The organism is Thiocapsa roseopersicina, from assembly GCF_900106925.1.
GTDB lineage: Bacteria > Pseudomonadota > Gammaproteobacteria > Chromatiales > Chromatiaceae > Thiocapsa > Thiocapsa roseopersicina.
Map to the genome: position 1 here is coordinate 1 of NZ_FNNZ01000019.1, position 102541 is coordinate 102541.

Sequence of the window (102541 nt, forward strand, 5' to 3'; positions counted from 1 at the left end):
ATTTGGCTCGGCCTGCAACGCGTCACGGACTTCGCCGCGGGGCTCAGATATGCTCGACAGGCTCATGATTCATGAGATGTGTGTAATGGGATGGGTTAGACGAGATTGCTCCAATTTGTAGAGCATCACCAGGCAATTTGGACTGGCACATAGTGCGGCCGATCGCGGGAGTAACAGAGACCTATACAGTGATCATCCGGTTCGATACGACGGATCACCTCAAGAGCTGGATGGCGTCGAGCGAGCGCGCGCGACTCATATCAAAGGTTGAGCCCCTGTTTGCCGGAACCGACGACTTCTACATTAGCAGCGGTTTGGATTTCTGGTTCACCCCCGCCGGTGCCAAAGCAAAAATACCAAAGCGTTGGAAGCAGTACCTGATTACTTGGTCGGCTATCTATCCACTGGCCCTTGGAGTGCCTTATTTTGTCACCCCCGTGCTTCGCCTGTTTGGGGTTTCTGAAAGCCTGTTGCTAACAACACTTGCGGTCACTGCCGTAATAGTTTTTCTTATGGTCTATGTAGTCATGCCGCGCTACACCCGCTTGATGCAGCGGTGGCTTTTCAATTGACAGTGCAGCCTAACAAAGCAATACAAAGAACAAGCCGCTGAACGCAGTGCTATCCCTGACGTGCGAGGTCCGAAACGGGCCGTATTCCGCTATTGGGAGCGAGATCGCGTGCGTCCGCTACGCGCGTTGAAGAGTCACTCGGATTGACTTGACGTGCGACGACTTGTGGCCGATTGTGTGCTTAAGGGAAGCATGTCGGCTATTCGTTCAATTCTGGTCCTGGCGCGGATTAGGGCCGATCCGGGCCTGGACTATATCAATAGTTCGCGGGTATGACCCTGAACGGGTAGTCGGGCTCACGATAGCCCTCAGCCTTCTGACGCTTGGGCAGCGTCACCTTTTCACGCTGCAGCTCCTCGTACGGAACCCGGCCCAAGAGGTGGCTGATGATGTTCAGCCGCGCCCGTTTCTTGTCGTCCGAGGGGGGACGTACCAAGGCGCCCAAGCGGTGTCGGTCGCCGCAAACATGGCGTCGCGCGCCCGTGAATAATCGTACCAGCGGCTGTAGGACTTGAGATCCATCGGCGTGAGCTTCCAGACCTTGCGACCGTCCTCGATGCGGCCCTCCAATCGGCGCGTCTGCTCCTCGGGACTGACCTCGAGCCAGTATTTGAAGAGGATGATCCCGGAATCCACCATCGCCCGCTCGACCAGCGGGGTCATCTGCAGAAAGTGGTTTGTTTGCTCCGAATTCGATCTCAAAGATAGCGCTCCGCCGCTGCGACGAAATCCTCGCGCGGTGGAATCTCGGCGGGTGTGATCATCAGTGGCAGCATCACGAGCCGCCACCCGCGCGCGTTGTGCAACTCCTTCAGGACGATGTGCCGAGCGGACGGCTCTCCTGCATCGCGCCGAATATTCATCGCATCGAGCGAGAGGTCGAGCTCTTCCGCCCAGAACTGGCGCTCGGCCTCGGCGAGCGAGTCGGCGACGATGCCGAGATGCGCCCGCAAGACACCATCATCCGCGCCCAAGACCGCGAGCTGAGCCGTGATGGCATCCAGATCGGCCGTGAGGGCAGCGGGGTCGGGAGGCGCGCCCTGTGCTTCCTCGAAGGTCCAGCCTCCGCGTTCCAGCGTCGCGCGCTTGCGGCGCAGCAGGTCGCGCTGGCGGATCAGATCCTCACGCTCCACCCGGACCTCGGCGATCCGGTTCAATGCCAAGGCGAGCAGATGATCGAAGGCTCGCCGTTCCAAGGCACGGCGCATCTCGACCTCGCCGGCCCGAGGATCCAACAGTCGATGACCGGTGAAGCTGACCGCGACCTGCGGCACATCGCGCCGCACCTGATCGCCGACCAGATCCATGCCTAGGATGTTTCGCTCCACACGCTCGGCGAGGAGCAGGCCGCTTACCCGCTCGGCGGCAGCACCCTCCGGCGTCGCCAGAAAGGCCGTCAGGGCGGGATCCCGTCCGAAGATCCCGAGCATGTCCGCGGCGGACGAGAAGACCGCAGCCAGACGAGGATCCTCGCCGTGCTCGCGACGCCCGGCCATCAGCGGTGCCGGGATGGCGTCCACCAGGGCGACGACTTGATCGATCGCATGGATGACCGGCGCCCGAAGACGCTTGCGGTAACCCGGCAGCAACCGCAGCCGCGCGTCCGTGCCCTCCACGGCGCGCTCGATAGCCGCCTCGATCAGCGATTCGGGATAGCGTCCGCGTGACTCGCCGCCGCGGAAGATGGACTGAAACAGGTTCATGCCGCTGATCTCCCCGTCTGAACCGACGTATCGAGGCTTGCCTTTCAAGAGTTCCGATCTCGCAGGCGCAAGCGTATTCTCTTGCTCTCGGCCCGTCACGCGCCGATCTGCTCGGAGGCAAGCATCCGGTCTCCGGAGACCGCTTCGATCGGCGCGAAAACGCAATCAACCTAATCTCCCGGGAGAGCACCATGACCGACACCTCTCACCAAGACGGTGTGATCGTTGCCATTCTCGATCGCTTCGAGAAGTTTCGACTGCCGCGCGCGCTCGACATCAAGGCGAAGGTCGACCGCGGCGAGAGACTCGACGACACCGACCTCGCCCATCTTCATGCGGTCTTCGAGGATGCGGAGGACATGAAGCGCTACGTGGATCAGCGCCCGGACGTGCAGGGTTTCTACACGCGTGCGATCGCGCTGTACCAGGAGATTACCAAGAAGGCATTGGAGAACGAGCAATCGGCGTAGAGATGCGCGCTCGCCGGACCCAAGCAAGGGGCTCCCGGGTGTTATCGGGCAAACAGCCGGCGATGCGCCCGTCGGCGCCTCCCGCGAGCCCACCACGAACATATTCGATCAGATCGATGGCGTTACCTCGACTCCCTTCGGGCACACGGGCCTGGTTTCGCACCGCCTGCTCTCGCGTCTCCCGGCCGTCGTGATCGGCACCACAACGAACGAAGAGGGCCAGCCCGACATGTACCCCATCCGCCTCGAAAGCCCCTCCGGCTTGACCGTGGAGGTGAATGCCAACGGCTCCATCCGCCGCTGGGATTACGAGGACCTCATGCTCAACCTCTTCCTCGGCAACGAGCTGGAAGGCGGTCCGGCAAACCTCTATCTCCGCCGGCTCGGGGAGGCCGTCGAGTCCATTCCCTTGCTCGGTCCGCGCAGTCCGGCCGAGGTGCGGTGCGACAGCCGCGGTTTAGCGCTGGCCGGCACTTGGCGGGACATTCGCTTCACCGTCTCGCTCGTCCTGGCGAAGACGGCGCCCGCCTGGTTCTGGCATCTGGCCCTGGAGAACACCGGCGACGCCGTGGCCACGCTGGATCTGGTCTATGCGCAAGACCTGGCGCTGGCCCATTACGGGGCGGTGCGCCTCAACGAGTACTACGTCAGCCAGTATCTCGACCACACTCCGTTGGCCCATCCCGAGCGGGGCCTGGTGCTGGCCTCGCGACAAAATCAATCCATGGGCGGCCGCAACCCCTGGTGTCTGATCGGCTCCCTGGGCGAAGGCGTCGGCTACGCGACCGATGCCTTGCAGGTTTACGGGCTCGCGACGCGGGCGGGTCAGAGCCCGGCGGCCTTGACCGCCGGTCTACCGAGCATTCGCCGACAGCATGAGCACGCGATGGCCGCCATCCAGGACGCGCCGGTGCAGCTCCAGCCGGGTGAACGGGTCGCGCGGGGATTCTTCGGCTGGCTCGAGGCCGATCATCCCGAGGCGACCGCGGCGACCGACCTGACCCGAGTCGAGCAGGCGCTCGCCCTGCCGGAGGCCGTGCCGGCGCCGGCCCCTGATTCGGGCGAATGGAGGAGCCCCGGCGCGAGCCTGTTCAGCACGGCGCCGCTGTTGGATGCGCAGGATCTGACGGATGCAGGGATCGCCGCCCTCTTCGGAACCCGCCTGCGGGAGGTGGAACGGGAGGACGGCCGCCCCCTGTCCTTCTTCGTGGACGAGCACTCGCACGTCGCGCTGCGGGCCAAGGAGCTGAAGGTGCTGCGCCCTCACGGACAGATCCTGCGCACCGGCGGCGGACTGACCCCGGACGAAGCGGCCCTGACCTCGACCTGTTGGATGGCGGGCGTCTTCCATTCGATGGTGACCCAGGGTCACGTCAGCATCAATCGGTTGCTCTCCACCACCCACGGCTACTTGGGCCTCTTCCGTTCGCACGGCCAAAGGCTGTTCATCGAGATCGACGGCGCTTGGCGGCTCCTCGATTGCCCCTCCGCCTTCGAGATGAACCCCCAGGGCTGCCGCTGGTACTACCGACACGCAGGCGGACTGATTCGGGTCGAGAGCCTCGCCTTCACCGACCGCCATGAGCTCCTCTTATCGGTCGAGGTCCTGGAAGGAGCCCCCCTGCGCTTCCTGCTCTCCAACCATGCGGCAATCAACGGAGACGACGGCTCGGACCCGGTGCCGGTGATCTATGAGCAGGACGACCAAGGGTTCTTTATCCGCCCCATCCCGGAGTGCGACGTCGGCCGCCGTTTTCCCGACGGCGGCTTCCGCCTCGACCTCCTGCCGGGAACCCGACTCGAACGCATCGGCGGGGACGAGTTGCTGTTTGCCGACGGGCGGTCTCGGGGCCAGCCGTTTCTCTGCCTCGTGAGCGAGCCTGCCCGCTCCATCGGTTTTCGCATCACCGGCCGCCTGGTGTCCGAGCCCGAGGCGGAGCTGCTGCCGGAGGATCGCTATTGGAGCCGAATCACGGGCGGGCTGCGCCTTCACCCGCCCCTCGGCAGCCCGCTGGCCGAGGAGACAGCGCGCCTGGCCGAGATCATCCCCTGGCTGGCGAACAACGCGCTGATCCATTATCTCAGCCCGCGGGGTCTGGAGCAGTATTCCGGCGGCGGCTGGGGCACCCGGGACGTCACCCAGGGGCCGGTGGAGATGCTGCTGGCGCTCGGCCGTCCGGAGCCTGTCCGCGATCTTCTCCTGCGTGTCTTCAAACAGCAGAATCCAGACGGGGACTGGCCCCAATGGTTCATGTTCTTCGAGCGAGAGCGCGGCATCCGGCCCGACGACTCCCACGGCGATATCGTCTTCTGGCCCCTGCTGGCGCTGGCCCAGTACCTGCTGACCTCGGGCGATGAGGCGCTTCTGGACGAGAACCTCCCCTTCTTCCATCCCGACGGCGATGAACGGGCGGAGGTCGCACCGATCCGAGCGCATCTCGAACGTGCGCTCGGGGTCATCCGCAACCGCCGCATCCCGGACACCGAGCTGGCAGCCTACGGTCACGGCGACTGGAACGACTCCCTGCAGCCGGTCGACCCCGCCATGCGGGAGCGCTTGTGCAGCGCCTGGACCGTCACGCTGCATTTCCAAATCCTCGCGACCCTGGCTGCGGCCTTCGGGTATCTGAGGTGCGACGCGGAGTCGGTGCAGTACAGGACGATGGCCGAGCAGGTCCGGGCGGACTTCCAGCGCCTGCTGATCGTCGACGACACCCTGACGGGATTCGCCGACTTCAAGGATCCGGCCGACATTCGTTACCTACTTCATCCGCGGGATCCGGACACCGGTATCGCCTACAGCCTGCTGGCGATGGTGCATGCCATCATCGACGGACTCTTCACCCCGGAGCAGGCGCGCCGCCATCTCGACCTGATCGAGACCCATCTGCTCGGCCCCGATGGAACCCGGCTGTTCGACCGGCCCATGGCCTATCGCGGGGGATTGCAGGAGCGGTTCCAGCGGGCGGAGAGCAGCTCCTTCTTCGGCCGCGAGATCGGGCTCATGTATACCCACGCGCATCTGCGCTACACGGAGGCACTGTGGCGTTACGGCGACGCCGAGCGGTTCTTTCGCGCCCTCTGCCGGACCAATCCCATCGGGATCCGCCAGCGCGTCCCCGCCGCCACGCCGCGTCAGGCCAATTGCTACTATTCGAGCTCGGACGCGGCCTTCATGGACCGCTACGAGGCCTACGCGGACTACGATCGGGCGCTGCGCGGCGAGATCCCGCTGGATGGCGGCTGGCGGGTCTATTCGAGCGGGGCCGGGATCGGCATGGGCTTGATCCTGCGCTGCCTGCTCGGGCTGCGCTTGGAGCGGGGGCGGCTGGTGATCGATCCGGTTATTCCCGCAAGCCTGGATGGACTTCAGGCTGCGCTTATGCTCGACGGCCATGCGTTCGAGGTCACCTACCGCATCCGGAGCGCCGGCTGCGGCCCGATCGCCGTGACCCTCAACGGGGTTGCCCTCAACTTTGCGCGGGGGGTCTCGCCCTACCGCACGGGAGCGGCCGAGATCCTCCTGGAGACCTTCCAGGCAGGGCTCCTTGCCGACGGCAATCGGATCGAAATCGAGATCGCCTAGTAGAATGCGCTCCCCGGGCGGCGGTATCTGCCCGAGCGGCCCGGCACCGGCTCGGGAGCCGCGCATCCAGGACGATTTTCAGTCAAACGCACCGGGGGCTTCCCAATGAACGGCGACATCTTGGACGACTTCGAGGACCTGTCCGGCTGGACCGCCATCGCCTCCGGGCAGGCCCGGTTGGCGCTCTCCCCGGAGCGAGGACGCCGTGGCGGCGCCATGCGAATGGACTTCGACTTCCAGGGCGGCGGGGGCTTCGTGGTCGCGCGCAAGCTGTTCGCTCCGAGCCTGCCCGAGAGCTACGCCTTCAGCTTCGGCATCCGCGGCAGCGGACCCGGGAACATCTTTGAATTTAAGCTGGTCGACGCATCCAACCAGAACGTCTGGCGCTGGCGGGTGGAGTCGTTCGATCTCCCTGCGGACTGGCAGACACTGCACATCAAGAGCAGCGAGATCCAATTCGCTTGGGGGCCGCTCGGCGGCGGTCCGGCGCGTGACATTGCCGCCATCGAGCTGGTGGTCGCGGCCGGACCTGGCGGGCAGGGCGATGTCTGGATCGAAGACCTGCGCTTCGCGGATACCAGCTACTACCTGACCCCGGCGCTGGAGGCCACCAGCGCGCTGCCGGGATGCGAAGCCTGCCATGTCTGGGATCCCTCCCCCTCCAACGGCTGGCGCAGCGCGGCTACGGCCGAGCCGCAACGGCTGGTCATCGATTTCCGATGCGAGCGCGAATTTGGCGGGCTGGTGATCCGGTGGGATCGGGACCGGCGGCCCCACGCCTGCACGGTCCGACTCTCCGGCGACGGGAACGCCTGGCAAACCTGCTTTGCGGCTGCGGACGGGGTGAGCGAGGAGACCTATGTCTACCTCCCCGGGGGCAGCGCGCGGTTCATCGCGCTGGAGTTGGAGGGAACCCGGCAAGGCGAGGGGTTCGGCATCGTCCATGTCGAGGTCCAGCCGTACGATTTCTCTCGATCCATCAACGATTTTTTCAGCGCCATCGCGCAGCGCACCCGGGCCGGGCTTTACCCGAAATACCTGCTGGGGCGGCAGACCTACTGGACTCCGGTCGGGACCGGAGAGGACGTCACCCAGGCCCTCTTCAACGAGGAGGGCCTGGTCGAGGTCGACAAGGGGGCCTTTTCCATCGAGCCCTTCCTCTACGTCGATGGTCGGCTCATCACCTGGGCCGACGTGTCGCCGACGCAGACCCTGGAGCAGGGCTACCTGCCGATCCCCTCCTCGCACTGGCAGGCCGGCGAACTGGCACTGAACACCACCGCCTTCGCGACCGGACCCTGCGGAGCATCCACCCTCTTCATTCGTTACCGGCTCGCGAACGACTCGGACGCGGCGCGCCGGGTTCGCTTGTTTGCCGCCATCCGACCCTTCCAGGTGACCCCGACCTGGCAACACTGGCAGCGCTTCGGCGGTGTCAGCCGGATCGGCGAGCTGGCCTTTAAGTCGGGAACCCTGTGGGTCGATGACCGCAAGCCGGTGATCCCCATCACGGCACCGAGCCAGTTCGGCGCCGCAACCTTTGACCAAGGGGCGATCACGGAGCATCTGGAAGCGGGTGACCTGCCGACCCGGGAGCTTGTGAAGGATGCCTTCGGTTACGCCTCCGGCGCGTTGCGCTTCGACCTGGAGCTGCCGCCGCATGCCGTCCGGGAGGTCTATCTCGCCATTCCCTTCGGCACCCGGGACCCGGACCAGCCGGCCAGCCCGCTCGGCGAGCTATCCGGGGCGGAGCAGTTCAGCATCGCGGTGAATCAGTGGGAAGAGCGGTTGGGGGGATTCGACATCCGCCTGCCGCCCGCGGCATCGGGCGTGGTGGACACGCTCAAGACGGCGGCCGCACATATCCTGATCAATCGCGACGGTCCGGCATTGCAACCGGGACCACGCCGGTACTCGCGCGCCTGGATTCGCGACGGCGCCCTGATGGCGGCTGCGTTGGCGCGGGTCGGACGTGCCGCAGAGGGCCGCGACTTCATTCGCTGGTACGCCGGTTATCAGACGCCGGACGGGAACCTTCCCGACTGTGCCGATCGCGACGGCTGCGAATGGCTGCCGGAGTACGATAGCTGGGGCGAGTTGATCTTCGCGGTCATGGACCATTACCGATTCACCGGCGACGGCGCCTTCCTTGCCGAGATGTGGCCGGCGGTCCTGAAATCGGTGAACTATCTGGAATCGCTGCGCAGCCGGCGACTCACCCCCGAGTACCGGAGACCGGAGAAGCGCGCCTATTACGGTCTGCTGCCGGAGTCCATGAGCCACGAGGGCTACATGGCCCACCCGGTCCACGCGTACTGGGACGATTTCTGGGCAGTCAAGGGGTTCAAGGACGCCGTCGCCATGGCCGAGATCCTCGGCGACGGCCGTCAAGCCAAGCGCATCGCGGCCCTGCGGGATGATTTCCAGGACACTTTGTACGCCTCGCTGAACCTCGTCATCCGGGAACGCGCACTGGATTTCATACCCGGCTCGGTGGAATTCGCGGACTTCGACCCGACGGCGACAGCCATCGCCATCTCGGTGGCCGATGAGCTGCACCGCCTGCCGCGCCCGGCCATCGACCAGACCTTCGCGACCTATCTGGAGGGCTTTCGCGCACGGGTTCGCGGCGATACCCCTTGGGCCAACTACAGTGCCTACGAGATCCGGATCATCGGCGCGCTGGTGCGCGTCGGAAGACGCCAAGAGGCGCATGAGCTGTTGCGGTTCTTTTTCGCCGACCGCCGCATCGGGCCCTGGAACCAATGGCCCGAGATCTCTTGGCGCGATCCGCTCGGCCCCAGTTTCATCGGCGACATGCCGCACAGCTGGATCGGCGCCGAGTACATCCTCGCCGTCCGCAGTCTGTTCGCCTACGAGCGCGAGGTCGACCACAGTCTCGTCATCGCTGCGGGAATCGCAGCGGAATGGTTGGTCGAAGGCGGGCAGATCGAGGTGCGAGACCTTCCGACCCACTACGGCCGACTCAGCTACCGCCTGCGTCGGGAGGCACCCGACACCTGGCGGATAACCCTGGAGGGAGATTTGGTCATGCCGCCCGGCGGCATCATCGTCATGCCACCGCTGCCGCACCCGCTGGCTCAGGTCCGGATCAACGGCCTGAACAGCACGGCGTTCGCGCCGGAATGGGCCAGGTGCGGGGAATGTCCCGCCGATATGGTGTTGCGGTCCTGAATGCCATTATTAAGCAACCGCTTAACTGCGATCGCTGCGGTGGTACATAAGCAACCGGCTTCAATCTCAAATCATCGACCACACGGCCACGGTCGGATCGGCCTCCGGCGCCTGTTCCTCGCTCGACGGGGCCGACAGATCAGGCGCCGCCACCATCCAGCGCGCAGGACTCGCCCGTGCCGATCCAGAAATCCAGGCTTTTGTGCAGGAAGTCGTCCCACGGCATGTAGTGCGAGCCATCGCACGAGAAGTTCAGCCCGACGATGCCGTTGTAGATGTTGAGCGACCCGGAGCGCAGATAGATGTTCTCGTCCATGAAGCGCAGCGCCCGGAAGGTGCGAAAGACCTCGGCGACCCGGTCCAACGGAATAGCCGCATCGAGCGGATAGGGGCGCTGGGGATACGCGAGACAGGTGCCCGGATCGGCGAGATCCTCGTAGTCGAGGATCCGGAACCGAAAGGGGTCGTCGACAAGCCAGAGGGTAGCCCGTGAGCTGGAGAAATGCAGCTTGCCGTGAAAGACGCCGTGCGCGGCGATCAGCTCGACGATGAGCGCGAGGATCTCGTCGATGTGTCCGTCCATCAGGCTCTCCACGCGCTGTTGATCGAACAGCCCTCCGCGGATCGCCGGATCGCCTTTGAGCTGGAGCCATTGCTCCGGCTGCTCGTAGAGCTCGCGGGTGAGCGGAAGCTCGCGCAGATCGAAGTCGGCACCGAGATAGCCCAGCAGTGCGCCCTCCTCGTCCTCGATCCGTTGGATGGCGGTGAGCGAAGGGCGTCGGGCGTTGCGGCTGATATACACGGGCGACAGCGAAAAACGCTCTCCGGCCAGTGCCTCGGCCATGTAGGGACGCTCGCGCCGATCCCGCCCCCAATGCTCCGGCAGCAGGCCCTGCGGGGAGACGTTCGCCGTCAGTTGGCGCGCATCGCGGTCGAGGACATAGAGATACTTGCCGGAGGCCAGCGTCGGCAGTGCCGTGACCAGGATCCGCTCCAACGCAGCGCGATCGGGCCAAGCCGCGCGACAGGGCTCGACAAGCCGTATCAGCGAGGTCGCAAGACGGCCCTGCAAGAGCATGCGTTGGCGTGCGACGACCGTTTTGAGCGCTGTGCTCATCGCAAGGATCTCCCGGTTCGAGTGAAGGCCGGATTCTATCCGGAATCGGACCGGATGGGCCGATGGTGCTTGAGGTCCCGATCTGGAACGTCGAGAAATCCGAACGAAATCCCGACCGAATCGGAAGGATTAGGCGTTTGGTTTCGATTCGAAATCAACGACATTACCCTCTACGAACAAAAACCCCGGAGGAGACTCAAGATGCGCATGCCAACAGCAACCGATGTGTCGAATGTCATGGATGCAGCAATTCAAGTTCGCGATCGACTCGCGTCGATGGATGCGGGAAAGGTCGCCACGCGCGCGGTCGGCGGCGCCGTCGTTCTGACCGCGTCCTTTTTGGTCGTCGCCAACCCTCACGCCACACCGACCCCCGATCCGAGCGCGGTCGTCTCGGCGCGGATCGCCCCCGTGGGCACCGTACAGATCGGCGGGCCGATCATCGCCTCGGCGATCGAGTAAGGGCACAGTTCGACGACTGAACGTCCCGGCCGACAATCCGAAACAAGTCACTCCAAAGGCGCGAAGGTCATCCACCCCTTCGCGCCTTCTTCATTGGGTCATTGCCCGAGCGCTATAGGATCTCCCCCTGCAACACCCGCTCGAAGCTGAGCTGGCCGTTCTCCAGACCCACCTCGATCAAGTCGCCGGGAGCGAACTTCCCGGACAGGATCTCTTGGGCGAGCGGGTTTTCAAGCTGCGCCCGGATCGCGCGCTTGAGCGGACGCGCGCCGTAGACCGGATCGAATCCGGCCTCGCCGAGATGATCCAAGGCGGCATCGCTGACCTCCAGCCCCATATCCCGATCGGCCAGACGTTTGCGCAGATAGTCGATCTGGATACGCGCGATCGCCCGGATCTGCGCCGGCTGCAGCGGATGGAAGACCACGATCTCGTCGAGCCGGTTGATGAACTCGGGCCGGAAGGCAACGCGCACGATCTCCATCACGGCGTCCTTCATCTCGGCATAGTTGGCCTCGCCCGCGACCTGCTGGATCACATCCGAGCCCAGGTTCGAGGTCATGACGATCACCGAGTTTCGGAAGTCGACCGTGCGCCCCTGCCCGTCCGTCAGACGCCCGTCGTCGAGCACCTGAAGCAGCACGTTGAAGACATCCGGGTGCGCCTTCTCGACCTCGTCGAGCAGGATCAGGCTGTAGGGACGGCGCCGAATCGCCTCGGTCAGATAGCCGCCCTCCTCGTAGCCGACATAACCGGGCGGCGCGCCGATGAGACGCGCGACCGAGTGTTTCTCCATGAACTCGGACATGTCGATGCGGACCATCGCCTCCTCGGTGTCGAAGAGGAAGGCCGCGAGCGCCTTGCACAACTCGGTCTTGCCCACGCCGGTCGGCCCGAGAAAGAGAAATGAGCCGATCGGCCGACCCGGATCCGAAAGCCCCGCACGCGAGCGTCGGATGGCGTCGCTCACCGCACGCACCGCCTCGGCTTGTCCGACCACGCGCTTCTCGATCTCCTGCTCCATGCGCAGCAGCTTATCGCGCTCGCCCTCGAGCATGCGCGAGACCGGGATGCCGGTCCATTTGGAGACGATCTCGGCGATCTCCTCCTCCGTGACCTTGTTGCGTAGGAGCTGGTTCTCGCCCTGTTCTGCATCGGCCGCTGCGGTGAGCTGCTTTTCCAGCTCCGGGATGCGCCCGTACTGCAGCTCGGACATGCGACCCAGATCGCCGGCGCGCCGCGCCGTTTCCATCTCGATTCGCGCGCGGTCGAGCGCCTCCTTGATGTGCGCCGTCCCCTGCACCGCCGCCTTTTCGGATTTCCAAATCTCGTCGAGATCGGAGAACTCGCGCTCGGCCCGCTCGATCTGACTTTCCAGATCGGTCAGGCGTTTCTTGGACGCCTCGTCAGACTCCTTTTTGAGTGCGACCTGCTCGATCTTGAGCTGGATCAGACGCCGATTGAGCCGGTCCATCTCCTCGGGCATGGAGTCGATCTCCATGCGGATCTGCGAGGCCGCCTCGTCGATCAGGTCGATCGCCTTGTCGGGAAGCTGCCGATCGGAGATGTAGCGATGCGAGAGCACGGCCGCGGCGACGATGGCGGGGTCGGTGATCTCAACCGCATGGTGGACCTCGTAGCGCTCCTTGAGTCCGCGCAGGATGGCGATGGTGTCCTCGACGTTGGGCTCGTCAACCAGGACCTTTTGAAAACGCCGCTCCAGCGCCGCGTCCTTCTCGACGTATTTGCGGTATTCATCCAGTGTGGTGGCACCCACGCAATGCAGCTCGCCGCGCGCCAGCGCCGGTTTGAGCATGTTGCCCGCATCCATCGAGCCCTCGGCCTTGCCGGCGCCGACCATGGTATGCAGCTCGTCGATGAAGAGGATGATGTTGCCTTCCTGCCGGCCGATATCGTTCAGGACCGCCTTGAGACGCTCCTCGAACTCGCCGCGGAACTTGGCCCCGGCGATCAAGGCGGCCATGTCGAGCGAGAGCAGGCGCCGACCTTTGAGTCCCTCGGGGACTTCGCCGTTGACGATGCGCTGCGCGAGACCCTCGACGATGGCGGTCTTGCCCACGCCCGGCTCGCCGATCAACACCGGGTTGTTCTTGGTCCGGCGTTGCAGAACCTGGATGGTGCGCCTGATCTCGTCGTCGCGCCCGATGACCGGATCGAGCTTGCCCTGCTCGGCGCGCTCGGTCATGTCGATGGTGAACTTTTCGAGCGCCTGGCGTTGCTCTTCGGCGTTGGGATCGTTCACGCTCTGGCCGCCGCGCACCCCCTCGATCGCCTTCTCGATCGCGCCCTTGCTCGCGCCCGCCTCGCGCATGGCGGAGCCCAAAGCCCCGCGATCCTCCAGCGCGGCCAACACGAAAAGCTCGGAGGAGATATACTGATCGTTGCGCTGCTGGGCGAGCTTGTCGGTCTGATTCAGGAGCCGATTCAGATCGTTGCCGACATGGACATCGCCGCCCGCGCCCTCCACGGTCGGCAGTCGGTCGAGCTGATCACCCAGCGCCGAGCGCAACCGATTCACGTTGACGTCGGCGCGCGTCAACAAATGACGCACCGAGCCGCCCTCCTGATCCAGCAAGGCGATCATCAGATGAAGCGGCTCAATGAACTGGTGATCCCGTCCCACGGCCAGGCTCTGCGCATCCGCCAATGCCATCTGAAACTTCGCGGTCAGCTTGTCCATTCTCACGGTGAATGACTCCTGAGTTTTTATAAGGTCATTGCGGAGGTGGGGAATCGGCCGGGGGCAATCAAGCGGGGGCTGCCTCCAGCCTCCAGCCTCCAGCCTCCAGCCTCCAGCCTCCAGCTTGAGGATGCCGGCATTCCCTAAGTCTGATCAAGCAGGAAACCGCGACCGAACCGAACTGACAACGGAAAGCCGGAAGCCGAGGCATGAAAGCCAAGGGCTGACGGCTGACAGCTGGAGGCAGGCGGCTGGAGGCAGGCGGCTGGAGGCTGGAGGCCAACGCCCCGCCGCTGTATCATCGCTGCGTGAACCTCCGAGACCTCAAATACATCCTCGCCGTCGCCGAGACACGCCACTTCGGGCGTGCGGCGGAGCGCTGCTTCGTGAGTCAGCCGACCTTGAGCGGGCAAATCAAGAAGCTCGAGGACGAGCTCGACGTGGTCATCTTCGAGCGGACCAACCGCTCGGTCGAGATCACGCCGGTCGGCGAGGCCATCCTGGGGCACGCGCGGCTCGCCTTGGAGCAGGCTCAGGCGATCGAGCAGGTCGCGCGCGCTCACCAAGACCCGCTTGCCGGCCCGCTGCGTATCGGGGCCATCCCGACCCTCAGCCCGTACCTGATTCCGCAGGTCTTGGTGCCGCTGAAACGCGCCTACCCGAACCTGAAGTTGATCTTGTCGGAGGAGATCACGGATCTGCTCCTCGGGCGCCTCGTGCGGCACGAGATCGACGCCGCGCTGCTCGCCACGCCGGTCGACGATACCGATCTAGACACGATGCCGCTGTTCGACGAGCCCTTCTGGCTCGCGCATCCGCGCAACGATCCTCTATACGAGAAGGACGAGATCACGGCAAAGGACCTGGAAGAGGTCGACCTTCTGCTGCTGGCCGACGGGCACTGCCTGACTCATCAGGTCATGGAGGTCTGCCGTCTTGCGGAACGGCCGACCAAGGGCGAGATGGCGGATCTGCGCGCCGCGAGCCTGGAGACACTGCTGCAGCTCGTCGGAGCCGGCTTCGGCTGCACCCTGGTCCCGGCGCTGGCGATCCGCGGGGCCTGGATGACCGACGCCGGCATCATCGCTCGTCCGCTGGGCAATCTCCCGGACGCGTTCCGCCGCATCTCGCTGGTCTACCGGCGCAGCTTTCCCAGACGTGCGGCGCTGCAGGCCTTCGCCGACGTCATCCGCCAGAACCTCCCGAACACGGTAAGGCGGCTGGGCTGATCCCGATCAGGGCATCAACCGCTTTCTTGCCGCCCGACTCGGCGTGCTTTCGCCGAGATTCCAGACGAATTCGTTGCCGTTCGATGCCCGAGTGTATTGCAAACCCCGACGTTGCACGCACCTTTGGCGCACAGCGGTGTCCCTAGATGCGTTGCGGAAAAGATCCATGATTGTTGCGATGCCGACAAAACCGCCCACATGCGCTACACTTCATGTGGGATCAACGACAAATCGTATGATTTGGTTTGTTGCAGGACGGCAACAGATTCTGTGTAGGCAGGGGCTTCGGCGGGGTGGCACGGTGTATGCGTTTGTCCACGCAAGTGGACATCGTCCGCCTTCCGACCCATCGTCAGGGGACACGCATCATGAGCACACAACGATCACTGGCCTTTTGGGAGCTCTGTCGTCAAGGACTTCCGCTGCTCGCGGATGCTGCAAACGACTGCTGGGAGCACGGCAACCGGTTCGAGCTACGCAGCGACATCGCGGTCACGAGATCGCTGAAGGTTCTCATCGACCGTTGCAACTGGGAAATCGAGCGCACGGCCCGCGCGGCCTGAGTCGAAATCCAACCCGCGGGCGCCACCGATCCTGTCGGCACAGGGACGCGCCGCGTGATCGAACGATGCCGATCGAAAAGGATGTCATGCTATTTCTGCGGCGTGCCTTTGCCCGATCGCCGGATCCGGCGCGCAGATCATACCCGAGCCACGCATGCGCGGCCGAAGCATCCACTCTCGGGGTCAAGGTTCAAGGGGCCCGCAATGGGTGAGCTCGAGGGTTATCTGATCGTCGAGACACGTGCCGACCGACCAGGTCTCGTGCGCGTGCTCGGTGCACCGCAAGCACCCTCCCCCGCGGAGATCGAGACAACCGACCCGTCCCGACCTCGTGTTTGTTATGCGGCCTTCTTCTCTGCACTCCACGTCGCCCGAATGCACGCTCAAACAGCGCTTCGGCACAGTATGGTCGATGCGGAGGCCGGCCTCTATCGAGCCGATCCCGTGACCGCGGCGGCCGCCGTCGATGCAATCGATCTCGGCCATCGACGCCTCTACCTCGCGCCCGAGATCGAATCCGATCCACGCTTCTTCGCTCAAATCGAGAAACGATGCAAACGCCGTCGCTTGGCGAACCGCATCTGGACGGCTGTCGGGATCCTGGCGATCATCCTCCTCGTCCTGTTCGCCCAGATCCCGGTCTTCTGAGTGCCGACCCATGCGCATCGTCGAAGTCGTTGCAGATCGCAAGCACGCCAAAACGCTCGCCGGCATGGCGAAGTTCTACGGCGCCGAGGATTTCTGGTGGGGCGGCGACGCAGAGGACGGGCGCTGCAGCATCCGCATGTTGGTCTCCGACGATCACCGGCAAGCACTGATCGACTCGCTGCAGGATCTGTTCACGGCCAACGACAACGCGCGCATCGTCATTCAGTCCATCGACGCCGTCTTGACCCACGAGGGACAGGACGACAAGGACCTCGAGAAGGATAAGGCCAAGTCCGTTGCAGCCACCCGCGAGGAGCTCTACAGTCAGATCGCCAAGGGCGCCCAGCTCGACAGCAATTTTGTGGTATTGACGGCACTCTCGACCCTGGTGGCCGCGATCGGTCTGATCGAGAACAACGTCGCGGTCATCATCGGCGCGATGGTTATTGCGCCCTTGCTCGGACCCAACATCGCGCTGGCGTTCGCGACATCGCTCGGCGACAAGGAGCTGACTTGGCGCGCCTTCAAGACCAACGGGGCAGGGATCGGTCTGTCGATGCTGATCTCGGTCGCGATCGCCTTGGTCCTGCCGATCGGGTTCGACAGCTCCGAGATCCTGTCCCGCACGGATGTCGATCTCGGCGGCGTCGTCTTGGGACTGGCCTCGGGTGCCGCAGCGGTCCTCTCGCTCACGACCGGCTTGTCCTCCACCCTGGTCGGCGTCATGGTCGCCGTCGCCCTGCTCCCGCCGACCGCCACCATGGGGATGATGTTGGGCGCGGGACGGTGGGAAGAGGCGCTCGGCGCCTTTCTGCTGCTGATCGTCAACATCGTCTGCGTTCTGCTCTCGGCGAAGGTCGTCTTCCTGCTCAAAGGGGTACGACCGCGCTCCTGGACGGATCGCAACCGGGCGAAACAATCCAACGCCATCTATCTCTCGCTCTGGGCGATCCTGCTTGCACTGCTGATCGGCGTCATCCTGATCCGCGCCACCGGTTGGCACATCCCCTGGTAATGCTCAATCGTCGCTGAGAGGTGCGAACAAGAGATCCAGATCGGCCGGGCTCAAGACGCCGGATGCCGCGCCGCCTCCGGCCAACATGGCGTCCGCAAGCGCCTGTTTGCGCGCTTGCAGGTCCGCGACCCGCTGCTCGACGGTCCCCTCGGTCAAGAGCTTGTAGACGAACACCGGCTTGTCCTGACCGATGCGGTGTGCGCGGTCGGTCGCCTGACGCTCGGCCGCGGGGTTCCACCAAGGGTCGTAGTGGATCACGGTGTCCGCGGCGGTGAGATTCAGCCCGGTCCCGCCCGCCTTGAGGCTGATCAGGAACAGGGGGACCTCCTCGGCCTGGAAGCGATCGACCGGACGGTCGCGATTGCGGGTGCGTCCGGTCAGCTTCACGAAGTCCTGATCCTCGCGCAGTCCGCGTTTCATCAGCTCCTCCTCGATCAGCGCCAACATGCTCGTGAACTGCGAGAAGAGCAGCACGCGCCGCCCCTCTTCGAGCAGCTCGGGCAGCAGGGTCATCAGCAGATCCAACTTGGCGGAACCTTTGACCCGGCGCGCACTCTCGAGCGACACCAGACGCGGATCGCAGCACACCTGGCGTAGCTTCAGCAGTGCGTCCAGGATGATGATCCCGCTGCGCGCAAGACCCTTGCGGGCCACTTCCTCGCGGACCTTCTCATGCAAGGCCAAGCGCAAGGTCTCGTAGAGATCGCGCTGATCATCCGCGAGCGGAACCTCGCGGATGATCTCGCTCTTGGGCGGCAGCTCGGCGGCGACCGTTTCCTTGGTGCGACGCAACAGGAAGGGGGCGACCCGCCGACGCAGCTCGTCCTGGCGCACATCGTCGCCATGGCGCTCGATCGGAACTCGAAACAGCCGCCGAAAACGGCGCTCGTCGCCGAGCAGCTCGGGCATCAGGAAGTCGAGCAGCGACCACAGCTCGCCGAGGTGGTTCTCCATCGGCGTGCCGGTCAGGCAGAGCCGATGGCGCGCGTTCAAACCGCGGGCTGCCTGAGCGGCCTTGCTGCGCGGATTCTTGATGTTCTGGGCTTCGTCGAGGATCAACAGGTGGAAATCCTGCTCCGCGAGTGCGTCCAGATCACGCGGCAGCAGCGGGTAGCTCGTCAACACCAGGTCATGATCCGGGATCGACGCAAACCGCGTGTGGCGTGTCGAGCCATGCAGCGACAGAACACGCAGCGCCGGGGCGAAACGCTCGGCCTCGCGACGCCAGTTGAAGAGGAGACTCGTCGGCGCGATCACCAAGCTGGGGCGATCGGCTCGCCCGCTCTCCTTCTCGACCAAGAGATGCGCCAGGGTCTGCACCGTCTTGCCGAGACCCATGTCGTCGGCAAGGACACCGCCGAGCCCGTATTCGCGTAAAAACTGCAGCCAATCGAGCCCTTGGCGCTGATAGGGTCGAAGCTCGACGGTCAATCCTTCCGGCGGCGCGATCGTCTCCAGCCCTTGGAAGTCACGCAGCCGCCGACCCCATTCGCGCACCGCATCCCCGCCCCGCCAGCGCAGCGCCGGAGCCGCCGCCTCCAGCTCAGCGAGCTGCGCGGCATGGACACGCGACAGACGCAAGCGGCCCTTGCTCCCATGGGATCCCAGCGGACCCTCGGGGTCGTACAGCTCGATCAAGGTCGAGAGGATGGGCCGCAGACGCTCCACCGGCATCAGGATCAGCCGCCCGTCGGGCAGACGCAGCTGCAGGCGCGTCTGCGCGTCCATCGCGGCGAGCGTCCGTGTGGAGAGGTCCACCTGATAGCGCCCGATGAGCTCCACCAGCAGCGGGAGCAGATCGACGCGCTGTCCGTCGACCTCCACGCCCAATCCCAAGTCGAGCCAGTTGCCGCCCTCGCCCTCGGCGATGTCCATCTCCCAATCGCCGATCTCGGCGATCCGAAAGTGGAAACCCTCGCCGATCTCGATCCGCCAGCCCTGCGCGACCAGATCCGCCAACGCATCCTGCATGAAATCCAGCCAGGTCTCGGGATCGACGCGCTCGAGCCAGAGGCCATCCGCATCCGAAGCCTCCGTGGCGCGTCGGAAACCCAACCTCTCGAGCAGGCCGAGCGCCGCCCGCTCGGCCTCCGGGTCACGCTCGATCTCGACGAGCACGCCCTGCTCGACGCGGCGCAGCGCGGGGGCCCGGTCGCGGGGATCGACCGAGGTGCCGCCGTAGTCGAAATCGAGCACGGCATGATGTGCCCACTCGGGCGGACGTTGGATGCCCCAGTAGCGGCCCACGCTGCTCGCCGCCAGGTCGACACTGCGCAGGCGCAAACGGGGAACGGGCCTCTCCGCGCCGCGGCGCCGCCGCTCGGGCCGCGGGGGCAAGTGAACCGAGCGACCTTTGAAGCGGTCCCGTGCGACCTCGGCCAACGCATCCGCCGTCTCCGGCGCAACCGCCGGCGCTGCGGCCAAGGCACCGGCCTCGCGGTCGGCGAGCCCGGTTCGCAGCGGCCCGCAATCGCCGCTCTGCGGATCCAGATACCAGGGCGGAGTCATCGGCAACAGCAACAGACCCTGCCGATCGGACTCCAGGACCACGCGAAATTGCGCGTCCTCTCCGAGACGCCAAACCAGCCGTCCGTCCAGCGGCCCGGCGTCTCTGAGCGCCGGGCCGTCGGTGGTCCGAAAATAGCCTCGCCCGGTCCGGGCAATGGCCTGCATGACGTCCGCGCCAGTCAGGTCGTCGAGCCGTGCCGAGGTTCCGGTGCCGCCGCCCCGCCCGACCGCAACCAACGCCATGATGCGTTGATCCTCCGGAGCGACGAATCCGGCACGGGATTGACCGAGGATGTTGAAATCCTGCGGCTTGCCGTAGTCGCCGGTGAGCAGGAGGCGCACCTTCGCGGCACGCACCGTCGTACGCGTTGTCCCGTAAACCTCTTCGAGATCGAGGATATAGACAAGCCGGTGAGCCTCCTCGCTCGGGCTGGCGGTGGCGCGCTCGACCTGATCGAGCCAGGTGCTCAATGGATGCGGCAAGACAGGCGCTCCGCCCGATGCCGCGCCCGGCGCCGCGCCGCCGGCCGGCCGAGCGCCGAGCGACAACAAGACCGCGGCAACATGCTTGCAGTTGTACCCCACCGGACAGGAGCACTGTCCGACCACCATCACGGAGCCGTCGGCGTGCTCGCCGAGCTGCACGATGCACTGATAGATCTGCCCTGCGGAGCCCCGCACCCGCCCCGTCACACGTCCGCGCGCGGTATCCTGATCCACGCTCAGCACGCGCCGCTCTCGGAGATAGCGTCTGCCCCGCTCCAGGTAGGTCGGCGGAATCGCATGTTTCAGGGTGTCGGGATCGAGGAGCAGTGGCGCAGAAGGCATCACGTATCTTGAGGGTTACGGCGAGAAAGCGGCGAGACTACAACCTCGCAGAGGGGAGTGGAAGGCGCACCGCGCAGACGCGGACGCTCGACCTCCCCTCGCACGTGCACCGGCTAAGCCGCGCGCGCCTGTCGGACCTCGCCGCGATTCAACGCCGACAGGACGGCGCCCAGCGAGGCGGCCACCGTGTCCCGATGGATGGCAGCACCGGCAATCCGCTGCGATCCGAGCTCAAGCTGGACGTAGGCGATCGCCTCGGCGTCCGTCCCCTCGCCGATCGCATGCTCCTGATAATCCAGGATGCGCACCGGCTGGCCGCTCCAGCGCGACCAGGCATCGACGAAGGCCGCCATCGCGCCCTCCCCTTCACCGCGCAGCCGCTGCTCGCCATCCGGTCCCGCGATGCGGGCCTCGATGACATCGTGCCCGTTGCGATCGAGCCGATAACCGAGCAGCCGGACCGGGCTTTGATCGACGACGAAATGGTCCATAAAGATGCGGTGGATACTCTCGGCATCCATCTCTCCGCCGCGACGCTCGCTCTGCGCCTGGACCAAACGGGCCAGCTCGACCTGCATCCAGCGGGGCAGCGTGAGCCCGAAGTCGCGCTCCATGACGAAGGCGACGCCGCCCTTCCCGGACTGGCTGTTGACCCGGATCACCGCCTGATAGCTGCGGCCCAGGTCACGCGGGTCGATCGGCAAATAGGCGACCTGCCAGGGCTCTTCTGGATCCTGGCGCATCAGACTCTTGCGGATGGCATCCTGATGACTTCCCGAGAAGGCGGTATAGACCAACTCGCCTACCCATGGGTGGCGCGGATGCAGCGCCGTGCCGGTGCATTCCTCCACCACCCGAACGATCTCGTCCGGGTCGCTCAAATCCAAACCCGGATCGATGCCCTGGCTGTACAGGTTCATCGCCAGGGTCACGATGTCCAGGTTGCCGGTGCGCTCGCCGTTGCCGAGCAGGGTCCCCTCGACCCGATCCGCGCCGGCCAAGAGGGCCAGCTCCGCCGCCGCAGCCGCGCCACCGCGATCGTTGTGGGTATGCACCGACAGGACGATCGCGTCGCGCCGCGAGATATGCGTCGCGAAATATTCGACCTGGTCGGCGAAGACATTCGGGCTCGCGACCTCGACCGTCGCGGGCAGATTGACGATGCACGGCCGTTGCGGGGTCGGCTGCCAGACGTCCAGCACCGCCTCGCAGACCTCGACCGCATAGTCCGGCTCGGTGGCCGTGAAGCTCTCGGGCGAGTACTGGAAGGTCCAGCGTGTCGCGGGCCGTCGCTGCGCCTCGCGCAGGACCCACTCGGCACCCTGACGGGCGATCGCCTTCACGCCCGCACGATCCTGGCCGAACACCCAGTCACGCTGAACCGGGGAGGTCGAGTTGTAGAGATGCACGATCGCTCGCGGGGCAGCGTCCAGGGCATCGAAGGTGCGACGGATCAGATCCTCGCGCGCCTGGACCAAGACCTGAACGGTCACGTCCTCGGGGATCTTGTCCTCCTCGATCAACCAGCGCACGAAGTCAAAGTCCGGCTGGCTCGCAGCAGGGAAGCCGATCTCGATCTCCTTGAAGCCGAGCTTCACCAGCAGTGCCCAAAGACGACGCTTCTGGGCGACCCCCATCGGCTCCAACAGCGCCTGGTTGCCGTCGCGCAGATCCACACTCGCCCAGATCGGAGCCTGCTCGACGACACGGCTCGGCCAGCGGCGGTTCGGCAGATCCACCACCGGACCGCGACGATACTTTCGGGGGTCAAAACGGGTCATGTTGTTCTCCGGAGTTTTTAGTGGGCTGCCGCCAGCCGCCAGCCGCCAGCCGCCAGCCGCCAGAAGAATCAAGGCGTTCGATGAAACGCCGTCAAATCAAAGATCATCGCCGATAGCCGATAGCCGATAGCGATCCCCGACAGATGATCGTTCACGCCCGCGCCGAGCGAACGGCGGGGCGGAACCGGTTTGCCGTGCCCCGGTAGGGGACTTGGCTGCTCACGTCCCGGTAAGGACCTGGAGCCTGGTGGGCAGGTGCCTCGTGAGCCCTTGCCCGAGTCGCGGCTGGTTGGCCGACGGGGAAAGAATAGGCTCGACAGGCACGCAGATGATTGCAAAAATGCCTCTAAATCTGAGTATCTACGCAAGGATCTGCGATTTTTTATGGATTTTAAGGCAGATTAGAAATCGCCACCCCGGAAGACACACCGAACGGAGCAACCGCAATGAAGCTGGACCGTTACGACCGCCGGATCCTCGAGGAGCTGCAACACGACGGACGCATCAGCAATCAGGAGCTGGCCGACCGCATCGGCCTCTCGCCCTCGCCCTGTCTGCGACGCGTCCGAGCACTCGAAGAGTCCGGCATCATCCGCGGCTATGCGGCCCTGCTCGACGCCAAGACGCTCGGGCTCAACCTCATGGCGCTCCTGAGCATCTCGATGGACAAGCACACCCCGGAGCGTTTCGAGCGCTTCGACGCCGCCGTTGCGGCAATCCCCGAGGTGCAGGAATGTCTCTTGATCACCGGACGCGATGCCGACTACCAGCTCAAGGTCGTCGTGCGCGACATGGATGCCTACCAGGACCTGCTGCTCAACAAGATCACCCGCATCGAGGGGGTGACCGGCGTGCACTCAAGCTTTGTTCTGCGGCGTGTGGTGGAGCGTGCCAGTCTCCCGCTGAATTGAGGGCGAGGTGATGTACGTCCGGGCTTTACGTCAAACGTAACGCGTACTATCCTCGGTCGGGTGATCAAAAGCTTTGCTGACAAGGCTACGGCCGCCCTCTTTTGCGGTCGTCGCGTGCGCCGGTTCCCGCCCGATATCCATCGCCGCGCCTATGCCAAGCTCCAAGCTTTGGATGCGGCGGACACACTCGACTTCCTGCGGATTCCGCCCTCGAACCGCCTGGAGCCGTCGTTACGTGGCGACCGAGAAGGTCAGTGGAGCATCCGCATCAACGACCAATGGCGTCTTTGCTTCCGCTGGCAAGACCACGATGCCTATGATGTCGAGGTGACTGACTATCACTGAGCACGCCGGCAACATTCCCGCGCAATCAGCCTGTTCAAGACCGACATGAGCATACGAAGAGAACACCTGGACGAGATCGACTTCTCCGACATCGCCGACGGCGCCGACCTCATGCCTCCGATCACGCCGGGCGAAATCCTGCGCGAGGACTTCATGGAACCACTGGGTCTATCGGCGAATGCCCTGGCCAAAGCGTTGCGTGTCCCGCCCAATCGGATCACCGCGATCCTGAACGGCACTCGTTCGATCACCGCCGACACGGCACTCCGGCTTGCCCGTTACTTCAGCACGACCCCTCAGTCCTGGCTGAACCTCCAGCAGAATTACGAGTTGGAGATCGCGAAACGGACAGTTGGAGCAACCGTTTCAGCCGAGGTCACTCCTCGAGCGGCTTGATGGCGAGGCAAACGTCTGCCTTGCGCGGACGCAACCCAAGCGGCCACGCACGTGGCGGTTGTCGAAGCGGCGGTCACGCCGCCTCGGGACAAGCCGTCAGAGACATCAACAAGGAGCGGGTATGTCACCAGACGAATTCATCTCACGGTGGAAAGGGGTCACCTTGACCGAGAGAGCGTCCTCTCAATCGCACTTCAATGACTTGTGCCAGATGCTCGGAGAGAAGGCGCCGGTCGAAGCGGATCCGAGCGGTATCTGGTACGCGTTCGAGAAGGGCGCAAAGAAGGCCGGCGGAGGAGACGGCTGGGCCGACGTCTGGAAGCGCAAGCACTTCGGTTGGGAGTACAAGGGGCCTGGCCGAGATCTCGACGAAGCCTTCAAACAGCTCCAGATCTACACCCCGTCGCTGGAGTATCCCCCGCTGCTGATTGTCTCGGACATCCAGACAATCCGCATCCATACCGCCTTCACCGGCCTGGTTCCGGTGATTCACGAGCTGACGCTCGAAGACCTGCGCGATCATGCCAAGCGGCGGCTCCTCAAATGGGCCTTCACGGATCCCGACCAGCTGCGCCCGCGCCAGACGCGTGCCGAGCTCACCGAGGCAGCGGCCGGCAAGCTCGGCGATCTCGCGCAGGTGTGGCGCTCGCGCGGCCATGATCCGCTGCGGGTCGCGCACTTCAGCCACCAGGTGCTCTTCTGTCTGTTCGCCGAGGATATCGGGCTTCTGCCGGACAAGTTCTTCTCGCAACTGCTTGAAGCCGGGATCGACGAGCCTGACAGCGCGCAAGGGATGCTCGAAGAGCTGTTCGGGGCAATGGCCAGCGGCGGGCGAGTCAACTACAAACGGATCGATTGGTTCAACGGCGGTCTGTTCACCGCGCGCGATGCCCTACCCCTGGAGAAGACCGATCTTCAACAGCTCCTGGCGCTGGCCGGGCTCGATTGGTCGGCGATTCAGCCGTCCATCTTCGGCACCCTGTTCGAGCGCGGGCTCGACCCGGACAAGCGCGCCCAGCTCGGCGCCCACTACACCGACGAGCCCTCGATCATGCGGATCGTCGATCCGGTTGTCCTGGATCCCTTGCGGGACGAGTGGACGGGGCTGCGCGATCCCATCGCAGCCATCATGGACAAGGCCAAGGCTGCCAAGTCCACGGCGGCCAGCACGCGGGCCAAGGGTCAGGCTCAGACCCTCCTGCAAACCTTCCTGGAGCGCCTACGGCGGTTTCGCGTGCTCGATCCGGCGTGCGGGTCCGGCAACTTCCTCCTGCTCTCGCTGCTTGGGCTGAAGGATCTGGAGCATCTGGTGTTGCTCGAAGCCGAGGGCCTTGGCTTGCCCCGCGGCTTTCCGATGGTCGGACCCGAGAACGTGCTCGGGATCGAGCTGAATCCCTACGCGGCGGAGCTGGCACGGGTCACCATCTGGATCGGCGAGATTCAGTGGATGCTCGGTCATGGATTCTCGCTTTCGAAGAATCCCATCCTGAAGCCGCTCGACACCATCCAGCAGCGCGACGCCATCGTGAATGCAGACGGGACCGAGCCGGAGTGGCCCGATGCGGATGCCATCGTAGGGAATCCGCCGTTCCTGGGTGGCAGCAAGAAGCGGTCGATTCTAGGGGATGCCTACTTCGAGACTTTGAACAAACTCTTCGGCGGGCGCGTGCCGGGCGGCGCGGATCTCGTCACCTACTGGTTCGAGAAGGCGCGGGCGCAGATCGAGGCGGGCCAGGCGAAGTGCGCGGGCTTGGTCGCGACCAACAGCATCCGTCAGCCGAGTAATCGGGGAGTTCTAGATCGAATTATTCAAACAGGAACCATCTTCAACGCTTGGTCGGATGAGCCTTGGGTCAACGAGGGAGCTGCAGTCCGCGTATCACTTGTGGCATTTGGTGTTCGTGAGTTGACTCGGCAGCCGAAACTGGATGGTCAAGTCGTCGGCGAGATCAATCGGCACCTCCAGGGGATCACCCAATTCAATGGCATCAATTCCGCCAACCTTTCACTGGCTTCAAGGCTTATCGATAATCGAATCGCTTTTCAGGGAACCAAGAAGTACGGTGATTTCGACATTGGCGGGAGCATCGCGAGGGCATGGCTTCTGCTTCCGAATCCTCACGGCCGACCCAACAGCGACGTGATCAAGCCCTGGTTGAACGGCAAAGATGTCACTGGCCGCGCTACGGATACCTGGATAATCGACTTCGGGGTGAACATGCCGGAGGCCGAAGCCGCCCTTTACGAGGCGCCTTTCGCTTATCTCATGGCCCAAGTTAAGCCTTACAGAGACACTGTCAGAAGAGAGCGAACCCGAAGACGTTGGTGGATTCACGAGGAAGCGCGGCCCGGATTGAGATCGGCAACGCGCGAATACAGTCGCGTAATCGCAACACCAATGACCGCTAAACATCGGATGTTCGTGTGGTTCGATACCAGAGTGCTTCCAGATCAGCAACTGATCGTCATCGCCCGATCGGACAACACCACCTTCGGCATCCTCCAATCGCGATTCCATGAACTCTGGTCGCTGCGACTAGGGACCAGTCTTGAGGATCGACCGCGCTACACCCCGACCACAACCTTCGAGACCTTTCCCTTCCCCGAGGGCCTGACGCCCGCCGACACGGCCGGCCCGACCGAGACCCTGGACACCGGGGTCATCCTCCCGAGCGTCTCCCACGAGCTGCGCGCGGTCGCGCTGACGATCGCCGAAGTGGCCCTCCGCCTGAACCAGCTCCGCGAGAATTGGCTGAATCCTCCCGAGTGGGTCGATCGCGTGCCTGAAGTCGTGCAGGGTTACCCGGACCGGATCATCCCCAAGCCCGAGCATGCTGCGGAGCTGAAGAAGCGCACCCTGACCAACCTCTACAACGCGCGTCCTGCTTGGCTCGACAATGCGCACAAGACGCTCGATGCCGCGGTTGCCACTGCCTATGGGTGGTCGGACTACGCACCGGACATGCCCGACGATGAGATCCTCGCGCGGTTGCTGGCGCTGAATCTGAAGCGGTCGGCGGATCCGGATATCCACCGCGATCGAACACCGCCCGAACCAGCCGTCGCCGAATGAATCCCGCACGCCCGGCACGCCGAATGCTTGAATCTCCAGCGAAAGCCTCATCGATCAGAGGCGAGGAGAAACCCATGAACGATCTACACATTCAAGCCCAGACGACGACAGGGACGACACAGGATCAGGAACGCGCACGCCGGCTCCACGGGGCTCTGACGGAAGCGTCACTTCGAAACGAAAACGTCCTTTACGCGCGGACCAGAGGCGTCAGCCAGAACAACGGATCGTTCGGATTTCGCCCCGGTTACCTCGACGGTGCGAGCGGCGAGGCGGTGCTGTCGCGCTTTGCAGACGGAACCCCGGCGCCGGTGCATCTGCTCGACGGCCTGCCCGTGTCCTGGATCCTCGACCGGGATCATGAAGGTCATGTGACCGCCATCCGTCAGGGAATCGTCTCCGGATTCATCCGCGACGGTCGGTTCTACACGCGTGAAGAGGCCATCACAGCGACCGCGCACTGAGCCCTGATATAGACCCGCAGCCCGCTCTCCGCCGGTGCAGGGACGCACCACCTCCCTGGTCGCCGCGAGTCGGCCTCGTTCGTCGGGTTCTTTCCCTCGGACTCGCGGGTTGGACATGCCCCGGATTGAAGCTCCGGCGTCGATTCATCGCCCCGCCATCGCCTCCTCCGCCAGCCGGTGCCCCAGCTCGATCAGCTCGCGTGCCCGATGAAACTCGTGCGCGGCGCAGGCGTCGCGCGGGACCTCGATCACCACATCCGGACGATAGGCGGCGAGCTTGACCGCCGCGATCGCGTTCTGCATGGTCTCGAACGAGCGGAGCGTGAGATCGAACACCCCGAGCTGCTTGTCGTCGCGTCCTCCCAAGGTCTCGCCGATCGCATCGAAAAACTGCCGGATCCGCTCCTGATAACCGAGGTCCGTCGGCGATTCCTCGCTTGCCGGCTCCGACGGCGCTGCGGGATCTCGGATCCGCTCGACACCGGTCGGCGCCGAGATCTCGGCATTGAGATTGACCGCCACGGTCAGATCGGTGAAGTCGCGGAAGGTCGGAGCAATCGGCACCGGGTTGAGCAGTCCGCCGTCGACGAGCGTCAGGCCGCGATAGGTGTAAGGCGTGAAGATGCCGGGCACGGCGATCGAGGCACGGACGGCGTCGAAGAGCGGACCCTGCGAGATCCAAACCTCGCGTTGTCGGTCGATGTCGGTTGCGACGGCGGTGAAGCTGATCGGCAGGTCTTCGATCGCATGATCGCCGACCATCGAGCGCAAGGTCTCGATGATGCGATCGCCTTTGAGCAGACCGGCCCCGCTGAAGGCGAAATCGACGAACCTCAGAACATCGCCCAGGCTCAGCGCACAGACCCACCGCTTGTACGCATCCAGCTCGCCGGCGGCATAGATGCCGCCGACCAAGGCACCCATGGATGCGCCGCTGATGGAGGTGATTCGATAGCCGCGGGCGGTCAAACACTCGATGATGCCGATATGGGCAAGACCACGCGCGCCGCCGCTGCCGAGAGCCAAGGAAAGCGTTTCGCGTGGTCGCTGTTGCGTGGTCAACCGCTGCGTCCTCCATCGATGTCGGATGCGTCTCGGAATGGAGCCCGACGCGGGTTGCGCAATCGGTTGCGCAAAGGCGCCACGAGGGCGTCAAGGTCCACGACTCGGGGCCTCGCGCGACTCGACCCCCAGGTCGACATCGGGATCGATACCGGGATCGACCACCGGCTTCGGCCCGCTCTTCTCTGCGGTGTTGCCCAGGTCGTCCAGGACCGCGTCGACATCGGGCAGGAAATCGGCGAGCTCGACCCCGTAGACCTCCCAGATCGAGATGAAGAGCGAGGCGATCAGCGGCCCGATAAAGAGCCCGTTGAAGCCGAACATGAAGATGCCGCCGAGCGTGCTCAGAAAGATCATCAGCTCGTGCATCTTGGTATCGCGTCCCACCAGGATGGGCCGCAGCACGTTGTCGAGACTGCCGACGACCAGGGCGCAGAAGACAGCCAGCCCGATCGCGCTTCCCACCTGCCCCTGCACGGCCAGCACGATGCACGCAGGCACCCAGACGAGCGCCGAGCCGACGGCCGGAATAATCGATAAAACCACCATGACGGTGCCCCAAAACACCGCGTTCTCGATCCCCGCGATGGCGAAGGCAATCCCGGCGAGTCCGCCCTGCAAGAGCCCGATCAGGAGCGTTCCCTTGAGCGTGGCACGGGTGACCGAGGTGAACTTCTGCAGCAAGACCCGCTCGTCCGCACTCTTCAGCGGCAGGTAATAGAGGATCTTGTTGATCAGCTTCTGTCCGTCGATCTGCAGGAAATACATGCTGTAGAGCATCACGAACGCCATGAAGAAGAGGTTCAGGGTGCCCATCGTGAGCGACGAGAGACCTCCGACGATGAACTTGCTGGCGATGGTGGCGGCCTCCCCGGCACGTTCGATCAGGATCGAGCGCAGGGGCAGCAGATCCTCGTAGAACGGGAGACGGCGCATGCCTTCGAGGAAGGCATCCGGATCGGCGAGCCGCTCCTTGAGCCAGGGCACGAAGGTCTGGGTGACATCGAGCGCTTGGGCCACCACGACCGCGATCAGCAACGACAGCGGGATCAAAACGACCACGGCCACCACGAGAAGCGTCGTGAGCGACGCCAGACTCGGGCTGCCGCGCAGACGCGACTGTAGCCATAGGAACAAGGGCCGCGCCATCGCACTGAAGAGCCCGGCGAGAAAGAGCGCCATCAGAAACTGCTGGATCATCGCGAGAAAGAGCGCGGAGATCCCGAGCGCCAGCAGGATGACGACCCATTTATTGACAAGATCTTGATTCATAAAAACTCACTCATCCATTGGAAAGCGGAGGTGCAATGCCTGATTCGTCCTCAGGGGCTTCCGATGCTGCGCAGAGGTCCGAAGGTGGCCTCGAGCTGCGCGGCGGGTCGCCGAATCCACGTGGACAGCCGAGCCTGACCGGTCTGCTCCAATCGACGGCAACCTTCTCCGGGCAACAGCAGCGGGATCGCCCAAGGGGCGCGGAACACCAGGGCATTCATCGGGGTTGCCCAGTCGTCGATAATCGCCATCCAAGGCCATTGCAGCGCGTAGGGCTCCTCGGGGCCGAACGGCAGGCAGGTCGTCTCGGCACTGGCCGTGGCGTTCATCAGACCGCGGGTGGCCGTCCACCAGGCGGCGGACTTGGCGGTCGCGATCAGTGTAACGGTCAGCGCGCCGACGAGCACGAGCCGGCCGAGCAAACGGATTCCGCGAGCATCCGCAACGGCCGAGGGACGCCCGGCGATCGCGACCGCGAGCCCCATCAAGAGCAGCGCGATCGGAAAGGTGAGCGCGGCCTTCAACTTGATCCCTTCGCCGGCAAGGATGTCGGCGGCGACCAGGATGCCCACGATCGGCAACAGGAGAAAGCCCGGCCACAGCAGTCGCTCGACGCCACCTCGGCGGCCCTCGCCGACGACGAGCCGCAGGGCCACCAACAGGGCCAATACCACGACCCAGGTCAACAAGACGCCTTGCGACAGCGTGTCGGGGAGCAGGTAGCGGGCAACCGAGTCGGGCTCGGTCACCGAACGCTCGTAGTCGTTGGCGCCGATCAGGGTCCAGACCAGGCGCAGCAGGGCGGAAACCCCGAAGGCCAGGGCAAGCCGGACCCAGATGCGCCTGCTCGGCCCACCGGTCCCTTCCCTCGACACCGCGACGAGACTTAAGAGCCCGGCCAGCGCGAAGTTCAGCGGATGAAGCACCAACAGCAGCGGAGCCAAGGCTGCGCCGTACATCCAGGTCGGACGTCGGTGCGGCGCGAGCGCCGCCAGGAGCACGAACGGCCAGGCGAGATACAGGCTGACCAACAGCTCGGACACCGCCGAGAAATTGATCTGGTTGGCAACCATGAACAGCAACGGCAAGAGGACAAGCTCGGGCGCACGTTTGCGGGCCACCAGCCAACACAGCAGCAGCGATGCCGCCGGAAGGCCGCCGTACGCGAAGGAGAAGATATGGCGCAGCAGCCGAGCATCCTCGATCAGCCAGCTCGCCGCCAGGGCCGGGATCTGCGGAAGAACCGCACCGACACGCAGATTGGGAACGAGCGGAACCCCGTCGAGCGCGACCTTGAAGAAGTAATAGGCCCCGTCGCCGAAGAGCGGCAGGCCGAGCAGCGCGCCCGGGACAAAGGCAAAGACGACGAGCGCGAGACCGAGATTCAGCGCGTGCCGGCCCGACAGGGCACAGACGTCGGGAACCGAGGCGACGCGCTCGGATGGGCTCGCGGCGGCGACCGCTTGGACTCTCGGCATGGGATCAACGCGACTCCGATGGGGCGATCGGGAAACCGGGGTGGATGACGACCCCGCTATCGTACCGTGAGTCGATGATCCTTTTGCGGGACGAGATTCGGATACAGATCCGGCCAGGGCGGCGGCAGCAAGGGTGGTGTCGCCCCCCATTGCGGCGGCGGCTCGAAAAGCCGGGGATCGGTGAAGCCCCGCGGCGAGCCTTGATCCTGCATCGGACGCCAAGGATCGGGCGGGGATCCCCGAGGCTCGATCGGGCGAAAACGATAGGGCGTCTCGCCCCGATCCGACGTGAAGCCATCCGGCAAGCCGCTGTCTTGACGGAAGACGGGGCCGTCTGAAGCCCGATCGTCGCGGCCCGATGCCGCCGTCGATCGGTCGTCGAGCGCATCCGTCCGCCACCCGAACCGCTTCACCTCACGCTCGTCAAGCGGGCGGAAGCGATAGCCATCGAGCACCGAGCCTCGATCCTGTTCCGACCCGTACCGAAACGCTCGATCCTCGGACCAACCCGTCGGCGGCGTGTATGGATCCGGTGCAGTGAGGGACGGCGTCCATTCCGTCTGCCGTGTCGGCCGAGGCGCGGGAGCGCCGAGCTGCTCCGCCTGGCGCCCCGGTATGCCCAGGATGACAAGGATCAGCGCGGTCACGGCGAAGATCGCAAAGAAGATCGCCCCGACGGCGAGTGCAAGATCGCGTCGTCGATTCATCGCGGAACAGCTGCCTCCCGACCGGCACGAAGGCCGAGACGACGCGCCGCAGGATCGCGACCCCTTGGAATATTCACGTCCCGACCGCCTCCCGGTTCCGGGTCTTCGCCGTTTGTCGCTTTAGGAATAGGCCGTCGCAGCCGATTAGGCAAGCGCTCCCGGTGTTTGATTTGGAGCATAATAGCGAGCCCGCACCGACGACATCGACCGGAGTACGCATGCCCCTATTGAAGCTCGGCATCCCGAAGGGAAGCTTGGAAGAGGCCACCATCGAGCTGTTTGCTCAAGCCGGCTGGAACATCACGGCGCACGCGCGCAACTACTACCCGGATATCGACGATCCGGATATCCGCTGCGCCCTGATCCGCGCCCAGGAGATGGCCCCCTACGTCGAGCGCGGCGCGCTGGATCTCGGGCTGACCGGGCTGGATTGGATTCTGGAATCCCAAGCCGAGGTCGAGCAGATCTGCACCCTCACCTATTCCAAGGTCTCCAACCGCCCGAGCCGTTGGGTCTTGGTGGTGCCTCAGGACTCGCCGATCCAGCGGATCGAGGACCTAGCCGGGAAGAAGATCGCCACCGAGCTGGTCGGCTTCACCAAGCGCTATCTCGCCGAGCGCGGGATCGAGGCGGCCGTCGAGTTCTCCTGGGGCGCCACCGAGGCCAAGGTCGTCGAGGGGCTGGTCGACGCCGTGGTGGAGATCACCGAGACGGGCAGCACCATTCGCGCCCACGGACTGCGCATCGTCGAGGATCTGCTGATCACCGAGACGCGGTTGATCGCCAACCCGCAGGCGATGCAGGATCCCTCGCGGCGGGCCAAGATCGAGCAGATCGCCTTGATGCTTCAAGCGGCGCTGCGGGCTCGCCACAAGGTCGCGCTCAAATGCAACGTCCCGGCCGAGTGCCTGGACGCCGTGGTCGCGCTGCTGCCGAGTCTGCACGCGCCGACGGTCAGCCATCTCTACGACCGCCAATGGCTGGCGCTCGAGACCATCGTCGATGCCGCCTCGGTGCGGGATCTCGTCCCGAAGCTCAGCGCGGCCGGTGCGCAGGGGATCCTCGAGTACAGGCTGAACAAGATGGTCTAGGTCGGCCGCCGGGCAACGCCGGACCTCCGGGGCATTTCACGCATCGAGCCGTGGTGCGGATGTCGCAGCCGGACCCGGCCGGCCGAACAGGTAACCCTGAAAGGCATGGCAGCCGTGTCCGGCGAGCCAGTCGCGTTGGGCCTCGGTCTCGACCCCCTCGGCAATGACATCCAGATCGAGCGTGTCCCCCAGGGCGATGATGGTGCGTGCGATCGCCGCATCCCTCTCGTTGGTCACGAGATCCTGCACGAAGGAGCGATCGATCTTGAGCTCCTTCAACGGCAGCCGCCCGAGATCGGTCAGAGAGGAATAGCCGGTTCCGAAGTCGTCCAGCGCAAAGCTGATGCCCCGCGCCTTCAGCGCCGACATCTTCGCGATCGTGCCGTCGCGGTCGTCCCGCAAGAGGTTCTCGGTGATCTCCAGTTTCAGTCGGTTGGGATCACATCCTCGATGATCCACGGCGGCAAGAACCTGATCGACGAAATCCGGGTGGTGAAACTGGAGTGCACTGATATTGACCGCCAGGATGAGGTCGGCGGTTTCGGGTCGTTCCGACCAGGTCGCCAACTGCGCGCAGGCCATGTCCAGAACCTGCCGACCAAGGGGCAGGATCGTTGCGGTCTCCTCGGCGAGACGGATGAAGGCAGCGGGCTCGAGCAGCCCGCGTTGCGGGTGTTGCCAGCGCAGGAGTCCTTCCGCACCCGTCATTCGACCGTCCGCATCGACCTGCATCTGGTAGTGGAGGAGGAACTCACCGTGCTGCAGGCCCCGACGAAGATTCGCCGCGAGCGCGGCGCGGGCGCTCACCTCGGCCTGCATCGCCGGGTCGAAGAAACGCAGGGTATCCCGTCCCGAAGCCTTCGCCCGGTACATCGCCAAGTCCGCCTGCTTCATCAGCTCCTCGACGCTGACCGCCCGCGGACCGAACAGCGTGACACCGATGCTCGCCGAGCACCGATACTCCCGATACTCAAGCCCGCAAGGCTCGCGCAATGCCATCAGCAGCTTGTTCGCGAGGATCTCCGCCTGGGCTGCGGCATCCTCCGTCTTACGGCTCAGACGCTCCAACATCACGACGAACTCGTCGCCGCCGAGCCGGGCGAGGGTGTCTGATTCACGCAAACAGGAGGAGAGACGTTTGGCGACCTGACGCAGCAAGCGGTCGCCTTGGTCATGTCCGAGGGTATCGTTGAGCGTCTTGAAATCGTCCAGATCGATGAAGATCAGGGCGCCCTGGCGATGGCTGCGTCGGCTCGCCGCGATGGCGCGTTCCAAGCGATCCATCAGGAGCCTTCGGTTGGGCAGCGCAGTGAGCGGATCCATGAACGCAAGATGCTTGATCGCCTCCTCGGCACGCCGGCGCTCCGTCGTATCCATCACCCAGGCAACAAAGCGCGGCTCCGTGCCGAGGAGCTGCAGGCGGATCTCGGCGGGATAGCAGGTTCCGTCCTTGCGCCGATGCCGCGTCTCCACGATAACCTGGCTCTTGCTGCCTCGGCGGAGCGGCTCGAGCAACCGCGAGAAGGTTTGCGGGTCGTAATCGGGCATCAGATCCAAAGGGGTCATCACGGTCAGCTCGTTCATGTCGAACCCCAGGTTGGTCCGGGCACCCTGATTGACCTGCTCGAAGTACAAGTGCTCGGGATCGAAGACGTAGACCTCGGTCTGCGCCTTCTCGACGATCTCCCCGAGACGGCTGAGCGAATTGCTCGCCGCGTGCCGGGCCGTGATATCGTGCACGCAGACCACGATCCCCTCGACCCTCCCGACCCGGTCCAGCCAAGGGATGTAGGTCACCTCTCCCCAGCCGACCCGCACACCTCGCCGCGGGAGCTGGGCCTCGTACACGACTGTGTGTCCGGCAAGGCACGCCTCCAAGCGCGGCAAGATCACCTCCGCATAGAGGTCCCGATCCAAGACCTCATCGACGCGGCGACCGATCACCTGCTCGGGCTTCAATCCCCAGGACATCAGGTAAGCCGGATTTACGGCACGATACGTGAGATCTCGATCGAGATAGGCAAAACGGTCGGCGCTGGCCGCGATCATGCGCCGGAAGAACTCGGGCTCCCCGATCTCTTCCGCCGACAGGCGTTGTCGGATCCCCGAAACGCGCCTGCTCAATGATCTCCCTCCCGGTCGGGCCACATCACGTTTCCCCCTGAATATTGGACTCCGGACAGCGGCCGCTGAAACGCCCTCGGCTCGAAGGCCAAATCGTAAGCCCGAGCCAGACTCTCGGCTATGCTCGCCGATGGCCCGGGACAGCGCAAGACCGCGCATCGGTTTCCACATCAGGAAAACACGATCCGAGCCATCCTCGAAAGATGCCATAGACGCGACCGAGCCTCCAGCCAAGCCCCGCCGAGCGTACAACGGGATCCGGGCCCCTCGGACCAAGGACGATCGCGTCAAAGCCTACAACCAGCTCCTTATAGCAGCCGGCTTTTGAATCTCATTCAGCGACGTTGGCAGCGCGATAGTGAGTTTGGATAGGACCGGATCCAGGGGTGCAAGATATTCTACGACGACGGCCGGGCTCGACGTGGTCATGATCTCGCGGCCACGCGAATCGACAATCTTCTTCTTAATGCCGTCGAATACCTTTCCGCATGAGCGTCAAACCTCCGGCGAGACCGTCCATCCCGTCGATCATATTAAAGGCATTGATCATGCCCACGATCGCGATCAGGGTCAGAGGAACTGCAAGGGCTCCGAGCACAACCGGCCCGTTCCCGAGAAGATTACCGAACGAGTCGAGTTGGACATCGGCGCCGAAGATCATGAGAAGCGCACTCATCGATTGTCCGAGAAAACGAACGCCGACGCCGAGTTTGAAACGATCGTCGAAGGCACCCAGCGCGACCAGCAAGCCTGCACCGAGCAGCATGAAGAGATGAGAAGAAGAAAGCGGAAGCCACCACAGAGATCCGGCCAGAATTCCACCGTAGATTGCAATACCTCCGATCAGCGGAACCGGCCTCTCGTGGCGTTTCCGTTTCCGGTCCGGCCTGTCCAACAGACCGATGCGATACGACAAAGGATAAAGTCCGCGAAGAAGAATCCAGGCAGCCAGCGCACTCGAAAGAATTGAAGCAACAACCAACATACAGCTTGCTCCAAGCGCGGGAGGGAACGATCTGCGCTCAAGATACGCGAAGGGGGTTGCACCGCTCCAATGAAGAAATGTAAAGAGTGCCCCATCGAACCCGGCTCGAATCAGGAGCCGACTCGGGCAGTCGCCTCCACAATCGCGGCGCGCAGCGCGCGCTGATCGATGGGCTTTCGCAGCACGGTCGGCTTGCTCGGAAGATCGTCGAGCAGAAACAGCGACGGGGCCTGTCCGGTCATCAGGATCACGGGTAGGCTCGGAAACGCCTCGGCCAGCGCACGACAAAGCGCCGCACCATCCATGACCGGCATCGCCAGATCCGACAGCACCAGGTCAAAGTCGGCGTCGCGGCGCAGGCACGCGAGGGCGTCCGCGCCGTTTTCGGCGAAGGCGACCAGACTGCCCTCGAGGATCAGCAGGCGCCCGACCGAGTCCCGAACACGCGGGTCGTCGTCGACGACGAGAATCCGCAGCATGGACTTGGCCGGATGCGCGTCGGCCGTGCCGAGGTCACCGCGCGTTGCAGCTCCTGCGCTCGCGCGCGGCATTAGCAGCCTAAATTCGGTCCCCTTCCCGATCCGAGATGCCACGATCAAGCCCGCACCGGAGCGCATCACGAACTCCTGAACCATGAACATTCCCAGCCCATGCCCGCGCTGCTTGGCCTTGGTCGAAAACAGCGGCTCGAAGAGTCTATCCAGAGTCGCCTCGGACATCCCGCACCCGGTATCGATGACCCGGACCTGGACATACTCGCCCTCATCCAGTCGCCCGACTGCAAGCGGGACCGAGTCATCCCATGCGACCGTCCGCACCTCGATCGCAAGATTTCCGCCGTCAGGCATGGCATCACGCGCATTCAGGACGAGATTCAACAAGGCCGCTTGGAGAAATGCGGCATTGCTTTGGGCGTCGAGCCCGGGCTGAAGATCCAAGGCGAGCTGAATCTTGGCGGGGAGGATCTGCTTCAGGATCGTCACCAGCTCGCGAATCGTCTTCTCGATCGGCACGGTCTCCAGTACGATGCCGCCGGCACGACTCAGCGACAGCATGCCCGAGGTGACGACCTTCGCTTGACCGAGCGCGCTTTGGGTTTCCTCGATGACCTGAGCCACCTCCGGATCGCCATGCTCATCGCCGAGGATAGCCTCCAGGTAATAGAGGTTGGCGTCGATCACCCCGAGCAGGTTGTTGAAGTCGTGCGCCACGCCGCTCGCCAGATGACCGATGGTCTCGCGCTCCTTCGAATGGATGAGCGCATCCTGCAATTGGTGCTCGAACTGCTGTGCGACGATGCGCTGCCCGATCAGGCGGACCAGCTCCCGATCTGGACCCGAGAGCTCCGATCGCGCCGAGCGTCCCCAAAACCGGATCATCAGGGCGCTTGCCGCGCCCTTCGGTGCCGTCCAGCGCAATATCATCGCAACGCACGACGCGTAGCCCGCTTCCCGGGCCGAGGCAGGCAACTGCTCGCCGACCAGGACACGGGGCAATCCGGGCTCTGCGTCGGCCATGTCGGCGCTCAGCATGCATTCGGACCCGGAGCCGCTTCCGGCCATCCTGTCGCACGGATACCAGGTCACCGGACGGTAGGTCGAACCCTCTTCGATCGTGCCGATGTCGGCCGCCTCCAGCAACAATCCCAAGCAGCCCAGCTCCAGCAAAGCGGGGAGCTCCTCGTCGACGGACAGGGATCGGCTCGCCAGGTCGACCAGTGTCTCCAGATTCTCGGTATAGCGCGCCATCGCTGCCTCAAGCTCGCGGCGGCGCTCGGTCGCGGCCTGAAACTCGGTGATGTCCTCGACCATGCCGAGTATGATGGGCCGGTCAACGCCTCCTCCCGGCAAGGCGACGACCCGTAGATCGCCCCAGGCAAGCGAGCCGTCACGCTTGCAGTAGCGCTTGGTGATCCGGTAGACATCCCGCTTTCCCGCCAAGAGGTCACGGAACAGGGGAAGCTCATTCATAAGATCGTCCGGGCAGCTCAGATCGTCGAAGCGCATCCCGACCAGATCCTGCGCGACATAGCCGAGAAACTCACCAAGCGCACGGTTGGCCAGATGCAGCCGCCGGTTGGGACCCGCGATCGCGATCCCGATGGGTGCATTCTCGATGACCGCGCTGAGACGTGCCTCGCTTTCCGCAAGCTGCTCCTGCACCCGATGCCGCTCGCTGACATCGACGTCGGTGCCTCGGTATCCCAGCAGCGTGCCATCCGCGGCGACGACCGGAGCGCCATTGGTCTGCACCCAAATCGTCGAACCGTCGGGCCGACGAATCGGGTTGACGTAGTCGGTCAAGCGATCCCTGTGTCCAAAGTGCTGCAAGCCCTCGGCCTTGACGCGGTCACGCACGGTCTCGGGCGCGAGGTCGTAGAAGTGTCTCCGACCGACCAGCTCCTCGGAGCGGTAACCCCAGACGGCCTCGACCGCCGGGCTGAGATAGGTGTAGGTACCGTCGGCGTCGACCTCCCAGTTGACGATTCGGCTTTGGAGCGCGAGCTCGTCGTAACGCTGATTGCTTTCGTGCAGCTCCGAGTAGGTGCGGGCACGCGCGAATGCACTCACCAGGATGCTCGCGAACACCCGCAGGAAGCGAACCTCCGCCTCCGACCAGTCGCGCGGCGCCTGGACAGCATCGAAGCCGACGAAACCGACCAGGCGTTGATCCTGCATCAGGGGCACCAGGACGACCGACTGGATCGATTGAAGCTCGAGGATCTTGCGCTCCGCCGACCAGGCGTCCGGTAGATCCGCGACACGGGGAACCACAGCCGTCAGACCGGACTCGAGCTCCCGCATCGAGGCGGAGTAATGCTCGATCGGATGGTTTTGCAGATGCTCGATCATCGGCTCGACCCCCGGGGCCACCCACTCATGGCTGTTGCTCATGGTGTCGGCTATCGGATCTATTCGGAACACATAGGCCCGATCAGATCGGGTGAAGCAGCCGAGCCGCTCGAGCGTTCGATCGATCAGCGGGTCGAGGTTCTCGTCATAGACGGCGACGAAGTCCGAGGCCAACCCGAGGAGCTCGCGCTCGAGAGCCTCGCGTTGAATCAGCTCGAGCTCGGCCTCCTTACGGTCGGTAATGTCCTCGTGGGTACCGGCCATGCGTAGAGGCCGACCATGCGCATCGCGTGCCGAGATGCGTCCCTGGTCGTGGACCCAGATCACATGCCCGGCGTTGTGCAGCATCCGCACCTCGAGGCGGTACTGCTCGGTCTCGCCGCCGAGATGTCGAGCGATCTCGGCCTCGGCTCGCGGGAGATCCTCGGGATGACAGAAGCGCCGCCAGGTCTCGATAGTGGTCGGCATCAGATCCTCGAGACGGTGTCCGAGCATCTCGGCCCAACGCCGATTCAAGGTCAGGACGTTCGTGACGAGATCCCACTCCCAGGTCCCGATCCGCGTGCCGTCGATGATGTCGGACAGACGGCGACGCTCCTCCGCCAACGCCAGCTCCGCCACCTTGCGCTCCGTGATGTCGCGTCCGATCCCGACAATCGACCCGATCCGGCCGGTCGCGTCGACAACGGCGCGATCGACCCACTGCAACCATCGCCAACCGAGCACCGTCTCGGCGCGTTGCTCGACCAGACAGGTGTAAGGAGGGTTCTGCAGTGCAGCAATCGCCTCCGCCGTGCTTTCGCGGTCGTCCGGATGGACAAGCGGCATGAAATGGCTACCGATCAGCTCGGCCTCGTTGCGATCGAAAAGACGGCAATAAGAGGGGCTGACATACTCGAATCGGCCCTGCCCATTGGTGCGGACCACCAGGTCCTCGATGTTCTCGACAACCAGTCGATACCGCTCTTCCTGCACCCGCAAGGCATCTTCGACCGCGCGCTGAGCGGTGATGTCTAGACTGGTCCCGGCAAGCCTGACCGGCGTGCCGTCGTCGGCGAGATACGCACGCCCCTCCTCGCGCAGGATCCTGAGCACGCCGTCCGGACCCAGCACCCGATGCTCGACGGCATAATGACCGTCGGGACGCGTCAGCGCGGCGTCCATCTCGGCTCGAACCCGCGCCGCATCCTCCGCGTGCACGACCGCAAAGAAGGCATCATGGCTCGGTTGCACGGCGCCCGGCGCATAGCCGAGGAGTCGAAACGCCTCGTCGGACCATTCGACTCGACCGCCGACATAATCCAGGTCCCAACTGCCGAGATGGGCGGTCGCCTGCGCCTCGCGCAACGAGGCTTCGCTGCGTGCCAGACGCTCCATGGCTTCTTGCACCGGCGTCAGATCCTGCTGGATGCCGACGTAGTGCGTCACCTCGCCCCGGGAGTCGAACAGCGGGGCGAGATTCAGGGCATTCCAGAACCGCGTTCCGTCCTTTCGGTAGTTTCGCAGCGTGGCCTGGCAGGGCTCGCCGGCAGCAAGTGCGGCCCGAATCCTCGCGCGTTCCGGCTGATCGCGGTCCTCGCCCTGAAGAAGGCGACAGTTCAGACCCATGACCTCGTCCGCTCGATAGCCGGTCAGCGTCTCGAAACCCTGATTGACATAGCTGATGCGGAAATCCGATTCGCCGACTCGGCGCGCAACGACGATCCCGGTGCCGGCCTGCGTCAGTGCCTTGATCAGAACGGCATGGCGGCGACGGGTGCGCAGGGTGTCGAATGCCAGCGCGGCGAGGTCCGCCGCCGTCTCCAGAATCTCCGGCACCGCCGCGTCGGGCTCGCGCAATCGAGACGGACCAATCGCCAGGAGGCCCGCGGGTCTGCCGTCTTGCGCGAAAAAAGGGCAGCACCACCAGAAGGCCCTGCGGACATTCGGGAGGATGACAGGCTCCTGCGTACCGGCGGCATCCGTACCGACCGCATCCGCGGCCGACTCCACGACAAAGACCCGACTCGCGGACTCCGAGAGCAACGCTTCGCCGGGATTCCCGTTGCTCAACCGGCGATCCAGGGCCGTTTGCTCGGCAGCACCAAGGCCGAACCCGGCGAAGTGCACGAGGGAGTCGGCCGAACCCTGCCTGAACAAAACACAGCGGCATGTCGGGACAAGGGCTTCAACCAGGGTACAGAGCCGCTCTGAAGCCGTGCGCTCGTCTTCCCCGGACGCCGATAAACCGGCCAGCATCTGCTCCTGCAGATCCCGAACGGAGCGCAGCCGGATTTGCGTGTCGCGCTCGCGCTCGATCGCCGCGAAGCTGTCGGCGAGACCGTCGGCCATGACACCGAAGGCTTCGGTCAGCACACGCCCCTCGGTCAGGAGCCCGGACGACGGGACGGCCACCGTCTCGCCCGTGACGATCCGAGCGGGCAATGCGGTCGCGATCTCGACGAGCTGCTTCAATGGACGCACCAGCAACAATGAGACGCGGTCGGCCAGCAGGATCGCGATCCCCGCGATCGCCAACAGGACTGTCAGCAGCCGCAGAACCACCCGGTGCAGCTCGTCGACCAGCGGGGCCGCACTGAGCTCGATCAACAGAGCCTCGCCGAATGTCGGGGCAGCAAGCGTCAGGATCATGCGATAGTGCGCTTGTCGCCAGAGCGCCATGCGCGAGGGATGCCAATCCTCCGGCAGTGAAATGACCAAATCCTCTGCAGCGGTTCGGGAAAGGCTTCTATTCGGGACACTCGCGATCGGCGCAAGGTCCCCGGGCGGACCGGTCGGGCGGACCTTGAACTCTGCATGCTCGGGCAATGTGGCGGCGAAGAGCCGGGTCATCTCCTGCACATGGGCCTGAATCTCGGACGCCCCTGTCGGCCCTTCGTGTGCATGTGTGTCGAGATCGTGGATCGCGAGCACGCCGAATGTCCTCAAACGATCGGCGAGATCCAGCTCCAAACGATCCTTGAGATCGCGATTCTCCCATGCCACGACGAGGATCGACGGCAGTAGAGACCCCGAGAGGAAGAGCGTGAACAACACCTGCCGTGCCGAGAGGCTGCCGGGGCGACGTCTGACCAAGGCGACGACGATGATGACCAACCCCGCCAAGGCCGCGTTCAGGATGCCGTTTAAGGACTGCTTGACCGCAACCACAAGGGTCTGGTGCCAGACCATCCCCATGACGACACGATAGAACAGCAGAACCAAGGGGATGCCGATCAAAGCCCAATAGAGCGTCACCGAGAGACCGAGGGCCGGCACCTCGCAACCGCGCCTGCGCGCACGATCCCGATGCCAGCCCACGAAAGCCGCCTCGGCCAAAAGAATCAACAGCGTGAAGGGATGATCCCAAAGGAGATAGGTATAGGCACCGGAGGCGGCTGCGACGATCAAGCCGGCTCGGGTCCCGAGCCAAACAATCGCCAAGAGCACGGCCACGGATCCAAAGATGATCTGCAAACCGAAGAAGAGCGAAAGGTTGAAGTGGTTGCCGGCCACGGCGAGCACGGCCAGCAAGACCGTGAGGGCGGCGATGCGAACCGGGCCCATGTCGGCACCCGGTTTCACTGCATCGACGAGACTTGACTGCTGCTTCACACCTGTCGCTCCGCACTCGAGTGTGCATGCATCGACCATTGCTGCTTGACACGACCTTCGGAGCCGGATTGCGCCGAACGTCGAGGCTCGCGAGGCGTCAGCAACATCGATCCCCTCGAAGGAAAAACCGAGCCGCCTACGTCCCCGGGACCTCGGCGCGGTCGGTGCCCTGCGGTTCCTCGACCCGCTGCGGCTCGGGCGGGCACTCGGACTCGACGGTCGCACCGCTCGACTCGATCGGGCTCGGTCCGCCGATCAGACGTTCGACCGCGGCCCGGAGTCGATCCGGGGCAATCGGCTTTTGCAGAACAGCATCCGAGCCCAAGACAAGACACATATCCAGAACGTTGGTGTGATGTCCGCGAACCACGTCGCCGCTCACGGCAATGATCCGCGTCGAGGGCGCGATCCGGCGCATCCGTTTGATCACCTCGAACCCGTCGAGCTCCGGCATGTAGATGTCGACGATGAGAAGCTGCGGTGCAGCGGTTTCGCTCACCTGCAATGCGGTGCGTGCATCGGTGAAGGTCTCGCATCGGTAGCCCCAGGCCGTCACCAGGCGTGCCGTGGCATGCAGCATGCGCTGGTCGTCGTCGACGACCATGACGGTCCTGCCAGCTCCGACCCCATCCCCTCCCCCGGCCGAAACGCTCGGCTCCGGCCCGCATTTGGACTCGCCAGCTACCCGCGATATGGAGAAGGTGCTCGCCAAATCCTCCGCTGTCATGGGTTTTCCGAACAGATAGCCTTGCGCGAGATCGACGCCTGCCTCAATCAACAATCGACTCTGCGCCTCCGTCTCCACCCCCTCGGCAACCACCTGCATCTCCAGCGTCCGGCCGAAGGCGATCATGGCACGCAGCAATCTGAGTGCCTTCGGCGAATCGAACATCTCCGAGACGAACGACAGATCGATCTTGAGCGTATCGAACGGCAGCTCCGCCAGAGCACGCATCGAGGAATAGCCGATCCCGAAATCGTCGATTGCCAGCGAGGCCCCCATGAGATGGATCTGAGCCGCCACGCTGCGCAGGATGTCGGGGTAGGCGCTGGCGGCGCTCTCGGTCATCTCGATCTTGACGGCGCAGATCCCCGCAAGCCCGTCGACGAGACGGCGCACCAAGACCAAGGCCCGTTCCTGCTGCAGGATCAGCGGCGACAGGTTCACCGAAATGAAGGTCAGGCCGGATGCCTCCAATGTCTCGGTCGACTCGATGAGGCGCTCGAACAGGGTCTCGGTGACCTCGTAGATAAGCCCGCTCGATTCGGCGAGCGGAATGAACTCGCCTGCACCGAGGATCTGTCCGCTCGGCAGCCGCAGGCGCGCGAGAACCTCCACACCCTTCAGACGCCCGTTGTCCGGCGAGACGATGGGTTGAAAATAGGGGAGGATGCCGCCGCCACGGATCTGCCATTCCAAATCCTGGCGGGTAATGGCATCCCGGGCTTGCAGGGTTTGATGCGGTCCTCGCGATGTCGCCGTGACGCGCCTCCCCAGAATTGCGGGAAGCTCCTTGACCATCCGCGACTTCGATACCGCTCCGAGAACTTGAATCCCGGTGGAGCGGGCGACGCGCCGCGCGGTATCGAGCAGATCGTGGCCATGCCCCGAGAGGAGCACGACGGGAATCCGGGGGTGAACCTCGGCCAGCCAGTGGATGACATCGATGCCGTTCTCCCGGCCCAGACCGAGATCAAGGAGGACAACATCGGGGAGATCCGACGCGAGCGCGGCCTTGAAGGAGGAGACCGACACATGGAAATCGACACCATGCCCGAACCGCTTTAGGAAACGGCCCAGAACGGCCTCGATTCGAGGATCGTCATCGAGACAGATCAAACGCATGAAGAGCCTCCAATCAAGACACCACGCAGATCCCGACCGCGTACCTGCTCGCAGGCAATGGCCGGGCCCTAGGCCGAGTCAAGCAGCTTCGAGACAATTGCGTATTGTGCAGAACCGACCTCGTTCTCTTCAAGTAAAGATTCGTAAAGGTCTGATGCGTTCGACGGTACCGTCGAGCGGCGCGGATCGACGCCGGCTTGCATAGTCTCCGAGCAGGTCGAGCGGGCCTGACCGGGTCCGCTTCGAGCCTGCCGGAATCGTGTCAGTCGCGCTCGAGCCTCATGCGGTAGCCATGGCCTCGCACCGGCCAGATCACGAGATTGCGGATACCGCCTTCACGCAGCTTGCGACGAATGTTGCCGATGTGGACATCGACCGTGCGGTCTTCCGGGTTCAGGGACTCTCGGTTCAGTAATTGTGTACGGCTCAGGGCTCGTCCGTGCTGACGCATCAAGGTTGCCAGGATGCGAGATTCCGTTTCCGTCAATCGCACGCAGGCGCCGCTGGACGCATCCCTCAGGACCATGGCGCTCGGCTCAAGCGCCACCGTGCCGAGTTGGATCGTGTCGTGAACGCTTGCCTCGAGCGCGTGTCGTCTGAGCACGGCTCGGATGCGCGCGAGCAGCTCATCGACCTCGAAGGGTTTGGTGATGTAGTCGTCGGCACCGGCATCCAGCCCGTCGATGCGATCCTGAAGATCATGGCGCCCGGTCACGATCATGACGGCCGCGGCAGTAGAGGCGACGAGCTCGCGCGCCAGGTCCATGCCGTCCTCTGCACCCAGGTTGAGGTCCAGGAGCACAAGATCTGCACCGTCACGGCGATAGAATCGGCGCATCTCGGATCCGTTGGCGGCGACCGACACCCCGTAACCCACGCGTGTCAGATGACGCATGAGGACACTGCCCATGCGCGGGTCGTCTTCGACGACGATAATGCTGGCTGGAATAGTCGTCTCTCCTTGAAGAGCTGCCCCGAGGGCGGGTACCGGTTCAACGATGATCCAGGCACCGAGCACGATCTCGACCCCATTCAGCGGAGCGGCGCGTTTTGAAACGGCAGGTTATGAACGCACCTTTGGGCGCGTTGTCTTTTGAGCACTTAACACATCTTTACCGTCTTCGTGCCAGATAAAGCACAGAAAAGAGGCTCAAGCCTCAAAATCCTCTACAGGTACTCTGCTTCGGCCGGCACGCATTCGGGCTTGAATTCGGCAGCAAGCAATTGACTGCCATGGCGCACACACCCGCCATGGCGGCTTTTTTGTCAACGACGCAGGGCATCCGACTCTGCCTCTCGATAAGGAATCGCGTCGCGCTCAAGCCGCTCGCGCAGGGCGTCCATCGCCGCTTCGAGTCCGCTGCGCCCGCGAAAGCCCAACTGAATGTGTGCGTTTTCGCCCATGTGCGGCAGGCTGAAGAGCTTGAGATCGGGGAACCGCTCGCCGAGATCGTACATCAAGGTGATCAGACGGCTTTCCGGAACATCAAGGACCTGGAGTGCCATCTCCTGGACCTTGTCCGAGATGCCGTAGTATCGATCCAAAACCCATTGCGCCATCGGCCAGGCCATTTGGGGGAAACCTGGGAGAAACCAGTGCCCCCGCAGCGAAAAGCCGGGGATCCGATTGACGGGATTCGGGATCAGATCGCAGCCTGCGGGCAGATCCGCCATGAGGATACGGTTGGGATAGGCCTCGGTGCCGAACTTCTCCTCAAGCAGCGCCTTGGCTTCGGGATGGCGTACCAGGTCCAGACCGGCCGCGGTCGCGGCGCAGGCACGTGTGTGATCGTCCGGCGTCGCGCCGATGCCGCCGCACACGAAGACCGGATCGGGGCGCGCCAGCGAGAAGCGCAGATGAGCGACCAGCACCTCCGGGTCGTCCGGGAGCAGCCAGTGCCACGCCAGCTCCTGTCCGCGCTCGCCGACCATCTCCTTGAAGGCGCTCAGATGGGCATCGACGCGGGAGCCCTTGAGGATCTCGTCGCCGATCACGATCAGACCGAAGGCTATCGGTGGGCGGAGCGGACGCGTTGACATACGGGGATGGCCTTTGTGTTCTCGACTCGTCGACGGATCGTAGCACTTCGCGCCGCTCCCCCGGGATAGACGACTTGCAGTCGTCCTCTTCTGCCGTCCCGACGGCCGGCAAGTTTGCGGTCATCTCGCGAACCGCGCTGAACCTAAGTCCGGCATCTAGGAACCGCAAAGGCGCAAAGGGCACAAAGGAAAACAAGAATTTGCCATGCGAACGACATTCACCCTTTGGGTGAATGTCGTCATTGAAGCAAGGCATTGAACACCTTTGCATCCTTTGCGCCTTTGCGGTTCAACTGCTCTTTTAGGCTGAAGGCTCTTCGGCTGGTTGTCGAAGCGGCTTGAAGCGCCGGGATGGCTTTTTCAACGACGGGCGGGGGTCAAACGCCGGCGGGAGCGCCGTGAAGCGCCTTCCTTCGGTCTCGCCTGGGAAGAGGACGACTGCAAGTCGTCTATCCCGGGGGGTGTCGGCGCTTTGCGACGACCGTTGGCCTCGCTCTCGGCCGATCGTCTGCGCAGGGCACGACTGGCGTTTCGGGGCTTCCTACCGACAGGTGCCGAGCGAGCTGAAATCCGAAAAACCGGCGTCTCTCGAAGAGACAAAAAAGGGGCCATCGGCCCCTTTTCGACATGCCATGAGACGCGGCGATTATTCGCCGGGCTCGATGGCCTTCATGCTCAGACGGATGCGGCCTTGCTTGTCGACCTCCAGGACCTTGACACGGACCTGATCGCCCTCGGAGAGCTTGTCGCTCACGCTCTGGACGCGCTCCTCGCAGATCTGCGAGATGTGCACCAGACCGTCGCGTCCCGGCAGGATGGTGACGAAGGCACCGAAGTCCATCAGACGTGCAACGCGACCCTCGTAGATCTTGCCGACCTCGACATCGGCCGTGATCAGACGAATCCGGCGCTTGGCCTCCTCGCCCGCGGCCTTCTCGACCGAGAAGATCTTGACCACGCCGTCGTCGTTGATGTCGATGGTGGCGCCGGTCTCTTCCGTGATCGCACGGATGACGGAGCCGCCCTTGCCGATGACGTCGCGGATCTTCTCGGGATGGATCTTCAGCTCGATGATGCGCGGGGCATGCTCGGACATCTCGGTGCGGTGTGCGCCGATGACCTTGTTCATCTCGCCGAGGATGTGCAGGCGGCCGGCTTTCGCCTGGCCGAGTGCGGTCTCCATGATCTCGGCGGTGATGCCCTCGATCTTGATGTCCATCTGCAGGGCATTGATGCCCTCCGCCGTTCCGGCTACCTTGAAGTCCATGTCGCCGAGATGATCCTCGTCGCCCATGATGTCGGTCAGCACGGCGAAGGCGTCGCCCTCTTTGATCAGTCCCATGGCCACGCCGGCGACCGGACCCTTCACGGGTACGCCGGCATCCATCAGCGAGAGACTGGTGCCGCAGACACTGGCCATGGAGCTCGAGCCGTTGGACTCGGTGATCTCGGAGACCACACGCACCGAATAGGGGAACTCTTCGATGCTCGGCATGACGGCGAGGACGCCGCGTTTGGCCAAGCGGCCGTGACCGATCTCGCGCCGCTTGGGACTGCCGACGCGGCCCGTCTCGCCGACGCAGAAGGGCGGGAAGTTGTAGTGGAGCATGAAGTGCTCGCGCCGCTCGCCTTCCAGGGCGTCGATGATCTGGGAATCACGCTCGGTGCCCAGGGTCGTGATGACCAGCGCCTGGGTCTCGCCGCGCGTGAAGAGCGCCGAGCCATGGGTGCGGGGCAGCACGCCGGTGCGGATCGTGATGGGACGCACGGTCACGTTGTCGCGGCCGTCGATACGCGGGTTGCCGGCGATGATCGAGCTGCGCACGGTGGTCTTCTCGAACTTCTCGATCGCGCCCATGACCTGCTGCTCATTCCAGGTCGGTGCGTCGCCGCCGCACAGATCCGCGACTACCGCTGCACGCACCGCGTCCAAGGCCGCATAACGCTCCTGCTTCTCCTTGATGCGATAGGCTTCGGCGATTCGATCGCCGCAGGCGCTCGCCACGGCATCGGCGAGTGCGTCGTCCGCCACCACAGGCGTCCACTGGATCGGGGGCTTGCCCGCTTCAGCGGCCAGCTCGCGGATCGCGGCAATCGCCGGCCTCATCTGCTCATGGCCGAACAGCACAGCGCCGAGCATGATCTCTTCCGAAAGGCCGCGCGCCTCGGACTCGACCATCAGAACGGCCTTCTCGGTACCGGCAACGATCAGATCGAGATCCGAATCCGGACCCACGCCGACGACCGCCGGATTGAGGATGTACTCGCCGTTCTTGTAGCCGACGCGCACGGCGCCGATCGGTCCGTTGAACGGGACACCCGAGATCGCCAATGCGGCGGAGACGCCGAGCATTGCCGGAACCTCGGGATTGACTGCAGGGTTGAGCGACTTGACCGTCGCAATCACCTGAATCTCTTGCCGAAAGCCCTTCGCAAACAACGGGCGGATCGGACGGTCGATCAGACGCGAGGTCAGAATCTCGACCTCGCTCGGGCGCCCCTCGCGACGGAAGAAGCCGCCGGGGATCCGGCCGGCTGCGTAGGTCTTTTCTTGATAATCGACGGTCAAGGGCAGGAAGTCGCGTACCGCGCCGGGGCGCTTGTCGACGACGACCGTGACCAGAACAACCGTATCGTCGACATTGACCATCACGGCGCCGTCGGCCTGGCGCGCAATCTCGCCGGTCTCGAGCGTCACTGTCTGGTCGCCGAGCTTGAATTGCTTAACGATAGCTTTGGGAATCACAAGTAGATCCTCGGGGTATGTGGTCCGTCGTAGCGCCGGGCCTTGGACCCCTGCACCTTAGGCGCGCCTGCAGGCGCTGTGGTGACAGGGCTGTGCGTCGGTGCCGCCGGCGGCATCCATTCCGCGGGGAGCGGGCGGATCGGGGGCATCCCGACCGCCCGATCGCCGAGTCGGGAGGCGTGTCAGCGGCGCAGGCCGAGACGCGTGATCAGCTCGCGATAGCGGTCGACATCCTTGCGCTTGAGATAATCGAGCAGCTTGCGACGGGAATTGACCATGCGCACCAGACCGCGGCGCGAGTGATGATCGTGCTTGTGCTCCTTGAAATGATCGGTGAGCTGCAGGATGCGCGCGGTCAAGAGCGCGACCTGCACTTCCGGAGACCCCGTGTCGGTATCGGCACGACGGTAGTCTTCGACAATCTGTTTCTTCTCGGCTGCGGTCATTGTCATTGGTGGTCTCCCAAGTATGTGATGGAGAAAAAAGGTCCAAGTCCGTCTCCGGTTCGGAAGAGGGATGGATCGCCCCGACAATGACATCAGGGAATCGGACCGTGGGTTTGAAACGCAAACACTTCCTTCGATCCCGCACAATGCCGTCGCACCGCAGTACCGCGGGTTGCTCGGGCCTCATCGCCTGCGGATCATGACGCGCTAAACCGCGTCCAGAACGACATGCGTCGTTTTCATTGTTCGTTTAGCTTCGGAGATATCCTTCATCCCAGTGAGACGCGGTTTAGAGTTTAAGATTCTTAATACTTTAAACCGCGCCGGCTCCGACAGTCGTCGGAGCCGGCGCGGCCAAACCATCCAACAAATGACGCATACCGCACCGGGCGCGGTTTAAATCAGCCTCTTGGGCTGAACGCGCCCGTCGTCGAGGATACTGCCGACACCGACGAAGATCTGCGACGGGTCATAAAGGCGGACCAATCCGTCCGTCGGCGCCTGCGGGATCAATACCGCCTGGCCTTGCCGCAAATAAAAGGCGGCATCGGCGGACAGACGAACCGCCGGCCAGTGGCCCAGGGCGCTGTCGAGCGGCAGGAGCAGCGCATCCAGACCGGCCATGTCGTCTTCGCCGGCCATCGCTTCGATCCGGTCCAAGCCGACGAAGGGACCGGCGGTCTCCGTATAAGGCCCCACGGCGGTGCGGCGCAGTCCGCTGACATGGGCGCCGCAGCCCAGCATGCGACCGATATCTTCGGCCAGCGTACGGACATAGGTACCCTTGGAGCAATGCACGTCCAGCTCGATCTCGGGTAGATCCATCGAGAGCAGATCGAGCGCGAAGATCTGGATCTCGCGCGGCGTGCGCTCGACCTCCAAGCCCTGCCGGGCCAGCTTGTAGAGCCGCTGCCCTTGGTGCTTCACGGCCGAGTGCATCGGCGGCAATTGCGAGATGGTGCCGAGAAAGCCGAGCAGCACCTCGCGCACGCGCACCTCGTCGATCCCGACCACCGGCTCGTCGGCGATGATGTCGCCCTCGGCATCGGCGGTCGTGGTGGTCACGCCCAGGCGCACGCGCACCCGGTAGCGTTTGTCCGCATCCAGCAGATAGGCGGAGAATTTGGTCGCATCGCCCAGACAACAGGGCAAGAGTCCGGTCGCCAGAGGATCAAGGCTCCCGGTATGGCCGGCCTTGGCTGCGCGGTAGAACCGCTTCACGCGCTGCAGGGCGTCGTTCGACGACAAACCCAGCGGTTTATCCAGCAACAGGATGCCGGTGACATCTCGGCCTGTATTACGACGGCGTCCCATCAACCTGCGGCTCCTGATCGGCATCTTGATGCGTGGATTGGTCGGACTGCCCGACCGCTTGCGAGATCAGCGCCGCGAGGCGCTCGCCCTTGCCGATCGACTCATCGAACACAAAATGCAGCTGAGGGACGGTCCGAAGACGGACGCGCTGGGCGAGCGCGTGGCGGAGGAATCCGGCGAGCCGCCCGTTGAGCAGACGCACCTGTTCGGCGGCCTCGTCGTCCGTCGGAAAGCAGGTGAAGAAGACCTTGGCGTGCGCCAAGTCCCGCGCCACCCGCACCTCGTGGACCGTGATGTTGGCCAGACGCGGATCCTTCACCTCGTCGCGCACCAACGTGGAGAGGACACGCTTCAGCTCGGCGCCGATGCGTTCCGTACGGTCGAATTCCTTCATCCGATCAGATCTCGCGGGCCCGTTCGGTCCGCTCGAAGACCTCGATCTGGTCGCCCGGCTGCACGTCGTTGTAGTTCTTTACGCCGATACCGCATTCGATGCCGTGCTTCACCTCGCTCACGTCGTCCTTGAAGCGACGCAGCGACTCGAGCGCGCCTTCGTAGACCACGACGTTGTTGCGCAGCACGCGGATCGGGCTGTTGCGACGGATCACACCCTCGGTGACCATGCAGCCGGCAACCGCGCCGAACTTCGAGGAGCGGAAGACGTCGCGCACCTGAGCCAGACCGATGATCTCCTCCGTGACGATCGGACTGAGCAGGCCCGAAATGGCCTTCTTCACGTCGTCGATCAGCTCGTAGATGATGCTGTAGTAGCGCAGGTCGAGGCCCTTGTCCTCGATCACCCGGCGTGCCGCGGCATCGGCCCGGACATTGAACCCGAGCAGGATGGCGTTGGAGGTCACAGCTAGGTTGGCGTCGGACTCGGTGATGCCGCCGACACCGACTGCGACCAGCGCGACCTTGACCTCCTCGTTCCCGAGCTTGAGCAGGCTGTCTTTGAGTGCCTCGAGACTGCCCTGCACATCGGCCTTGATGATGAGGTTGACGCTCTTCTGCTCGCCGTCCTTGATCTGCGCGAAGAGCTGATCCAGGCTGACGCCGCGCTGCTCGTCGAAGCGGCTCTGACGCGAGCGCGCCGAGCGGAACTCCGCGACCTCGCGTGCCCGGCGCTCGTCGGCGACCGTCATGACGTCGTCGCCGGCATAGGGCGTGCCCGAGAGACCGAGCACCTGCACCGGAATCGAAGGCCCGGCCGCCTCGACCGGCACGCCGGCCTCGTCGAACATGGCGCGAACGCGGCCGTGCTCGCCGCCGCTGACGATGATGTCGCCGCGCCGCAGGGTCCCGGATTGAACCAGAACGGTCGCGACCGGGCCGCGTCCCTTATCCAGACTGGACTCGACGATCGTGCCGCGGGCGGGGCCGTCGACCGCCGCCTTGAGCTCGAGGACCTCGGACTGCAGAAGGATCGCGTCCAGGAGGTCGTCGATGCCGTCGCCGGTCTTGGCCGAGACCTGCACCATCATAGTGTCGCCGCCCCACTCCTCAGCCACGACCTGGTGCTGGGTCAGCTCCTGCATCACCTTGTCCGGATGGGCGTCCGGCTTGTCGATCTTGTTGATCGCGACGATGATCGGAACCCCGGAGGCACGGGCGTGCTGGATGGCCTCGACCGTCTGCGGCATGACGCCGTCGTCGGCCGCTACCACCAGGATGACGATGTCCGTGACCTTGGCCCCGCGAGCACGCATCGCCGAGAAGGCGGCATGGCCGGGGGTATCGAGGAAGGAGACGGTACCCTTGGCCGTCTCGACATGGTAAGCGCCGATGTGCTGGGTAATCCCGCCCGCCTCGCCGGAGGCGACACGAGTGCGACGGATATAGTCGAGCAACGAGGTCTTGCCGTGGTCGACGTGACCCATGATGGTCACGACCGGGGGACGCGGCATCATCTCGGCCTGCTCGACCTGCTCCTGGACCTCTTCCATCAACACGCCTTCGGCATCGCGCTCGTCGGCACGGATTGCCGTGTGGCCGAGCTCCTCGACGACGATGGTCGCGGTATCGCGATCGAGCGTCTGGTTGATGGTGACCATCACGCCTTGCTTGAAGAGCTCGCGAATCACCTCGGATGCCTTCACCGACATGCGGCTGGCGAGCTCGCCGACCGAGATGGCCTCGGGGATCACGACCTCGCGCACGACGGGGGAGGTCGGCTTCTGGAAGACGTGCTTGTCTTGGAGCTGCGGCTTGAGCGTCTTCTTCTTGCGGCGCAGTCCGCGACCGGCAGCACCGCCCGCGGAATCGATCTCTTCGTAATCGGCGCTGGGCGCCACCGCGGCCTCGCGACCTCGCGAGCTATCCTTGCGTCCGGCCTTCTTGACCGAACGCTCCTTCTCGGAGATCTCGGCCGGTTTCTTCAGAGGTGCCTTCTTCGGCTTCGAAGCCTCGGCGCGACGCACGACGGCCGCCGCCACGGGCTCCTCTTCGTCCGCTTCGATCGCGCTCTCGATCTCGATCGCAGTACTCGCAGCCGCTCGCTCCTCCGCTTCGGCAGCAAGGCGAGCCGCCTCTTCTGCCGCACGCGCCGCCTCGGCGACGCGTCGCTCCTGCTCCTCGATCCGACGCCTCTCGTCCTGCTCGCGCGCGAGGCGCTCTTGGTCTTCCTGCTCGGCAAGCCTGCGCGCCTCCTGCTCGGCACGCAACGACTCGAGCTCGATACGGCGACGCCCGCCGTCATGCGCAGGTGCCGAGGATGCCGGGCGCTCGCGCTGCGGCCGCGCTCGTTCCACGGCCGGCCTCTGCTGGGCGCTGGCTGCGGACGGCGGCGGGACCGGCTCGTCGGCTCGTTTGACGTAGGTTCGTTTGCGCCGAACCTCGACACTCACGGTCTTGGCCCGCGCGGCGGGGGTCGGCCGAGCACTCCCGACATTTCCCCGTGGCGCCGCAGCGGGCTGGCGCAGCTCGCTGACCGACTTGCGCTTGAGCGTAACTTGACCGGGCGTGGTACCGCTGTCGGCCTCGGCTTTACCGTGGCTGCGACGCAGATAGCCGAGAAGCTGGAGTTTCTCCTGCTCCGTCAAGGTGGTCTCCGCGTTCTCCGCGGTGATGCCTGCCTCGTTCAGCTGTGTCAGGAGACGCTCAACCGGGATGCCGACCGTAGAGGCGAGTTGCTTGACCGTGACTTCACTCATGAACTGACCTTTATTCCTCTATTCCTGCGGGGCGTCCGCAAACCAGGGCTCGCGGGCCTTCATGATCAAGCGGGCCGCACGCTCGCGGTCCATCCCGTCGATGTCCAGCAGGTCGTCGACCGACTGCTCGGCGAGATCCTCGACTGTGGCCACGCCGCGTTCCGCAAGGGCATAGGCCAACGGCTCGTCCATCCCGTCCATATCCAGCAGATCCTGCGCAGGATCCCGAGATCCGTCCTCCTCGGTGGCGATCGCACGCGTCAACAAGACGTCGTTGGCTCGCTCGCGCAGCAGCTCGATCGTATCGTCGTCGAGCTCGTCGATCGCCTGCATCTCGACCAAGGGCACGTAAGCCACCTCGTCGACCGTGCTGAAACCTTCTTCGACCAGGATGGCCGCAAGGTTCTCGTCGACCCCGAGCTGATCCATGAAGGTTTGGACCGAACGAATGGCTTCCTGCTCGCCTTTGGCCGCCGCGTCCTCTTCGTTCATGACGTTGAGCTCCCAGCCGGTCAACTGACTGGCAAGGCGAACGTTCTGACCGTTGCGTCCGATCGCCTGTGCAAGGTTCTCTTCCTTGACGGCGACATCCATGCTGCGCGCCTCTTCGTCGATGACGATCGAGACGACGTCGGCCGGGGACATGGCGTTGATGACGTATTGGGCGGGATTCTCGTCCCAGAGGATGATATCGACGCGCTCGCCGTTGAGCTCGTTGGAAACGGCTTGCACGCGCGATCCGCGCATCCCGACACAAGCGCCGACGGGATCGATACGCGGGTCTGTGGTCCGCACCGCGATCTTGGCGCGGGAGCCGGGATCGCGCGCCGCACCCAGGATCTGAATCAGCCCTTCTCCGACTTCGGGCACCTCGAGCTTGAACAGCTCGATCAGCAGCTCCGGGGCGGTACGACTGACAAACAGCTGCGGACCCTTGGGCTCGGAGCGGACATCGTAGAGATAGCCGCGGAGACGATCGCCGGGGCGCACCGACTCGCGAGGAATCACGTGGTCGCGCGGCACCAGTGCCTCGGCGTTGCTGCCGAGATCCACCATGATGGTGCCGCGCTCGGCCTTCTTCACGATGCCGGTCACCAATTGACCTTTGCGCTCGCCGAACGCCTCGACGATCTTCGCACGCTCGGCCTCGCGGACTTTCTGTACGATGACCTGCTTGGCGGTCTGTGCCGCGATCCGACCGAACAGCTCCGAATCGATCTCTTCCTCGATGAAGTCGCCCGGAGCGAGCTCGGGCTCGAGAATCTGTGCTGCGGACTCGGTAATCTGCCGCGAAGGAGCATCCAGCACACCCTGCTCGGGATCGGGCACGATCTCCCAGCGCCGGAAGGAGCGATAGTCGCCGGTCTTGCGGTCGATCGTCACACGCACATCGATCTCCCCGCCGTGTTTTTTGCGGGTGGCCGACGCCAACGCGGCCTCGATGGCCTCGAAGATGACGCCTTCGGGGACGTCCTTCTCGTTCGAGACCGCCTCCACGACCAATAAGATCTCTTTACTCATTCCACCTCATCCGACTCAATAGATCCGGCTCGCAACAGGTTCGGGCCGATGCCATCGACAACCGACGTGCGACTTGACCGAATGCGGCTACGCTGGTCCGTGACTACGCTGGTCCGTTACTAAGCTGGCCCGGCGACGTCAAAAAATGGGGACGAGCCTGGCAATCTCGATCCGATTCACGGGGATCGCCCAGAGACGACCGTCCGCCTCGAGGCTGACGATGCCGTCTTCGCAACCCCGAAGAACACCTTCCAGACTGCGTCGCCCTTCGATCTTCTCGCTCAATCGAACCTTGGCACGCGAGCCTTCGAAACGCCGAAAATGCTCGGGAAACACCAGCGGCCGATCCAATCCCGGCGACGACACCTCAAGGTCGTAGCGACCCTGGAGCGGGTCTTCGACGTCCAGAACCGCACTCAACTGGTCGCTCACGGCGGCACAATCGTCGAGCCCGATGCCGCGTTCATGGTCGATGTAAACCCGCAGCGTGGCGCCGCTCGCACCGCGCTGAAACAGCTCGACACCGACGAGCTCGTAGCCCAGAGGCTCGACAACCTCGCGGGCCAACAGGTTGAGACGACTGTCCGCAGGCTCCATCGTACGCCCTTCAGAAACAAAAATTGGGCCATTGGCCCAACGACTTAAAGAATCCGTCCCATGCCCGACACGACCTAACGGAACGAAATCACCTTTCGGCAGCGATCGACGATTGCGCCGATCCGATCCCGGACCGTGGAAACGGACCGCACACGCAAGACACGGGACAGATGAAACCCGGCGGACCACCTCGCGAGTGGGGCCGCCGACCAGAAGCCCGGCAGCAACGAAAGGCCCAAGATAAAAAAACCCCATCGAAGGGGTTCTTAAGAAACGCCGACCTTCAAGGTGCTCGCAGGAGACTTCATCTACGAAGCCCTTGGAGTGTATCCGGTTCGACCTTGATCTGCAAGGTCGTTGAGGTGGTCACACGCCGCACGACACCCCGCAGGCTCGGCTTGTCGTCGGCGCCGACACCGCCGACGAGCGGACCGCCGGTTGCCGGACGAGCCATCTGCAGTGCAGTCTGCGAGCATGCAAGAACCGGATGCCACATGCGCTCCGGACGGTCGCACGAAACCGACAAAGGTCGGCTGCGCGCTAAGGACGGCACCGGCGGGGAATAGGACAACGAGGATCCGATGACACGCGAATCGATCACAGACGAGCCCGAGGCGCCCCTTTCCCCGCTCGAGCACGCCACAACCCGTACCGGAGCGCTTCTGCGCGAGGCGGAGGCTTGGCTGCACCTCGCGATGCCTCAGGTCGAGATCCGATTCGACCTTCGCGGGACCGCGGCAGGCCAGGCGCGGATGCGGAACACGTCGTTCGCACTCATCCGTTACAATGCGGCGCTTTTACGTCTGCACCCTGAGGAATTCGTCGCCGAAACCGTGCCGCACGAGGTCGCACATGTCGTGGCGTTCGCCAAGCACGGGGCGCGCATCCGGCCGCACGGCGCCGAATGGCAAGCCGTCATGCGTCATTTCGGCGTCGAGCCGTCCCGCTGCCATCGGTACGACGTGTCGAGGCTGCGCACACGATCCCTGCAGCGATTTCTTTATCGCTGCGGTTGCGGCACACACGAGATCAGCAGCATTCGCCACAACCGAATCTGCCGACAAGGAATCGTCTATCTCTGTCGCCGCTGCCGGCAACCCCTACACCACGAGGCCGAATCGCGATACTGAACGACCGCTCGCGCCTGCGTCTGCGGAGCGAATCCGCGCATCCACCCGAATGCGGATGCGACGAACCCGCTCGGCAGGAACTAGCGCTGGTAGGCCGGTGCGCCGTATGCAGGAGCGTAACCCGGACCGTAGCCGTAAGCGGGATACCCCATGGGCGCGGCCATGGGGCCCGGCACCTGCATCCGCTCCCAGTATTCGCGGGCACGCTGGTCGGCGGCACGCCGCATGTTTTCATACTCGGTCATCATGCGTGCCCGATACTGAGCGGCACTTTCCTGGCGGCGATCGAACGCGGGAGCACCGGGCGCGGGCATGGTCGGCGCAGACGCACTCTCCATCGGCGCGAACGGCTGGGGTACCACCGGAACCGGCGCGAAACCCTGCGTAATCGGGGCGGACATTGGCGCGGCGACGTCGGCCGATCCGGATGCCGCCTCGCCCCCCATCAGGGACTCGGCGAAGACGGTTGCCTCGGCGTCTTTCAGCGGAGGCGAAGTGGAGGGGGCGGTTCGTTCGAGCGTGACCTCGGAGACCTGCTCGGACATCGGCTCGGACATCGGCTCCGGGCTCGGAGTGCGAGCTGCGGCGGTCGCAGGCAAGGGGGCGGAATGGCGATTGAACGCCGAGGCGGCCGGACGGTCTTCCGCGACCTGCATCGGCATGGGGTTGGCGGCGGACTCCTGCGGGGCTGCGCTCGCCTCCACAACCGCCGGCTCGGCAGCGATCGGCTCGACCTTCGCGTCCTCGGTCGGCGCCGCGTCGGGGGCACGGATCTCAGCCGTTTCCGTCTCGGCCGAGCCGGTCAGATCCTTGACCGTATCGACGACCTTGTGGAAGCCGTCCGCCCCGGCGGCGGTCACATCGGCGATCACGGTTTCGGCCGAGGCCGTAAGATCGCCGAGCTTGTCGACGAGCTTCTGGAACCCTTCGGCTTCGACACCGCTCTCGTCGGCCACCGCCGCCTGCGTCGTATCGCCGGTGGCATCACGGTCGACCGAGCTCAGATACAAATAACCGAAGGCGATCACGACCGCCCAAAGCGAGAGCTTCGGGATCCAACCAAGACCGGAGCGTTTGGGAGCAGTATCCTCGGTGGCCATTTCGGATTCTCCTGAAATAGAGAAATTGGGGGGAAGGGACGTTTATTGTATCAGAGTTTCCTGATGTACTTAAACACCTTGCGCTCCCCCTTGCGCATCGGGCCGTCCCGCGGATGCGCCCCGACCCGCAGCGACCGGCGGATCAACCCGAGGTTGCGACGATCCCGAGCACCGTGCGCACACGCCCGACACACTCGCGCAGATGCGACTCGATCTCGGCCATCGTGATGACTCCCTCGCCTTTTCCCGCCGCCCAATTCACGACGAACGCCAGGCTCGCATAGCAGAGTCCAAGCTCCCGCGCGATCCCGGCCTCCGGCATGCCGGTCATCCCGACCAGGTCACAGCCGTCGCGCTCCAGCCGGGCAATCTCGGCCGTCGTTTCGAGACGCGGCCCCTGGGTCGCGGCGTAAACGCCCTCCTCGATCACCGGATGACCGGATTCAACGCAGGCGCGGATCAAAACCCGGCGCAGCTCCTCGCAATACGGCGAGGTCATGTCGACATGATCCAGCCCGCCCTGATCCCCGTCGTAGATGCTGTGCTCGCGTCCGTAGGTGTAGTCCACGAGGTCGTGCGGAACCGCCAGCGCGAGCGGGGCGAAGCGCGCGCCGATCCCGCCGACCGCCGCCAGGCCGACGACACGCTCGGCACCCAAGGCTCGCAGCGCCCACAGATTTGCCCGGTAGTTGATCCGGTGAGGCGGCAGCCGATGACCGGTGCCGTGACGAGGCAGGAAGAGGATCTGCGCACCGTCTAGGCGCCCGCTCGCTACCGGCGCCGAGGTCTCGCCGAAGGGGGTTTCGACGCGACGCGATGCATCGATCTCCAAGGCGGGAAAGTCCGAAAATCCAGATCCACCGATAATGGCGAGAAGACTCATGCGTTGACCACGTCCGGAAGTGACTCGAAATGGGCTGCGCAGTCTAGCGGAGGGCGGCTTGGAAGCCAAAAAAAGGCGCCTTGCGGCGCCGGATTCTCGTCGTCGAGCGATTTGACGATCGACGGTTAGACGGACGGATTGAGCAACCTCGCGCCGCGATTGCCGGGTCGATCGGTGAAGATGCCGATCTCGATCAGTTTCGGAAAGAGAACCTGCTCTTCGCGATCGATGCGCTTATCGACCATGTCGAAGATCTCATGCGTTTCCGCCAGAAATTCCTCCGTGAAATTGAAATCGCAGTTCTTCAGCCAGTGCCTATGGTAGTCGTCGAAGGTCTTGCGCAATGGCTTCTCGCCGCTGATGAAACCCCAGGCGATCGACTTGACTTTGGGATCTTCGTGGATCAGAAGGCTCGGGTAGAGACTGCGATCCTCGGCGGCAAGATGGCTGCGAACCTTCGTACCCAGATCGCACAACAGCTCGTACGCGGTTTTGGCATTGGGGCGAATACGCAGCTGCTCGGGCGTGAGGAGCGATCTGAGATCTTCGATCATCTGACGCAGCTCCGCATGTGTTTTGCGGTAGCTTTCTAGTGTCGACATACACCATCCTCCGATCGTTATGGGTTATGCGGTCGTCGCGTCCCCGCGGTGACGCGCCCCGCGGGGCGACGAAACCGCCGCCCCGGGAGGACCGATCACGCTGCAACAACACTCGGGTCAGGATGTATACCAAAGCTTAAAAGGTGTCAAAAAGCGGGCACTTATATTCCCGTTTCAACAAATACCCATAAAGCCTTCACGTCTACACGTCGTCATCGGCCACTGCATAGATCCCGGCGGCGTTTCTGAAGTAGTCCTTGTAGTCGAGCCCGTAGCCATAGAGATATCGGTCCTCGACATGCACGCCGACGACATCGGCCTCGCACGCGTGCTCGCGCTCCTTGGACACCAGCACGGCAGTGTGCACGCTTGCCGCCCCGTCTTCATGACAGGCATCGACGATCCGACGCAGCGTAATGCCCTCGTCGAGGATGTCGTCGAGCACCAAGACATGCTCGCCGCGAATGGCATCCGACGGACGGTAGCGCCAGGCGATCTCCCCGCCGCTGGTCCGGCCCTGATAGCGGCTGGCATGGATATAGTCGACCCGCAGTTGAAACTGCAGCCGCGGAAGCAGAAGACCGGCCACAAAGACCGCTCCCGTCATGACGCAAAGCACCAGCGGATCCTTTCCGGCGAGACGCTCGGTGATCGACGCGGCCATCCGGTCGAGTGCCGCATCAATCTCCTCGGGCGTGACCAGTAGTTGCGCACGTGCGGCGACGGCGGCGTAGTCTTTCGGGTCGAGCTTCATCCAGTTGCCTCCGGGTCGGTTGGATCGAGGAGCTCCAGATCGAGCGTCTCGAGCCCCTCGAGAAGAGCCACACACTGCACGCCGTGCTGCCACTCGGGCTGCTCGTGCAGGCGTGCTCGCTCATGCTGACCGCGGCCGTGCATCCTGAGCAGACGCAGCTCGGCCGCGGGGTCGTGATGATCGACGAACGCATCGAGAACCGCGAGCGCCGCCGGGCGGTTGTTGCAGACCAGCAGCATATCGCAACCGGCGTCCGAGGCGGCGCGAGCACGCTCGACCGGATCACCCTCGGATGCCGCGGCACCCATGCTGAGGTCGTCGCTGAAGATCACCCCCTGGAAACCCAGCCGACCGCGCAGAATGTCGCGCAGCCAGACCGGCGAGAATCCGGCCGGGCGGTCGTCGACCAGAGGGTAACGGACATGGGCCGGCATGATCCCTTCCAGAGCATGCGCAATCAGGCGCTCGAAGGGGATGAGATCCTCCATTAAGAGGTCCGTGTAAGGTCTTGGATCGATCGGCAGCTCAAGGTGTGAATCCACGCTCACCCCGCCATGTCCGGGAAAATGCTTGCCCACGCCCGCCATGCCGGCGCGACGCACCCCGTCGAGCCAGGCCAGCGCCAGGTCGCCCACGGCGCGCGCCCGGTTTCCGAAGGCGCGATCGCCGACCACCGGATTGAGCCCGCGGTCAAGATCGAGCACGGGTGCGAAACTGAAATCCACGCCGACCGAGCGCAGCTCCGCGGCCATGAGCCAGGCCACGGACCCGCAGCTCGCGCGGGCGTCTCTGGGATGCCGATTGTAGAGATCGGCGAAGCGTCCCGCAGGCGGCAGTCGCGTAAACCCCTCGCGAAAGCGCTGTACCCGCCCGCCTTCTTGATCGACCCCGATCAAGAGATGCGGCTCGCGCAGGCCGTGGATCTCGGCGGTCAGCTCGGCGAGCTGCGCGGGCGAGTTGAAGTTTCGCGCGAACAGGATGACCCCGCCCACGGCGGGATGGCGCAACACCTCGCGATCCTCGGCGTCGAGTGCCGTTGCGGCGATATCGAGCATGACGGGACCCAAAGACACCGACTAGCCTCCCGCCTCCGGACCGAGCACATGGCCCGGTCTGAAACCCTCGGGCCGACACAGCATCCACCGACCCGCTATTGCTCGCTTCATACGCAACACCGCTCGCTTCGCATCCGTCCGCGGCCGAGAATCGCCGCAGCACACCGACCCCAAGGATTTAGGTTCACGGCCGCCGTTGTAACACAGCAACAGCCTCGCTCCTAGGGCCGCCGCGTCTCGACCTTCCCGGGGCTGCGCGCACATGCCCGAGACCGCTATGATAGGCGCCGCCGGTGGTTCTCCGCACCAGCCGGACGACCTCGAAGCACTCGTACGACAGGCGTCCGGCGTCTCTTCCGACCGCCTCTTCCGTAAAACTCAGCAAAGGTCCGCGTCTATGTTGCCCCGCCGTTTCTCGCACCTGCTGCTCGTCGCCGTTGCCGCCTTGGCGACCGTGAGCTGTGGATCCAGTCCGACCTCCGCTCCGGTCCAGACCTCGACCAGGGTCGGAACCTCCACCGTGGTCGGGACGCCGGCACCGGCCAGGCCCAAGGCGACGGCATCCGGGGAGATCTACGACGGCCCGCCCGCCCTCGCGATTGCCCCGGTCGTCGACGGGCGCACCTCGGCGACGCCGGAGGTCTCGGCCTGGTGGATCCAAAAACTCATCGCGGAGGACTTGGACCGGAGCGACCTCTTCGCCGGCGTGATTCCGCTCGAGCACGCATCCGAGGCTCACGAGGGAGGACTGCTCGTCCAACCGGCGCTGACGGCATTGACCTGGACCCAACCCAATCAGCGTAGCGGAACCATCGCCATGCGGATCCGCGCGAGCGATACCGCAACCGGCAGGGTCCGCCTGGATCGGGTCTACACCGCATCCTGTCGCGACTGCAAGGTGCCGCCGGGCCAACCCCCTGTTGCCGGTCCCCTGGCGGTCTTGATGCAGGACGTCGCGAAGGACCTGCAGTAGAGCCCGCGCCGCCGGCAACCATGCCCGGCGGCGAGGCGAACCGCCCGATGCTCGGGGCACGCATCTTTCCCGCGAGCCGATCGCCTTGCCGGACGCGCTTCGCGAAGGCGCTCAGGGCGCGGGTCCGACCCGCGCCGAATCCAGGGTCACGCCGAGCGGACCGCGCGGGACCCAGGTCTCGATCACGCGGCCGGCGCGGCGAACCTGCACCGCGACCTGCTCCCCGTATTCGCCCTCGGTGGTCTTGTTGCGCAACTCCGAGAAATCGAACAGACGCTCGTCGGCGTAGGACTCGATCAGATCGCCCGCTTGCAGTCCCGCAATCTCAGCGACGGAGCCGGGGATGACCGAATCGACCTTCACGCGATTATCCGCACCCGTTGCGTAGAGATAGCGGTCGTAGGTGTCGTCGCCGATCTCCTCGCGAAGCGAGCGCTCGTCCGCGTTGATCCGCGAGAGCTCCTCGCGATATTGGGCGGTCCCGACCCAGCCCTCGCGAATGGCCTGATCCCGCAAAGAGAGTCGCTCGAGCGAGCGCTGCGCCTCCTTCAGGACCAAATCCTCCGCCATGACCGGATCCACGCCCGCGGCCACGAGTGCGCCGCGCCGCTCCTCGGCGGTGCGCGGGGCCGGCGGCCGTACCTCGTCGGCCGCGCCAGCGGTCGCTGTCGAGGCGCTCAGGACGCGGTTGATGGCCTGCTCCACGCTCGCCAGCCGAACGCGCAGCTCCGTCACCTGCGACTCCAGATCTCGCAGCGCCCGGGGCGCGACCGCATCGCGCGCGGACGCTCCCGACTCGGCCGGCGGCACGTCCGGGGCCGGATCGACTTCCTCGGTCACACTCAGCGCAGTCGGGAGCGGCATCGCCGAGGCCGTCTCGGCAACGCGATCGCCATCGGACGAGGCCGGCGACTGCGGTTCGGTCATTGCGAGATAGCCGGCGACAGCGGCAGCGCCGACGAGGGCACCGGCCGCAAAGCCGGCCGACAAGAGAGGAACGGCTGGGTGCATCGTAGAGAGCCTCGGTGAACAGGACGTGAGCCTGCGACCGCAATCGGTCCGCCGCGTTCCCGCCACGCCCGCACCGCCGAACGACGGCGCACAGTTGATCGCAGAGCCCTCAAAACTGGTAAGCTCCCATCGGTCATCGACCGCGGCAGCGTTTCCGTTGGTTTTCGGACCCATGCCCCGATGTACCCGCCAATGCCGCGAGGCAGAGCGTCGCGCTCCAGCCGAGCGATGGTCAACGAGGACAGCCTGAGAATGAATGCGAAAAACCTGAATCTGTTGCTGTGGGTCGCCGTCACCATCTGGTTGGTGATGATGTTCAACAGCATGACGACCTCCGACCCGATCGAGCCCCGCAGTTTGAGCTACAGCCAGTTCCTTCAAGAGCTCTCGGACGGGTCGATCCGCGAAGTCACCATCCAGGATCAAAAGGTTAAGGGACTGAGGACAGACGGATCCCGCTTCGAGACCTTCGATCCAGGTGATCCCGCGCTGGTCGGCGATCTCCTGGAGAACGGCGTGAGCATTAGCGCCGAGCCGCCCGAGCGCCCGAGCGTTCTGGCTCAGATGCTGATCGCCTGGCTGCCCTTCCTGCTCCTAATCGGCGTCTGGTTTTGGTTCATGCGCCGCAACATGGGTGGCGGTGGAGGTGGCGGCGGGATCTTCAATTTCGGCAAGAGCCGGGCGCGCCAGCATGCCGAGGGCGATATCAAGGTCACGCTGCGCGACGTCGCGGGCGTCGAAGAAGCCAAGGAAGAGGTCGGCGAGTTGGTGGATTTCCTGCGCAACCCGCAGAAATTTTCGAACCTCGGCGGCCGTATCCCGCGCGGCGTGCTGATGGTCGGCCCTCCCGGCACCGGCAAGACGCTTCTGGCACGGGCGATCGCCGGCGAGGCCAAGGTGCCCTTCTACAGCATCTCGGGCTCGGACTTCGTGGAGATGTTCGTCGGTGTCGGCGCCTCGCGCGTTCGTGATCTCTTCGAGCAAGCGAAAAAGGCCGCGCCCTGCATCATCTTCATCGACGAGATCGACGCCGTCGGTCGCAAGCGCGGTGCGGGTCTCGGCGGCGGGCACGACGAGCGCGAGCAGACCCTGAACCAGCTCCTCGTAGAAATGGACGGCTTCGCCGGCAACGAGGGCATCATCGTGATCGCGGCGACCAACCGCGCCGATGTGCTCGACCCGGCGCTGTTGCGTCCGGGCCGCTTCGACCGCCAGGTGGTCGTCGGTCTGCCCGATCTGGCCGGTCGCGCGGCAATCCTCGAGGTGCACATGCGTAAGGTACCGATCGCCGAAGACGTCGTTGCGCGCACCATCGCCCGCGGGACACCCGGCTTCTCGGGCGCCGATCTCGCCAACCTGGTCAACGAGGCCGCACTCTTTGCGGCCCGCGCCGGGCACACCGAGGTCTCGATGCAGATGTTCGAGCGCGCCAAGGACAAGATTATGATGGGTGCCGAGCGGCGCAGCATCGTGATGTCCGAGTCCGAGCGCAAGCTGACCGCCTATCACGAGGCTGGCCATGCGATCGTCGGGCGTCTGGTGCCCGAGCATGATCCTGTGCACAAGGTCAGCATCATCCCGCGCGGACGTGCCCTCGGCGTGACCCTGTTCCTGCCCGAGCGCGATCGCTACAGCATGAGCAAGCGTCAGTTGGAGAGTCAGCTCTCGACCCTGTTCGGCGGACGTCTGGCCGAGGAGATGATCTTCGGGCCCGAGCACGTGACGACCGGCGCCTCCAACGACATCGAGCGCGCGACCGATATCGCACGCAACATGGTCACGCGCTTCGGTCTGTCGGACAACCTGGGTCCGCTGGCCTATGCCGAAGACGAGGGCGAGGTCTTCCTCGGTCGCTCGGTGACGCAGCAGCGTCAGGTCTCGCCCGAGACCGCGCAGGCAATCGACAAGGAGGTACGGCAGATCATCGACCGCAACTACAAGCGCGCCAAGCAGATGCTCGAGGAGAACATCGAGAAGCTGCACACGATGGCCGAGGCGCTGCTCAAGTTCGAGACGATCGGCAAGGATCAGATCGACGACATCATGTCCGGTCAGCCGATGCGCGAGCCCGAAGACGACGCCGGCAACGCGAAGCCGACGTCCGGCAGCAGCAACGGCGACCTCCCCAAAGGAGGCGCTCCGCGCAAAGAGCCGCCCGTCGTCGGAGGTGCCGTCGGCGGGGTCTGACCTAACTCTGCGACAATCCCCGCCCGGCCATCGGCCGAGCGGATCAATTCAAGCCCTCGCAATCGATTGCGAGGGCTTTTTTGTTTTATACTTCAGCCCGACCGACCGAGCGCCCCGGCCTTGACGCAAAGGCATCGAGGCGTCCTCCGGAAACCCCATCAGGATCCCGACACAGTGCCTGCGCCCGCGCTCGTTCTTGCCTCGACCTCGCCCTACCGGCGCCAACTCCTGGAGCGCTTGGGACTGCCCTTTACGACCGCCGCCCCCGAGGTCGACGAGCGCCCGCGACCCGGTGAATCGCCTCAGGTGCTGGTCCTGCGCTTGGCGGAGGCCAAGGCCAGAGCGGTTGCGTCCACCCATCCGAACGCACTCGTCATCGGGTCGGATCAGGTCGCCTGTATCGACGAGGATATCTTGGGAAAGCCCGGAGACCGCGCCCGCGCCATCGCCCAACTGGAGCGCGCGTCCGGGCGGATCGTCGTCTTCCAGACGGGGTTGTGTTTGCTGAACACCGCGAGCGGGCGCGCTCAAACACTCGTCGAACCCTTTCGCGTCCATTTCAGACGCCTCGACCGACAACAGATCGAAGGCTACCTGGATCGCGAGCAGCCCTTTGATTGCGCCGGCAGCTTCAAGGCGGAAGGTCTCGGTATCGCGTTATTCGAGCGGCTTGAAGGTGACGATCCCAATACTTTGATCGGATTACCTCTCATCCGCTTGGTCTCATTGTTGGAATCAGAAGGCATGCATCCGCTTCACGACTGATCAAGCAGTGAATCGGGGTCGAATTCAATCACCGGACACGCCGAACGAAATAGAAATCCATTGCAATGATCAGCTCCAATAACTTACTGAAAAATATGATATTCGACAGCAAAAGCTCAAGCCGTTTCAAGAATACGAGCCCTGCAAAGCGCATCAAGAAAGAAGGCGTTTTCTCTGCAAACGCCCATTGCAAAGACGGATTTCGTGAGCCAATATCAAAACGTCGCCGAACAGATTGCACGGAGCGCGCTTGCCGAGTCGATGATGTCGCTGCGCATTCACATGGCATCGTCTTGGCCCCGAACGAGCCTGCGCACTCATTCGGGTCCTCCGCCGTCGCAGGATCTTTGACGCGCCCGGATCACGCTCGAGAGGACATGCGGACCATGCCGACCTATCCGATCAGTATCAGGTATCTGTCGTTCCTGCTGTTATCGATTGCCCTGCTCGGATTGGCGGGCTGCGGCAGCGACGGCGGCCAACGCAACACCTCTGAGGAGAGCTGGACTCGAGGCGATGTCGTAGCCGGCTCGGACACCTTTCCGGTGCCGGCCGAGATCCAGCCCAATGTCGATTTCTGGCGCCACGTCTACGGAATCTGGGGCCGCGGAGAGGTCGCCATCCACGACGAAGAGCACATGGGCGTCGTCTACGAGGTCATCAAACTGCCCTCGCCCATCAAAGAGGGCTATACGGACCCGCAACGGTCGTTGGTGCGTGACCGTACGGATTCCTACAAGGGCCAGCTGCGCCTTCTGGAAGAGCGCGTGCGAACCGGACAGAGCCTGAGCAGCAGCGACAAGGCGCTCTTGGCGAAGCTCGAGCAGGCCGGCGGTCGCGGTGCGGTCTACGGGGCTGCGGATCGCGTGCGCAGTCAACGCGGTCTGCGCGAACGCTTTCATCGCGGCGTGGAGATCAGCGGGCGGTACGACACGGCCTTTCGCGAGATCATGCGCAGCCACGGCGTCCCGGAGGATCTCGCCTATCTCCCGCACGTGGAATCCTCGTTTCAGACCAATGCCCGATCCGGCGTCGGCGCCGCAGGCGTGTGGCAGTTCATGCCCGCAACCGGTCGGATGTATATGAACGTCAACGACACCGTCGACGAGCGACTCGATCCCATCATCGCGGCGGACGGCGCCGCGCGCTATCTGTCCCAGGCCCATCGTCGCCTCGGGAGCTGGCCGCTCGCCATCACCTCCTACAATCACGGCCAAGGCGGGATGGCGAATGCAAAGGCCCAACACGGCAACGACATCGGCGACATCGTGAAGAACTATCGGGGTCAGTACTTCGGCTTCGCGTCGCGAAATTTCTATGCCGAATTCATCGCCGCCCGCGAGGTGACGCGCAACGCCGATCGCTATTTCCCGGAGGGCGTCCGCCGCGAGGAGCCTTGGCCGCACGATCGCCTGGTGCTCCAGCACAGCATGCCGGTCGACCATGTCGCGGGACATTACGGCCTGACCCCGTATCGCCTTGCCGACCTGAATATGCACTGGCGCGACCCTGCACGTGACGGTCGGGCCAATCTTCCGGCGGGCAGCACGGTCTGGCTGCCGGCCGGGACCAAGAACCGCGTCGCCGGCCATCCGCCACCCGTGTCGACGACGATGGTCGCGCGCGTTAAGCCGAAGGCCTCCCCCGTGGACCTTCAGGCGGTCGCCAAGGTCGGACGCCAGAGCGCCAAGCCGGTACCCGCGGCAGCGGCGTCGACGACACAGCGGGTGGCGAAGGTATCGCCCAAGCAAGCGGCAAAGGCGTCTACCAAACAGCAGGTTGCGAAGGCGCCCACCGCACAGACAGCAAAGAAGTCGACCACTGCCTCGCGCTACCATGTCGTCAAGCCGCAGGAGACGCTCTATCGCGTTGCAGTTCAGAACGGCATCACGGTCGCCGAGCTGCGCAAGCTGAACAAGATGCGGCCCGACGACAACAATATTCGCCCGGGGCAGAAGCTCAAAGTCAGCATTTAAACCGCGTCCTGAGGGGCATGACAGGATGCGAGCAAATCCGGCGTGTTACGAACCAATGACGGTCGGCGCGACGCAGTTTAAATGAATATTGAAAACAAAGCGCTGACGGGAAACTCTATTTCCGCTTGTCGGCTCTCGGGAGGTCGACTTTCCGCTCGCGGGCCTGGTGGGTACCGGCCGCTTGTGGTTGCGCCGGGGCGTCCGTCGCAGTGACTCTGTGGGTCGAGACCATCGGGTTCACTGCGGCGGCGCTCACCACCCTTTCCTTCGTGCCCCAGGTGGTGCGCACCTTGCGGACCCGTGACACTCGGGCCATCTCGCTTTGGATGTACGCGCTCTTCAGCGCGGGCGTCGCGCTCTGGGGCCTCTACGGACTGCTGATCGGCTCTTGGCCCGTGATCGTCGCGAACGCAATCACCCTAGTTCTCGCCTCCATCGTGCTCTGGCACAAGCTCTGCGAAACGCCGGAGAGCCCATCCGGGTAGATTGCGCTGCGTTTGTTCACCCTATCCATCTAAAATACCTCAAGATTAAAAACTTAAACCGCGTCGACGCCAACCTGACGGATGGACGCCCGAGGTGCTTCACACGTAGATCAAGGCATACCCTGCCGGACGCGGTTTAAAGCACCTTGCTTACCCATTTGACCGCCATGTCCTGCGGGTCGCTCTCGATGCGGAATCCGAGCGATTTGACCAGGGCCAGCATCCGACTGTTGGCGCTCAGCACCTCGCCGTCCATCACACGAAAACCGCGTAAGCGAGCGTTTTGCATCAAAGAACGCATCAATCTGGCGCCGATACCGAGGTTGCGCCAGGTGTCGGAGACCACGATCGCGAACTCGCAGGCCTCCCCACCCGGTCGAGCCATATAGCGCGCCACGCCGACTTGGACGTCGGATCCGTCGTGCTCGACCACGCCGATCAGGGCCATCTCGCGGTCGTAGTCGATCTGGGTGAAGCGCACCAACATCTCGGGCGTCAACTCCTTGATCGCCTGCATGAACCGGAAATACTTGGTCTGCTCCGAAAGCCCCCGAACGAACTCCTGCTCCATCTCGGCATCTTCCGGGCGAATCGGTCGGATTACCAGATCCTTGCCGTCCGGCAGTTGGACGCGCTCGATGAGGTGGCTCGGATAGGGGTGGATCGCCATGTGTCCGTAGGTCGTCTGCTGGGGCGGACGATAATCGACCTTGATGCGCGCATCTACGGCGACGACATCTTTGTCGTTTCCAATCAATGGATTGATGTCCATCGAGATGATTTCCGGCAACTCGCAGACCATCTCCGAAACCCGTTGAAGAATCTTTGCCAAGGCCACGCGATTCATTGGCGGCATATGCTGGAAGGCGCCCATGAGACGCACGATCCGGGTGTGATCGATCATGGTCTGGATGATGAAAGCGTTGAGCGGCGGCAGACCGAGCGCGCGATCCTCGAGGACCTCCACCTTGGTACCGCCGGCGCCGAAGCTGATCACCGGACCGAAGATCCGATCCCGGGTCACGCCGATCATCAGCTCGCGTGCGGCGCGCGTCGAGGCCATGTGCTCGACCGTGATGCCCTCCATACGCGCATCCGGGCGCAGCCGCTTGGCACGCTCGACGATCTCGGTGAAGGTCCGGCGCACCGATTGGGCATCGTCGATATTCAGACGCACGCCGTCGACATCGGACTTGTGCTCCAGATCCGGCGAGTTGATCTTCATCACGACCGGGAAGCCGAGGGCCTGGGCGGCCATCAGGGCCTCGTTCGGCGTGCGGGTCAACACCGCCTGCATCGTCGGAATGCGGAACGCCGAAAGGATCGCCTTCGCCTCGACCGTCCCGAGCGTCTTGCGTCCCTCGGCCATGACGCCCTCGATGATGAGGCGTGCGCCCTCCACGTCCGGCGCGTCTTCCTGCGAGAGCGGACCCGGCGACTGCATCAGCAGCTTCTGGTTGCGCTGGTGGGTGGCGAGGAAAGAGAAGGCGTCGATCGCCACCTCGGGGCTGTCGAAGTGCGGCACGTCGTGCTCGGCCAGGAGCTCTTGGGCCTCGGCGACCCGCTTCCCGCCCATCCAACAGGCGAGCACCGGTTTGCGGCTGTCCTTGGCTGACGCGATGACCTGCTCAGCCGTGGCGACCGGATCGCCGAACACCAAGGGGGCCAGGATACAGAGCACGCCGTCGACCTCCGGATCGGCGAGACAGGCGTCCAGGGCAATCCGATAGCGCTCGGGCGGGGCATCGCCGATGATATCGATCGGGTTGCCGTGCGACCAATGGTCCGGCAACGCCTTTTCCAGCGTCTGGCGTGTTGTATCGCTGATCTGCGCGAGCGAGAGCCCCAACTCGATGATGCGATCCGCGGCCAGCACGCCCGGCCCGCCGCCGTTGGTGATGACGGCGATGCGGTCGCCCGCCAGACGCCGACGCGTGCCGAAGACCTGGGCGGCCGCGAACAACTGATCGAGGCTGGAGACCTGCACCACACCGGCGCGCTCGGTGACGGCGCGGAACACGTCCGCCGAGCCCACATAGGCACCGGTGTGCGACTTGACCGCGCGGGTCCCGGCCGGATGCCGCCCCGCCTTGACCACCACCACGGGTTTCAACCGCGCCGCCGCGCGCAGCCCGCTCATGAAATGGCGTGCGTTGCGGATCCCCTCGACGTAGAGCAGGATACATTGCGTCTGGCTGTCCAAGGCGAGATAGTCGAGCACATCCCCGAAGTCGACATCCGCCGCCGCGCCCAGCGACACCATCGCCGAGAAACCGATTCGGCGGCGCTCGGACCAATCGATCATCGCCGTGCAGATCGCCCCGGATTGCGAGACCAGAGCGACGTTGCCGCGACGCGGAAGATCCTGTCCGACGCTGGCATTCAGGCCGTGTTGCGGGCGCATCGCCCCGATGCAGTTGGGTCCGAGGACGCGGATACGGTTGCTGCGGGCCGCCTCGACCATTCGTTCCTGAAGGTTGATCCCGCGTTCGCCGTACTCGCCGAAACCGGCGGAATGGACCACCGCCACCTTGACCCCGTAGCCGCCGCACTGATTGAGGATCGCCGGAACTCGATCGGCGGGCGTGGCGATCAGCGCCAGGTCCACATGCTTGTCGAGCTGACCCAGGTCGCGGTAGCAGGGCTCCCCGGCCACCTCCTTGTATTTGGGATTGATTGCATAGGCATTGCCTTTGAAGCCGCCGGCCAGCAGATTGCGAAACACCATGCCGCCGATGGACCCCTCGCTGTCGCTGGCCCCGAAGACCGCAACGGCGGTGGGCGTGAAGAGTTGTTCGATATCGGATACGCGCATGGAATCGCCCTCCCGGGCAATAAAAAGGATTAAGCTAAACCGCGTTCGAAACGCGTCGGGCGCGACATGCCGCATCGCTGCATCGACTCGGCCTCGGATGCATCGACGGGCGTCGGCGTAGACGCGTTTCGAAGATGAAAAAATTGGATCCAGGGATTCGACACCGGCGCGAACGCGCGCCGAACGACAACGAGAATTGCCCGGGCGCCGTCAGGGTCCCGCGTGCGATCAATGCATCGAGGACCTTCGCATGAACCTCGCCTTTATCTCTCACCCATTTTGTCAGCAGCACAAGATGGGCGCGCACCATCCCGAGTGTCCGGAGCGGCTCTACGCCATCCAGGACCGCATGATCGCCTCGGGCATGGAGATGCTGGTGACCCACTACGACGCACCCGAGGCGAGCGTGGCGCAGTTGAACCGCGTGCATGATGCTGACTATGTCCAGGGGCTGATCGACGCCGCCCCGGAGGTCGACGACGTCTTGGTCTGGGTCGACGGCGACACCGCCATGAACAGCCACACCCTGCCGGCTGCCCTGCGCGCGGCCGGCGGCGCCATCCTCGGGGTCGACCTGGTGATGAGCACAAAACATCACGCCGCCTTTTGTTGCGTGCGCCCGCCCGGCCATCATGCCGGACGGCGCTCGGCCGGGGGCTTTTGTCTCTTCAACAACGTCGCCGTCGGCGCCGCACATGCGATGGCCGAGCACGGCATCGAGCGAATCGCCATCGTCGATTTCGACGTCCACCACGGCAACGGCACCGAGGAGATCTTCAGCGGCGACGAGCGGGTGCTCTTCTGCTCGAGCTTCCAGCACCCCTTCTATCCCGGGTGCGGCGCAGACACGAATGCGCCGAACATCCTCAACCTGCCGCTGCCCAAGCTGACCGACGGGGCCGCCTTTCGGGCCGCTGTCGAGGCCGCCTGGCTGCCCAAGCTCGACACCTTCGAGCCCCAGTTGATCATGATTTCCGCGGGGTTCGACGGCCACGCCGAGGACGACATGGCGCATTTCAATCTGCGCGAGCCCGATTATGCCTGGATCACCCGCGAGCTCCATCTGCTGGCGAGCCGGCATGCGCAAGAGCGTGTCGTGTCCTGCCTGGAAGGCGGCTACAGCCTGTCCGCGCTCGGACGCAGCGTCAGTGCCCATGTCGATGAATTGATCGGGCCCGCGTGACGCCTTCTGGCCGAAACGGACCGGGATCGCGAGGGGAGTCCCGACACGCTGTTGCATTGCAGCATTAGGATAGAGAGGTCCCGCCCCTGTCGCAATGCCGATCACGCGCCGATCACACTTGCGGCACGCTGCTCCGGACCGATGGCACCGGGCTTGTCATCCGGACCGAATGGCCTGACCTTTCGAGAACTGCGGCGCTCGCCCGCATTCCGAGGCACTCGACCGCGGCGCGTGACCTGTTACAAAGCTCAGTCAACCACCGGATCGGAGAGACTCATGAGAAGACCATCGACCCACATGGCCGCATTGCTCCTCTGCGCCCCGCTCGTTGCAGGCGCAGCCATCCAGACCGAGCGCGTCGAATACCGCGACGGCGACACCGTGCTGACCGGCTACCTGAGCTACGACGATGCCCTCGAGGGCAAGCGCCCCGGCGTGCTCGTCATCCATGAGTGGTGGGGGCTCAACGACTACGCGAAGAAACGCGCGGAGATGCTCGCCGAGCTGGGTTACGTCGCTTTCGCCGCGGACATGTACGGCGACAACAAGGTGACCGAGCATGCGCCCGACGCCCAGGGCTGGATGCAGCAGATTACCGCCAATCAAGCGGCCTGGCAGAAGCGCGCTATGGCCGGACTCGACACCCTGAAGGCCAGCGACCGTGTCGATACCGAGAAGCTCGCCGCCATCGGCTACTGCTTCGGCGGTGCTACCGTGATGCAGATGGCCTATGGCGGGGCGGATCTGGACGGCGTCGCCAGCTTCCACGGCTCCCTGCCGCCGGCGAGCAATGTGCAGCCCGGCACGATCAAGCCCAGCATCCTGATTGCTCACGGCGAGGCCGACAGCTTCGTCCCGCCCGAGCGCATCGCCGCCTTCAAAGAGGGGCTCGACGCCGCCGGGGCGGATTGGCAGATGATCGTCTACTCGGGCGCGCGCCACGGCTTCACCAACCCCGGTGCAGCCGCCTACGGGATGGACGCACTCGTCTACGACCCCAAGGCCGATGCGCGGTCTTGGGCGCTGATGCAGGGGTTCTTCGACGAGGTCTTCGCGGACTGAATCGCGTTCGGCTGGACATGCTCGCGCCTCAGTCCAGTCCCACCTTGCGCAATTCATGACCGTCGGCGGTGACGCGGTTCAGGATGGTGAAGTCCTAAAATCGGGAAAGCCTTTTCCGTAGGTTGGGCCGAGCGAAAGCGAGGCCCGACATCCCCGGCGGTCGTTCCGACCGGGAGCAAGAGACCCAGCGGCTTACTCTCGAACATCCCGCAACCCGATCCAAATCGACCCGAGACCGCACCCCTCAATGCCGAGCACCGTCATACTCTGGCTCCGTCGAGACCTTCGTCTCGACGACAATCCGGCGCTCCAAGCGGCCTTGGTCGACTGCGACAGACTCGTCCCCGTCTACGTCCACGACCCGGACTCGGAAGCGCCCTGGACACCCGGTGCAGCGAGTCAGTGGTGGCTTCACGGCAGCCTGGCGAGCCTGGACGGAGCACTTCGGATCCTCGGCAATCGGCTCCTGATCGCACGCGGGGACAGTCTCGCCGAGCTGCGGCGGATCGTCGCGACGACCGGCGCCACCCGGATCCACTGGAATCGCCTCTACGACCCGACGACACGCGAGCGTGACGGCCGGATCAAACAAGCCCTGCGGGCCGACGGCCTGCGGGTGGACAGCCACAACGCATCCCTTCTGTTCGAGCCTTGGGAGATCGCCACCGGCAACGGCGAGCCCTACCGGGTCTTCACCGCCTTCTGGCGTCGCTGCGCCGCTCGGCTTTCCGATGTCACCCCCCTGCCCGCTCCGGCCGCATTGCCGCCGCCTCCCGAGTCTCTCGTCTCGCTGCCCCTCGAACGCCTCGGGCTGCAGCCGAGCATCCCCTGGGACGCGGGACTTCGCGAGACCTGGACACCCGGCGAGACCAGCGCGCTGGAGCTCGCACGCACCTTCCTGCAGGACCGCGTCCGGGGCTACGCGACCGAGCGCGACCTGCCGGCCCAAACCGGGACATCCGAGCTCTCGCCGCACCTGCACTTCGGCGAGATCGGTCCGCGTCGAATCCTCACCATGGTCAAAGAGCGCTGGGGCGACCCGACCGCGGATCCAGTCGAGCCCTTCGTGCGAGAGATCGGCTGGCGCGAATTCGCTCACCATCTGATCTATCACTACCCGCACACCACGGACGAACCGCTGGATCCACGCTTCGCCGCTCTGCCCTGGCGTGAGGAGGACGCCGAACGCATGCTGCTGGCCTGGCAGCGCGGCGAGACCGGCATCCCGCTGGTCGATGCCGGCATGCGCCAGCTCTGGCACACCGGCTGGATGCACAATCGGGTGCGCATGGTCGTCGCCTCTTTCCTGACCAAGAACCTGCGCCTGCCCTGGCAGGCCGGCGCACGTTGGTTCTGGGACACCCTGGTCGACGCGGATCTCGCCGCCAACAGCCTCGGCTGGCAGTGGAGCGCCGGCTGCGGTGCGGACGCAGCCCCCTATTTCCGCATCTTCAACCCGATCCTGCAGGGCGAGCGTTTCGACAAGAGCGGGGCCTATGTTCGACGCTGGTGCCCGGAGCTGGCCCGACTCCCGGACAGATACATCCATCAACCCTGGACCGCCCCGACCGCCCTGCTCGATCACGCGGGCATCCGAATCGGGCGCGACTACCCGGCCCCGATCGTAGATCTCAAGGCATCGCGCGAGGCGGCCCTAGCCGCCTACGAGGTCGTCAAATCGGCGGGGCGCTGACTCGGCCAGAACCGGAGCGATCGATCCCGTCGAGGCCCGGCAAGACCGCGCCCGCATTCTCCGTCGTGAGGGCCGCCAAGACATCGGGCGACTCGCCCCTGACCTCGGCCAACGCCTGCAGAACATCGGGTAGATACTCGGGACTGTTGCGCTCGCCCCGATGCGCGGCGACCGTCATGTCCGGCGCATCCGTCTCGAGCACGATCGCCTCGACCGGCAGCTCGGCCGCGAGACGGCGCAAACGCGAGGAGCGGGTGAAGGTCAACATCCCTCCGAAGCCGAGCCGGAAGCCCAGATCCAGATATTGCTGCGCCTGCTGGAGGCTGCCGTTGAAGGCATGCGCGATACCGCCCTTCACCCGCGCACGCCGTAGGGCCGCCAACATCTCCTCATGCGCCTTGCGCACATGCAAGAGGACCGGCAGATCCGCGTCCCGAGCGATCGACAACTGCGCTTCGAGCAGGGTCTGCTGACGTGCCCGATCCAGCTCGGGCAGGTAATGGTCCAGACCGATCTCGCCGACCGCGAGCGGGCGATGCCCGGCGATTGCCCGCTCCAGCCCATCGAGATCGGAGGCACTGTGTCGGTCAAGATAAACCGGATGAAGACCCAGCGCCGGATAGAGATCCTCCGCCGAGTCACAGAGCGCGAGCAGACCGTTCCAACCCTCCGCATGGATGGCCGGGACCACGATAGCGGCCACACCCGCAGCACGCGCCCGAGCCAACACCGCGGCCCGATCGGCATCGAACTCGGCGACATCCAAATGACAGTGTGTATCGATCATGAGTCGCATCCCGGACGGCATCGCCGTATCGCGAGGCAAGTGCGCCGCCACCACCCGGGCTGTGCGAATAAATTCGCACCTACGGCCCTTTCATGGCAGCGCAGTCGGGATGAGCATTCCCGGAAATCACCTTAAACCGCGTCCGCTCAAACGCCGTAGATACGCGCAACACAGCCCCACTCGCAGCCCGCGCATACCCCACCGGACGCGGTTTAAGCAGGTGACTTCTGATCCCGCACGAACAACGCCTTGTGCGGCCCGCGCCCGACCTGCCGCTCCTCGATGTCGAAGAGTTGGATCGCCTTGAGCAGTCCGCTGAGCTTGGCATAGCCGTAGTTGCGCGAGTCGAACTCGGGGCTGCGTTTGGCGATCGCCGAGCCGACGGCGCCGAGTCCGGCCCAACCGGTATCGTCCGCGGCACCGTCCAAGGCGGCGCGCAGCAGGTTGACCAACTTGGCGTCGCGCTGCAGATCCTTGCCGCTCTTGCGCGTCGTCGAGTCGCCGCCCGCACCCTCGCGCAGCACCTCGGTGAAGACGAACTTGTCGCAGGCCGCGACAAAGGGCTCCGGGGTTTTCTGCTCGCCGAAGCCGTAGACCGTCATGCCCGATTCGCGCAGACGCGATGCCAGGCGGGTGAAATCGCTGTCGCTCGAGACGATGCAGAAGCCGTCGAAGTTGCGCGAGTACAGCAGATCCATGGCATCGATCATCATGGCTCCGTCGGTCGCATTCTTGCCCTTGGTGTAGCGGAACTGCTGCATCGGCTGGATCGAGTGACGCAGCAGGGTGTCCTTCCAGGAGCCCAGATTGGGCAGGGTCCAATCCCCGTAGATTCGCTTGACGTGGGCCGTGCCGTATTTGGCGACCTCGGCGAGAAGCCCCTCGACGATACTCGCCTGGGCATTATCGGCATCGATGAGCACAGCGAGCTTGAGGTTGGCGATGTCGGACATCCGTGGTTTCCTATCAATCGGTCTTTGAATTCAGTGGATTCCGATCAAGGCGGAGCATTCTTCAACGAATGCGGCGCCTGATCGCATCACCGGCCGGCATTACCGGCGCCCGTCACCAGATGAGGTCGTCCGGGACCTGATAGTCGGCGTACGGATCGTCCGCGTCCTTCTCCTCGGTGGCCTTGTTGTGGACCAGGACCAGGCTCGCATCGCGCGCCGCCACCCGCACGGCGATCTCCGCGGGCACGACCTCGTAGAAGGCATCCTGTCGCACCACGGCCAGGCTTCCCCCGACCAGCTTCGCGTGCTGCTCCTTGTTGACGTAGATGCGCTTGAGCGTCGTGCCGTCGGTGAAATTGAACGCCAGATCGCCGCGATCCCGCACCACGCGGTGGGTGTGCACGAGCTGGCGAATCTCGTTCTCCGCGGCACGCAACGCCGCCTCTTCCTGACGGCGCAGATTGAGCTCGCGGTCGCGCTCGAGCTTCTCGCGACGGGCACGCTCGGCGGCCAGCCGGGCCTCGTTGTCGACGGCCGTACTGCGCGGACCGGCGTGCTGCTTGGTCTTCTTGTGCTTGGTGGTACGTGCCTGCTTGAGCTTCTGCTCGTCGACCAAGCCGGCCTTGAGCAATTGGTCCTGCAACGAGTTGCCCACGGTGTGGATCTCCGAAAAAGATGTCGCCGATCGCCGAGCCGGTCCAAGTCCGCGAACCATCGGTGAATACCCGAACGCCCGAGCCGGGCGACAGGATCCGACAGGCACGCCCGCGACGCAAGCATGCGAGTTGTTTCCGCGAGTGGTTTCCACGGGCCGAGAGCGAGGGTTAGAATCGCGCGCGCCGCCGTTCCGCGATCGGCCCAGCCGCTGTATGCTCGCGGACCACGTATGGCCTCACCCCACTCTATCGACCCCCGGAGTCCTGCTCATGTCCCGTTCCGCCCTCCTTGTCGCCCTTGCCCTGTTCATCATCGTGCCGACCCATGCCTTGGCCGCCGAGGTGCTGGGCTATGTCGACATGCAAAAAGTCCTCGAGGAAAGCAAGTTGGGCAAGCGGCTTCAAGACCAGTTGCGTGAAGAGTTCGAGCCGCGAGGCCAGGAGATGGCCGCCGAGGAGCAGGAGATCCGCAAGCTCCAGCAGTCGCTCGAGCGTGATGCACCGCTGATGAGCGCCGACCAGGTCAGCAAGCAGGAGGCCGACGTGCAGAAGCGCATCGCGGCATTCCAGGAGAAGGCGAACGGCATCCAGCAGGAGATCATGAAGGTCCAGCAGGCCAAGAGCCGCGAGATTATCGGCCCGGCGCGCGACTCCATCAGCGCCGTCGCCAAGAAGAACAAGATCGGCATGGTCGTCGAGCCCGGGATGTCCGGGGTCCTCTATCTCGACGAAAAGCTTGATCTGACCGCCGAAGTCGTCAAGCACCTGGACGCGAACACCAAGTAAGGCGTCAGTCAAGCAGACCGTTCGGCGTGAACGGGCTATGTCCGACCCATGACGCTGCGGTATCATTTTCGAGCATCGAGCCGGGATCGCCGCTGCGCCTGCACCCGGCGAGCCAGACCCGCCCCGACCACACACGAGCGCCGGCGCGACGACTGCGCGGGTTACTGCACCTTTATTGAGGAACGGACACAATGCTTGGCGAATCACACGACCTGCTTCACGAGTTCCCCGATCTCGAAACGAAGATCTCGGCCCTGCGCTCGAACAACGCCGAGTTCGCGCGACTGATGGACGACTACGACACACTCGACGCCCGGGTGCGCGACCTCGAAGAACTGGGGACACCCGTCGCCGACGAGACCATCGAGGAGCTCAAAAAGGAACGTCTTGTTCTGAAGGACACGCTCTACGCCATTTTGCGTTCCTGAGGGCAGAGCGGGTTGCCGACATCGCCCCTTGATCCGGGCTTCTCGCGCGCCGGCAACCCGACCCGAGAGGCCCCGTCGCCGGTACGAAGAACGTCTCGCGCTTACCCCTAGTCCCTGCATGGATCGGCCGACCATCGCGGCCGGGATCTCGTCCGAGCTTCTCGATCGGGTCTCTATCGAATCCTGGACAACCCCGACACCAGATGAAACCATGCGCGGACATCGAGCCCCGACCGCGTGATCCAGACCCCCGTGCAATTTCGAATCATCCCCGTCACCGCCTTTCAGCAGAATACCACCCTGCTCTGGTGCGAGCGCACCCGAGCCGCCGTCATCGTCGATCCGGGTGGCGAGGCCGAGCGCATCCTCGAGCAGGTCGCAGCGCTCGAGCTGAAACCCGAATACGTTCTGCTCACCCACGGCCACCTCGACCACGTCGGCGCCAGCGCCGAGGTCTCGCGCCGACTCGGCATCCCGATCTGGGGTCCGCACGCCGATGACGCCTTCTGGCTCAACGCCTTGGCCGAGCAGTGCGAGATGTTCGGCTTTCCGCCCGTGACCGCCTTCGAGCCCGACCGCTGGCTCCGCGCGGGCGAGCGTATCGCCGTCGGCGAGGAGACCCTCGAGGTTCTGCATTGCCCCGGTCACACGCCGGGCCATCTCGTCTTCTTCGACGCAAACGACAAGCTCGCACAGGTCGGCGACGTCCTCTTCAAGGGCTCGATCGGTCGCACGGACTTTCCGCGCGGAAACCATCGCCAGCTCCTCGACTCCATCCGGGAGCGCCTGTTTCCGCTCGGAGACGATGTACGCTTCATCCCCGGACACGGCCCGATGTCGACCTTGGGCGAGGAGCGACGCACCAACCCTTTCGTTCGCGAATAAGCGTTCGCCGAGCAACGTCCGCAACCGGGCAACCGCCCGCGGAAGGAACGGCATCATGCGAAAATCAAGCATCCCGACGCCGACACCGGGCCGGAAAAGTAGTCCGCCGCGCAGCCTCTCGCTGCGTAACCCGCAGGCCGAGCCGCCGGATGCGCCGCCGCAGAACGCGCTCAAGCGCGCCAAGAAGGCCCATTTTCTCGAACCCTACCGACTCTCCGAGCCAGGGCGCGCCGCACTGCTCGCGTGCCTGACCGAGCAGGCCGTCGGCGATCCGGAAAGCCGCGAGTTGTTCGCCGCCGCCGTCGAGTACGGCATCGCGAGCTGTCGTGCGCCCACGAAGGAAACCCGCGCCGCCGCGCAACCTGCCATCGCATCCGCGCCGGACGCACGCCCGACCGCGCAGCCGTCTGCAAATCCGGCCGCCGAGCCGACCCCGAACCCGAGCGCCCCGCACTCGGCCCTCGCGGAGACGGCGCGTCTGCTCGTCCGGGAGATCGGAGCGCTCGACGACCGATCCCGCGAAGCGATCACCGGCCGGCTGCGCGCATCCGACCCCTTCGACCGAGTCCATGACCAAGCCTATCTGGACGCGCTCTGTCGCGAGGTCGAGCGCATCGCCGAGGCCGCCTCATTCCTCCTCGACGCACAGCTCGGCTCCCCCCCTGTCGCTTCTTCGGCCGCCACATCCGCACCGGCGGCGGCCGCGCATCCGGACGACCCGATCGGCGAGACGGCGCGTCGCCTCGTTCGGCGCATCGCCGACGCCTACGAGGCATGCTTCGAGACCAAGGCCGAGACCGGGACGGGATACCCGTTCATCCCGGTGCTGCGGCTCATCGCCGAGGACGCCGGGATTGCACTGCCTGCAGAGGACGCCCGACTCCTCGCGGTCCTGCCGCAGCGCTGACTCCTAGTGGAGCAGTGCAGAGATTCCGAGACCGTCCGAGATCATTTTCGTTGTCGTTGTCTTAATCGTGCTCGTAGTCGTATCGATGGTCGATCACGACAGCGACAACGAATGGTCTCGACTCATCTGCGTGCTGCACTAGTCGCTTCGCGTCGGTCGTCTCGCCGTTCACAGTCGTCGGGCCGTTCGGCCGCGTTTCTGAGTACAATGGTCGGTCCGTGGGCAACGGTTGGCGAGTATCACATGCTATTCGAGCGCTTTCTCAAGAAAAAACGACAAGATACACACAAAGAGGAAGACCAGGAGGTTCTGGCCGAACGCGCCCGCAATCATGAAGACCCTGCGGTGCGGCGCGAGGCGACCCGCAAACTGGTCGGGCTGTCCCATCTTCGCCTCATCGTCGCCGACGACACCGACGCCGGCGTGCGCGAGATCGCCGCCGCCCGCTATCGACATCTTCTGTGCGGGACCCAGCCGGCCGAGCTCACCCCTGACGGTGTGAGCGTCGATGCGCGGGTCGCGGAGCTGTCGCACGTCGACGACGCGCGCATCCTCGAGCAGGTCGCCATCCAAGGGCTGGCCCCCGAGGTGCGTCGCGCCGCGATCGAGCGGCTGCAGTCTCCCGAGGTGCTCGCGCTCTGCGCGGTCCAGGATCCGCTCGCGGCCAACCGCGGCGCCGCCGTCGAGCGCATCGAAACCAAGGACGCGCTCGAGCAGGTGGTGCGCCAGATCGGCAAGCGCGACAAGAACGTCTACCGCAGCGCACGCGAGAAGCTGCGCCTGATCGCCGAGCGCGAAGAGCGCCCGCTGCGGGTGCGTGCCCTGTCCGAAGAGCTCTGCCAAAAGGCCGAGCGTCTCGGTCGGCTCGAGCAATGGAATCAGGATCGCGCCATTCTCGATCATCTCGACCGCCAATGGGCCGAGATCCGGGATGAGGCCGAACCGGACTGGCGCATGCGCTACGAGACCGCCAGAGACCGCTTCATCCAGGCTTACGGCGGTCACGCCCGCGAGACCGCTGCCCGGGTCGCCGCAGAAGAGGCGCACGACTCGTTGCACGCCGAACGCCTCGCCCTCCTCGATGCCCTGTCCGAGGCACCGGCGTTGGCCGCCGAGCCGGAGATTCGTGCCCTTTGCGAGCGCGTTTCCGCCACCTGGGACGCCCTCGACGCCCTCCCGCCGCAGCGCCAGAGACCGCTAGACCAGCGCTATCGCACGCTCATGGACGCGGCCGAAGCCGCGCGCACCGCCCTGGGCGATCAGCGCAAACGCCTATCGCAGCTGCACAAGTCGAGCAATCGGGCCCAGAAGCTCCTCGACGAGCCCAAGCCGCTCGACCTTCGCGCGACCAAGACCTTCATCGAGCAGGCGCGCGCACTCGCCGCCGAGCTCCCCGCGACCGCCGAGACCGAGGCCTTCCTGGCCCTCGTCGAGCGCGTCGAATTACGCACCAAGACACAGCGCAAGAACGCCGAGCATCGCCTGAAGCAGCTTCCCGAGAAACTCGCCGAGCTGGAGAAACACCTCGCCGACGGCGAGCTGAAGAAGGCCGACCCGCTCTTTCAAAGCCTGCGTGCCGGACTGGATCTGGTCGAGGCCAGCGCCCTGCCCAAGGGCGCAGCCGAGGAGATAGCCGCCCGCCTGCATCTGCTCGCGCCGCGCCTGCGCGACCTTCAACACTGGCGCCGCTGGGGTGCCGATCAGCATCGCGACGGACTCTGCGAGGAGATGGAGCAGCTCATCGAAGCCGACCTGCCCCTACAAGCCCTGAGCGAGCGACTGCACACGATGCGCCTGGACTGGAAGGGCCTGGAGAAGACCGGGCCGCGCGCCAGCCCCGCCGTCGCCGAGAGGTTCCACAAGGCGTGCGACGCCGTCCAAGAGCGCTGTCGCCCCTACCTCGACGCCCAAGCGGCCGAGCGCGAGGCCAACCGCGCCGCGCGCGAGTCCGTCTGCAACCAGATCGAAGACTTCCTCTCCAAGGTCGACTGGGAGCGCATCGACTGGAAACGCGTCCTGCGCGCCGAGCGCGAGACCCGCCACACCTGGGCCTCCATCGGACCGGTGGACCCGCGCCACTTCAAGGCGCTCGAAGGGCGCTTCCGCCAAGCGCTCAAACAGCTCGATCGCCGCCTGGACGGGGAGCGCAAACGCAATCAAGCGATGAAGCACGCGCTGATCGCCAAGGTCGAAGCCTTGGTCGAGGAGCCTGATCTGGACGCCGCCATCGAGCAGACCAAGGCACTCCAACGCGAGTGGCACACCACCGTGCCGGCGCGCCACAAGGACGAGAACAAGCTCTGGCAGACCTTCCGCAGCGCTTGCGACGCCATCTTCGAGCGTCGCGCCGCATTGCACCAGGCGCATGCCAACGAGATGAAGGAGCATCTCGCCACACGCGAGACCATCTGCACCGACGCAACCGCACTCGCCCGCGCCGAGCAGGATCCGAAACGACTGCGCGCCGAGCTGCGCGAGCTCGAGCGGCGCTGGGACGATGCCCAGTCCCTGCCCATCCCGCGCCAGAGCGCCGGCCCGCTCAACGAACGCTGGCGCGAGACCCGCGAGGCGCTCAAGCTGCATCTGCGCGACTGCGAGGACCAACAGCGTCGAGGTGCATTCGATCTGCTGCAACGCCAAGCCGAGCTGTGCGAGCGCCTCGAGCTCGGACTCCTCGGAGAAACCGACGCCCCGCTCGACCCCGAAGCGGCCGAGCAGGCCTGGGCGGATCTCCCGCAGCAACAAGACAGCGATATCCAGCAGGCCATCGCAGCGCGCTTCTCGTCCGCACTCGCCGCCGCACGCGACCCCGAGCAGATCGCCACGCTGCGCCGCCGCTACGACGCCAACGCCGCACGCCTGAGCCAACTCTGTCTACAGCTCGAAATCCTCACCGGTGTCGAAACCCCGCCCGAGCTCGCCCAACAGCGCCTGGAGTTCCAAGTCGCACGCCTGACGGAGCGCATGGTCGACGGCGAGGAGGACCCCCTGCAAGGCAGTGCCCGACTCCTCAAAGAGTGGTATCTCTGCGGGCCCGCACCGCGTTCCGCCGGCCTCGACAGCCGCTTCGAGCGCATCCGCCAAGCCCTCGCCCGAGAGCCCGGCGCGGCGACGGCGTGACACGACCGCGCAGCGGCCAAGACGCAGAATCCGCCCCGGATGCCCTCGATGGATGACTCCGATTCCCGACTCTACAAACGCCGGCACCGCACCTGGAATCCGGCGCTCGACCCGCGCAATCCGAGCGAAGACCCCGGAGTGGAGCTGCCCTTGCTCGGCTGCGTCAGCGCCGGAGCGCCGATCGAGTATCTCGAAGACCCCGAAACCATCGTCGTCCCCACGGACCTGACCCGCCCCGGGGCCTACGCCTTGAGCGTGCGCGGCGAATCCATGGTCGAAGACGGCATCCACGACGGCGACATCGTCATCGTCGACCCTCGCCCTACAGCCGAAACCGGCACAACCGTCGTGGCACGCATCGACGGCGAACGCGTCACCCTCAAACGCTTCTACGCCGAGATCGACCGCATCCGCCTCCAGCCCGCCAATCCCGACATGGCTCCGCTGATCATGCACGACGGCGACATCGAGATCCTCGGCGTCGTCTCGGGCGTGGTGCTCATGTCCGCGTGACGGCGACCGCGTCCGTGCGGCTTCGGGCGCATCAAGCTGTCATCAGAGGATCAAGGCGATGGCGAGCAATAGACCGATGTACGCGATGAGCGCCCAGAACGCCAAATTGGTCAGATAGCGCAACAAACCCAACATCGAGTTTCTCCCAAGCTCAAGCCCTCAAAAGGGTGACCTAGGCTGTCTGTCGCACTGGAGACGATCCGCGATAACCAGGACGACAAACCTCGAGCCCCAGCGAGGATGTTGTGCCTCGTTCTCGCTCGGCACAACCGCGCGATGGATCATTCATCTGAATGCGATGGCAAAGATACGGAGCATCCGCGGCTCAGCGGTTTCTAAGCAGACGTTGCTCCGAGCCGTAGTCGGGTGTGTTGGTCCCGGGGATAGCGTTGTAGACCTTGCCGTCGCGGATGATCAGGCGATCGGATGAGACGTAGTCCGGGGTTCGGGTGCCTTTGATTGCCGGGTAGACGATGCCGTCGCGCTCGATCAGGAGCGGACCACCGTAGTCGGGGGTCCGGGTGCCCGGAATTGGCGTCCAAATCTCGGTGTCGGCGTACGCGAGCGGGGCCAGGGTCACGGCGACGATCAGCAACGCCATGCGCCACGCGGTTCCTGCAATTCGGTTCATAGGCTTCCTCCATCCCGCGTCGGTTTCATCGACCGTCAGGAGCGCGACATCCGGCGATGCCGCGCGAAACACTGGTTTGGCTGGATCGACTGCTGGCCCGCCGATCTCCCAGTCCGCGTGAGGATAAGCCGAGACGGGCGGCATCGGATCGCCGGCAAGCTTGCGGAGAAATCGCCGCGAGCCGGCGGACAGGGCCGGTCCACTCGACTCAGCCGCCGGCCTCCGGGCGCATGTGCGGAAAGAGCAGGACATCGCGGATCGAGGGCGAGTCGGTGAAGAGCATGACCAGGCGGTCGATGCCGATGCCCTCGCCTGCCGTCGGCGGCATGCCGTGCTCCAAGGCGCGGATATAGTCCGCATCGAAATACATGGCCTCGAGATCCCCGGCTTCCTTCTCGGCGACCTGCTGGCGGAAGCGATCGGCTTGATCCTCGGCGTCGTTCAGCTCCGAGAAGCCGTTGGCGATCTCGCGCCCGCCCACGAAAAACTCGAAGCGGTCGGTGACGAAGGGATTGTCGTCGTTGCGCCGCGCCAGCGGGGAGACCTCGGTCGGGTACTGGGTGATGAAGGTCGGGGCCATCAGCCGGTGCTCGGCGGTGTGCTCGAACAGCTCGATCTGGAGCTTGCCGAGACCCCAGCCGGGCTTGGCCGCACTCCCCAGCCGGGCGGCCACGGCGCGAGCGCGGTCGAGGTCGTCGACATCCGCCGGTTCGAGGTCCGGATTGAAATGCAGGATCGCCTCGCGGACCGTCATGCGCGCGAAGGGTTGGCCGAAGTCGTAGTCCTCGCCTTGATAGTGGATCAGCGTGCGACCGAGAACCTGCTCGGCCATCTCGCGGAGCATGTTCTCGGTCAGGTCCATGAGATCGCGATAGTCCGCGTACGCCTCGTAGAACTCGAGCATGGTGAACTCGGGGTTGTGACGCGTGGAGAGCCCCTCGTTGCGGAAGTTGCGGTTGATCTCGTAGACCTTCTCCAGACCGCCGACCACCAGGCGCTTGAGAAACAGCTCGGGTGCGATGCGCAGAAAGAGCTGCATGTCCAAGGCGTTGTGATGGGTGATGAAGGGACGCGCGACCGCACCGCCCGGGATCACCTGCATCATGGGGGTCTCGACCTCCAGATAACCGCGGGCGTTCAGATAGTCGCGGATGAACTGGATGACCCGGGTGCGGATGCGGAAGGTCTCGCGCGTGCCGCCGTTCATGATGAGATCGAGATAGCGCTGGCGGTAGCGGCTCTCCATGTCGGTCAGACCATGGAACTTCTCGGGAAGCGGACGCAACGCTTTGGTTAACAAGCGAATGCTGTCGCACTTGATCGACAGCTCGCCGGTCTTGGTCTTGAACAGCAGACCCTCGGCGCCGAGGATGTCGCCCAGATCGTAGTCGCGCTTGAAGACGGCGTAGGCGTCCTCGCCGATCAGGTCGCGCTGGACGAAGAGCTGGATGCGCCCGGACATGTCCTGCACATGCGCAAAGCTCGCCTTGCCCATGACCCGCCGGCTCATTAGCCGGCCGGCGACCTTCACGCGCAACCCGAGCGCTTCGATCGCCTCGGGCTCATGCTCGCCGTATTCGGCCAGCAGCTCACCCGCAACCACATCGCGGCGAAAATCGTTGGGAAACGCAGGGCCTTGGGCGCGCAACTGCGAGAGCTTCTCGCGGCGCTGTGCGATCAGCTTGTGCTCGTCGACTGCGTCCTCGTTCGACGCCGCCGTAGTGGTGTTCCGATCTTGCTCGCTCATCGCCCTGCTCCCCTTAAAACCGCTTCCTTCGCAACACGCTCATGTCGTCGCATCGTTGAGTGCTCCACACGCCAACGCGCGTCGCAGAAGCGGTTTAAGTTCTTAAGTGTTTAATATCTTGAACCGCGTCAGCTCGGAGCCCCCTGGAGACCACGACGCCACGGCCGCCACCAAGGCTTCAGAATGCACTTGGACGCGGTTCAATCTCGGACTCGGTTCAAAGGCCGCTCTTCAGACTGGCCTCAATAAAGGGATCCAGATTCCCGTCCAGCACCGATTGAGTGTTGGCGATCTCCACGTTGGTCCGTAGATCCTTGATACGTGATTGGTCCAGGACATAGGAGCGAATCTGACTGCCCCACCCGATGTCCGACTTGGTGTCTTCGATCGCTTGCTGACTGGCACGCCGATTCTGCATCTCGAGCTCGTAGAGTTTGGCCTTGAGCTGCTTCATCGCGTGGTCTTTGTTCTTGTGCTGAGAGCGATCGGTCTGGCACTGGACCACGATCCCGGTCGGATTGTGGGTGATGCGCACGGCGGACTCGGTCCGGTTGACGTGCTGACCGCCCGCGCCGCTCGCGCGATAGACGTCGATGCGCAGATCCGCCGGGTTGATCTCGATATTGACGGTGTCGTCGACCTCGGGCGAGACAAAGACGGCGGCAAAGGAGGTATGGCGCCGGTTGCCCGAGTCGAACGGCGACTTGCGCACCAAGCGATGCACGCCGGTCTCGGTGCGCAGCCAGCCGAAGGCGTAGTCGCCCGAGAATTGGATGGTCGCCGACTTGATGCCCGCGACCTCGCCGGGCGAGACCTCGAGCAGCTCGGTCTTGAAGCCGCGGCGCTCGCCCCAGCGCAGATACATGCGCAACAGCATTTCGGCCCAGTCCTGCGCCTCCGTCCCGCCCGATCCGGCCTGGACGTCGACATAGGCGTTCTTCGCGTCCATCTCGCCGGCGAACATGCGGCGAAACTCAAGCTCGGCGACTTGGGATTCCTGGCGTTCCAGATCCTTCGCGACTGCAGCAAGCGTGTCCTCGTCCTGCTCCTCGGCGGCCATCGCCAGCAGATCGTCGGCATCGACGAGGCCGGTCGTGAGTTCGTCGATCGTGAGCACGATGGCTTCGAGCGTCGCACGCTCGCGCCCGAGGGCCTGCGCGCGCTCGGGATCGTTCCAGATCTTGGGGTCTTCCAGCTCGCGCAGGACTTCCGTCAAACGCTCTTTGCGTTCCGGGTAGTCAAAGATACCCCCTAAGGGACTCGACACGTCCCTTGAGGTCACTGATTTGGTAAGCGATCGGGTTGATGTCGAGCATCTTCGACTCCGTCCGGAAAAATCTGCAAGTATACGCCCGCCCCGAGGCGAGCGTGTCGCCATCTTCCGCCCGGCCTCCGCCCCGGACCATCGATCGGCCGAGGCGCTCGGACCCGCAGCATTTCCAAAACGGTTCTATACTTGGAATCAGGTCAACCAACCGGCTCCGACCCTAACCATGGCACGCTTGCCCAGATTCGTCCTCCCCGGCTATCCGCAGCATGTCATCCAGCGCGGCAACAACCACGAGCGCATCCTGTACGAGGAAGAAGACTATTGGTTCCTCTGGGAAAAGATCGGGGCTGCCGCCGAGAAGTTCGGATGCGAATTACATGCCTACGTGCTGATGCCGAACCACTTCCACCTCTTGCTCACGCCGCACCTGGACAATGGCGTCGGCAAATTGATGCAATACGTGGGGCGTTACTATGTCCAGCATTTCAACGCCCGTTACCAGCGTACCGGTACCCTCTGGGAAGGACGCTACCGTGCGACATTGCTTGATCCCAAACACTTTCTGCTGCCGGTCTGCCACTACGTGGAAGCCAACCCGGTGCGTGCCGGGCTGGTGAAGAGCGTCGGCGACTACGGGTGGTCGAGCTACGGGGCCAACGCGCGGGGCGACGACGACCCATTGGTCACGGCGCACGCGGAATACGAGCGCCTCGGGCGCAGTGCGAAGGCGCGCCGCGCCGCCTATGCGGCGCAGGCCGAGCAACCCCTGGACGAGGCCCTCCTGACCCGGATCCGGGATGCCACCAACAAGGCCTGGGTACTCGGGGATCAAGCCTACTGCGAGTCGATCGAGACGGCGCTGAACCGGCGCGCCCTGCCGCGTCAACGCGGCGGCGACCGACGCTCTGCCGCCTATCGACGAGCGACGGGGCGCGCATGACGCGGACACTCGGACTGATCCACTCGCCACGCGAGGCGGACGAATACTTCACGGACGAAGGCTGCTTCATCCTCGAGACCTGGAATCGCGCGGACGACCCGGCCGTGTCCGTCGCCCGCGCGAGGGTCGAGCCCGGCGTCACGACACGCCTGCATCGTCTCGCCGGAATCGCGGAGCGCTATCTCATCCTCTCGGGCACGGGACGCGTCGAGGTGGAAGGGATCACGCCGCGAGTCGTCGGACCGGGCGACCTCGTCTACATCCCCGCCGATCAGGGCCAACGCATCGCCAACACCGGCGCAGCAGACCTCGTCTTCATGGCCATTTGTACGCCTCGCTTCGTGCCCGAAGCCTATCTGGACATCGAGACCGACGTGCCGCGTTGACCTGACCTTGACCGACTCCCGACGCGGACCAACAATAGCGGCATGGCCGACATCTTCATTGAACGCACGCACACACTGGGCCTGGATCAGGCGCTCGACCAGGTCGAGGCCCTCGCCTATCTGCTCGTCGACGAGCTCGATGCCCGGTGCGCGTGGGACGGCAATCGGCTCGATTTCACGCGGCCGGGCGCAAGCGGTTGTGTCGAGGTGACCGAGACACTGCTGATCCTCGAGGTCTCGCTCGGATTCCTGCTCAGGCCCTTCAAAGATCGGATCGAGCAGAGCATTACCGAGAAGCTCGACAGCCTGGTTCCGTGCCTCCCGTCGGTCTGACGTGTCCCTGCGTAGCGGCCGGCTGACGTGACATGAGACCCGAGGTACACGACCAAAGCCCAGCCCAGCTCAACGCGATCAACGAGGTCTTTCATCTCTACGATCCGCCCCTCTGGCTCGTCACCGCGTGCGACGGAGCGCGTCGAGGCGGCTTCATCGCCACCGCCGCAACCCGCGCATCCATCGTTTACGAGATCCCGCGCATGCTCGTCGCGGTCGCCCAGCACCATCACACCTGGGGCCTGATCGAGGCAAGCGGCTCCTTCGCGCTGCATCTGCTCGCAGCGGACGACATCGCGAGCGTTCGCCGCTTCGGGCTCGCCTCGGGACACCGGGTCGACAAGCTCGCCGACCTGCCGCCGCGCCAAACACCCGCGGGCGCGCCATTGATCGAGGGGGCCATGTCCTGGATGGACTGTCGGGTCGAAGCGCGCATGGACATCGGCGACCGCACCACCTACCTCGCCGAGGTCACCGCAGGCGCGGTGTTGCGCCGCGGCCCACTGCTGACGGTTGCCGGTCTCCTGCGGGACGCGCCCGAGGCCGATCGGTCCGAGCTCAAACGCCTCTATGCGCAGGATCAAGAGACCGACCGAGCGGCGATCCTCGCCTGGCGTCGGTCTTGTGAATACGCGTAAGGCGGCGTCGTTCAGACACACAAACATCACAGTGCGTCGGTATAACGACATCCGCCGCGGGTAATCACGTGCTCGACCATCGGCGTCGCGTCCAGCCCGCCTGACCCCATGAGCAGCCCGCGCACGAGTAGCCATCCCAACCGGATCGCGATCTGACATCTGGCGCAGGTTATGCTTATATGACGACCATCCGGCCATGCTCGGCTCGGGCGCGCCCGAAGCCTCGACCGAACCGCCCGAGCACGAATCCCTCCAGCAGTACGAGACCCAGACATGCAACTGCCCAACCACAAGACCAAGATCGTCGCGACGATCGGCCCGGCGTCGGATTCGCCCGAGATGCTCCGCGCCTTGATCGAGGCCGGCATGAACGTCGCCCGATTGAACTTCTCGCACGGCGACCCGCTCTATCATAGTGCCCTGATCGGCCGCATTCGCGAAGCCGCGGAAGCCACCGGGCGTCGCGTCGCCATCATGGGCGATCTGCCCGGCCCCAAGATGCGCATCGGCGATTTGGCCGAGGAGCCGGTCGAGCTGCTGCGCGACGATATCCTCACCCTGACGACCGAGGACATCATCGGCGACAAGTCGCGTGTTTCCATGAGCTTTCTCGACCTCCCGGCGGCGGTGCAGCCGGGCGACAGGCTCTTCCTCAACGACGGCTTCATCCTGCTGAAGGTGCTCGAGGTCGAGGGCTCGGAGATCCGCTGCAGCGTGCGTGTCGGCGGTGAGCTGCGCTCGCGCAAGGGGCTCAACTTTCCGGGTATCGATCTCGGCATCAGCGCCTTCACCGCCGACGACCACGGCTGGCTTCACTTCGCCGCCGAGCACGGGCTGGATGCCGTCAGTCAGTCCTTCGTGGCCACGGACGACGATATCCTTGCCGTGCGCCGCGCGGCGGACGCCATCGGCTATGCGCCTTTCATTATCGCCAAGATCGAGCGCGCCGATGCGCTCGACAACCTCGAGGCCATCCTGCGCGCCGCCGACGGCATCATGGTCGCGCGCGGGGATCTAGGCGTGGAGATCCCGATCGAGCGGATCGCCGTGGTACAGAAGCAGATCACGGAGCTCGCCAATCGCTTCGGCAAGCCCGTGATCACGGCGACGCAGATGCTCGAATCCATGGTGACCTTCCGCCGCCCAACCCGCGCCGAGGCAACCGATGTCGCCAACGCGATCCTGGGCGGGACCGACTGCGTGATGCTCTCCGCGGAATCGGCGATGGGGCGCTACCCGGTCGAGTCCGTCGCCATGCTGGCGAGCATCGCCACCCACGTCGAGCCGGAGCGCAGCAAGCAGCCCTTCGTTCGCACCATGGACGGTTTTCACGGCTCCGGGCGGATGCGCGCCGTCGATCTGATCGCCGCGAGCGTCTACCACACCATCAAGGACAGCGCCCCGCAGGCGGTCGTAGTCCCCACCCAAACGGGCAGCACGCCCCGCAATGTCGCGCGCTTCCGGCTCCCGGTCTGGATCATCGCCTTCAGCCCGAATACGGCCACCTGTCAGGCGCTGCAGTTCTCCTACGGCATTCACCCGATCCAGGTCGAGGCCGACCGCTCAGACTGGTCGAGCTTCGTGCGTCACTGGCTTTACGAGCGCGGGATCCGCGAGGGGTTGGTCTTGCTGACCCAGGGTCCGACCATCGAAAACCCGTGCGGAAACTATCGCATGGAGATCCTGGAACTGGAGGCGCCGTCCGGACAGCGCTGTGATTGAGCACCGCCGGGAACAGACAACAACAAGATCGACCGGGTAAGGCGATTTCCGGGAAAGTATCTCCCGATATGTCGGGGCTTGTAGGGGCGGCTTCAGTCGCCCCGTCTCACCCTCGACCCATACGCCATCAAGACCGAGCCCGCACTGCGTCGCCCCATCCCGCAACCCAAGCAAGCTCCCTCCGAAACTCGCTTCAGCGCCCCATCTGATTGAGATGAAACCGGCTTCGCAAGAACCCCTGAAAGTGGCCCACCTCCTCGAGCGCAAGCTTCAGGCGTCCTTCTTCGATCCGATTCAGCCGCTCGAGCGGTAGATAGTTGTTCGGCTCGCGGCCTTCCTCGAGCGCGAGCAGCTGCGCGCGCAGCCGCAGGGTCACCAGAAAATCCAGAGCGGCGATCAGACTCTCGGCTTGCTCGGCACGCAGGATTCCGGCTTCGCGCAAGCCGAACACCCGGCCGCGGGTACCGCCGTCGCCGACGCCCGCCTGCAGGGCCATCGCCTTGACCCCTTCGGTGATCGGAAAGATACCGGCCTTCTTCAGCTCGATGCTGCCGCGGTGCGGCCCATGCCGTTCCGGCTTGATCCCCCCGAAAAACCCCAACGGCGGCTTGAACCCGACCGCATTGGCGGCGCTGTGTGCCAAAAACAGATTATTCGCACGCAACTGCGCCGTGATGTGGGCCTTCAGGTCGGCCTCGAAGCTCGCGTCTCCGTAAAGGGTACGAAGATCGAAGAACATGCTGCCCGAGAGGATATTCTCGGGCGACGGGGTCCGCAGCCATCTCTCGAGAACACGCTTCCACTCGGACAGACTACGCCGCCATGCCTCGTTCTTCGCCATGATGCCGCCGTGGCACGCCGGCACGCCGATCCCGATGAGATGGTCGATGAGGTCGACACTGAAGGCCGCCAGGCGCTCGCGCTCGTCCGCCGTCAGATCGTCTGCATAGACGATCGCATTGTCCTGATCGGTCGAGAGCGTCTGCTCCTGCCGGCCCTCGCTCCCCAGCGCGAGGAAGGCGAAGCGGTCAGTAAGATCGGGGTAGCGCTCGGTGCGCACCAGCTCGATCAGACGGATCAGGATGCGGTCGTTCAGATGCGCGACCGTCTGTACCAGATCCTTGGTCGCCACCCCCGTGCCCGCCAAGTGTACGACGAGCTTCTCCAGCTTCGCGTGCAGAACCTTGAGATCATCGATCCCCGCCGCTTCCTCGATCTCCTTCATCAACTGCTGGGGCGAGCGACTTTGCAGCCGCAACGCGTCGGAATCCGTGACGATCCCGCAGAGCGCACCGTCCCCATCCACCACGCACAGCCGGTGGATTCGCCGCCGACTCATCAGATGGAGCGCCTCGAAGAGGTAATCGTCCTCGCCGATCGTCACCAGCGGGCTGTTCATGATGTCGCTTACACGCAGCTCGCCGGGATCCCGACCCCGTGCCACGACCTTGTTGCGAAGGTCGCGATCCGTCACCATGCCGACCGGAACCTGGTCCAAGCACACGACGATACTCGAGATGTTTCGCTCGCTCATCATCCCCGCGGCGACGACCAGCGACTCATCCTGCTCGCAGGTCACGACATCGCGTTGACACAAATCCCTGACGGGAACGAAAAACACATTATCAGCGGACATTGGGCCTCGATAGCGAGTGATTTTGACGACTGCATCGACGGTGGAGGTGTGCGTTGGATCGCAAAGCGCTCCATCCGCGATCCGATGCATTCGTGAGATGGATCGATCCCACGGGACGGGACCGAATCCGCACACGCCACTTTAGCCCGGGGAACCCGATCACGCGAGACCGCGCGAGCGACACCGGCGACTCGCGCCACCTCGGCGGCGTTGACCGCGCCAACCTTGCCTGGTAAATTGCTCCGCTGAGTCGGGCGCATAGCTCAGCGGGAGAGCACTGCCTTCACACGGCAGGGGTCGGTGGTTCGATCCCACCTGCGCCCACCAATACAATCAAAAACTTAGAAGCCGGCCTCGTGCCGGCTTTTTTGTCCGGGCCCAAATCGGGCCCAGATCGAACAACCCAAAGACAGGGTCGGTCCGAACGACGACCACTGCCTGCCCATGGGGTTCTTCGACCGCTATCTGACCCTCTGGGTGTTCCTCTACATCCTGATCGATATCTGGCTGGGTCACCTGACGCCCGGCGCCTTCCAGGCCGTCGGAGCGATCGAGGTCGCACAGATCAACCTGCCGGTGGCGGTGCTCATCTGGCCGGTGATCATCCCGATGCTGCTGAAGATCGACCTGAAGGCGCTCAAGGGCGTGACCGAGCCCTGACGCGGGGCCGGGGTCACACTCTTCATCAACTGGGCGGTGAAGCCGTTCTCGATCGCCCTGCTCGCCTGGCTCTTCATCGGCGGGCTGTTGCGGCCCTGGTTGCCGGCCGAGCAAATCGACTCCTTCATCGCGGGGCTGACCCTGCTGGACGCCCCGTCCTGCACGGCGATGGTCTTCGTCTGGGGCAATCTTTCGCGCGGGGAGCCGCACTTCACGCTCACTCAAGTCGCGCTCAACAACGTCATCATGGTGTTCGCCTTCGCGCCGATCGTCAGACTCCTGCTCGGGTTGGCCGCGATTACGGTGCCCTGGGACACCCTGCTGCTCTCGGGTTGACCTACCTGCTCAACCGCGCGGTGCGCTCCCTGCATTGCGTGGCCGGACCCTCCGCCCTGATCGGCGCGAGCAACTTCTTCGAGCTCGCCGTGGTGACCGCCATCACACTCTTCGGCTTCAACTCCGGGGCGGCGCTCGCCACCGTCGTCGGAGTGCTGATCGAGGTACCGGTGATGCTGCTGGTGGTGGATCTGGTGATACGCACGCAAGGCCGGTACGAGACGCGACCGGGGATTCCGACCTACGCGCGCGGACCTGGCAGCGTTCGGAAAGACGGCGGACAATGGCGCGACCACGGGGCTGGACCGAGGCGAATCATGGGCGAGGAGATCAGAGGACATTGCTGGAATTGCGGACAGGGACTGACTAAGCTCGAATACGGGCGCGAGCTGCGCTGCCCGAGATGCGACAAGCCGACCCATTGCTGTCGCAACTGTCGGCATTACGCGCCGGGACGCCCCAACGAGTGTCGGGAGCCGATGGTGGATCGCGTCATTGCGAAGGATCGGGCCAATTTCTGCGACTGGTTCCAGCCCCTGCTGCGATCCCACTCGCCGCAAGCCGGCGAGACGCAGAGCACTGCGACCGACCCGGAGTCGCTGAAACGAGCCGCGGAGGATCTGTTCAAATGACCGACCGCCGAGGCCCGTTCCGTTCACTCGACGGGTTACTCCTCGCCGTCGGACTCTGTCTGGTCGCGACGGTCAACGCCTGCGCATCGGATGACGACATGACCGCGGAACGTCAACGACTCGTCGAGAAGATCGAGGCCGAGGTCCGCATGACCGGCCCGGAGCTGGGTTTCGCGCGACTCGATCCTCGGGTGGCCGAGGCCATGCTTCGGGTGCCTCGCCACGCCTTCGTGCCAAGTGCCCAACGCGCCTTGGCGTACGCCAATCACCCCCTGCCGATCGGCGGCGGGCAAACGATCTCTCAGCCCTACATCGTCGCCATCATGAGCCAGCTGCTCAATGTCGGCCCGGGCGACCGGGTTTTCGAGCTGGGCACCGGGTCCGGGTATCAGGCCGCCGTGCTGGCCGATATGGGCGTCGAGGTCTATTCGGTCGAGATCGTCCCGGAGCTGGCAGAGCGAGCCGTCGCGAACTTGGAGGCCGCCGGCTATCCACAGGTTCAGGTCCGCGCCGGCGACGGCTGGCTCGGATGGCCCGAGGCCGCTCCGTTCGACGGCATCATCCTGACCGCTGCCGCGCCAACGATTCCAGACCATCTGATCGCTCAGCTCAAACCCGGTGGCCGTCTGGTGATGCCGATCGGCGAGACAAGCAGCGTTCAGCAGCTCGCCATCTTCGACAAGGACGAGGACGGCGGCCTACGCCGCCGCGACCTCCTGCCGGTGCGTTTCGTGCCGGTGACCGGGCCCTTGGGCGACTGAGGCACCGCAGGCCTCTCCGGCAGGCGATCGACTGCTCCGACGCGAAAAGGTCCGTTATGGCTGAACGATTGGTAATCCGCAACGCGACAGACCGGCGGGCACGCCGACATGCGCCCGCGTGGCGTGCGCGTGAGGGATGATGTTTTGCTCATGCGCGGGGCTTGGCTTGATCGGCGCCATCGCCGACGGCGTGGGCGAGGTCCGACGCGCCGTGCGCGAGCAGGTGCTTAACGATGCAAACCAGATCAAGATCATGGCGGGGGCGGTATCGCTAGCCCGAGCGACCCGCTCGAAGGCACACAGTTCTCGGTCGACGAGCTTCGCGCCGCCTGCGAGGAGGCCGAGGCTGCCAACCTCTATTTATGGCACACGCCTACTCGCCGCGCGCGGTGACACGGGCGGTGCAGGCCGGCGTGCGCTCGATCGAGCACGGCAACCTTATCGACGAGGCCACTGCAAGGCTGATGAAGAGCCGTGGTGCCTTTCTGGTTCCGACGCTCTCGACCTACGCGGCGCTGGCGGCGCAAGGCAGTGGGCTGGGCTGGTCACCGGCGATGCTGGAGAAGCTGGCGGTCGTGCAGCGCCGCGGCACCGAGTCGCTGGCAATCGCGCGTGCCGAAGGGGTGCCCATCGTGCTCGGCAGCGACCTCCTCGGACAGATGCACGCCAACCAGTCCGGCGAATTCAACCTGCGACTCGGCGTCATGTCACCCGAAGAGGTGCTGCAAAGCGCCACTATCGAGGCCGCTCGCCTGTTGCGCCTTGAAGGTAGTCTCGGCGAGCTGGTTCCGGGCGCGTGGGCAGACCTGCTCGTGGTCGAGGGCGACCCGACCCGTGACTTGTCGATGCTGACCGAACCTCAGCACGGGTTGCGGTTGATCATGAAGGCCGGCCGAGTTTATCGAAACACCCTGCCGGGAGCGTCAGATTCTCCCTGATCCTCAAGCCTCCGAATGAGCCTACCTCGGCCGAGGTGCAAGACCGGCGAGGCCGAGATCATGGCCTTGCCGGCCCCGACCTCGGCTCATCGACGGCAATTCCCGATCGGCCGAGGCCGACGACACCGAATCCGTCGGTTGCCCCTATTCAATTCAGGCACTCGCACGACAAGCCGGTTCGCGACCTCGAGCGGCAGCTCCTCTGCGGTCGTCTGAATCTGGCCAGGAATGAATCCCGGTTGGGCCCGGTCATCGAATGTGCGGTAAGGCAACCGAAATTCACGGCAACGCCGATTGCGGTTTTCGTCGCATCCAAGCTCCCTTCTCCACCGGGAAAAACCGATCCGGCGACATTCAAGGTATCGCTCGTATGCGATAGCTGGTGGAGCTGTTGTTGTCGATATCGAACGACGTGCGCTGACAATAGCCTTTCACCTTGCCCTGTCAAGGCGCCAGAGAATCGTCGCTCTCGGCGCCGGAGCCGAGTTATCCTGCGGGTTCAGGTGCCTGTGGTTGGCCCCGAGAACGCCAGAGCCAAGCCCCGATGGCGCTCCAACCGCCTTTCGTCCAGTCAAAGACGACGTCGGCCATCGGAGAGATCAGTCCCGAAAGCGCGAACACCAAAAACGCGGGCGACAGATTCTCATCCTGATCCGGGAGTGCCGCGAGGATCGCCAGATCCGTCGGATGGCCTGAATCTGCGAGTAGATCGCGACCGCATCGGCCTCCGTACCGGCATACGTCTGAAAGACCGGAAAGCGTGCCGGCTTCGCGCGATGGGCAATCCAGGCCAAGGACCTCCGAGGACCGCCCGATGCTTGGCAGGAATCGAGCGACCTCATCGAGGATTCCGCACCGATACCCGGTGATCCGGTAAGATGTGCTTGCCCGTTCGTCCTGTCGGCAGGGACATGCGCGGCGATCTTTGAGGGAGTTTCTTCAGTGTGCACCGTCGATCTCCGAATCGAAGTCATCGCCCGCTCCCTGCAAGGACAAGCGCAAGAGGCCGGGCAACGCAGGACTTTGCTGTTGAGCGGATGTGCGGAATGGACCGCCACACATGCACTGCGCGCCGTCGCAGCATTGCCTGAGCTCGTTCCGACCTGGCTCACAGAGCGACAGCTGTCGGATACCGCTCTAACACTTCAGTGCGCGAACCGCCTGCTCGGCAGCGATCTCGATCTCTTGGTCTACGACGCCCATTGCGGCTTCGACCCCGATGGTTTCGGCGCGGCGACCGGGGCGATTCGCGGAGGCGGTCTCCTGCTGTTGTTGACCCCGCCATTGGCCGACTGGCCCGATCTCGTCGACCCGCAGGCCGAGCGCATCGCCGTTTGGCCGAATACGGCAGCATCGGTCGGCGGCCGCTTCCTGCGCCGGCTCGCGAGGCTTCTCGGCTCCGGCCCAGGTCTGATCCATCTTGCGCAAGCTGCTGCAGGCAGCATCTCGAGCGCGCAGAGCTTCGTCTCGGACAGCTCAGGCGTCACGCGGGAGTCGAACGACTCCGGGCGGACCTCCGCAGAGAGCGACCCAGACCCCGCCGAACCCGCCGAACCCGCCACATCGGACCAGGATCGCGCCATCGCGGCCGTCCTCGCGGTCGCGCATGGCCGTGCACGCCGCCCGCTCGTCATCCGAGCGCACCGCGGGCGCGGCAAGAGTGCCGCCTTGGGCCTCGCCGCCGGCCGCCTTTTAGGCGAGCGACCGCTCCGCATCCTCGTGACCGCACCGCGCCGCTTGGCGGCCGACGCGCTCTTCAAGCACGCCGCTGCCGTGCTGGGCGGCCATATTGGGACCTCCGCCCCGGACGCGGAGACCGGGACGACGCCGCACAAGACGACGCCACCTAAGGCAGATCGAGCCGGTCAGGGTCGTGCAGCGGGCTCACTCGCATTCGTCTCCCCTGCCGATCTCGCCGCGGAAACACCGACGGCTGATCTGCTCCTGATCGACGAGGCCGCCGGCATCCCCGCACCCATCCTCGAGACCCTGCTCGCCCGTTACCCGCGCGTCGTCTTCGCGACCACGGTCCACGGCTACGAGGGGACGGGGCGCGGCTTCGACGTGCGGTTCCGCGACACCCTGGATCGGCTCACTCCGAGTTGGCGCGAGGTCTCGCTGGAGACACCCATCCGCTGGGCGCCCGGGGATCCGCTCGAAGCCCTGACCTTCCGTGCCCTGCTGCTCGACGCCGCCCCCGCCACGGCGGAGGACCTGAGCGAAGCCGACCCCGCCGATATCCGCTGCGAGCGCCTCGACCGCGACGCATTGGTCCGTGACGAGAAGACCCTGCGCGAGCTCTTCGGCCTGCTCGTTCTCGCGCATTACCAGACCCGGCCGATGGACCTGCGCATGCTGCTGGACGGCCCGAACGTCCGCATCTACGCGCTGCGATGGCGCCATCAGGTCGTCGCCACCCTGCTCGCCGCGGAGGAAGGCGGCTTCGCCGATCCCGCCTTGTGCGAGGCGATCTTCATGGGGCGACGCCGTCCGCGCGGCCACCTGCTCCCACAGACACTGTCGACGCATGCCGGACTTGCCGAGGCCCCTGCCCTGCGCTACCTGCGCGTGATCAGGATCGCCGTCCATCCGGCGCTCGCGCGCCGCGGTCTCGGCCGCAGACTGCTGCGCCGGCTCGCGCGCGACGGTCGCGCCGAGGGCGTGGACCTCCTCGGTGCGAGCTTCGGCGCAACCCCCGGCCTGATCCGCTTCTGGGACCGCTGTGGATTTCGTCCGGTCCAGATGGGCACAAGCAGGAATGCCGCGAGCGGCGAGCACGCACTTGTCGTGCTGCGCCGTCTCAACGCGCACGGTCGGCGCTTTGCGGCAGGGGCCGAGGCACGCCTGGAATCACGGCTCCCGGTGCTGCTGGCCGGTCCGCTGCGCACACTTGACCCCGTCACCGTCGTCGCGCTCGTCGCCGCGATCCGCACCGAGCCCGACCCACCCGGGGCTCAATCCCAAGACACGATCGCAGATCATGAGCTTTGCGGCTTCATCAACGGCCATCGCTCGCTGGACGCCACCCTCCCGCTGTTGGCGGAGCTCGTCCGGCGCCGACTCGGATCCAGTTTCCGAGCCGGACGCATCGCCGCCGCAGACGCCGCGCTTTTGATCGCAGCCGCCCGCCAGCTCCACTGCCCGAACGAGTTGGCGGGCCGCTTCGGCGCGAGCGGTCAGGACGCAATCCTGACCCGCATCCGACGCGCAGCCGACGCGCTGCGCTCCGATCCGACCGAAACCCTGCCCCTCGCGACAGCCAACCAAGACGCCGCGTCGCCATCAATCGCGATCAAACCCGCAATGCGCGAGCGTGCCGAATGAAACGCCGACAGATCCTCTCCGCCGGCGTCGTTCCGGTCCGTCGCGTCGGATCCGAGATGCGCTTCCTGATTCTGCGCTGCTACAGTTACTGGGATTTCCCCAAGGGCGAGACCGAGCCCGGCGAGGACCCGTTGAACGCCGCACGGCGCGAGGTCACCGAGGAAACGGGGCTGCTCGACCTGGATTTCCGATGGGGAACTCCTTTCGTGGAAACGCCGCCCTACGGTCGCGGCAAGATCGCGCGTTATTATCTGGCTGAGTCACCGCGCGGTGACGTAGCGCTCGGGATCAACCCGCAGCTGGGATTTCCCGAGCACCAAGAGTTTCGCTGGGTCACCCTAGAGGAGGCGAATACGCTCCTGAACGATCGCGTACGCGCCGTCCTGGACTGGGCCGCACAACGCATCGGCGAATCGCCCGAGGCCTCGGCCGCCGGGTCCGTCAACCGACCACCAGAGAGCCGCCTACCATGACGATCGAGCTCGAATCCGAAACCTCCGATGCCATGCTGACCCCGGCGGAAGCACGCGTCCTCGGCTGCCTCATGGAGAAGCAGCGCACCACGCCCGACCAATACCCCTTGACCCTCAACAGCCTCGTCAGCGCATGCAATCAGAAGAGCGCCCGCCATCCCGTCATGAACATGACCCCCGGCGAGGTCGGCCACGTGGTCAACCAATTGCGCGACCGCGGCCTCATCTACGCCAGTCTTTCGGGGCGCACCGAGCGCTACGACCACAAGATCGTCGGCACCTTCCTGCTGAGCCGAGAAGAGCATGCGCTGCTGTGTGCCCTGATGTTGCGCGGCCCTCAGACGACCGGCGAGCTGCGGACCAATACCGCACGTCTGGCTGACTTCAAAGATCTCGAGCAGGTCACCAGGACGCTGCACGGCATGGCCGAGCGCGACCGCCCGCTCGTCGTCGAGCTGCCGCGCCAGCCCGGAAAACGTGAGGAGCGTTTTGCCCACCTCCTCTGCGGTCGACCCAAGATCGAGGACATACCGGAGTCCGCTCACGCAGCGAGCGGCGAGCCGACCCGCAGCGCCCGCATCGAGGCGCTGGAGGCCGAGGTCGCAGAGCTGCGTGCCGAGATCGACCGACTCTGGTCCCTGACGGGTCTTGAAGATCAGCGCTGAGCGAAGATGCGAAGCAGCGACCGCGAATCTCGATCGGGAGATCGGCGTCCTTCGCGCGCAGCAATCGGGTTTCGGTTTTTAGCCCGAATTGTTCGAATATATCGAGGCTTCACGCCATGCCGCGCACCGCACGTAAAACGGCCACACAGACAAGGAGGGGAATGATGGCGCGTAGCGAGAGGTTCCGGGACGGACAAAGCCGCAGCCGGTCGAACGACGACTTTGAGCAACGGATAACCGCCTGAAAAATCTGGCGGAGAGGGTGTCCGCTGATAGGTAGTTCGCATGGGTCCGCATGGGTCACAAGCAGCCTAATCCATCAAGGGTTTAAGTCTCACGTCTTCCG

General features: G+C 64.6%; 77 protein-coding genes, 1 tRNA gene and 1 pseudogene. 42 read left to right on the plus strand and 37 right to left on the minus strand.

The window, feature by feature from the left end; all coding sequences use genetic code 11:
• The first annotated feature begins 188 nt into the window (after positions 1-188).
• The gene (locus BLV04_RS17600; RefSeq protein WP_175534682.1) at positions 189-572 is read left to right on the plus strand and encodes a putative antibiotic biosynthesis monooxygenase; all 384 of its coding nucleotides are present in this window, start codon (positions 189-191) and stop codon (positions 570-572) included.
• Positions 573-965: 393 nt separating this feature from the next.
• On the opposite strand, the gene BLV04_RS17605 is transcribed toward BLV04_RS17600, so the two are convergent.
• Together BLV04_RS17605 and BLV04_RS17610 are read right to left on the minus strand one after the other, a co-directional pair.
• The gene (locus tag BLV04_RS17605) at positions 966-1274 is read right to left on the minus strand and encodes a polyphosphate kinase 2 family protein (RefSeq protein WP_245731936.1); all 309 of its coding nucleotides are present in this window, start codon (positions 1272-1274) and stop codon (positions 966-968) included.
• Positions 1271-2275, minus strand: coding sequence for a hypothetical protein (locus tag BLV04_RS17610; RefSeq protein WP_093035239.1), 1005 nt, complete (start codon positions 2273-2275; stop codon positions 1271-1273). The genes BLV04_RS17605 and BLV04_RS17610 overlap by 4 nt, the downstream gene beginning before the upstream one ends.
• Positions 2276-2466: 191 nt before the next feature.
• Between BLV04_RS17610 and BLV04_RS17615 the strand changes: the two genes are divergently transcribed.
• The 3 genes from BLV04_RS17615 to BLV04_RS17625 all read left to right on the plus strand — a co-directional run bounded on the left by BLV04_RS17615 (position 2467) and on the right by BLV04_RS17625 (position 9526).
• On the plus strand, positions 2467-2745 hold the full coding sequence (locus BLV04_RS17615) for a hypothetical protein (RefSeq protein ID WP_093035242.1): 279 nt from the start codon (positions 2467-2469) through the stop codon (positions 2743-2745).
• Between the two features lie 229 nt (positions 2746-2974).
• On the plus strand, positions 2975-6331 hold the full coding sequence (locus BLV04_RS17620) for a hypothetical protein (protein WP_093035245.1): 3357 nt from the start codon (positions 2975-2977) through the stop codon (positions 6329-6331).
• A 105-nt stretch (positions 6332-6436) separates the two neighbouring features.
• Positions 6437-9526 (plus strand): hypothetical protein, encoded by a 3090-nt coding sequence (locus BLV04_RS17625; RefSeq protein WP_093035248.1) that lies wholly within the window; start codon positions 6437-6439, stop codon positions 9524-9526.
• Positions 9527-9665: 139 nt separating this feature from the next.
• Here the strand turns inward: BLV04_RS17625 and BLV04_RS17630 are convergent, their stop codons facing one another.
• On the minus strand, positions 9666-10643 hold the full coding sequence (locus tag BLV04_RS17630; RefSeq protein ID WP_093035250.1) for a PDC sensor domain-containing protein: 978 nt from the start codon (positions 10641-10643) through the stop codon (positions 9666-9668).
• A 21-nt stretch (positions 10644-10664) separates the two neighbouring features.
• On the opposite strand from BLV04_RS17630, the gene BLV04_RS24500 reads away from it, so the two are divergent.
• Positions 10665-11105: a hypothetical protein gene (locus BLV04_RS24500; RefSeq protein ID WP_139191958.1), complete on the plus strand. Its 441-nt coding sequence runs from the start codon at positions 10665-10667 to the stop codon at positions 11103-11105.
• A 112-nt stretch (positions 11106-11217) separates the two neighbouring features.
• On the opposite strand, the gene clpB is transcribed toward BLV04_RS24500, so the two are convergent.
• A complete protein-coding gene (clpB, locus tag BLV04_RS17640) occupies positions 11218-13812 on the minus strand; it encodes an ATP-dependent chaperone ClpB (RefSeq protein ID WP_093035256.1) in 2595 nt (864 codons plus the stop codon).
• Between the two features lie 302 nt (positions 13813-14114).
• On the opposite strand from clpB, the gene BLV04_RS17645 reads away from it, so the two are divergent.
• The 4 genes from BLV04_RS17645 to BLV04_RS17660 all read left to right on the plus strand — a co-directional run bounded on the left by BLV04_RS17645 (position 14115) and on the right by BLV04_RS17660 (position 17261).
• Positions 14115-15035 carry a LysR substrate-binding domain-containing protein gene (locus BLV04_RS17645; protein ID WP_093035259.1) on the plus strand — a complete coding sequence of 307 codons (921 nt, stop codon included), beginning with the start codon at positions 14115-14117 and terminating at the stop codon, positions 15033-15035.
• Positions 15036-15403: 368 nt separating this feature from the next.
• Complete coding sequence (locus BLV04_RS17650; RefSeq protein WP_093035262.1) at positions 15404-15598, plus strand: hypothetical protein; 195 nt, start codon at positions 15404-15406, stop codon at positions 15596-15598.
• Between the two features lie 204 nt (positions 15599-15802).
• Positions 15803-16246, plus strand: coding sequence for a hypothetical protein (locus BLV04_RS17655; RefSeq protein WP_093035265.1), 444 nt, complete (start codon positions 15803-15805; stop codon positions 16244-16246).
• Between the two features lie 10 nt (positions 16247-16256).
• Entirely contained in the window at positions 16257-17261 is a 1005-nt protein-coding gene (locus tag BLV04_RS17660; protein WP_093035268.1) for a TIGR00341 family protein, read from the plus strand.
• A 3-nt stretch (positions 17262-17264) separates the two neighbouring features.
• On the opposite strand, the gene BLV04_RS17665 is transcribed toward BLV04_RS17660, so the two are convergent.
• Together BLV04_RS17665 and leuA are read right to left on the minus strand one after the other, a co-directional pair.
• Positions 17265-20597, minus strand: a complete 3333-nt coding sequence (locus BLV04_RS17665) for an SNF2-related protein (protein WP_093035271.1) — start codon at positions 20595-20597, stop codon at positions 17265-17267.
• 113 nt (positions 20598-20710) lie between these two features.
• Complete coding sequence (gene leuA / locus BLV04_RS17670) at positions 20711-22378, minus strand: 2-isopropylmalate synthase (RefSeq protein WP_093035274.1); 1668 nt, start codon at positions 22376-22378, stop codon at positions 20711-20713.
• Between the two features lie 446 nt (positions 22379-22824).
• On the opposite strand from leuA, the gene BLV04_RS17675 reads away from it, so the two are divergent.
• The 5 genes from BLV04_RS17675 to BLV04_RS17695 all read left to right on the plus strand — a co-directional run bounded on the left by BLV04_RS17675 (position 22825) and on the right by BLV04_RS17695 (position 27567).
• A complete protein-coding gene (locus BLV04_RS17675; protein WP_093035278.1) occupies positions 22825-23289 on the plus strand; it encodes an Lrp/AsnC family transcriptional regulator in 465 nt (154 codons plus the stop codon).
• A 60-nt stretch (positions 23290-23349) separates the two neighbouring features.
• The gene (locus BLV04_RS17680) at positions 23350-23634 is read left to right on the plus strand and encodes a type II toxin-antitoxin system RelE/ParE family toxin (protein WP_093035281.1); all 285 of its coding nucleotides are present in this window, start codon (positions 23350-23352) and stop codon (positions 23632-23634) included.
• Positions 23635-23745: 111 nt separating this feature from the next.
• On the plus strand, positions 23746-24030 hold the full coding sequence (locus BLV04_RS17685) for a HigA family addiction module antitoxin (protein WP_371828652.1): 285 nt from the start codon (positions 23746-23748) through the stop codon (positions 24028-24030).
• A gap of 211 nt (positions 24031-24241) precedes the next feature.
• A complete protein-coding gene (locus tag BLV04_RS17690; protein ID WP_245731937.1) occupies positions 24242-27103 on the plus strand; it encodes a DNA methyltransferase in 2862 nt (953 codons plus the stop codon).
• Positions 27104-27177: 74 nt separating this feature from the next.
• Positions 27178-27567: a hypothetical protein gene (locus BLV04_RS17695; RefSeq protein ID WP_093035290.1), complete on the plus strand. Its 390-nt coding sequence runs from the start codon at positions 27178-27180 to the stop codon at positions 27565-27567.
• A 144-nt stretch (positions 27568-27711) separates the two neighbouring features.
• Here the strand turns inward: BLV04_RS17695 and BLV04_RS17700 are convergent, their stop codons facing one another.
• From BLV04_RS17700 to BLV04_RS17715, 4 genes are all read right to left on the minus strand, one after another.
• On the minus strand, positions 27712-28629 hold the full coding sequence (locus BLV04_RS17700) for a patatin-like phospholipase family protein (RefSeq protein ID WP_093035293.1): 918 nt from the start codon (positions 28627-28629) through the stop codon (positions 27712-27714).
• Between the two features lie 90 nt (positions 28630-28719).
• Complete coding sequence (locus BLV04_RS17705; RefSeq protein WP_245731938.1) at positions 28720-29901, minus strand: AI-2E family transporter; 1182 nt, start codon at positions 29899-29901, stop codon at positions 28720-28722.
• 50 nt (positions 29902-29951) lie between these two features.
• Positions 29952-31379: a hypothetical protein gene (locus BLV04_RS17710; protein ID WP_093035296.1), complete on the minus strand. Its 1428-nt coding sequence runs from the start codon at positions 31377-31379 to the stop codon at positions 29952-29954.
• Positions 31380-31435: 56 nt separating this feature from the next.
• Complete coding sequence (locus tag BLV04_RS17715) at positions 31436-32086, minus strand: hypothetical protein (RefSeq protein WP_093035299.1); 651 nt, start codon at positions 32084-32086, stop codon at positions 31436-31438.
• Between the two features lie 218 nt (positions 32087-32304).
• On the opposite strand from BLV04_RS17715, the gene hisG reads away from it, so the two are divergent.
• On the plus strand, positions 32305-33177 hold the full coding sequence (gene hisG / locus BLV04_RS17720) for an ATP phosphoribosyltransferase (protein WP_093035301.1): 873 nt from the start codon (positions 32305-32307) through the stop codon (positions 33175-33177).
• Positions 33178-33213: 36 nt separating this feature from the next.
• Here the strand turns inward: hisG and BLV04_RS17725 are convergent, their stop codons facing one another.
• From BLV04_RS17725 to rimP, 13 genes are all read right to left on the minus strand, one after another.
• Positions 33214-35301: a putative bifunctional diguanylate cyclase/phosphodiesterase gene (locus tag BLV04_RS17725; protein ID WP_175534683.1), complete on the minus strand. Its 2088-nt coding sequence runs from the start codon at positions 35299-35301 to the stop codon at positions 33214-33216.
• A 463-nt stretch (positions 35302-35764) separates the two neighbouring features.
• Positions 35765-36286: an MraY family glycosyltransferase gene (locus BLV04_RS17730; protein ID WP_093035307.1), complete on the minus strand. Its 522-nt coding sequence runs from the start codon at positions 36284-36286 to the stop codon at positions 35765-35767.
• Positions 36287-36396: 110 nt separating this feature from the next.
• Complete coding sequence (locus BLV04_RS17735; RefSeq protein WP_175534684.1) at positions 36397-42732, minus strand: PAS domain S-box protein; 6336 nt, start codon at positions 42730-42732, stop codon at positions 36397-36399.
• 136 nt (positions 42733-42868) lie between these two features.
• Positions 42869-44578, minus strand: a complete 1710-nt coding sequence (locus BLV04_RS17740) for an EAL domain-containing protein (RefSeq protein WP_093035313.1) — start codon at positions 44576-44578, stop codon at positions 42869-42871.
• 262 nt (positions 44579-44840) lie between these two features.
• Positions 44841-45596 (minus strand): response regulator transcription factor, encoded by a 756-nt coding sequence (locus BLV04_RS17745; RefSeq protein WP_281241863.1) that lies wholly within the window; start codon positions 45594-45596, stop codon positions 44841-44843.
• Positions 45597-45844: 248 nt separating this feature from the next.
• Entirely contained in the window at positions 45845-46618 is a 774-nt protein-coding gene (locus BLV04_RS17750; RefSeq protein WP_093035319.1) for a competence/damage-inducible protein A, read from the minus strand.
• A 646-nt stretch (positions 46619-47264) separates the two neighbouring features.
• Positions 47265-49364, minus strand: a complete 2100-nt coding sequence (gene pnp, locus BLV04_RS17755; RefSeq protein WP_093035322.1) for a polyribonucleotide nucleotidyltransferase — start codon at positions 49362-49364, stop codon at positions 47265-47267.
• 182 nt (positions 49365-49546) lie between these two features.
• The gene (gene rpsO / locus BLV04_RS17760; protein WP_093035325.1) at positions 49547-49816 is read right to left on the minus strand and encodes a 30S ribosomal protein S15; all 270 of its coding nucleotides are present in this window, start codon (positions 49814-49816) and stop codon (positions 49547-49549) included.
• A gap of 390 nt (positions 49817-50206) precedes the next feature.
• A complete protein-coding gene (gene truB / locus BLV04_RS17765; protein WP_093035328.1) occupies positions 50207-51124 on the minus strand; it encodes a tRNA pseudouridine(55) synthase TruB in 918 nt (305 codons plus the stop codon).
• Complete coding sequence (gene rbfA / locus BLV04_RS17770) at positions 51108-51518, minus strand: 30S ribosome-binding factor RbfA (RefSeq protein WP_093035331.1); 411 nt, start codon at positions 51516-51518, stop codon at positions 51108-51110. The genes truB and rbfA overlap by 17 nt, the downstream gene beginning before the upstream one ends.
• Positions 51519-51522: 4 nt before the next feature.
• Positions 51523-54276: a translation initiation factor IF-2 gene (gene infB / locus BLV04_RS17775; RefSeq protein ID WP_093035335.1), complete on the minus strand. Its 2754-nt coding sequence runs from the start codon at positions 54274-54276 to the stop codon at positions 51523-51525.
• 18 nt (positions 54277-54294) lie between these two features.
• The gene (nusA, locus tag BLV04_RS17780; protein WP_093035338.1) at positions 54295-55797 is read right to left on the minus strand and encodes a transcription termination factor NusA; all 1503 of its coding nucleotides are present in this window, start codon (positions 55795-55797) and stop codon (positions 54295-54297) included.
• 138 nt (positions 55798-55935) lie between these two features.
• Positions 55936-56394: a ribosome maturation factor RimP gene (gene rimP / locus BLV04_RS17785; RefSeq protein WP_093035341.1), complete on the minus strand. Its 459-nt coding sequence runs from the start codon at positions 56392-56394 to the stop codon at positions 55936-55938.
• Between the two features lie 581 nt (positions 56395-56975).
• Here rimP and BLV04_RS17795 point away from each other — a divergent pair.
• Positions 56976-57524 (plus strand): SprT family zinc-dependent metalloprotease, encoded by a 549-nt coding sequence (locus tag BLV04_RS17795; RefSeq protein WP_093035346.1) that lies wholly within the window; start codon positions 56976-56978, stop codon positions 57522-57524.
• A gap of 80 nt (positions 57525-57604) precedes the next feature.
• Here BLV04_RS17795 and BLV04_RS17800 read toward each other — a convergent pair whose 3' ends face one another.
• The 5 genes from BLV04_RS17800 to nagZ form a co-directional block, all read right to left on the minus strand.
• Complete coding sequence (locus BLV04_RS17800) at positions 57605-58624, minus strand: hypothetical protein (protein ID WP_093035348.1); 1020 nt, start codon at positions 58622-58624, stop codon at positions 57605-57607.
• 142 nt (positions 58625-58766) lie between these two features.
• Complete coding sequence (locus BLV04_RS17805; protein WP_093035350.1) at positions 58767-59507, minus strand: S-methyl-5'-thioinosine phosphorylase; 741 nt, start codon at positions 59505-59507, stop codon at positions 58767-58769.
• Between the two features lie 125 nt (positions 59508-59632).
• Positions 59633-60109, minus strand: a complete 477-nt coding sequence (locus BLV04_RS17810) for a hemerythrin domain-containing protein (RefSeq protein ID WP_093035353.1) — start codon at positions 60107-60109, stop codon at positions 59633-59635.
• Positions 60110-60311: 202 nt separating this feature from the next.
• Entirely contained in the window at positions 60312-60863 is a 552-nt protein-coding gene (locus BLV04_RS17815; protein ID WP_093035356.1) for a hypoxanthine-guanine phosphoribosyltransferase, read from the minus strand.
• Complete coding sequence (gene nagZ / locus BLV04_RS17820; protein ID WP_093035359.1) at positions 60860-61936, minus strand: beta-N-acetylhexosaminidase; 1077 nt, start codon at positions 61934-61936, stop codon at positions 60860-60862. The genes BLV04_RS17815 and nagZ overlap by 4 nt, the downstream gene beginning before the upstream one ends.
• 379 nt (positions 61937-62315) lie before the next feature.
• On the opposite strand from nagZ, the gene BLV04_RS17825 reads away from it, so the two are divergent.
• Complete coding sequence (locus tag BLV04_RS17825; RefSeq protein WP_093035362.1) at positions 62316-62891, plus strand: hypothetical protein; 576 nt, start codon at positions 62316-62318, stop codon at positions 62889-62891.
• Positions 62892-63002: 111 nt separating this feature from the next.
• Here the strand turns inward: BLV04_RS17825 and BLV04_RS17830 are convergent, their stop codons facing one another.
• A complete protein-coding gene (locus tag BLV04_RS17830; RefSeq protein WP_093035365.1) occupies positions 63003-63902 on the minus strand; it encodes a PDZ domain-containing protein in 900 nt (299 codons plus the stop codon).
• 252 nt (positions 63903-64154) lie between these two features.
• Between BLV04_RS17830 and ftsH the strand changes: the two genes are divergently transcribed.
• The 4 genes from ftsH to BLV04_RS17850 all read left to right on the plus strand — a co-directional run bounded on the left by ftsH (position 64155) and on the right by BLV04_RS17850 (position 69315).
• Positions 64155-66089, plus strand: a complete 1935-nt coding sequence (ftsH, locus tag BLV04_RS17835) for an ATP-dependent zinc metalloprotease FtsH (protein WP_093035448.1) — start codon at positions 64155-64157, stop codon at positions 66087-66089.
• Between the two features lie 174 nt (positions 66090-66263).
• On the plus strand, positions 66264-66854 hold the full coding sequence (locus tag BLV04_RS17840) for a Maf family protein (protein ID WP_093035368.1): 591 nt from the start codon (positions 66264-66266) through the stop codon (positions 66852-66854).
• A 386-nt stretch (positions 66855-67240) separates the two neighbouring features.
• Complete coding sequence (locus BLV04_RS17845) at positions 67241-68830, plus strand: lytic transglycosylase domain-containing protein (protein ID WP_093035450.1); 1590 nt, start codon at positions 67241-67243, stop codon at positions 68828-68830.
• Positions 68831-69039: 209 nt separating this feature from the next.
• Positions 69040-69315: a SemiSWEET family sugar transporter gene (locus tag BLV04_RS17850; RefSeq protein ID WP_093035454.1), complete on the plus strand. Its 276-nt coding sequence runs from the start codon at positions 69040-69042 to the stop codon at positions 69313-69315.
• A 136-nt stretch (positions 69316-69451) separates the two neighbouring features.
• Here the strand turns inward: BLV04_RS17850 and BLV04_RS17855 are convergent, their stop codons facing one another.
• The gene (locus BLV04_RS17855; RefSeq protein ID WP_093035371.1) at positions 69452-72130 is read right to left on the minus strand and encodes a bifunctional acetate--CoA ligase family protein/GNAT family N-acetyltransferase; all 2679 of its coding nucleotides are present in this window, start codon (positions 72128-72130) and stop codon (positions 69452-69454) included.
• Positions 72131-72380: 250 nt separating this feature from the next.
• Here BLV04_RS17855 and BLV04_RS17860 point away from each other — a divergent pair, with 250 nt between their 5' ends.
• The 3 genes from BLV04_RS17860 to BLV04_RS17870 all read left to right on the plus strand — a co-directional run bounded on the left by BLV04_RS17860 (position 72381) and on the right by BLV04_RS17870 (position 76068).
• Entirely contained in the window at positions 72381-73313 is a 933-nt protein-coding gene (locus BLV04_RS17860; protein ID WP_093035374.1) for a histone deacetylase family protein, read from the plus strand.
• Between the two features lie 276 nt (positions 73314-73589).
• On the plus strand, positions 73590-74375 hold the full coding sequence (locus BLV04_RS17865; RefSeq protein WP_093035377.1) for a dienelactone hydrolase family protein: 786 nt from the start codon (positions 73590-73592) through the stop codon (positions 74373-74375).
• A 247-nt stretch (positions 74376-74622) separates the two neighbouring features.
• Positions 74623-76068, plus strand: coding sequence for a cryptochrome/photolyase family protein (locus tag BLV04_RS17870; RefSeq protein WP_093035380.1), 1446 nt, complete (start codon positions 74623-74625; stop codon positions 76066-76068).
• On the opposite strand, the gene BLV04_RS17875 is transcribed toward BLV04_RS17870, so the two are convergent.
• The 3 genes from BLV04_RS17875 to BLV04_RS17885 form a co-directional block, all read right to left on the minus strand.
• A complete protein-coding gene (locus BLV04_RS17875; RefSeq protein WP_093035457.1) occupies positions 76049-76855 on the minus strand; it encodes a TatD family hydrolase in 807 nt (268 codons plus the stop codon). The genes BLV04_RS17870 and BLV04_RS17875 overlap by 20 nt on opposite strands.
• Positions 76856-77067: 212 nt before the next feature.
• A complete protein-coding gene (locus BLV04_RS17880; protein WP_175534685.1) occupies positions 77068-77808 on the minus strand; it encodes an NYN domain-containing protein in 741 nt (246 codons plus the stop codon).
• A 112-nt stretch (positions 77809-77920) separates the two neighbouring features.
• Positions 77921-78463: a DUF2058 domain-containing protein gene (locus BLV04_RS17885; protein ID WP_093035383.1), complete on the minus strand. Its 543-nt coding sequence runs from the start codon at positions 78461-78463 to the stop codon at positions 77921-77923.
• Positions 78464-78734: 271 nt separating this feature from the next.
• On the opposite strand from BLV04_RS17885, the gene BLV04_RS17890 reads away from it, so the two are divergent.
• The 6 genes from BLV04_RS17890 to BLV04_RS17915 all read left to right on the plus strand — a co-directional run bounded on the left by BLV04_RS17890 (position 78735) and on the right by BLV04_RS17915 (position 85103).
• On the plus strand, positions 78735-79250 hold the full coding sequence (locus BLV04_RS17890; RefSeq protein ID WP_093035386.1) for an OmpH/Skp family outer membrane protein: 516 nt from the start codon (positions 78735-78737) through the stop codon (positions 79248-79250).
• Between the two features lie 191 nt (positions 79251-79441).
• Complete coding sequence (locus tag BLV04_RS17895; RefSeq protein ID WP_093035389.1) at positions 79442-79678, plus strand: HP1242/YdcH family protein; 237 nt, start codon at positions 79442-79444, stop codon at positions 79676-79678.
• 252 nt (positions 79679-79930) lie between these two features.
• Positions 79931-80563: an MBL fold metallo-hydrolase gene (locus BLV04_RS17900; protein WP_093035464.1), complete on the plus strand. Its 633-nt coding sequence runs from the start codon at positions 79931-79933 to the stop codon at positions 80561-80563.
• Between the two features lie 55 nt (positions 80564-80618).
• Positions 80619-81470, plus strand: coding sequence for a hypothetical protein (locus tag BLV04_RS17905; protein WP_093035392.1), 852 nt, complete (start codon positions 80619-80621; stop codon positions 81468-81470).
• A 243-nt stretch (positions 81471-81713) separates the two neighbouring features.
• Positions 81714-84590, plus strand: coding sequence for a DUF349 domain-containing protein (locus tag BLV04_RS17910; protein ID WP_093035395.1), 2877 nt, complete (start codon positions 81714-81716; stop codon positions 84588-84590).
• Between the two features lie 48 nt (positions 84591-84638).
• Positions 84639-85103, plus strand: coding sequence for a LexA family protein (locus BLV04_RS17915; RefSeq protein ID WP_093035398.1), 465 nt, complete (start codon positions 84639-84641; stop codon positions 85101-85103).
• Between the two features lie 325 nt (positions 85104-85428).
• Here the strand turns inward: BLV04_RS17915 and BLV04_RS17920 are convergent, their stop codons facing one another.
• The 3 genes from BLV04_RS17920 to prfB form a co-directional block, all read right to left on the minus strand.
• Positions 85429-85734 (minus strand): hypothetical protein, encoded by a 306-nt coding sequence (locus tag BLV04_RS17920; RefSeq protein WP_093035401.1) that lies wholly within the window; start codon positions 85732-85734, stop codon positions 85429-85431.
• A 208-nt stretch (positions 85735-85942) separates the two neighbouring features.
• On the minus strand, positions 85943-87481 hold the full coding sequence (gene lysS / locus BLV04_RS17925) for a lysine--tRNA ligase (RefSeq protein WP_093035404.1): 1539 nt from the start codon (positions 87479-87481) through the stop codon (positions 85943-85945).
• A gap of 217 nt (positions 87482-87698) precedes the next feature.
• Positions 87699-88797, minus strand: a protein-coding gene (gene prfB / locus BLV04_RS17930) for a peptide chain release factor 2 (RefSeq protein WP_139191959.1) whose coding sequence is annotated in 2 segments (ribosomal slippage) — positions 87699-88721 and positions 88723-88797 — 1098 coding nt in all. Because the reading frame shifts where the segments join, the coding sequence is not laid out codon by codon here.
• 177 nt (positions 88798-88974) lie between these two features.
• On the opposite strand from prfB, the gene BLV04_RS17935 reads away from it, so the two are divergent.
• From BLV04_RS17935 to pyk, 5 genes are all read left to right on the plus strand, one after another.
• Complete coding sequence (locus tag BLV04_RS17935; RefSeq protein ID WP_093035410.1) at positions 88975-89691, plus strand: transposase; 717 nt, start codon at positions 88975-88977, stop codon at positions 89689-89691.
• On the plus strand, positions 89688-90077 hold the full coding sequence (locus BLV04_RS17940) for a cupin domain-containing protein (protein WP_093035413.1): 390 nt from the start codon (positions 89688-89690) through the stop codon (positions 90075-90077). The genes BLV04_RS17935 and BLV04_RS17940 overlap by 4 nt, the downstream gene beginning before the upstream one ends.
• 42 nt (positions 90078-90119) lie before the next feature.
• Positions 90120-90410, plus strand: coding sequence for a polyhydroxyalkanoic acid system family protein (locus tag BLV04_RS17945; protein ID WP_093035416.1), 291 nt, complete (start codon positions 90120-90122; stop codon positions 90408-90410).
• Between the two features lie 32 nt (positions 90411-90442).
• Positions 90443-91048, plus strand: a complete 606-nt coding sequence (locus tag BLV04_RS17950; RefSeq protein ID WP_093035419.1) for a flavin reductase family protein — start codon at positions 90443-90445, stop codon at positions 91046-91048.
• A 273-nt stretch (positions 91049-91321) separates the two neighbouring features.
• A complete protein-coding gene (gene pyk / locus BLV04_RS17955) occupies positions 91322-92770 on the plus strand; it encodes a pyruvate kinase (RefSeq protein ID WP_093035422.1) in 1449 nt (482 codons plus the stop codon).
• A 193-nt stretch (positions 92771-92963) separates the two neighbouring features.
• Here pyk and BLV04_RS17960 read toward each other — a convergent pair whose 3' ends face one another.
• The gene (locus BLV04_RS17960; RefSeq protein WP_093035425.1) at positions 92964-94406 is read right to left on the minus strand and encodes a DUF294 nucleotidyltransferase-like domain-containing protein; all 1443 of its coding nucleotides are present in this window, start codon (positions 94404-94406) and stop codon (positions 92964-92966) included.
• 252 nt (positions 94407-94658) lie between these two features.
• On the opposite strand from BLV04_RS17960, the gene BLV04_RS17970 reads away from it, so the two are divergent.
• From BLV04_RS17970 to BLV04_RS18010, 7 genes and pseudogenes are all read left to right on the plus strand, one after another.
• Positions 94659-94733 (plus strand) — tRNA-Val (locus BLV04_RS17970).
• A gap of 117 nt (positions 94734-94850) precedes the next feature.
• Positions 94851-95644, plus strand: a pseudogene (locus tag BLV04_RS17975) (arsenic resistance protein); the annotation flags it as partial.
• A gap of 386 nt (positions 95645-96030) precedes the next feature.
• A complete protein-coding gene (locus BLV04_RS17985) occupies positions 96031-96795 on the plus strand; it encodes a protein-L-isoaspartate(D-aspartate) O-methyltransferase (RefSeq protein WP_093035431.1) in 765 nt (254 codons plus the stop codon).
• Between the two features lie 362 nt (positions 96796-97157).
• Positions 97158-97733: an amidohydrolase family protein gene (locus tag BLV04_RS17990; RefSeq protein ID WP_093035434.1), complete on the plus strand. Its 576-nt coding sequence runs from the start codon at positions 97158-97160 to the stop codon at positions 97731-97733.
• A 942-nt stretch (positions 97734-98675) separates the two neighbouring features.
• The gene (locus tag BLV04_RS18000; RefSeq protein ID WP_093035440.1) at positions 98676-101057 is read left to right on the plus strand and encodes a tRNA(Met) cytidine acetyltransferase TmcA; all 2382 of its coding nucleotides are present in this window, start codon (positions 98676-98678) and stop codon (positions 101055-101057) included.
• On the plus strand, positions 101054-101530 hold the full coding sequence (locus tag BLV04_RS18005) for a bis(5'-nucleosyl)-tetraphosphatase (RefSeq protein WP_093035442.1): 477 nt from the start codon (positions 101054-101056) through the stop codon (positions 101528-101530). Before BLV04_RS18000 ends, BLV04_RS18005 begins: the two co-directional genes overlap by 4 nt.
• Positions 101527-102195 carry a YceH family protein gene (locus tag BLV04_RS18010; RefSeq protein WP_093035445.1) on the plus strand — a complete coding sequence of 223 codons (669 nt, stop codon included), beginning with the start codon at positions 101527-101529 and terminating at the stop codon, positions 102193-102195. The genes BLV04_RS18005 and BLV04_RS18010 overlap by 4 nt, the downstream gene beginning before the upstream one ends.
• The last annotated feature ends 346 nt before the right edge of the window (positions 102196-102541 follow it).

Bases quoted from the DNA above. Each gene is read 5' to 3' on its own strand.
- BLV04_RS17610 (WP_093035239.1), bottom strand. From the start codon at position 2,275: ATGAACCTGTTTCAGTCCATCTTCCGCGGCGGCGAGTCACGCGGACGC.
- BLV04_RS17615 (WP_093035242.1), top strand. From the start codon at position 2,467: ATGACCGACACCTCTCACCAAGACGGTGTGATCGTTGCCATTCTCGAT.
- BLV04_RS17620 (WP_093035245.1), top strand. From the start codon at position 2,975: ATGTACCCCATCCGCCTCGAAAGCCCCTCCGGCTTGACCGTGGAGGTG.
- BLV04_RS17625 (WP_093035248.1), top strand. From the start codon at position 6,437: ATGAACGGCGACATCTTGGACGACTTCGAGGACCTGTCCGGCTGGACC.
- BLV04_RS17630 (WP_093035250.1), bottom strand. From the start codon at position 10,643: ATGAGCACAGCGCTCAAAACGGTCGTCGCACGCCAACGCATGCTCTTG.
- BLV04_RS17650 (WP_093035262.1), top strand. From the start codon at position 15,404: ATGAGCACACAACGATCACTGGCCTTTTGGGAGCTCTGTCGTCAAGGA.
- BLV04_RS17655 (WP_093035265.1), top strand. From the start codon at position 15,803: ATGGGTGAGCTCGAGGGTTATCTGATCGTCGAGACACGTGCCGACCGA.
- BLV04_RS17660 (WP_093035268.1), top strand. From the start codon at position 16,257: ATGCGCATCGTCGAAGTCGTTGCAGATCGCAAGCACGCCAAAACGCTC.
- BLV04_RS17665 (WP_093035271.1), bottom strand. From the start codon at position 20,597: ATGCCTTCTGCGCCACTGCTCCTCGATCCCGACACCCTGAAACATGCG.
- leuA (WP_093035274.1), bottom strand. From the start codon at position 22,378: ATGACCCGTTTTGACCCCCGAAAGTATCGTCGCGGTCCGGTGGTGGAT.
- BLV04_RS17675 (WP_093035278.1), top strand. From the start codon at position 22,825: ATGAAGCTGGACCGTTACGACCGCCGGATCCTCGAGGAGCTGCAACAC.
- BLV04_RS17685 (WP_371828652.1), top strand. From the start codon at position 23,746: ATGCCTCCGATCACGCCGGGCGAAATCCTGCGCGAGGACTTCATGGAA.
- BLV04_RS17690 (WP_245731937.1), top strand. From the start codon at position 24,242: ATGCTCGGAGAGAAGGCGCCGGTCGAAGCGGATCCGAGCGGTATCTGG.
- BLV04_RS17695 (WP_093035290.1), top strand. From the start codon at position 27,178: ATGAACGATCTACACATTCAAGCCCAGACGACGACAGGGACGACACAG.
- BLV04_RS17705 (WP_245731938.1), bottom strand. From the start codon at position 29,901: ATGAATCAAGATCTTGTCAATAAATGGGTCGTCATCCTGCTGGCGCTC.
- BLV04_RS17710 (WP_093035296.1), bottom strand. From the start codon at position 31,379: ATGCCGAGAGTCCAAGCGGTCGCCGCCGCGAGCCCATCCGAGCGCGTC.
- BLV04_RS17715 (WP_093035299.1), bottom strand. From the start codon at position 32,086: ATGAATCGACGACGCGATCTTGCACTCGCCGTCGGGGCGATCTTCTTT.
- hisG (WP_093035301.1), top strand. From the start codon at position 32,305: ATGCCCCTATTGAAGCTCGGCATCCCGAAGGGAAGCTTGGAAGAGGCC.
- BLV04_RS17730 (WP_093035307.1), bottom strand. From the start codon at position 36,286: ATGTTGGTTGTTGCTTCAATTCTTTCGAGTGCGCTGGCTGCCTGGATT.
- BLV04_RS17740 (WP_093035313.1), bottom strand. From the start codon at position 44,578: ATGCGTTTGATCTGTCTCGATGACGATCCTCGAATCGAGGCCGTTCTG.
- BLV04_RS17750 (WP_093035319.1), bottom strand. From the start codon at position 46,618: ATGTCAACGCGTCCGCTCCGCCCACCGATAGCCTTCGGTCTGATCGTG.
- rpsO (WP_093035325.1), bottom strand. From the start codon at position 49,816: ATGACAATGACCGCAGCCGAGAAGAAACAGATTGTCGAAGACTACCGT.
- truB (WP_093035328.1), bottom strand. From the start codon at position 51,124: ATGGGACGCCGTCGTAATACAGGCCGAGATGTCACCGGCATCCTGTTG.
- rbfA (WP_093035331.1), bottom strand. From the start codon at position 51,518: ATGAAGGAATTCGACCGTACGGAACGCATCGGCGCCGAGCTGAAGCGT.
- infB (WP_093035335.1), bottom strand. From the start codon at position 54,276: ATGAGTGAAGTCACGGTCAAGCAACTCGCCTCTACGGTCGGCATCCCG.
- nusA (WP_093035338.1), bottom strand. From the start codon at position 55,797: ATGAGTAAAGAGATCTTATTGGTCGTGGAGGCGGTCTCGAACGAGAAG.
- rimP (WP_093035341.1), bottom strand. From the start codon at position 56,394: ATGGAGCCTGCGGACAGTCGTCTCAACCTGTTGGCCCGCGAGGTTGTC.
- BLV04_RS17795 (WP_093035346.1), top strand. From the start codon at position 56,976: ATGACACGCGAATCGATCACAGACGAGCCCGAGGCGCCCCTTTCCCCG.
- BLV04_RS17800 (WP_093035348.1), bottom strand. From the start codon at position 58,624: ATGGCCACCGAGGATACTGCTCCCAAACGCTCCGGTCTTGGTTGGATC.
- BLV04_RS17805 (WP_093035350.1), bottom strand. From the start codon at position 59,507: ATGAGTCTTCTCGCCATTATCGGTGGATCTGGATTTTCGGACTTTCCC.
- BLV04_RS17810 (WP_093035353.1), bottom strand. From the start codon at position 60,109: ATGTCGACACTAGAAAGCTACCGCAAAACACATGCGGAGCTGCGTCAG.
- BLV04_RS17815 (WP_093035356.1), bottom strand. From the start codon at position 60,863: ATGAAGCTCGACCCGAAAGACTACGCCGCCGTCGCCGCACGTGCGCAA.
- BLV04_RS17825 (WP_093035362.1), top strand. From the start codon at position 62,316: ATGTTGCCCCGCCGTTTCTCGCACCTGCTGCTCGTCGCCGTTGCCGCC.
- BLV04_RS17830 (WP_093035365.1), bottom strand. From the start codon at position 63,902: ATGCACCCAGCCGTTCCTCTCTTGTCGGCCGGCTTTGCGGCCGGTGCC.
- ftsH (WP_093035448.1), top strand. From the start codon at position 64,155: ATGAATGCGAAAAACCTGAATCTGTTGCTGTGGGTCGCCGTCACCATC.
- BLV04_RS17845 (WP_093035450.1), top strand. From the start codon at position 67,241: ATGCCGACCTATCCGATCAGTATCAGGTATCTGTCGTTCCTGCTGTTA.
- BLV04_RS17855 (WP_093035371.1), bottom strand. From the start codon at position 72,130: ATGCGCGTATCCGATATCGAACAACTCTTCACGCCCACCGCCGTTGCG.
- BLV04_RS17860 (WP_093035374.1), top strand. From the start codon at position 72,381: ATGAACCTCGCCTTTATCTCTCACCCATTTTGTCAGCAGCACAAGATG.
- BLV04_RS17865 (WP_093035377.1), top strand. From the start codon at position 73,590: ATGAGAAGACCATCGACCCACATGGCCGCATTGCTCCTCTGCGCCCCG.
- BLV04_RS17870 (WP_093035380.1), top strand. From the start codon at position 74,623: ATGCCGAGCACCGTCATACTCTGGCTCCGTCGAGACCTTCGTCTCGAC.
- BLV04_RS17875 (WP_093035457.1), bottom strand. From the start codon at position 76,855: ATGATCGATACACACTGTCATTTGGATGTCGCCGAGTTCGATGCCGAT.
- BLV04_RS17880 (WP_175534685.1), bottom strand. From the start codon at position 77,808: ATGTCCGACATCGCCAACCTCAAGCTCGCTGTGCTCATCGATGCCGAT.
- BLV04_RS17890 (WP_093035386.1), top strand. From the start codon at position 78,735: ATGTCCCGTTCCGCCCTCCTTGTCGCCCTTGCCCTGTTCATCATCGTG.
- BLV04_RS17895 (WP_093035389.1), top strand. From the start codon at position 79,442: ATGCTTGGCGAATCACACGACCTGCTTCACGAGTTCCCCGATCTCGAA.
- BLV04_RS17905 (WP_093035392.1), top strand. From the start codon at position 80,619: ATGCGAAAATCAAGCATCCCGACGCCGACACCGGGCCGGAAAAGTAGT.
- BLV04_RS17910 (WP_093035395.1), top strand. From the start codon at position 81,714: ATGCTATTCGAGCGCTTTCTCAAGAAAAAACGACAAGATACACACAAA.
- BLV04_RS17915 (WP_093035398.1), top strand. From the start codon at position 84,639: ATGGATGACTCCGATTCCCGACTCTACAAACGCCGGCACCGCACCTGG.
- BLV04_RS17920 (WP_093035401.1), bottom strand. From the start codon at position 85,734: ATGAACCGAATTGCAGGAACCGCGTGGCGCATGGCGTTGCTGATCGTC.
- lysS (WP_093035404.1), bottom strand. From the start codon at position 87,481: ATGAGCGAGCAAGATCGGAACACCACTACGGCGGCGTCGAACGAGGAC.
- BLV04_RS17935 (WP_093035410.1), top strand. From the start codon at position 88,975: ATGGCACGCTTGCCCAGATTCGTCCTCCCCGGCTATCCGCAGCATGTC.
- BLV04_RS17940 (WP_093035413.1), top strand. From the start codon at position 89,688: ATGACGCGGACACTCGGACTGATCCACTCGCCACGCGAGGCGGACGAA.
- BLV04_RS17945 (WP_093035416.1), top strand. From the start codon at position 90,120: ATGGCCGACATCTTCATTGAACGCACGCACACACTGGGCCTGGATCAG.
- BLV04_RS17950 (WP_093035419.1), top strand. From the start codon at position 90,443: ATGAGACCCGAGGTACACGACCAAAGCCCAGCCCAGCTCAACGCGATC.
- pyk (WP_093035422.1), top strand. From the start codon at position 91,322: ATGCAACTGCCCAACCACAAGACCAAGATCGTCGCGACGATCGGCCCG.
- BLV04_RS17960 (WP_093035425.1), bottom strand. From the start codon at position 94,406: ATGTCCGCTGATAATGTGTTTTTCGTTCCCGTCAGGGATTTGTGTCAA.
- BLV04_RS17985 (WP_093035431.1), top strand. From the start codon at position 96,031: ATGACCGACCGCCGAGGCCCGTTCCGTTCACTCGACGGGTTACTCCTC.
- BLV04_RS17990 (WP_093035434.1), top strand. From the start codon at position 97,158: ATGGCACACGCCTACTCGCCGCGCGCGGTGACACGGGCGGTGCAGGCC.
- BLV04_RS18005 (WP_093035442.1), top strand. From the start codon at position 101,054: ATGAAACGCCGACAGATCCTCTCCGCCGGCGTCGTTCCGGTCCGTCGC.
- BLV04_RS18010 (WP_093035445.1), top strand. From the start codon at position 101,527: ATGACGATCGAGCTCGAATCCGAAACCTCCGATGCCATGCTGACCCCG.